The following is an 88,198-nucleotide window of genomic DNA, read 5'->3' as shown; positions in this document are numbered from 1 at the left end:
GCCAGGGGCGCGGTAGTGGACCTGGTAGGTGTGGGGCGGGAAGCCGTAGTAGTCGTAGAGCATGCCCGGCTGGGCCGACGACGACAGCGTGAAGTCGGGCGTCTCCCAGTGCGCGGTGACCATCAGGATCGCGCGCACCTGGCCTTGGTGGGCCTTGGCCATGGCCTGCAGCGAGGCTTCGAGGCGGTCGTAGCGGCCGCCGGTCTGCTCGCGCATCCAGGGCCAGGGGCCGCCGCCGTGCGAGACGTAGTAGGTGGGCAGACGGGACATGGTGCAGCTCCTTGTGTCGGGGCCGATCCAGCCGTCGGCCAGCACCGATGCTACCGGGCGGTGACGAACCGTGGGTCAGCGCTGCGGCATGTCCTTGGCGCCATAGCCCAGGCTCACCGTGGCGTCCGCCGGAATCGGCGGCAGGCTCGCGTCCCAGTCCAGCCAGCGCTGGCGCATGTCGGCCAGGCGCTGCGGTTCCAGCGGCGCGCGGTTGGCGCGTTCGCGCGCGTCGGCGGCGATGTTGAACAGGTACTCGTGGCCGTCCACCATCAGGTACTTCCAGTCGCCCTCGCGCAGCGCGCGCTGGCCGCGGTGGTTCATGCGCCAGGCCATGGGCCGCTCGAAGCGGTGTGCCGGGTCGTGCAGCAGCGCCGCCAGCGACACGCCGTCCAGCGGGTAGTCGGGGTGGGGCTGGCCGCCGCCGAGTTCGAGCATGGTGGCCGACCAGTCCATGGTCAGGCAGTGCTGGCCACTCACCGAACCGGCCGGGACCACGGCGGGCCAGTGCGCGATCCAGGGCACGCGGATGCCGCCTTCGGTCAGGTCCATCTTGCCGCCCACCAGCGGCCAGTTGTCGCTGAAGCGCTCGCCGCCGTTGTCGCTGGTGAAGACGATCAGCGTGTCCTCCAGCAGACCTTCCTCGCGCAGCGCGGCCACGATCCAGCCGATGCCTTCGTCCATGTGGTGGATCATGCGGCGGTAGGCCTCGACGCTACCGCCGTGCAGGTGGAACAGGTTCTTCGCCACCTCGGGCGCCACGTGCGCGTCGTCGCGCGTTTCCCACGGCCAGTGCGGCGCGGTGTAGTGCAGGCTCAGGAAAAACGGTGTGCCGGCGCGGGCCTCGGCGGCGCGGGCTTTCACGTGTTCCACCGCCTTGTTCGAGAACACGTCGGTCAAGTAGCCGACTTCCTTGTGGGTGTCGTCATTGATGTACAGGTCGTGGTCGCCATTCGACGAGCAGTGGGTGAAGTAGTCCACGCCGCCGGCCATGATGCCGAAGAACTCCTCGTAGCCCGAGCGCAGCGGGCCGAAATGCGGCGGGTAGCCCAGGTGCCATTTGCCGATGAGGGCGGTGCGGTAGCCGGCCTCTTTCAGCAGCGAGGGCAGGGTGGGGATCTCGGGCGGCAGGCCCAGGGTGTCGCTGCCCTTGCTGCGGCTGTTGATGGGCTCTTCCAGCGCGCCGCGCAGGCGGTACTGCCAGCGCATGGTGGCCATGGCAAAGCGCGTGGGCGAACACACCGGCGAGTTGCTGTAGCCCTCGGTCAGGCGCAGGCCGCCAGCGGCCAGGGCGTCGATGTTCGGCGACACCGCGCCGAAGCCGGCTTGTCGGCCGCCGTAGCAGCCCAGGTCGGCGTAGCCCAGGTCGTCGCTGACGATGTAGATGATGTTGGGGCGCGGATTGGTCATGTCAGTGGCGCCCGGCCGCCCGAAGCCACTGACGCGCCCCCTCGGGGGGCAGCGAACGAAGTGAGCGTGGGGGCCGGGTTCAAGTCAGTCCAGTTGCACGCCGGTGGCCTTGATCGGGCCTTCCCAGCGCTTGAGGTCGGCGGCTTGCGCGGCGGCCAGTTCGGCCGGGGTGGAGCCCATCGGCTCGTAGCCCTGTTCGAGCAGCTTGGCGCGCAGCGCGGGCGTGCGCACGGCCTTGGCCACGGCGCCGCTGATCATGTCGCGCACCTCGGGCTTGAGGCCGGCCGAGCCGTACATGGCGAACCAGGCGGTGGCGACCATGTCCACGCCTTGTTCTTTCAGCGTGGGCACCTCGGGCACCTGCGGGTCGCGCTGCGCGCCGGTCACGGCGATGATGCGCACCTTGCCCGCACGGTGCAGCTCGGCGGTCTCGGTGACGACGTCGAACTTGTAGTGGATGTGGCCGCCCAGCAGCGCGGTGTTGGCCGGGCCGCCGCCCTGGAAGGGCACGTGGGTCAGCTCGGCGCCGGCCCGCTGGCCGAACAGCACGCCCATGAAGTGCGGCAGCGTGCCCGAGCCGGGCGTGCCGTAGGTGGCGCTGCCGGGCGCGGCCTTGGCCTTGGCCAGCATCTCGGCCACGCTCTTGGCGCCCGCGGCCGGGCCGGCCACCACGCTGAACTGGAAGTGCGCGATCTGCGAGATCGGCGTGAAGTCGGCCACGGCGTCGTAGTCCAGCTTCTTGTAGACGTGCGGGAACAGCACCATCGGCCCGCTGGGCAGCAGCACCACGGTCTGGCCGTCGGCGGGCGAGCGCTTCACATGCGAGAGCGCGATGCGGCCGCCCGCGCCGGGCTTGTTCTCCACGATCACCGACGAGAAGTCGTTCTTCAGGCCCTCGGCCAGCAGGCGCGCGAGCAGGTCGGCCGAGCCGCCCGGCGGAAAGCCCACGACAATCTTCAGCGGCGGTTTGTCCTGCGCCAGCGCCGCCAGGGGCAAGGCACCGAGGGTGGCGAGCGCGGCGGCTGCGCCCAGAAGAAAGCGTTTGTTCATGGCGTGTCTCCGGTTTGTCTGGTGTCAAACGGGTTTGCCCCGCTGCAGGACCGGATGCTAGGCAGGGACAATCAATTGCTGAAATCAATCGTTCCCGGTGTTTTCCCTGAGCCCTTTGCCGACCCCTCGTCTCCCATGAGCACCGACGATCTGCTCCGGTACCCGCAGCAGCAGAACGACCTGCTGCTCTACCGCCTCTACCGCATCCACATCACGGCCCGGCCGCTGGTGGTGCGCATGTGCGAGCGCGACTACGGCATCACGCGGCGCGAGTGGCTGGTGCTGTCTCTCCTGGCCGATGTGGAGGGCGTGCAGTCGTCCGAGCTGGCCAGGCGCGTCATGCTGGACCGCGCCCGCACCTCGCGCGCCGTCACCCGTCTGGTCGAGAAGGGCCTGCTGCGGCGCGAACCCAAACCGTCGGACCGGCGCGAGGTGCACCTGTACCTGACCGACGAAGGCCGGCGCGTCTACGACGAGGTGTTCCCGCGCATCGCGGCGATCCAGCGCGAGCTGCTCGCCCCCTTCAGCGAGGCAGAGGGCCGGCAGCTCAGCGAACTGATGGCGCGCCTGCAGGCCAGCGTTTCGCGCCTGAATCCCGGTGGCGACCCGCTGCAACCTCTGGAAGATGGGGCCGACTGAGCCGCTGGGCGTCAACCGGCCTTGAGCGCCGCTTCAATCGCCTGCGTCAGCGGCGCGCTGCCCGGTTCCACCTCGCTGGCGAAGCTGCGCACCGTCTTCGCGTCGCGCGCCACCAGGTACTTGTGGAAGTTCCACTGCGGGGTCGCGCCGGTGGCCTTGGCCAGCTGCTCGTAGAAAGCGTTGCGCCCGGCGCCCTTGACGACGGTCTTGGCGAACATCGGGAACTTCACGCCGTAGGTGTTGAAGCACAGCTCGGCGATCTGCTTGGCGTCGCCCGGCTCCTGCTGGCCGAAGTCGTTGGACGGAAAGCCCATCACCACCAGGCCGCGCGCCGCGTACTTCGCGTGCAGCGCTTCCAGCCCTTCGTACTGCCGCGTGAAGCCGCAGTAGCTGGCGGTGTTCACCACCAGCAGCACCTTGCCGGTGTACTGGCAGAGGTCCTGCGGCGCCTCGTCCTGCAGGCGCGCGAAGCGGTGCGCCAGCAGGGGCGGGCAGGCGGCGGAGCGGGCCGTCTGGGCGTGGGCGGCGGGCCAGAGGGGCGCCAGCAGCGCAGCGCCCAGGCCCAGCTGGAAGTCACGTCGGTTGGGGCGGCGGTTCGATTGCATCGCGGCATTGTCCGGTCGCGCGCTTGACCCTGATGCCGGCGCGGGCGGGCAGGGTCTCAGCCGCGCGACTCGCTCACCAGGATGGCGGCGGCCAGGTCTTCCAGCGCGTTGCCGACCGACTTGAACACGGTGCGTTCGCCCGGGCTCTTGCGGCCGATGGCGACACCGCGCGAGAGCGTGGTCAGCGTGCCGCGCACCTCGTTGGCGCTGAACACGCCGTGCTGCATGGGCACCAGCAGGTCGCCGCTTTTGGTCAGCGCCTCGTCGGTGTCGACGAAGATGCGCGCGTGTTCGAAGCAGGCGTCGTCGGCCTCGCGCATGGCGGGGGTGAACGAGCCGATCAGGTCCAGGTGCGCGCCCGGTGCCAGCCAGCTGCCGCGCACCACGGGTTCGTTGGCCATGGTGGCGCAGCTGACGATGTCGGCCGACGCGCAGGCGCCGGGCAGGTCGGTGGTGGCGGTGGCCGAGAAACCGCTCTGCTGCAGTTGCGCCGCCAGGGCCTGCGCCTCGGATTCGCGGCGGGCCCAGACGGTGACGTGTTCGATCGGCCGCACGGCCTTCCAGGCCGCTGGCAGCAGCCGCGCCACGCGCCCGGCGCCAACGATGACCAGGTGCTTGGCCTCCTCGCGTGCCAGGTAGGACCCCGCCAGCGCCGAGGTGGCTGCGGTGCGGCGCGTGGTGATCACGTCGCCGTCCATCTGCGCCAGCGGCACGCCGGTGCGGGCGTCGAACAGCAGGTAGGTGGCGTGCAGGCCGGGCAGGTTGCGGCGCGCGTTGCCCGGCGCGATGTTGACGATCTTCACGCCGTAGTGCTTGCCCGGAATCCAGGCCGGCATGATCAGCGAGGTCACGCGGCGGCCAGCCGCGTCCTGCCCGGCCTCGCCCAGCGGGTTGACGATCTCGTGCACATGGCGTGGCGGGGCCTCGCAGCCGCCCGCGAAGCGTTCGCGCAGCGCGGGGATGAGGCGGTCGAAGGGCAGGGCGGATCGGGTGGCGTCGGCGTCGAAGAAGTGCATGCGGCGATGGTAGCGGGACGGGCTGCCACGAAGATGACACGGGATAATCCGGCGCTTCTCCGCGGCTTGTCCGCGCAGGCTGAATCCCCATGAAACGCCACACCAACCGGGCCGCTTGGGCGGCCTTTCTTTTTGCAGCCCTCGGCGGCGCACAGGCCGCCGCCCCCAAGGGCTACACCCTGCCCACGCGCGACGGCCGCTGCGCCATGTGGATCACCGCCGAGGCCGACCCGCCACCGGGCGAAAGCACCACCTGGAGCGGCGACTGCCGCGGCGGCCTGGGCCAGGGTGTCGGCACCCAGGAGTTCGTGCGCGCCGACGGCAGCCGACTGCGCTACACCGGCCCTGTGCGCGACGGCCGCTGGCACGGCCGGGGCCGCCTGCAGCAGTTCGCCGCCGATGGCGGGCTGCTCCATGTGATCGAAGGCGTGTTCGAGCACGGCGTCGAGCAGGGGGTGTTCAACGAGCTGTTTCTGGAGCATCCCCAGAACGGTTCGCTCAACGCGATCCGCCAGACCGGACGCGCAGTCGGGGCCGACGGCGTGCAGGTGCAGCAGTTCTACGTCGACGGTGCTGCGGTGCTGATGTGCGCGCCCGACGCCGACTGCCTCCGGGAGGCGGCGGCCGAAGGCTACGGACCGCGGGTAGCCGGCCCGGCCGAAGCCCCGCGCTGAAGCAGCAGGCCGCCCAGCGCCAGCGCGCTGAACCCTGCGCCGGCATAGAACGTGAACGCCGCGCCCAGCCGGTCCCACAGCAGGCCGGCCACCACGCTGGCCAGCAGCAGCGCCCCGCCGCTGACCAGATTGAAGAAGCCGAAGGCCGTGCCGCGCAGGTCGGCCGGCGCAGTGTCGGCCACCATGGTCGCCAGCAGGCCCTGCGTCATGCCCATGTGCACGCCCCACAGCGCCACACCCGCCAGCAGCGTCCACCACTGCGTGCCGCTCGCCAGCACCAGGTCGGCCGCGATCAGCACCACCAGGCCCAGCGCCAGCAGCGTGCGGTGGTCCATGCGGTCGGCCAGGCGGCCAAAGGGATAGGCCGAGGTCGCGTACACGCCGTTCATCGCCACCATCACCAGCGGCACCAGGGCCAGGGGCACGCCGCTCTGCTCGGCCCGCAGCACCAGGAAGGCCTCGCTGAAGCGCGCCAGCGTGAACACCGCGCCCACGCCCACCACCCACCAGTAGCCCCGGCCCAGGCGGCGCAGGTTCTCGCGCCGGATCGGGTTGCTGCGCCGCTCGCCCGTGGGGCGGTCGGGCTCGCGCCCCCCGGCCACCAGCAGCGCCACCGCCAGCAGGCCCGGCACCACCGCGACCCAGAACACGGCGCGGAAATCGTTGGCCCACAGCAGCATCAGGCCCACGGCCAGCAGCGGCCCGAGGAAGGCGCCGACCGTGTCCAGCGACTGGCGCAGGCCGAAGGCGGCCCCGCGCATGGCCGGCGGCGCCAGGTCGGCCACCAGCGCGTCGCGCGGCGCGCCGCGAATGCCCTTGCCCACGCGGTCCAGCAGGCGTGCGGTGAGCACCAGGCCCATGCCCGGCGCCAGCGCGAACAGCGGCTTGCTCAGCGCGCCCAGCGCGTAGCCGGCCACCGCCAGACCCTTGCGCTTGCCCCACCAGTCGCTGAGCACGCCCGAGAACACCTTGACCACCAGCGCCGTCGCCTCCGCCAGCCCCTCGACCAGGCCCACCACCAGCGCGCTCGCCCCCAGCGTGCCCACCATGAACAGCGGCAGCAGGCTGTGGATCATCTCGGACGAGATGTCCATCAGCAGGCTCACGAAACCCAGCACCCAGATGGCGGCGGGGAGCTTGGCTCGGGCGGGGGTATGGGGGGCATGCGGCGGATTGTCGCGCCCGGTGGCGACTCACACCGCCACGAACAGCACCAGCCAGAACACGCTCGCGCCCAGCACGATCTTCGGCCGCTGCGGTGCCGACCAGATCGAGGACACGATCAGCAGGTTGTAGGGCAGCGGCAGCAGGTGCGCGAGCAGCACCCACTGGATGGGCGCGTCCTGCGACAGCAACGCCAGTGCCAGCCCGGTCATGAGCAGGTTCAGGCTGGTGCCGACGACCAGCAGGTCGCGCCAGAACAGGGTGCGCCAGCCGACGAGGCCGCGCCAGCGCTGTGCAATGAAGGTCTTCACGGTAGGCAGTATGGCCTCAGCAGGTGCTGGGCAGGTACTCCAGCAGCCACTTGATCTGCGTGGCGGTGGTCCACGGGACGCCGTGCATCACGGTCTGGCCCGGGTCGCCGGGCGAACCGCTGCGGTGCAGGGTGACGCGGTAGCTGTCGCTGTCCGCAGTTCTGGTGGCGACCGCCCGCACGCCCTTGAGCACCAGGGTGCGTGATTCGCGGCCGTCCACCGGACGGCGCGCATGCACCTCCAGCACGCAGTCCTCCAGCATGGCGAAGCGGGCGGGGCTTTTCGGCTGCTTGCCCTTGACGACCTGGTTCATGGCCTTGATCGCCTCGGCCTGCCCCATGCCGTAGTGCAGGGTCACGACCTCGGAGCGCTCGGGGTAGCCCTCGGCGCAGGCGCCCAGCAGCAGGGCCAGCGCCACCGCCATGGGTGCGGTGTGGGTGCGTCGGGTCATGGCGCCACCACCTCGTCGGTGCCTTCCGGCGCGTCCGGGTCGCGGCGCGTGGCCAGCACCTTGTCGATGGTGCGGCCGTCCATGTCCACGATCTCGAAGCGCCACAGCTCCCACTCCACCTGGTCGCCTTCCCGGGGCAGGCGGCCGGTCAGCAGCATCATCAGGCCGCTGAGCGTGTGGTAGCGGCCGCGCTGCTCGTCGGGCACGGTGTCCAGACCCAGCCGGTCCTTCAGCTCGGGCACCGGGATGTGACCGTCCAGCAGCCAGCTGCCGTCCTCGCGCTGCACCGCCCAGGAGGTGGCCGGGTCGCGCGGGCTGAACTCGCCGGTGATGGCCTCGATCAGGTCCTGCAGCGTGACGATGCCCTGCACCTCGCCGTACTCGTCGATCACGAACGCCATCTGGCCGCCGGACTGGCGGAAGTTGTCCAGCAGCTCCATGCCGGTGATTGTTTCGGGCACGTACAGCGCCTCCTGCAGCGGCTGGTTCGCCAGCTCGCGCTCGCCGCCGCGCAGCGCCTGCGAGAGCCACTTGCGCGCGTTCACCACCCCCGCCACGTGGTTCATGTCGCCGCGCACCACCGGGAAGCGCGCATGGTCCGAGGCCTCGACCCGCGCCATGTTGACCTCGAAGCTCTGGTCGAGGTCGAGCACCACCACGTCGCTGCGCGGCACCATCAGCGAGCCGATCTGCCGGTCGTCCAGCCGGAACACGTTGCGCACCATGGTGTGCTCGTGCGACTCGATCACGCCCGCGCTGGTGCCTTCTTCGAGCAGGGCGTGGATTTCTTCCTCGGTCACCGCCGCGCCGCTGTTGTCCCTGACGCCCAGCAGGCGCAGCAGTGCCTTGGTGGAGACCGACAGCAGCAGCACGAAGGGCTTGGTGGCGATGGCCAGGGCGTTGATGGGGCGGGCCATGAAGCGGGCCAGCATTTCCGGGTTGGACTGGCCGATGCGCTTGGGCACCAGCTCGCCGACCACGATGGAGAAGTAGGTGATCAGCACCACCACCAGACCGGTGGCGCCGTACTGGGCGATGTTCTCGGCCATGCCCAGCGAGATCAGCCATTGGGCCAACGGCCCGGCCAGTGCGGCCTCGCCGACGATGCCGTTGAGCACGCCGATGGACGTGATGCCGATCTGGATGGTGGAGAGAAAGCGCGTCGGGTCTTCGCCGAGCTGGACGGCCGCCGCAGCGGCGCCGTCACCTTCGTCGATGAGTTTCTGCAGACGCGCCTTGCGGGCGGTGACGAGCGCAATCTCGGACATGGCGAACAGGCCATTGAGCACGATGAGTGCAAAAAGCAAGGCGATTTCCATGAGGAAGGGGTTCCATGGGACAGGCCCGCGAACGCGCGGGCAGACAGGAGAACGGGAGGGCAGGCGGGCGGACGCCGCGCCCGTGGTCAGGCGCGCGCGGGGCGCCGGGGAGGCCGGTCGAGGCCCATGGGCAGCGGGTCGTCCCGGGAGCCGAATACCCAGGGTGTGGTCGGCAGCGGAGGGTGGGACACCCGGACCACCGGGAGGGCGCGCAGCGGGCCGTCGGGCATGTCGGGCGCGTCGTCGGTGAGCCCGTGCTGCACGCTGGAGCCCAGCCCGTCGACGTCGGCGGTCAGGGCGGACTCGGTGAGTTCCGGCGACGGCACATGCAGCGTGAAACCGCCCAGACTCAGCAGGAAGTGCAGGGCGAACAGGGCAACGAGGCACCGGCGGAACATCGGGCGATTATAGAAATCGTGGTTCTTTGTCGCCCTGTCTGGGGCAGGGGTCGGAAGTTGACCCCTAAAATCCGACGCGTGAAATCTGCCCTAACCACTTGGCTTCTGCTGTTCAGCCTGCTGCTTCAGTCTGTGGTGTGGGCGCTGCCCGCGCAGCGGGCCGAGCAGGCCGAGCGCCTGTCGCACGAGGTGGCCCACGCGATCGACCACGGCCATCACGAACATCCCGCATCCCACGACGGGCTGGGCCACGAGGTGGATGCCACACTGTTCGTTGTCGGCGCGATGGACGACGGGGCCCACGGCCCCCACCACTCGCACGCCGCCGAGGGCATGCAGTCTCAGGGGCTTCCAGTGGCCGCCGTCCTGCCTCCACTGGTCCTGCCGGCGGCGGCGCCCCCGGTGGGCGGTGAGGTGCTGCCGTTGTCTGCCGATCCCGACGGGCTGCTTCGCCCGCCCCGCTCCGCCGCCTGACCCCCCTCCCGGGGGGATTCAGGTTCGACCCGCCGGCCGGCGGGTCGCGTGGCCTCACTTCTTTTCCGGATATTTATGAACCTTCCCTTTCCGGGTCGGGCCGCCTTGGCGCTGCTCGCGACCCTCACACCGCTCGTGGCTCTCGCCCACGGCATTTCCGAGGCCGACCGCCAGCGCATGCTGGACGGCGGCTATCTCCAGTACGTGGGCTTGGGCGCCAGCCACATGCTCACTGGCTACGACCACCTGCTGTTCCTGTTCGGTGTGGTGTTCTTCCTGGCGTCCTTTAAGGACGTGGTCAAGTTCGTCTCGATCTTCACGCTGGGGCACTGCATCACGCTGATTTTTGCGACCTTCTTCAAGATCACCTGGAACTACTACCTGATCGACGCCATCATTGCGCTGAGCGTGATGTACAAGGCATTCGACAACAACGGCGGCTTCCAGAAGCACTTCCAGATGGCATCGCCCAACCTGCTGTGGATGGTGTTCGGCTTCGGCCTGCTGCACGGCTTCGGCCTGTCGACCCGGCTGCAGCAGCTGCCGCTGGGCGACGACCCGATGCAGATGCTCTGGCGCATCCTGAGCTTCAACGTGGGCGTGGAGCTGGGCCAGATCGCGGCGCTGGTGGTGATGGTCGGCCTGCTGGCCCTGTGGCGGCACCGGGCCTCGTTCAAGCGATTCGCCTACATGGCCAACCTGGCCCTTTTCTACGCCGGGGTCTACCTGCTGTTCATGCAGCTGCACGGCTACCAGCACGACGCCGACCCGGACAGCTTCCGCTTCCCGGCCGCCGAACACCGCCACGCGCACGAAGATCTCGATGTTGAAAACACCGAAGACCCTAGCCGCGATGGCCTCTGATTTTTTGTTCACGCCCCTGCTTCAACCCTTCAAAGGATTCCCCATGAAAACCCTCGTCACCGTGTCTGCCCTGGTCTGCACCCTGTTCGCTGCGCCCGCCGCCCTGGCCGACGCGGGCGGCAGCTGCCACTTCCACGGCAGCAAGCCCGCCACCGAAGCCGTGGTCACCGACTGCGCGGCCAAACGCAAGGCCGCCCTGGTCAAGGCAGGCAAGCTCGACGCCTCCTGGCAGGCGGTCCCGCAGGACAAGCTGGAACTGATCGACGGCAAGAAGGGCAAGGAGTGGAAGGTCAGCTTCAAGAACCCGGCCGTGGCCGACGCCGGCAAGCAGACGCTCTACATCTTCTTCTCGCAGCCAGGCAACTTCATCGTGGCCAACCACACCGGGCAGTGAACGCCATGGCCTCTCCCGTTCTGCGCGGCGGCCTGCTGGCCCTGCTGGCCGCCACCCTGTTCGGCCTGAGCACGCCGCTGGTGCAGCGCTTCGGTCTGGGGCTGGGGCCGTTTTCCACAGCTGCCCTGCTGTACGCGGGCGCGGCGCTGGTGGCGCTGCTGCAGCGGCGGGGTGCCCAGGTGGAAGCGCCCTTGCGCCGCAGCGATGCGCCGCGCCTGCTGGCCATGGTGGCGGCGGGCGCGGTGCTCGGGCCAGTGGCGCTGGCCTGGGGGCTGCAGCGCACCAGCGGCGCCAGCGCCTCGCTGCTGCTCACGCTGGAAGCGGTGTTCACCGCGGTGCTGGCCTGGCGCTGGTACGGCGAGGTGCTGGACGGGCGGGTGAAGTCGGCGGTGGCGCTGCTGCTGGCCGGTGGCGCGCTGCTGGTGATCGACCAGGGCCTCACGGGCCAGGTGCAGCTGCTGGGCCTGCTGGCGGTGGCCGTGGCCACGGTGGCCTGGGGCGTGGACAACACGCTCTCGCGCGGCGTGGCCGACCGCGACCCGGGGCAGGTGGTGCTGGTCAAGGCGGCGCTGGGGGCCTGCGTCACCACGGCACTGGCGCTGGCCCGGGGCGAGCCACTGCCCGGGTGGCCGGCGGCACTGGCGCTGCTGGCTGTGGGGGCGACGGGCTATGGCCTGAGCCTGCGGTTTTATCTGCTCGCGCAGCGCCATTTCGGCGCCGCGCGCACCGGTTCGGTGTTTGCGTTCGCGCCCTTCATCGGCGCACTCGGCGCGTTCGCGCTGGGCGAGCGCTCGGGCAGCGTGCTGCTGCTGGCGGGCGGCGCGCTGATGGTGGCCGGGGTGCTGGTGCACCTGGCCGAGGACCACGGCCATGCCCACGAGCACGAGGCGCTGGACCATGAGCACGCCCACACCCACGACGACGGGCACCACACCCACACGCACCCGGTGATGCCCGCGGGCGCGCACAGCCACCTGCACCACCACAGTCCGCTGCGCCACAGCCACCCGCACGCACCGGACCTGCACCACCGGCACAGCCACTGAGCGGGCCGCATGTCCGCGCCGGCTGCTCAGGTATGTGAGCACAGGCTCACGCGCTGAAGCTCAGCCAGGCACAATGCACTCTTCGTATATGACGGCATGGCCGGCGCTCCCTCCTGCGCTGGCGGTGCCGGTCCTTGCTGACAGCCCCGGCTCAGCGCGCTGCAATGGCGTCGCTGCCACCGCCCCGAAGCGCCCTGCATGGGCCTGGCGAGCCGGGAGACACCGTCACATCGGGCCGGACCGCCGCCGTCTTCTGGCTTGACTCCCCGGCTGCGCCGGCACCCGCACCGCCCAGGCTCGCACCTGCGCGGTGCCGTGTCCTTTTCCCGCGTGGCGGCCGGTGGGGCGGCCCTTTGCCTGGAGGAGAAATCTCATGCAGCTCATCGTGTCGGCCGGTCTGATCCTGGCCATTGTTCTGTGGGGTGTCATCGCCCCTGCGTCGCTGGGCGGGGTGTTCGACACCGCACTGGCGGGCATCACGCGCAACTTTGGCTGGTTCTACCTGTGGGTGGTGCTGGGCCTGGTGGTGATGGCGCTGATCCTGGCGGTCAGCCGCTACGGCGATCTCAAGCTCGGCGGTGAGGACGACGAGCCGGAGTTTTCCATCGGGGCCTGGTTCGCCATGCTGTTTGCTGCGGGCATGGGCATCGGCCTGGTGTTCTGGGGCGTGGCCGAGCCGATTTCGCACTACGGCGCGCCGCCACCCGGCATCGCAGCCCACACGCCAGAGGCCGCCAACGCGGCCATGCGCTACAGCTTCTTCCACTGGGGGCTGCACCCCTGGGCGGTGTACAGCATCGTGGCGCTGGCCATCGCGTTCTTCCAGTTCCGCCGCGGCGGCTCGGCGCTGGTGAGCACCGCGGTGGAAGCCCTGCCCTGGGCACCGATGAAGAAGCTGGGGCCGGTGGTGAACGTTCTGGCGGTGATCGCCACGGCCTTCGGCGTGGCGGCCTCGCTGGGCATGGGGGCACTGCAGATCAACAGCGGCCTGGCGGCGGTGATGGGGGTGCCGGTGAACAGCACCGCGCAGGTGGCCATCATCGTGGTCACGACGGTGCTGTTCCTGACCTCGGCCGTGACCGGGGTGAGCAAGGGCATCAAGTGGCTCTCGACCTTCAACCTGATCGTGGCGGGCGTGCTGGCGCTGGCGGTGTTCGTGCTGGGGCCGACGGTGGCGATCATCGACACCTTCACCAACACGCTGGGCAGCTACCTGAGCGACTTCGTGCGCATGAGCCTGCGCATGACGCCCTTCCGCGACAGCGGCTGGGTGGGCGGCTGGACGGTGTTCTACTGGGCCTGGTGGGTGAGCTGGTCGCCCTTCGTGGGCCTGTTCATCGCGCGCGTCTCGCGCGGACGCACCATCCGCGAGTTCGTGCTGGGTACCGTGCTGGCGCCTACGCTGGCTGCGTTCGTGTGGTTCTCGGTGTTCGGGGGCACGGCGCTGCACCTGGAAATCCTGCGGGGCCTGCCCATTGCCGAAGCGGTGAGCGCCGACGTGTCCACCGGTCTGTTCGCCATGTTCGGCCACCTGCCGCTGGGCGGGTTGATGAGTGGCGTGGCCACGGTGCTGGTGCTGGTGTTTTTTGTGACCTCGGGCGACTCGGCCACGCTCGTGCTGGGCATGATGAGCACCGGCGGCGATGAAAACCCCGGTGCACGGGTGAAGATCGTCTGGGGCCTTCTGGTTTCGGGCATTGCCATCAGCCTGCTGCTGGCCGGCGGTGTGAAGGCGGTGCAGACGGCGACCATCGTGTTTGCGCTGCCGTTCGCCGTGGTGATTCTGCTGATGGCACTGGCGCTGTGGCGCGGCGTGCACGAGGACTGGAACGAAGAACAGCGGCGCGACCGCGCGATGCGGCGGCGCATGCGCGACATGGTGGACCGCACGCCCGCGCCCTGAAGACAGTGCTCAACTTGCTCCGCTCCGTGACGAAATGAACGGGAATCGGGTGCGGGTATCGGCTGTTTGTAAGGTCCGCCCGCCAGAATCGCCCCGTCCTCCAGCCGCCGGGTTGGTGGTCATACATACATATACAGAGATCGTCGTTGTGGATTGGTGCATTGCTGCTGCGCGCCCTGTGGGGTGCCCGTGTCGTCGCGTGAGGGTGTCGCCTTGAAGGCGCTTTCCCGTTCTTTTGCGCTGCTGGTCGCGTTGTTCACCGTGGTGGCGGCCGGGGTGCTGTGGTGGCAGTTGCTGAGCTCCCAGAGCCAGCTGCGCGAGCAGGTGCTGCTGCAGGCCGAGCAGCGCAGCCTGCAGGTGGCCGATGCGATGGCCGGTCAGGTGCAGGCGCACCTGAACACGATGGACGTCACGCTCAGGACGCTGCGCGACCACTGGGTGCGCGAGCCGCAGGAGCGCTTCGACGGGCTGACGAAGGACGCCTTGGCGAGCCTGCCGCTGGGCCTGGTGTCGCACGTGTCGGTGGCCGACGCCCGTGGTTATCTGGTCTACAACAGCCTGGGGCTGGAGACCGGGGGCTATGTGGGCGACCGCGACAGCTACCAGGTGGCGAGCCGGGGCCCCGACATGCTTCGCGTGTCGGCCACGGTGCAATCGCGCCTGACCGGTCGCTGGGTGTTTGTGGTGGACCGGCCGATGTTTCGCCAGGGGCGCTTCGACGGGGTGGTCTACATGGTGGTGGAGTCGGGCTACATCGCCCGCGAACTGGGCAAGCTGCAGCTGTCGGACCAGGACGTGGTGTCGCTGGTGCACCGGGACGGCCACTACCTGGCGCGCAGCGAGGCCAACGAGGCGTCGGTGGGCAGGCTCGTGCCGGCCGACCGGCCCTACCGCGCACAGCCGACGCTGATGCATGGCACCTACCGGGTCGGCGACGTGGTGGACCACTCGCCGCGCACCTACGGCTGGCACCGCCTGCCCGATTCGGGGCTGGTGGTGTCGGTCGGCCTGGCCGACCACTCGGTGCTGGCGCCGCTGGCGCCGGCGATGTGGCGCAATCTGGTGGTGACGGGGGTGCTGTCCCTGCTGCTGCTGGGTTTTGGCGGCGTGATCGTGCGCGACCAGCTGCGCATGGCGCGCAGCCAGCGCGCGCTGGCGCGCAGCGAGGCCGGGTTGAGGGAGGCGCAGCAGCTGGCGGGCCTGGGCAGCTGGGAATGCGACCTGGCCACCGGCAAGCTGCACTGGTCCGACGAGGTGTACCGCATCTTCGAGGTCGATCCGGCCATGGTGGCGCCCTCGTTCGAACGCTTCCTGGAGTGGATTCACCCGGAAGACCGGACGATGGTGCAGCAGGCCTTCGACGGTTCGATCCGCGACCGCCGGACCTACAACGTGGTGCACCGCCTGCTGCTGCCCGGCGGGCGCATCAAGTACGTGCGCGAGCGCGGCGCCACCGAATACGAAGACGACCGCCCGGTGCGCAGCATGGGCACGGTGCTGGACGTCACCGAGGTGCGCGAGGCGCAGCTGGCGCTGCAGCAGCTCAACGAGGAGCTGGAGTCGCGCGTGAGCCGGCGCACCAGCGAGCTGGCCCTGGCCAACCGCGAGCTGGAGGCCTTCGCCTACAGCGTCTCGCACGACCTGCGCACGCCGCTGCGCAGCATCCACGGCTTTGCCTGCGTGCTGGAAGAGGAGGAGTCGGACCGGCTGTCCGACGCCGGCCGCCGGCACCTGCGCCGCATCCAGGACGGTTCGCGCCGCATGGGCCAGCTCATCACCGACCTGCTGTCGCTGGCGCACCTGGGCCGCGCGAAGATGGACCTGGCGCTGGTGGACCTGAGCGAGATGGCGCTGCAGCTGGCGGCCGACCTGCAGCGCTCGGAGCCCGGGCGCGAGGTGGACTGGGACATCCAGCCGGGCCTGCTGGCCATGGCCGATCCGGGCCTGATGCGGGTGGTGCTGCAGAACCTGCTGGGCAACGCCTGGAAGTACACCGGGCAGACGCCGCAGCCGCGCATCAGCCTGACCCACGAGCACAGCGCCGACGGCCTGGTGACCTTCTGCGTGCGCGACAACGGTGCGGGCTTCGACATGGCCTACGCGGCCCAGCTGTTCCAGCCGTTCAAGCGCCTGCACGCCCACCACGAGTTCGAGGGCTCGGGCGTGGGTCTGGCCACCGTCAGCCGGGTGGTCCGCCGGCACGGCGGGCAGGTGCGCGGCGAGGGGGCGGTGGGGCAGGGGGCGGCGTTCTACTTTTCGCTGCCCAAAGCGCCCGTGCCCGCGCTTGAGACGACCTGGTAGCCCCGGAGCGACCCAAAACAGGGTACAAATCGATACATGTCCGACAACCTCCTCCGCCGCCAGAGCAGAGGATTGGTTGTCGTCCGCGGATGCAACAGGGGGTGTCTTGATTTCTCACCTGCGATCCATGGTCACTGCGGTGGCGCTGTTCACAGCGCTGGCCGTGCTGCTGCTCTGGGGACTGAGCCTTCGGTTGCAGCACCAGCTGCGCGACCAGGTGCTTGAGCGTGCGCAGATGCGCAGCCAGCAGCTTGCCGATGCCATGGCCGGGCAGATGGAGGCCAGCCTCGCGGTGCTGGACCTCGGGCTGCTGGGCCTGCGCTCGGCCTGGCCCAGGTCGCGCGAGGCTTTTGACGAGGTCGAGCAGCAGGTGGTTGCCACCCTGCCCAAGGGCCTGGTGTCCCACCTGTCGGTGATCGACGCGGGCGGCACGGTGATCTACAACAGCCCGGGCGTGGCGCCGGGCACCTTTGTCGGCGACCAGCCGCATTTCAAGGCCCTGCGCTTGGGCGGCGATCGGCTGGTGGTGGGTGAGCCGGTGCGTTCGCAGCGCACCGGCGAGTGGCTGATCGCCGTGGGACGGCCCATGTTCCGCGACGGGGTGTTCTCGGGTGCGGTTCACTTCAATGTGTCGTCCGAGCACCTGGCCCTGCTGCTGGGCCGGCTGGCGCTGTCGGACAACGACCTGGTGGGCCTGGTGCACCCGGGCGGCGCGTTCCTGGCGCGCAGCCTGCACAACGCCGCGGCCATGGGCCAGAAGCTGCCGGCGGACCGCCCCTATCTGCTGGGCCCCGTGTCGAGCCGGGGCACCTTCCGGGTTGGCGGTGCGGTCGATGGCGTGCCGCGCCTGTTCGGCTGGCAGCGCCTGGCCGACAGCGGCGTGGTGGTGGTGGTCGGCCTGTCGCATGCCTCGGTGCTGGCGCCGCTGGAGGGCACGCGCCGGCAGGCCCTGCTGCTGACGGCGCTGCTGTCGCTGGCGCTGCTGGCGGTGGGGGCCTGGATCGGCTGGCTGCTGCACAACCTGGAGCGCCGGCAGGAAGAGGCGCGGGTGAACCGCCAGCAGATGGAGGAGGCGCAGCGCCTGGCGCGGGTGGGGCACTGGACCTACAACCCCTACAGCGGGGCGACGACCTGGTCGCAGGAGATCTGCCGCATCTTTGGCCGGGAACCTGCGACGTTCCGGCCCAGCTTCGAGGGCTACTGGCAGCACGTGCACCCCGAAGACCGCAGCCGGCTTGATGCGGTGATTGCCCGGTCGCGGGCTTCGTTCACCGCAGTCGACGAGGTGCACCGCATCGTGCTGGCCGACGGCAGCCTGCGCTGGGTGCGCGTGCTGGCGCAGATGGATCCGCTCGCCAAGGAAAAGATCTACAGCGGCACCATGCAGGACATCACCGAGCTGCACGAAGCCCAGCGGGCGCTGGAGCAGCTCAACACCGAGCTGGACCGGCGGGTGAAGTCGCGCACGCGCGAGCTGACCATGCTCAACCGCGACCTGGAGTCCTTCACCTACTCGGTCTCGCACGACCTGCGCACGCCGCTGCGCAGCATCCACGGCTTTGCGACCCTGCTGCAGGAGAGCGACGCGGACAAGCTCAGCGACGACGGGCTGGACTCGCTCCAGCGCATCCAGAGCAGCGCGCGCCGCATGGGCCTGCTGATCAACGACATGCTGTCGATGGCGCAGCAGAGCCGGGCCGAGCTGCGCACGCAGCACGTCAACCTCTCCGAGCTGGCGCGGTCCGTGGTCCGGGATCTGCAGCAGACCGATCCCGCGCGCCAGGTGCGGTGGGAGATCGCCGACGGCCTGTCGGCGCAGGCCGATCCCGGCCTGATGGCGGTGGTGATGCAGAACCTGCTGGGCAACGCCTGGAAGTACACCGGCCGCACCGAGGCGGCGCACATCGAGTTCTTCGGGCTGGGCGAGGCCGAGGGCATGCAGAACTTCTGCGTGCGCGACAACGGCGCGGGCTTCGACATGACCTACGCCGACCAGCTGTTCCAGCCCTTCAAGCGGCTGCACCGGCTCGACGAGTTCGAGGGCACGGGCGTGGGGCTGGCCAGCGTGCAGCGCATCCTGCAGCGCCACGGCGGCAGCGTGCGCGGCGAGGGAGTGGTCGGGCAGGGCGCCACTTTCTGTTTCAGCCTGCCGCTGGAGCCGGTGCGGCAGTTCCTGGACTCCACGCCGAACCAGCGCTGACGCGCCGCGCCGGCCTCAGCCGGTGTGGGTCGGTGGCAGCGGGCTGGTCGATCGGCGGCCGATGTCCTGCGCGTGTGCGAGCAGCCAGTCGTGCGCGGCCTGGCGGCCGATGCGGTGCAGCTCCAGCAGAAAACTGCGGCTGGTCTGCAGCTTGCTCGATGCGCCAAAGCGCGAGAGCTCGGCGTCGGCCTCCAGCCGGTGCAGGCGCAGATCGTCGATGCGGCGGAACAGCGGTCGCTGGTAGCAGGCGTCGGGCCGGCCGGCGTCTTCGATCAGCTCCTTGATGAGCGCGATGGTGCGCAGCTCCTTGAGCAGGCTGGCGTTGAAGGTGACCTCGTTGGTGCGGTCGAGGATGTCGCTGGCCTGGGTCGGCACGGTGTCGCGCCGGCTCGGGTTGATCGGCACCAGCAGCAGGTCGTCGGCGTCGGTTTCGCTGATCAGCGGCATCAGGGTCGGGTTGCCGGCGTAACCGCCGTCCCAGTAGGCCTCGCCGCCGATCTCCACCGCCTGGAACAGCAGCGGCAGGCAGGCCGAGGCCAGCACCATGTCGGCGGTCAGCTCGTCCTGGTTGAACACGCGCAGCTCGCCAGTGGCGACGTGGGTGGCGGCGATGAACAGCTGGGTGCGGTGGCAGCCGCGCACACGGTCGAAGTCGATCGTGTCCTGCAGGATGTCGCGCAGCGGGTTGAGGTTCAGCGGGTTGAGCTGGTAGGGCGAGAACTGGCTGCCCAGCGCCTGCGCCGCCTGGCGCCAGGGCGCGATCCAGGGCTGCAGCCAGGGGTTGTCCGGACCGAACATCGCCGCCAGCGGGCCGTTGTGCAGCGAGGAGAAGGGCGCGGCTTCGGCCACCTTCATCCAGAAGCGGCGCAGCGCGGCCTGCGCGCCGACGCGGCCGCCCTCCATCAGTCCGGCCGCCAGCGCGACGGCGTTCATCGCGCCCGCGCTGGTGCCGCTGACGCCGGCGATCTCCAGCCACTCCTCTTCCAGCAGCCGGTCGAGCACGCCCCAGGTGAAGGCGCCGTGCGAGCCGCCGCCCTGCAAGGCGAGGTCGATGCGTTGGCGCGGCGCAGAGGAGCGGTTCTGGCGGGTGGCCATGGGGTCAGTGTCCTCCGGATGGTGCGGCCGGCTTGCGGCCCAGCAGCGCCACCACCAGGGTGATCACCGTCAGCGGCACCACGAAGCCCATCATCACCGACGAGTAGGCACCTAGCGCGGCGTGCTGCTGCGCGGCCAGGATCAGGTAGGCGACATAGGCCACGTAGTACAGCAGGAACACGCCGCCCTCCCAGCGCGCGATCTCGCGCCCGGTCATGAACACCGGCACGCAGGCCAGCGCCACCGCCAGCATCACCCAGAGGTCGAAGTTCATCACCGATTCGGGCACCGCCAGCCCGGCCGCGCCAGAGGCAACACCGGCAATGCCCAGGCAGCCCAGGATGTTGAAGATGTTGCTGCCCACCACGTTGCCCACCGCGATGTCGCGCTCGCCCTTGACGGCGGCCATCACCGAGGTGGCGACCTCGGGCATCGAGGTGCCGGCCGCCACGATGGTCAGGCCGATCACCACGTCGCTCACGCCCAGCGATCGGGCGAACACCACCGCCGCGTCCACCAGCCACTGCGAGCCCAGCACCAGCAGGCCCAGCCCGGCGGCCATCAGCACCAGCTGCACCGGCAGGCGGCTGTCCCAGCTGCCCGGCGCCGCCGGCTTCACCTCGGCCGCGTACTCGTCGACCGCGGCCTGTGTTTCCCGGCGCGACTGCACGATCAGGAACCCGGTGTAGGCCACCATCAGCGTGCAGAGCATCACGGCGTCCCACAGGCCCAGCGAGCGGTCGAGCACCAGCACCAGCAGCAGCAAGGAGATGCCCAGCATGATCGGCACCTCCTGCCGGATCAGCTGGATGTTGACCACCAGCGGCGTGATCGCCGCCGACAGGCCGAGGATGAACAGCACGTTGAAGATGTTGCTGCCCACCACGTTGCCGATGGCCAGGTCCGTCCGGCCGTCCAGCACCGCGCCGACCGAGACGGCCACCTCGGGTGCACTGGTGCCGAAGGCCACGATGGTCAGCCCCACCACCAGGGGCGAGATGCCGAACGAGAGCGCCAGCTTCGACGAGCCGCGCACCAGCAGTTCGGCGCCGGCGATCAGGGCCACAAGGCCCGCCACAAACATGCCCAGTGTCAACATCGGTCGCGCTCCTCGGGTGGTTGGTCCGGGCAGCATGGTGCCACGGCGGCGGGCAGGCGCCTGGCGTGGGGTCTCCGCGCGGTCGGAGACAATCGGGAGCCATTTCTCAGGCGCCACCCCCTTGACCGACGAACCGACCGACCGACCCTCCGGACCGCTGGCGCGCGAAGCCCTGGCGCTGGGCGCCTTCGACCACGTGGTCTCGCGGCTGGACGGTTTCCGCGCGCGCGCTGGCCAGCGCGAGATGGCGGCCCACATCGCCGAGACCCTGAGCGTGGTCGACTGGCCCGCCAAGCCCGAGAAGGGCGAAGACCCGCCGCCGGCCGGGCCGCGCGGCATCGCGGTGGTGCAGGCCGGCACCGGCGTGGGCAAATCGGCCGCCTACGCCTCGACCGTGATCCCGCTGGCGCTGGCGCAGGGCAAGCGCGTGATGATCTCCACCGCCACCGTGGCGCTGCAGGAGCAGCTGATCGCCAAGGACCTGCCGGCACTGGCCGCGGTGCTGCCGCAGCCCTTCGTCTTCACGCTCGCCAAGGGGCGGGGTCGGTATGTGTGCCGCCTCAAGCTCGACCAGATGGCCGGCGGCGACGTGGCCACCTCCGACCTGTTCGGAGACGAGCCCGACGACAAGCCCAAGGGCGATGCGCTGGAGCGCGTGTGGGCCGAGCGCGGCCGGATCTACGAGCGCTGGGGCCAGATGCTCGACAGCGGCGACTGGGACGGCGACCGCGACCGCCTGGCCGAACCGCCCGAGGGAGATGTTTGGACCCCGGTCGCGGCCGAGCGCCACACCTGCACCGCGCGCCACTGCCCCAGCTACAACGGCTGCAGCTACTACCGCTCGCGCGCCAAGCTGGCGCAGTCGCAGGTGATCGTGGTCAACCACGACCTGCTGCTCTCGACGCTGGGCCTGCACGCGCTGCCCGACCCGTCCGACTGCTACCTGGTGTTCGACGAGGCCCACCACCTGGGCAGCGTCGCGCAGGGCCAGTTCACCGAGAGCATGGACCTGATGCGCGGCGGCTGGCTGGACAAGCTGCCGCGCGCCGTGACCGACGTGGCGGGCGCCATCGCCCACCCGCTGGGCGCGGACGTGACCACGCTGGCGCGCGAGCTCAAGGCCGCGCAGGCCGAGCTGGCGCGGCGCGCGATGGCGCGGCTGGCCGAGTCGCCCGAATGGCTGGCGCTGTCGGGCAGGCAGGGCGGCATGCGCCCACGCAACGGCCGCGACGGTGGCGCCGGCTTCGAGTTCAACGTGCCCAACGCCACCGAACGGCTCGAAGGCGGCGCGCTGCCGGCCGAATGGGAGGAGACCGTGGGCCAGATCGCCAGCCGCTCGGGTGCCCTGCTCAAGGAGTTCGAGCTGATCGCGGCGCAGCTGAAGGTGCTGGCGCGCGACGACCCGGGCGACGCCCCGCGCTGCGCCCAGCTCTACAGCCGCATCGGCACCTTTGCGCCCCGCCTGCAGCACATGGCCGCCACGGCCGAGCTCTGGCTGCAGGCCCCGGTGGAGGGGCAGGCACCGCTGGCCAAGTGGCTGGAGGCTGGCATCCAGAACGGCCTGGTCACGCTCAGCGCGCACGCGTGCCCGCTGAATCCCGGTGGCCTGCTGCGAGCCCACCTCTGGAGCAAGGTGCGGGCAGCGGTCGCGACCTCGGCCTCGCTGGTGACCTGCGGCAGCTTCGACCACTTCCTGCACGAAAGCGGCCTGGCCTGGGACGAGGATGTGAAGGTGCGCGAGGTGCAGAGCCCCTTCGACCACGCCAGCCAGGGCCGCCTGGTGGTGGTGCAGACGCAGAGCGACCCCAAGGACGTGGAAGGTTATTCGCGCGAGATGCTCGACCTGCTGATGGACGACCTGCGCGAGGTGAAACGCGGCGCGCTGGTGCTGTTCACCTCCAAGGCGCTGATGAAGCGCGCGCAGGACCTGCTGGAACGCGGCTTGCACAGCGAGCTTCGCGAGAAGGTGCTGGTGCAGGGGGAGTCCTCGCGCACCATGCTGCTGAAGCGCCACGCGGACCGCGTGGCCGACGGCGGCGCCTCGATCCTGTTCGGCCTGCAGTCCTTCGGCGAAGGGCTGGACCTGCCGGGCGAGCTGTGCGAATGGGTGTTCATCACCAAGCTGCCCTTCGCCTCGCCCAGCGACCCGGTGGGCCAGGCGCGCGCCGACTGGCTCAAGGCCCAGGGCCGCGACCCGTTCAGCGAGCTGGTGGTGCCGGCGACCGGTGCGCGCCTGCTGCAGTGGACCGGCCGCGCCCTGCGCACCGAAACCGACGAGGCGGTGGTGGTCTGCTACGACGCTCGCCTGCTGCGCCAGAGCTACGGCCGGCGCATGCTCAAGGGCCTGCCGCCGTACCGGCTGCAACGGCGCGACGGTGACCGTCTGACCGAGGTGGCGCGTTGACCCCTTTCGCCGTGAAACAGCCCGCGCATGCCGCGCGGGCCTGAAGGAAGTTTGTCTCCGTGGTTTTCAGCAGCTGGCCGTTCATCTTCGTCTTCCTGCCGGTGACGCTGCTGGTGTATTTCCAGCTCAACCGCGCGCGCCGCACGGTGCTGGGCAAGGCCTGGCTGGTGCTGGCCAGCCTGTTCTTCTACGGCTACTGGAACTGGGTCCACCTGCCGCTGATCCTGGCGTCCATCGGCCTGAACTTCCTGCTGGGCCGGCGCCTGGCGCGCTGGCCGTCGGGGGCCAACCTGCGGCACAAGCGCTACTGGCTGATCGCGGGCATCGCTGCCAACCTGCTCGCGCTGGCCTACTACAAGTACATCCACTTCATCACCGAGAACCTGGCCTGGGCCTGGGGCCTGCCGGTGCAGATGGACCCGGTGGTGCTGCCGCTGGCGATCAGCTTCTTCACCTTCACCCAGATCGTCTACCTGGTGGACAGCTACCGCAGTGAAACCGGGCACTACGACCTGCTGAACTACGCGCTGTTCGTGACCTTCTTTCCGCACCTGATCGCGGGACCGATCGTGCAGCACAGCCAGATCATGCCGCAGTTCAATTCGCGCTGGACCTGGCTGCCGCGCGAGTCGAACCTCGTCAAAGGCCTGCTGCTGTTCGGGCTGGGGTTGTTCAAGAAAGTGGCCATCGCGGACGTGTTCGCGGTGTGGGCCGACGCCGGTTTCGACGGCACCGGGCCGCTGGACCTGGTCGGCGCCTGGGTCGCCAGCCTGTCCTACACCTTCCAGCTCTACTTCGACTTCAGCGGCTACTGCGACATGGCCATGGGCGTGGCCCTGCTGTTCAACATCTGGCTGCCGGTCAACTTCAACTCTCCCTACCGCGCCACCAGCATCCAGGACTTCTGGCGCCGCTGGCACATCACGCTCAGCCACTTCCTGCGCGACCAGCTCTACATCCCGCTGGGCGGCAACCGCGCCGGGCGCTGGCGGACCCACCTCAACCTCGTCATCACCTTCGCGCTCGGCGGCTTGTGGCACGGCGCGTCGTGGATGTTCGTCATCTGGGGTCTGCTGCACGGCCTGGCCCTGGTGGTCCACCGGCTCTGGGGTGGGCTCGGCTGGCGCATGCCGTGCGCGCTGGCCTGGGGCCTGACCTTCCTGTTTGTCAACTTTGCCTGGGTGTTCTTCCGCGCCAAGGACTGGGACAGCGCCCGGCGCGTGCTCGCCGGCATGGTCGACTTTGGGTCTCTGCGTGCTGTGCCGCTCGCGGACGTGCCCACCGATGCCCTGGCCTGGTCGGGCTGGCTGGGCGATGCCCTGCTGCGCGCCATGCCCGCGCAACTCGTCGCGCACCTGCCGACGCTGCTGATGATCGCGCTGGCCTTCTGCATCGTGCCCCGGCCCAATGCGATCCACTGGGCCACCACCAAGGTCACCAGCACCAAGCGGGCAGCGGGCACCCTGGTCCTGGTCGTGGCCCTGGTCGCCACCCTCGCAAGCACCAGTTCCGTGTTCCTCTACTTCAACTTCTAGATGCTGCCCCGGCGCCGATCCCTTCGCATGCTGCTGGCCACATTGCTGGGCCTGGCTTTGCTGCCGCTGCTCAACGGGTGGCTGGTGACGCCGCCGCCAGGAGCGGCCTGCTGCAGCGTCGAACGCTGGTTCTCGTCGGAACCCTTGCTGCGCGCCGCCAGCGCGGCGCTGCACCGGGTGGGCATCAGCGTCGCGCCCCGGCAGGTGGTGGTTGGCCGTGACGGCTGGCTGTACCTGGGCGACGAGCAGAGCGGCTCGCTGTCGACCCACCGGCGCGCTGGTCGGCCCAGCGACATCCAACTGGGCACCTCCTTTGGCGAGGGCGCCCGGCGCTGGGACGCGTTCCTGAAGAGCCGGGGAGTGAAGGCCTTCCGCATCCTCGTGGCCCCGGACAAGGAGTCGGTGTACCCGGAGCACCTGCCGCAATGGGCCGCGCCCCCGGCCGCGCCCGGTGTTGCCGACACGCTGCTGGCCCACACCGGGACGGACCTATTTGTCGACACCCGCGGGCTGCTGCGGCGCGCGGCGGCCACGTCGCCGAACCCGCTGTTCTATCGCCACGACACCCACTGGAACACCCTGGGCGCTTCGTATGGCTTTGCGGCGCTGGAGCGCTCGCTCAGAGCCGACCTGCCCGATGTGGTCTGGCCATCCGCAGACGAGCGCCGCCTGCTGGGGCTGAGACCCCGAACCGGTGGCGACCTGGCGGACTCCTTGCGAATGGGACCCTGGCTGACCGAAACCGAGCCTGTGCTCATGGTCTCCGAGCGGCTGGGCGTGCGTGTGCACCGGCGCCATGGCGGCGGCGAAGTGTTGGACCCGGCCCGCGTGGCCGATGCGCGGGTCGCCATGACGTTTCCGGTGCGGACCCAGCACGACCAGGCCCTCAACGCGCGGCGTGTGCTGTGGCTGGCGGATTCGTTCGGCAAAGGCATGGACGACCTGATGCACCGCAGCTTTGCCGAGGTGGTGACCCTGCACTGGCGGGACGTACACATGCACGGTGGCCAGCTGGTCCGGCTGATTGATGAGGTCAGGCCCGATGTGGTGATCGTGACCGTGGTCGAGCGCGCGCTCGCCACACCCGCCTTTGCCAGCGTTCTGCAATATGCGCCCATGCCAGCACATGGCGCCGTGGCCGAAGAAGCCGCTGGCACACCGCAGGTGGCCGAACTGGTCGAGATGAGTGGCGTGGAGCGCCTCGGTGAGGGTTTCCGCATCACGTCAGGGGCAGCCTCGATGAGCTTTCGTCTGCCCCAGCCGGCGGCGGGGATGGGCGTCTCGCTGCACCTGGTCTGCGCGGACGGATCGGCCTCGCTGCCAGTCCAGCTGTTCTGGCGCGGGGCGAACGAGCCGCGCTTTCACCGTGATCACAGCGTGCGCTGGCTGCACGTCGGAGACCGAAGTGCCCTGGTCGGGCTGACCACGGTCGACGGGCGATCTGCCGGCGAGATGGCGGTGTTGCGTCTGGACCTGCGCGGGCAGGGGCATTGCCGCGAGTTCCGGCTGCAGGAGCTGGCGCTGCGGCCCAGCCAGTCAGCGGTGGGGCGATTGCGGTGACGGCTGGGCCTGCAGGACCGATCTCCGTATGATCGGCCGCATGCTCTACGCCACCCTCAAACTGCTGCACGTGCTGTCCATCGTCGTCTGGGTCGGCGGCATGGTGTTCGCCCACTTCTTCCTGCGGCCGGCCGCGATGCAGTTGCCGCCGCCGCAGCGCATCCCGCTGATGCATGCGGCGCTGCAGCGCTTCTTCCGCGCGGTGGTGGTGGCGGTGTTGGTGGTGTTCGTCACCGGCGGCTGGATGATCGGCCGCGCAGCGAAGGAAACGGTGCAGGCCGGGCTGGCCTTCAACATGCCGCTGGACTGGACCCTGATGGCCACGCTGGGCGTGCTGATGATGGCCATCTTCGCCCACATCCGCTTCGCGCTCTACAAGCGCCTGGACAAGGCCGTGGCCGCGCAGGACTGGCCGGCGGGCGGGGCGGCGCTGGCGTCGATCCGCACCTGGGTGAGCGTCAACCTCGCCATCGGCGTGTTGATCGTCTCCTTCACCCTGCTGATGGCTTGACCGCCCCCTGCCAGGGCGGCGCCACGTCCTGCCCCCACATGCGCTGGCCGATCCAGCGCAGCGCGGGGCCCACCGGTGGCCGTTCGCTCACCTGTGTCGCGGGCACCGAGCCCACGGCGCTCAGCGGTCCCAGGTCGAAGTTGAAGACGTAGTCGGGCTCCTGGCCCATGCGCAGATCGGTGATGCGCAGCTGGCCGTCTGACGTGGTCGACAGCTTCACGAAGCCGCCGGTGAAAGCCGCGAGGCGGGCGACCGGCGCGGCCTGGCCGTGCGCGGCCATCAGCTCGGCGCCGCGGGTGTGGGTGGCGAAACGCAGCGGGCGCGCGCCATCCAGCAACGAGACATAGGCTTCGAGAAAGCGCGGGTCGGACGCATCGTCGGGCAGCGCCACCACGCGCCATAGCAGGGTCTGGAACGGCGCCGGCGTGACCAGCACCCGTTCGGCCGCGACGCCCTGTTCGCGCAGTGAGTCGCGGGCCTGCTGTTCCACATGCGCCTGCGCCAGGGCGCTCCAGGCCAGGTAGGCGGTGGACACCACCAGCCCGACTGCGTTCCAGCGCAGGCCGCGCGTCGCGTCCTTCATGCGCAGCGCCGCCACCACGCCGACGATCAGCGGCAGGGTGTAGGCCGGGTCGATGATGAACATGCTGCCCACGCCGTAGGGGTGGTTGGTGAAGGGCAGCAGCAACTGGGTGCCGTAGATGGTCATGGCGTCCAGCAGCGGGTGGGTGATGAGCACCAGCCAGAGGGAAAGCCACCACCTGCGGAACAGATGGGCGTCACGGTGAATGCGCGACACCACCCACGCCATCAACGGCGCGAACAGCGTGAGCCAGAACAGCGCGTGGCTCTCAGCGCGATGCAGCACCATGTTGAGCAGGGCGTCGCCGTGGTCGATGACCACGTCCAGGTCGGGCAGGGTGCCGGCGACCGCGCCCCAGGTGGCCGCTTTCCAAACGGCGGTGCGGCGGCCCATGACGCCGATGGCAACCGCAGAACCCAGGGCAACTTGAGAGAGTGAATCCATGCGCCGAGCTTAGGGCTGGCGCATCAGGTCCGGCGTCGTGGGGTCATGCCTGGACGACGACGGCGTACTCGGCTTTCAGCCCGTCGGGGCTGTTGACAAACGGCCTTGTCAGCAACGCCTGCCCCTCTTCGCCCAGGCGCCGCCAGAGAAAGTCGCGCGCATTGCCCGGGTCTCCCTGCACGTAGAACTGTGTGGTCAGCAGTTCCCGCCCGTCGAGTTTCACCTTCACGTGGATGTGCGGCGTGCGGCCGCTGTAGGGCGCGGGCCTGAGGGTGCGGAAGCGGTAGCCGCCGTCCTTGCCCAGGGTGACCTTGCCGAAGCCCTGGAAGGCCGGGTCGGCGCGTGCGCCGTCACCGGGGTGGTGGTAGTGGCCGTCCTGGTCGCACTGCCAGATCTCGATCACACCGCCAGCCAGCGGCACGCTGCGGGTGTCGGTCACGGTGCCGCTGACCCAGGCGGGCTGGCCCTTGCCATAGGCCGCGGCGCCGGAGCGCAGCAGGTCGAAGTCGGTGTCGGCGGGGAAGGCCACAGGGTAGTAGGGGCCTTCGGTCTGACCTGGCGTCGGGCGCAGGGTCTTGCCCTGGGCCAGGGCGGGCGTGAGCCAGACGGGCGCTGCGGTGGCGGCGATCAGGCCGGCGCCGCCCTTGAGCAGCGATCGGCGCGAGGACAGCGGGGCGGTCGGCATGGCGGGCTCCATGAAGAGGTGGCCCGCCACCGGTTCAGGTGCGGGACGGGTTCTGCAGATCCAGCGAGACGAAGCGCAGACTGAGGTCGTTCGGTTCGCCGGGGTGGGCGCCCTCTTGGAAGCCCAGCGCGCGCGCAAGTTCCAGCATGCCGGCGTTTTCGCGCAGCACCACGCCCACCAGGCGCTGCGTGCCGCGCTGGCGCAGGTGGCCGATCATCTTGTCCATGAGCCGGCGCCCGAGTCCGCCGCCCTTGAGGTCGCTGCGCACGATCACGCCGAACTCGGCGTCGTGGTTGTCCGGGTCGATCGCCACCCGCACCGCGCCCAGCGTTTCCTCGTCGCCGGCCGGGAGCGGCCGGGTGGCGATGAAGACCATCTCGCGTGCGTAGTCGATCTGCGTCAGCCGCGCCAGCTCGCTGTGCTCGATGTGGCGGCGGCTGTAGAACACGCGCAGGCGGATGTCCTCCGGGTCCAGCCGTTCCAGGAAGGCGCGGTGCTGGGGCTCGTCCTCCGGGCGGATCGGACGCAGGGTGACGGCCTGACCCCGCCAGGCCCAGGTCTCGACCAGCTCGACCGGGTAGGGCTGGATGGCGAAGTTCGCCGCGCCGGCCGGTCGCTGGGCCGACACCCGCACGCGTGCGTCCAGCGCGATGGCGCCTTCGTGGTTGGTCAGCAGCGGGTTGATGTCCAGCTCGGCGATTTCCGGCACCTCGGCCAGCAGCTCTGAGACGCTCACCAGCACCTGCGCCACGGCGTCGATGTCGGCCGCCGGTTCGTCGCGGTAGCCCCGCAGCAGGCGGTGGATGCGGGTGCGCGCGATCTGTGCCAGCGCCAGCGGCGTGTTCAGCGGCGGCAGCCCCAGCGCCCGGTCGGCCAGCACCTCGACCGCCGTGCCACCCGCGCCGAACAGGATGACGGGGCCGAACAGGCGGTCGACGCTGGCGCCCACGATCAGTTCATGCGCGTGCTTCTTGCGGACCATGGGCTGCACGGTGAAGCCCTGCACGTCGGCGTCGGGCCGCAGCTCGCGCACGCGCTGCAGCATGGCGGTGCACACCTGCGCCAGCTCGGTCGCGCTGCCGATGTTCAGGCGCACGCCGCCGACATCGCTCTTGTGCGAGATCGCGTGCGAGAGGATCTTGACCACCACCGGGTAGCCCAGCGCCTCGGCGGCGGCTTCGGCCTCGGCGGCGCTCGGGCCGGCCACCCGGGTCGGCACCACCGGCAGGCCGGCCGCGGCCAGCAGCGACTTGGCCTCGGGCTCGGTGAGGATCTCGCGGCCATCGGCCAGCACCGCGTCCACGATGGCGCGCACGGCGGGCAGGTCCATGGCGTGCGAGGCGTCGCGCGCAGGTGGCGTCTGCAGCAGCTCGGTCTGGTGCTGGCGGTAGCTGCGCAGCAGGGCGAACGCGCGCACCGCTTCCTCGGGGGTCGCGTAGTCGGGCACGCCGGCATCGCGGAAGGTCTGGCGCGCCTGCGCCACCGCGCGGTCGCCCAGCCAGGAGCCCAGCACGCGCCGCGGCCTGGCCGTGACCTGAGGAAGCACGGCCTGCGCGATCTCGGCGCTGGGCACGATGGCGGTGGGCGCGTGGATGAACAGCACCGCGCTGGTCCGGTCGGTCGCCAGTGCCTCCAGCGCCGCCACATAGCGCTCGGCCGGCGCGTCGCCGATGATGTCCACCGGGTTGGCGCGCGACCAGTTCGCCGGCAGCACGGCGTCCAGCCGCGCCAGCATGGCGGCGTCCAGCGGCGCCAGCGGCACGCCCAGGGCCGAGGCCTCGTCGGCGGCCATCACACCGGCGCCGCCGCCGTTGGTGAGCACGACCAGCTTCTCAGAGGGGCCATCGCGGAAGCGCGCCAGCGTCTCCGCCGCCAGGAACAGGTCGTCCAGCGTGAGCACGCGCAGCATGCCGGCGCGCGCGATGGCGGCGTCGAACACCGCGTCGGAGCCGGCCAGGGCGCCGGTGTGCGAGGCGGCCGCGGCCTGGCCGGCGGCCGAACGGCCGGCCTTGACCACGATCACCGGCTTGTTGCGCGCGGCGGCGCGCGCGGCCGACATGAACTTGCGGGCCTCCTCGACCGATTCGATGTAGAGCAGGATGGCGCGCGTGTGCGGGTCGCTGCCAAGGAAGTCGAGCATGTCGCCGAAGTCCACGTCGGCGTGCTCACCCAGCGAGACGAAATGCGAGAAGCCGATGCCGCGCGCCGACGCCCAGTCCAGCATGGCCGTCACCAGTGCGCCCGATTGCGAGACGAAGGCCAGTTCGCCGGGCTGGGCGCCGATGTGGGCGAAGCTGGCGTTCAGGCCCAGGTGCGGCACCAGCATGCCGATGCAGTTGGGGCCGAGGAAGCGCAGGGTGTGGGGCCGTGCCGCGTCCAGCATGGCCTGCTTGGTGGCCTTGTCCAGGCCCGCGGTGACGACCACCGCCGCCCGGGTGCCGCGCTCGCCCAGCTGGGCGATCAGGCCGGGCACGGTGGCGGCCGGGGTGCAGATGATGGCCAGGTCCGGCGCCTCGGGCAGTGCGGCGACGCTGGCATAGGCCGGGGCGTCGCCGATGTGGCGGTGCTTGGGGTTGACCGGGTAGAGCCGACCCTTGAATTCGGCCGACAGGTTGCGCCACACCGTCGCGCCCACGCTGGCGGCCCGTTCCGAGGCGCCCAACACGGCGACCGAAGCGGGCGAGAACAGGGCGTCGAGGTGGCGGATGCTCATGATTTGTTCGGCGCCATGAAGGCGATCAGGGCCAGCCGCATGGCTTCCTCCACCGACATGTCCACCGGCGTGGTCCAGCTGCGTGGCACGAACACGGTGTAGCCGCCGATCATGTAGCCCATGGGCAGGTAGACCGCCACCTGGTCCTCCAGCTCGGCCAGGCCCCTGGGCAGACCCTTCATGCTCTGGCGCGTGACCAGGCCGACGGTGCTCAGTTCGTGGCCGGGCATTTTCAGCAGCACCACCTGCTGCGCGTCCTGTTCGTGCGGCGCGAAGTAGTCGGCGAAGTTCTTGAGCGAGGAGTAGATGCTCTTGACCACCGGCAGGTTGGTGAAGGGCAGCTCGACATAGGACAGCAGCTTGCCGGTGATGTGCATGGACATCAGCACACCCAGGGCCAGGATGATCAACGCCCCCAGCGCGATGCCCAGGCCTGGCAGGTAGAACTCGCCGGTGAGCGGCCGCAGCAGCTGCATGGCGGTGCGCTCGGTCCAGGTGATGAAAATCACCAGCACGTAGACCGTGATGGCCAGCGGCAGGAAGGTGATCAGCCCACGGAAAAAGTACTGCGACAGGCGGTTCAGGAGCGGGGGGCGCGGCTCAGGCGCTGGGACGGGCGGTTTCATGGATTCAGCATAGCAGCGGCAGGCGACAACCGGTTGACCTGGCGGAACTTGCAGACGCGCAAAATGTCCCTATCTGATGCCTCACATGAATCCTGTGTCCGATCTGTTGTCCCGAATCTTCCGTGGTGCCCTCAAGCTGGTCCTGGTGCTGGCTGCAATGGCGTTCGTGCTGAGCTTCCTGCTCGCGGCCCTGGTGGCGGTGCTGGTGATGTCGGTGTGGTCGCTGGTCACCGGGCGCAAGCCGGCGCCGGTGGTGATGTTCTCGCGCATGCGTGAGCAGTCGCGTCAGTACACGCAAGGCATGTGGCCGGGCCGGACCCCGCCGGGCGATGTGGTCGACGTGGACGCCACCGAGGTGGGCGAGCGCCCGGGCGCCGAGTCGCCGCTGCAGCGCCTTCGCTGAGTCAGCGCTGAGCTTCAGTCTTCCTGCGCGCCATGGCGCCGGGCCAGCGCGGCCTGGTACAGCGCGTTGCGCGGCGCGCCGCTGATCTCGGCGCAAAGCTTCACCGCGGTCTTGACGGGCAGTTCGGCCAGCAGCAGGTCGAGCGTGCGCAGCGTGGCCTCGTCCATGCCGTCGTCTGCGGTTCCAGCGGTGGTGGGGTGCACCAGCAGAACGAACTCGCCGCGTGTGCGGTGGGCGCCCGCCTGCAGCCAGGCCGGAAAGTCCTTGGCCGCGACCTGCGCCACTTCCTCGAACTGCTTGGTCAGCTCGCGCCCGATCGTGAGCGGCCGTTCGCCCAGTGCGGCCAGATCGCGCGCCAGGGCCTCGATGCGGTGCGGCGCCTCCAGCAGCACGCAGGCGCGCGGGTCGGCCGCGATGGCCTGCACCTCGCGCTGGCGCTCGGTGGCCTTGGGCGATAGGAAGCCTGTGAACACAAAGCCCCCGTCGTGGCCGCCGGTGCCGGCCACGCTCAGCAGCGCCGTGATGCTGCTGGCGCCCGGCAGGGGCAGGGCGCGCAGGCCGGCGGCGTGCACGGCGGCGCACAGGCGAGCGCCCGGGTCGCTCACCCCGGGCGTGCCGGCGTCGCTCACGTAGGCCACGCGCTGTCCGTCCCGCAGGCGCTGCACCACGGTCTGTGCGGCCTCCGCCTCGTTGTGTTCGTGCAGCGCCAGCAGTGGCTTGTGCAGGCCATAGCTCTGCAGCAGCGCGGCGGTGTGGCGCGTGTCCTCGCAGGCGATGCAGTCCACCAGGTCCAGCACGTGCAGCGCGCGCAGGCCGATGTCGGCGAGGTTGCCGATCGGGGTGGCGACCATGTAGAGCGCGCCCTGCGGATAATGCTGCTGCTCCGCCATGTCACGGGCGGCGGCCAGCAGGGAAGGGGAGGGTGCGGACAATGTGGGATTCCCGGAAACAGGGGGCTTCGGTCACGACCAAGCAGCGCGGCGATGCGGCCGAAGACGCCGCCCTGCGGCATCTGCAGCGGCACGGATTGCGGCTGCTGCAGCGCAATTTCCGCACGCCCGGCCGCGGCGGCGGCGAGATCGATCTGATTATGCGTGAGCCCGATGGCACGCTGGTCTTCGTCGAGGTGCGCCAGCGGGCCAGCGCCAGCCGTGGTGGGGCCGGCGCCAGCATCACCGGCATCAAGCAGCGGCGCATCGTGTTCGTCGCGCGGCACTTTCTGCTGCGACTGGGGTCGGAACCTCCATGCCGGTTCGACGTGGTCCTTATCCAGGGGACACGGGACGGTTCGGAAGCTTCGGACATCCAGTGGCTGCGCGCGGCCTTTGATGCATCCACTACCTTTTGACACGCTGCACGCCGCTATCATCGCCCCATGCTCCTGCAACGCATCCAGCAACAGTTCATCGACAGCGCCGACCTCAAATACCAGTGTGCCCAGGCGCTCGCGCCCATGGTGGAAGCCGCCACGGCGGCGGTGCTGGCCAGTGTCACCGGCGGCGGCAAGGTGCTGTCCTGCGGCAACGGGGCTTCGGCGGCGGCGGCGCAGCTGTTCGCGGCCAGCTTCGTGGGGCGCCACGAGCGCGAGCGGCCCGAGCTGGCGGCGTTCTCGCTCTCGGCCGACGCCTCGGTGCTGACCGCGCTGGCCACCGACTTTGACGTGCGCGCCGTGTTCTCGCGTCAGGTGCGTGCCCTGGGGCAGGCCGGCGACGTGCTGCTCGTGCTCTCGACCTCGGGCAACTCCCAGAACGTCATCGCGGCGGTGGAGGCTGCGCACGAGCGCGACATGATCGTGGTGGCACTCACCGGTGCGCGCGGCGGCCGGATGGCGCAGCTGCTGCGCGACACCGATGTCCACATTTGCGTGCCGCACGACGTGCCGGCACGGATTCTTGAGGTGCATCACCTGGTGCTGCACTGCATCTGCGACGGCGTGGATGCCCAACTGCTGGGCCTGCCCGAAGCTCTGTCCAATGAAACGGAGAACCCCGCATGAAGACCATTGTTTCCCATGGCCGTCTGACCCTGGCCGTCCTGAGCGTCGCTGCAGCTGCCGCAACCCTCTCGGCCTGTGCGCCGCTGGCGGTGGGCGGGGCGGCACTGACCGGCGCCATGGTGGCCGGTGACCGCCGCAGCTCGGGCTCCCAGCTGGATGACCAAGGCATCGAACTGCGGGCCGCCAACCGCCTGCGCGAGCAGATGGGGTCGCGCGCGCGCATCAGCGTCACCAGCTACAACCGCCGCGCGCTGTTGACCGGCGAGGTGGGCAGCGCCCGAGACAAGGAACTGGCCGAGTCCATCGTCAAGCAGGTGGACAACGTCGCCGTGGTCCACAACGAGCTGGATGTGGCCAACAGCCCGACCTTCACCGAAAAGGCAGAAGACACACTGCTGACCGGCAAGGTGAAGGCCGGCCTGATCGACACCAAACAGATTTCCGCCAATGCCTTCAAGGTGGTCACCGAGCGCAGCACCGTGTTCCTGATGGGGCGCGTGACGCAGCGCGAGGCCGACATCGCCACCCAGGTGGCGCGCACCACCAAGGGGGTGCAGCGCGTGGTCCGCCTGCTGGAGATCATCAGCGAGGAAGAACTGGCGCGCATCGCGCCCAAGTCCTGAAGCGCGTGGCCTCCGGCCTCATAATGCGCGGCCTCTGTTCAGCACGCGCCGTGGAACCGGCTCTGCCGGGCCACAAGGCGTGGTCCCCCTGGGGGAAGCCGCGCAGCAGCGGCGCAGGGGGGACCTATTTCAAGCGTTTGATCAGGCTGGAGGTGTCCAGCCGGTTCCCGCCCATGGCCTGCACGTCGGCGTAGAACTGGTCCACCAGGGCGGTGACGGGGAGTCGGGCGCCGTTGCGCTTGGCTTCTTCCAGCACCAGGCCGAGGTCCTTGCGCATCCAGTCCACGGCAAAACCGAAGTCGAATTTGTCGGCCACCATGGTCTTGCCGCGGTTGTCGAGCTGCCAGCTCTGGGCCGCGCCCTTGCCAATCACCTCCAGCACCTGGTTCATGTCCAGCCCGGCCTTCTGACCGAAGGCGATGGCTTCGGACAGGCCCTGCACCAGCCCGGCGATGCAGATCTGGTTGACCATCTTGGTCAGCTGGCCGGCGCCGCTCTCGCCCATCAGGGTGAAGGCACGCGAAAACGCCATCGCCACCGGCTTGACCGCTTCGAACGCGGGCGCGTCGCCGCCGCACATCACGGTCAGCGCGCCGTTCTGCGCACCCGCCTGACCGCCTGAAACAGGGGCGTCCACAAAGGACAGGCCGAGGTTTCTGGCGACACCATAGAGCTCGCGCGCGACGTCGGCCGATGCAGTGGTGTGGTCCACAAAGATGCTTCCAGGCTGCATGCCAGCGAAGGCGCCGTCGGTCCCGAGCACCACCGAACGCAGATCGTCGTCGTTGCCGACGCAGCAGAACACGATGTCGGCTCCTGTGGCCGCTTCGCGCGGGGTGGGTTTCGCCGCTCCCCCGAACTCGGCCACCCAGGCGTCTGCCTTGGCGGGTGTGCGGTTGTAGACGGTGACCTGATGGCCTGCGCGCGCCAGATGGCCCGCCATCGGGTATCCCATCACGCCCAGGCCGATGAATGCGAGATGTCGGGGTGTGGTGGTGGGAAGCTCGGAGGATGTCATATCGGATGGTCAGTCTGTCTTGCCCAGCAGGCGATCGCGAAGCTGGTGGTCGGCCGGCGAGGAGCCGACCCAGATGCGCAGCACCATGTTGAAGAACTCGGCGTCGCCCACGGGAGCGCCCTGCGGCTGGTCCTGGATGAAGAACTGTGTGCCCTTGCCGGGCACGAACTCCATCGCAAAAGTGTCTCCGGGCATCAGCTTGGGCTTGCCTGAAAAGATCTCGATCAGTCGGTTGGTCGAGACCACGTGCTTCTGCACCTGGTCTTTCGGCGAGTTGGACGACAGGCCTTTGAGGAAGGCGAGCCCGAGATCGGTGCCGGGCAGTTCGCGCAGCGCCACGAAAGACAGGCGCTTCGGTCCGGGCAGGGACAGCAGCTGTTCGGTGGTGGTGACTGGCTTGGCGGTGTAGAGCGCCATCTCGTACACCTTGAAGACCACCCGGTAGCGCACGCCCTGTCCGTTGAGCGCGAGCTCGGTGTCGGCCAGGCGGACGTTGGAGGGGAAAGCTGCCCAGGCCAACCAGGGCAGAGCGCTCAGTACCAGCGTCAGCAGCACTTTGCGTAACAGGCGGGGCCGCATGATCAGACGATGGTCAGGTGTTCGGTGCCCGCCGCCAGGTCCTGCGTCTTGGCGCGCTGGCTGTTGAGCTTGATCTGCAGGCGCAGGTCGTTGAGCGAGTCGGCGTTGCGCAGCGCATCCTCGTAGCTGATGAGGTTGGCCTCGAAGGCATCGAACAGCGCCTGGTCGAAGGTCTGCATGCCGATGTTGGTGCTCTTCTTCATGATCTCCTTGATCTCGGCGACTTCGCCCTTGAAGATGAGGTCGGCGATCAGCGGGGAGTTGAGCATGATCTCCACGGCCGCGTGGCGCCCCTTGTTGTCCTGGCGCGGCACCAGGCGCTGCGAGATCAGCGCCCGCAGGTTCAGCGACAGGTCCATCAGCAGCTGCGGACGGCGGTCTTCGGGGAAGAAGTTGATGATCCGGTCCAGGGCCTGGTTGGCGCTGTTGGCGTGCAGGGTGGCCAGACACAGGTGACCCGTCTCGGAGAACTGGATCGCGTACTCCATGGTCTCGCGGTCGCGGATCTCGCCCATCAGGATCACATCCGGCGCCTGCCGCAGCGTGTTTTTCAGCGCCACTCCCCAGTCGTCGGTGTCCAGCCCGACTTCGCGCTGCGTGATCACGCAGTTCTTGTGGGCGTGGATGAATTCCACCGGGTCCTCGATGGTGATGATGTGGCCGTGGGTGTTCTCGTTGCGCCAGTCGACCATGGCGGCCAGCGAGGTGGACTTGCCCGAGCCGGTTGCGCCGACCACGATGCACAGCCCGCGCTTGGACAGTGTGATGTCCTTGAGTACCTGGGGCAGGTTGAGCGAGTCGATGGTGGGCAGCACCGCGGGAATTGTCCGCATCACCATGCCGACCTTGCCCTGCTGGACAAAGGCGCTGACGCGGAAGCGCCCGATGGCCGGCGGCGAGATCGCGAAGTTGCACTCCTTGGTGCGCTCGAACTCGGCGGCCTGCTTGTCGTTCATGATGGCGCGGGCCAGCGCCAGGGTGTGCACGCCGTTGAGCGGCTGGGGCGAGACCTTCACCACCTTGCCATCGACCTTGATGGCGGGCGGAAAGTCGGCCGTGATGAACAGGTCGCTGCCGCCGCGGCTGAGCATCAGCTTGAGCAGGTCGTTGATGAATTTCGATGCCTGATCGCGTTCCATTGAGTTGAGTCCTTTAGATCAGCGGCAGGGACGGCCGCAGCGCAGGGCCGCCCTAAGCAAGTCCAGCCCCCTCGGGGGGCAGCGACCCGCACAGCGGTGAAGCGTGGGGGCAGACATGTCTAGCCGGGGAAGTTCTCGGGGATTTTTGCCTTGCTGCGCGCCTCGGCCGGGCTGATGACGTTGCGCTTGACCAAGTCGGCCAGGTTCTGGTCGAGCGTCTGCATGCCGACGTTCTGGCCGGTCTGGATGGCCGAGTACATCTGGGCCACCTTGGCTTCGCGGATCAGGTTGCGGATGGCGCTGGTGCCAATCATGATTTCGTGCGCCGCCACACGACCGCTGCCGTCCTTCACCTTGCACAGCGTCTGGGAGATCACGGCCACCAGCGATTCCGACAGCATGGCGCGGACCATGTCTTTTTCTTCGGCCGGGAACACGTCGATGATGCGGTCGATGGTCTTGGCCGCGCTGGAGGTGTGCAGCGTGCCAAACACCAGGTGGCCGGTTTCGGCAGCCGTCATGGCCAGGCGGATGGTTTCCAGGTCGCGCATTTCACCCACCAGGATCGCGTCCGGGTCCTCCCGCAGGGCCGAGCGCAGCGCGTTGGAGAAGGAGAGGGTGTGCGGGCCAACCTCGCGCTGGTTGATCAGGCACTTCTTGGACTCGTGCACGAACTCCACCGGGTCTTCCACAGTCAGGATGTGGCCGTACTCGGTTTCGTTGAGGTGGTTGACCATGCCGGCGAGGGTGGTCGATTTGCCCGAGCCGGTCGGGCCGGTGACCAGCACCAGACCCCTGGGGCGCAGCGCCAGGTCCGCGAAGATCTTGGGCGCGTTGAGCTGTTCCAGCGTGAGGATCTTGCTCGGAATCGTCCGGAACACCGCGCCCGCGCCGCGGTTGTGGTTGAAGGCGTTCACGCGAAAGCGGGCCAGGCCCTCGATCTCGAACGAGAAGTCGCATTCCAGGAACTCCTCGTACTGCTTGCGCTGTGAGTCGTTCATGATGTCGTACACCATGCTGTGCACCATCTTGTGGTCCAGCGGCTCGACGTTGATGCGCCTGACATCGCCATGCACCCGTATCATGGGTGGCAGCCCGGCCGAGAGGTGAAGGTCGGAGGCTTTGTTCTTGACGCTGAAGGCGAGCAGTTGGGTGATGTCCATCCCGTGGTCCCGTGCAGTGTTGGTGTAACAGACTGATTATGACGACGATTGAAGGCAATCTCCAACAAGTGCGGGAGCGGCTCGCCAGGGCCTGCGAGGCGGCTGGCCGCGATGTGAACACCGTCACATTGCTGGCGGTTTCAAAGACTTTTGGACCGGAGCATGTGGTGGCCGCGGTGGCGGCCGGACAACGCGCCTTTGGCGAAAACTACATCCAGGAAGGGGTCGAGAAGGTGCTGGCCGTGCAGGCTCTGCTCCCCTCGGTCGATCTGGAGTGGCACTGCATCGGCCCGGTGCAGAGCAACAAGACGCGGCTGGTGGCCACGCACTTCGACTGGGTGCATTCGGTGGACCGACTCAAGATCGCGCAGCGCCTGTCCGAACAGCGACCCGAAGACCGCGCGCCCCTGCAGGTGTGCCTGCAGGTGAATGTCGACGGGGGTTCGAACAAGTCGGGTGTGGCGCCGGACGACCTGTCTGTTCTGGCCCACGCCGTGGCGGCGTTGCCCCGCCTGCGTCTGCGGGGGCTGATGTGCATCCCCGAGCCGAGCGAGGATGTGGCGGTGCAGCGCGAGGCGTTCCGGCGGGTGCATGAATTGCAGCAGTCGCTGATGGATCAGGGGCTGGCGCTCAACGTCCTGTCCATGGGCATGAGCGACGACCTGGAGCCGGCGGTGGCCGAGGGCGCCACGCTGGTGCGCGTCGGCCGGGCCATCTTCGGTCACCGGCCGCGCAAGGAGCCGGTCACTGCTTCGGCGGCTGGATCGGCTTGATGTTGCCGCAGTCGGCCGAGAGCCACTTGCCCTGACCTTCCATGGTCATGGTCTCGGGCTTGCCGTTGCGGACGGTCTGCATGACCATCTTGGTGGCGAAGGCCTTGTCGCCGCTGAAGGTGTAGGTGCCTTCGCCGGTGGTCGGCGGGTTCTTGCAGGCGAACTTCGACTTCAGGGTGTTGCCCGTGCGCGAAGTGATCGTGGAGGTGCAGTCGCCTTCGGTCTGGCTGGGCAGCTCCGACCGCGCAGCCATTTCGGGGGTGATGCAGACCTTGACGGTCACCGCGCCGCCGGCACCGACGCTCATGCCGTTCTGGCCCATCATGGCTTCCATCTGCTTGCGCTGCGCGGGCGGCATGGCGGCCAGCTGCTTCTGCATCTCGGCCATGGCCTTGTCCAGCTCCGGGTTGCCTCCCATCTTGTTCTGGATGGCCCAGAGGCCCGGCGCGGTGGTCTGGGCAAAGGCGCTGGCGGAACACAGCAGGAGGAAGGTCAGCAGTCGGGACGGGGCGCGCATGAAGAACTCCGGTGGATGAACGATCTTTCTATTGTGCGTCCGCGGGCCCTCGGTCCGAACCCCCGGTTGGGGGCCGTTGCCCTTCTGCGTCATCGCCATTTCACAGCGGCAGGCGGCTGCTGTTCTTCACCTCTTCCATCACCGCGTAGGTGCGCGTCTCGCGCACGCCCGGCAGCTGCCAGAGCACGCTGCCGGCGAAGTCGCGGAAGGCGGCCATGTCGGCCATGCGGGTCTTGATCAGGTAGTCGAAGCCGCCGGCCACCATGTGGCACTCCAGGATCTCGTCGCGCACCTGCACCGCGGCCTTGAATTCGTTGAACACGTTGGGCGTGGTGCGGTCCAGCAGCACCTCCACAAAGACCAGCATGCCGCGCCCGAGCTTGAGCGGGTTCAGCCGCGCCTCGTAGGCCAGGATGTAGCCGTCGCGCTGCAGCCGCTGGGTGCGTGCCAGCACGGCGGTGGGCGAGAGGGCGACCGCCTCGGCCAGTTTCAGATTGGATATGCGCCCGTCGGCTTGCAGGACGTTCAGGATGCGCAGGTCGATGCGATCCAAGTCGGGGGTGTTTTCGCTCATGGGTAGTGAATTATCCGGTTTAAATCAAAAAATCAGCGAAAAATTCATCGTCTGCTTCTTCAGACTTCGGGCATTCACCAACTTGTCCTGTTTCAGGAGATCCGCCATGCCCCGCAGCACCGACCGCCTGCCCTTCCCCTACCGGCCCGAGGCCGAGACCGTGGCCCAGCGTCTGGCCGCGCTGCACGGCGCGCTGGACTGGGCTGCCGCGGCTCACGTGGCCGCGCCCTGGGTGCGCGCTGTGCGCGAGAACCCGCCGCCGTTCTGGGCCATGGAAAGCCTGCTCAAGGAGTACCCGATCTCCAGCGCCGAGGGCCTGGCCCTGATGCGCCTGGCCGAGGCCCTTCTGCGCGTGCCCGATGCCGAGACCGCCATCGCCCTGACCGCAGACCAGCTGGGCCGCGCAGACTTCGACGGCGCCGCCGACTCGACGCTGGCGCGCCTGTCGTCCACCGCGATCGCCATGTCCAAGCACTTCCTGCCGGAATCCGGCCACGAGCCGGGCCTGATGGCCAAGCTGGGCGCACGCACCGTGGTGGCGGCCACGCTGCGCGCGGTGCAGCTGCTGGGCCGCCAGTTCGTGCTGGGCCAGACGATTGGCGAAGGCATGAAGGAAGCGACGGCCGCGCGCAAGAAGCAGCCGAACCTCCAGTTCAGCTACGACATGCTGGGCGAAGGTGCCCGCACCCAGGCCGACGCACAGCGTTACCAGGCCAGCTATCAGAACGCCATCGCCGCCATCGCCCAGGGCGCCGACCCGGCGCGCCACCCGGCACGGAATGACGGCATCTCGATCAAGCTCAGCGCCCTGCACCCGCGCTACGAAGATGCGCAGCACGAGCGCGTGATGAACGAGCTGGTGCCGCGCGTGTGGACGCTGTGCCGCGCGGCGGCGGCGGCCAACCTCAACCTGACCATCGACGCCGAAGAGGTGGACCGGCTCGAACTCTCGCTGGACGTGTTCGAGGCGCTGGCCGCGCTGGTGGCCGAACATTGCCCGCAGTGGCAGGGTCTGGGCCTGGCCATGCAGGCTTACCAGACCCGCGCAGTCGAGCTGATCGCGCACATCGCGGCGCTGGCACGTCAGTACCGCATCAAGTTCATGTGCCGCCTGGTCAAAGGCGCGTACTGGGACGCGGAGATCAAGCGTGCGCAGGAACAGGGCCTGCCCGCCTACCCGGTGTTCACCCACAAGCACCACACCGACGTGAGCTACCTGGCCTGCGCCAAGGCGCTGCTGGACGCACCCGACGCGATCTTTCCGCAGTTCGCCACGCACAACGCGGGCACCATCGCGGCCATCTTGCAGATGGGCGCGCGCCAGGCTGTGCCGTTTGAACTTCAAAGACTGCACGGCATGGGCGAGGGCATCTACCGCGAGGTGCTGAAGAACCCGCTGGTGAGCTGCCGCGTCTACGCCCCGGTGGGCGCGCACCGCGACCTGCTGGCTTACCTGGTGCGCCGCCTGCTGGAGAACGGCGCCAACTCCTCCTTCGTGCACCAGCTGGCCGATGAGTCGGTGGGCATGGACGAGCTGCTGATTTCGCCGCTGCGGCTGGAGCCGATGGCCTCGCTGCCGATGCCGATGGACCTGTATGGCGCCGCACGCGCCAACAGCAGCGGCCGCGACCTGACCGTGATCGCCCAGCGCGACGAGCTGCTGGCGGCGCACGCGGCCTGTGCCGTGCCGGTGGTGGCGGAGGCCCGTGCCGGTGATGCCACCGAGGCAGTGGCCCGTGCCGTCGCCGCCTTCCACCAATGGAACCACACACCGGTGGCGCAACGTGCGGCCGTGCTGCGCGTCGCCGCCGACGCACTGGACGCCGCGCTGCCGCGCTTCTGCGCCCTGCTGGTGAAAGAGGCGCACAAGACCTGGGGCGACGCCGTGTCCGAGGTGCGCGAGGCGGTGGACTTCCTGCGCTACTACGCCAACGAGGCCGAGCGCGTGCAGGCGCCGCAGACCCTGCCCGGCCCCACGGGCGAGAGCAACACGCTGCGGCTGGAAGGCCGCGGCGCCTGGGTCTGCATCAGCCCCTGGAACTTCCCGCTGGCCATCTTCATGGGCCAGGTCGCGGCCGCGCTGGCCACCGGCAACACGGTGCTGGCCAAGCCCGCCGAGCAGACCCCGGCGGCCGCGCTGGAAGCCGTGAAGTTGCTGCACGCCGCCGGCATCCCGGCCGACGCGCTGCAGCTGTTGCACGGTACCGGCGAGACGGTGGGTGCGGCCCTGGTGGCGGCGCCCGGCGTGGCCGGCGTGGTGTTCACCGGCTCGACCCAGGTGGCCAAGATCATCCAGCGCGCGCTGGCCGCCAAGGACGGCCCCATCGTTCCGCTGATCGCCGAAACCGGCGGCATCAACGCCATGCTGGTGGACAGCACGGCCCTGCCCGAACAGGTGGCCGACGCGGTGGTGCAAAGCGCCTTCCGCAGCGCGGGCCAGCGCTGCTCGGCTCTGCGGCTGCTGTGCGTGCACGAGGCGATTGCCGACGGCGTGATCGAGATGATCCAGGGAGCCGCGAAAGAGCTGGTGGCGGGCGATCCGGCGCAGCTGGCGACTGACCTCGGCCCGGTGATCGACGCCGAGGCGTTTGACAACATCCAGCGCCATGTCGCGCGCCTGCGCGGCAGTGCCAAGCCCTTGCTGCCGGATGCGCCGGCGAAACCAGCGATGCCCAACCTGATCGCGCCACAGATGTTCGAGGTGAAGGCCATCGCCGAGGTGACGCAGGAGATCTTCGGCCCGGTGCTGCAGGTGGTGCGCTGGGGTGGGGAGCCCATGGACGTGATCCGTCAGATCAACGCCCTGGGCTATGGGCTGACGCTGGGCATCCAGACCCGCATCGACAGCCGCGCGCAGGCGCTGGCCGCGGCGGCTCGGGTGGGCAACGTCTACGTCAACCGCAACATGATCGGCGCCGTGGTGGGCGTGCAGCCCTTCGGCGGCGAAGGCCTGAGCGGCACCGGCCCCAAGGCCGGCGGCCCGAACTACCTGCTGCGCTTCTGCGCCGAACAGACCCTGACCATCAACACCACCGCCGCAGGCGGCAATGTGGCGCTGTTCGCGGGCTGAGCGCCATGTCGCGCGCTTGACCGGGGGCGGCGGGTGCCGGCGGAACAATCCCGCCCATGAAACCCTTTTGCGCTCCGCTGCAGTCCCAGGTCGTCGAGATTTGCGTGTCGGTGGGCGACGCGGTGCGGGCCGGCGACGCCCTGGTCATCGTCGAGGCCATGAAAATGGAGCACGAGCTGCGTGCCGTGGCCGCAGGGCAGGTTGCCGAGGTGTTCTGCGCCGTGGGCGATGTGGTGCACGAGGGGGACGCCTTGCTGGTCCTCGGGCCTGCGGCATCTGACCCGATCCCACAGCCCGCCGCACCGGAGGCCGTGGCTGCCAGCGCCACCGGGCGGGCCGATCTGGCCCGACTGCGCGATCGCGAACGCTTTCTGCTCGACACCTCCCGACCGGAGGCGGTGGCCAAACGCCATGCGCTGGGGCTGCGCACGACGCGCGAGAACATCGCGGACCTGTGCGACGAGAGCTCGTTCATCGAGTACGGCGCACTGGCCGTGGCGGCGCAGCGCAGCCGCCGCAGCGCCGAGGACCTGATCGCGAACACGCCCGCCGACGGCATGGTGACCGGCATCGGCTCGGTCAATGGCGCCGAGTTTGGCGCGGAGCGTTCGCGCACCGTGGTAATGGCCTATGACGCGACCGTGCTGGCCGGCACGCAAGGCATGCGCAACCACGCCAAGACCGACCGCCTGCTGGGCGTTGCCCTGGCGCAGAAGCTGCCCGTGGTGCTGTTCGCCGAGGGTGGGGGTGGGCGCCCGGGCGACACCGACATGCCGATCGTCGCCGGGCTGCACGTCGGCACCTTCGCCGCGTTCGCGAAGCTGTCCGGCCAGGTGCCGGTGGTCGGCATCGCGGCCGGACGCTGCTTCGCCGGCAACGCGGCCCTGCTGGGTTGCAGCGACGTGGTCATCGCCACCCGCGGTAGCAACATCGGCATGGGCGGCCCGGCGATGGTCGAAGGCGGTGGTCTCGGCGTGTTCCGGCCCGAGGAGATCGGGCCTTCGGACGTGCAGCACACCAACGGCGTGATCGACATCCTGGTGGACGACGAGGCCGGGGCGGTCGCGGCCGCGAAGCATTACCTGTCGTTCTTCCAGGGCTGCACGACCGGCTGGACGGCTCCCGATCCGCAGGCCTTGCGCGACGTGGTGCCCGAGAACCGGGTGCGCGCCTACGACAGCCGGGCCGCGATGGCGGGGCTGGTCGATGTGGGCAGCCTGCTGCCGTTGCGCACCGGCTTTGGCGCTGGCATCCACTCGGCGCTGGGCCGCATCGAAGGCCGTCCGGTGGGCCTGATGGCCAACAACCCGCTGCACCAGGGCGGCGCCATCGACGCTGACGCGGCCGACAAGGCTGCCCGCTTCATGCAGCTGTGCGATGCGCACGGCCTGCCCATCGTCAGCCTGGTGGACACGCCAGGCTTCATGGTCGGTCCGGCCACCGAGGCCACAGCCCAGGTGCGGCACGTCAGCCGCCTGTTCGTGCGCGCGGCCCACCTGCGCGTGCCGGTGTTCGCGGTGGTGATGCGCAAGGGCTATGGACTGGGGGCGATGGGCATGACGGCCGGCGGCTTTCATGCGCCGGTCTTCACGGTCGCCTGGCCGTCGGCCGAGTTCGGCGCCATGGGGCTGGAGGGCGCGGTGCGGCTGGGTTACCGCAAGGAGCTGAAGGCGGTGCCCGAGGGACCGCAGCGCGAGGCCCTGTTCCAGTCGCTGCTGGCGCAGATGGTGGCGCGCGGGGCGGCGACCGAGATGGCCAGCACGCTGGAGATTGATGCGGTGATCGACCCGGCCGACACACGGGCCTGGCTGGTCCGGGGGCTGGCCGGCTCAAAGGTGGCCGCACCGCCCACACGTGGCGGCATCGACACCTGGTAGCTGCGCGCCGCGGGCAGGCCCCGCGGTCAGTGCAGGTCGCCGAACGAGGTGGAGCGCACGCCGGCGCTGGGGGATTGCGGTGCGGTCTGGTTGATGTTGATCCAGAACTCGCAGACGTGTTTCATCGCACTGAGGAACTGCGCAAATTCCGTGGGTTTGGCGATGTAGGCGTTGGTGCCAGCTTCGTAGGCGCGCTGCAGGTCGCTGGGCTCGGTGGACGAGGTCAGCACCACCACAGGAATGTTGTGCAGGGTGTCCGAACCCTTGATTTCCTTGAGCACGCCGATGCCGTCGAGCAGGGGCATCTTCAGGTCCAGCAACACCAGCACGGGATTGCCGCCCGGACGGTCGGCGAAGTCGTCGCGCCGGTACAGGTAGTCCAGCGCCTGCATGCCGTCGGAGACGTGGGTCACGCGCCCGTCGAGTCCATGGCGGGCCAGCGCCAGTTTGGTCAGTTCTGCGTCGTCCGGGTTGTCCTCGACCAGCAGGATGGCTTCAGCGTTCTTGTTCATGGTTCCAGGACCGAAGGTATGGAGTCGTGCGACGAGTCTGATGGGCTGCAGCCTTCAAAAGGCAGCGAGAAGTGGAACGTGCTGCCTTCACCCTGTTGGCTCTCGGCCCAAATGCTACCACCGTGGCGTTCGAGAATGCGTCGGGTGAGCGCCAGCCCTATGCCGGTGCCCTCGAATTCCGAGGCCCGGTGCAGGCGCTGGAAAACGCCGAACAGCTTCTGCGCGTACTTGGTGTCGAACCCGACACCGTTGTCCTTGACGTAGAAGGTGTAGCCCACGGCGGGGTCGACGCTCCAGCCGACCTCGATGCGGGCGCGTTCGCGGGGGCGGGTGTACTTGAAGGCATTGCCCAGCAGGTTGGCCCAGACCTCGCGCAGCAGCAGCGCGTCGCCCTGGACCACCGGCAGGTCGGGTGCCACGACCCAGTCGACCACGCGGCCTTCGGTGTCGTGCGCGATCTGGCTGACCACCGCCTCGACCAGCATGGTGAAGTCCACGGGCATCACGTTGACCGCCGAGCGGCCCAGGCGCGAGAACGCCAGCAGGCCGTCGATGAGCTGGCTCATGTGGCGCGCCGAGTTGCCGATGGTGCCCAGGTAGCGCTGTGTGGTGTCGTCGCCCTTGTCGGCCAGGTGCTCTTCCAGCAGGCTCACGAAGCTGGAGATGTGGCGCAGCGGTGAGCGCAGGTCGTGCGAGACCGAATAGGAGAAGGACTCCAGGTCCTTGTTGGCGGCCAGCAGCTGTTCGGTGCGCTCGACGACCCGGTTCTCCAGCTCGTCGTTGATGTTGCGCATCAGGTCGTCCAGCCGCTTGGCGTCGGTCATGTCGCGGCTGATCTTGGAGAAGCCGCGCAGCTCGCCGCTGTCGTCCCGCAGCGCGATCAGGATCGAGTGGGCCCAGTAGCGCGAGCCGTCCTTGCGCGTTTGCCAGGTGTGCAGCTCGTGCTGGCCCCGCGAAGCCGCCATGCGCAGCATCTGAGCGGCGATGTTCGATGCCTCGTCCGGGTTGTCCGGCTGCAGCAGCTTGGCGTAGTGCTGCCCGAGCATCTCGGAGGGCGAGTAGCCCTCCATGCGCTGGGCGCTGTCGGTCCAGTCGGTGATGCAGCCCTGGGCGTCCAGAAAATAGATGCTGTAGTCGCGCAGGTTGTCCGCCATCAGGCGGAAGCGCTGCTCGCTCTCCAGCAGCTCCATCGACCGTTCGCGGATCCGCATCTCCAGCTCGTCGTTGAGCTGGTTCACGCGTTCCTCGATGCGCTTGCGTTCGGTGATGTCGATGATCTGGACGGTGATGCCCTGCACCAGGCCTTCGTAGATGTCTGGCAGCAGGGTGGCCCGGATGTAGAGGTCCTCGCCGCTCACGGTCCGCCGCCAGGCCTCGTAGTGCTGGACCTGTCCGTCCAGGGCTGCCTGGTACCAGGGCTGGACCTCCTGCCAGATGGCGGCCGGCAGGCACTCGCTGATGTGCAGTCCGAGGATGCGTGCCGGGTCCAGACCATAGAGGCGGCGGTGCTCCTCGTTGGCGAACCGGAACCTGAGCATGGCGTCCAGGTAGGCGATCACGCCGGGAACATGGTTGGTCACCGTCTGCAGGAAGCGCTGGTTCTCGCGCAGCGCCAGTTCGGCCTGCCTGCGCTGGGTGATGTCCACCACCGTGGTGTTGCTGCGCAGGAAGCGCCCCTGCTCGTCGCGCACGGCCGCAGAGGACAGCAGCGCGTGGAACACCGAGCCGTCCTTGCGGCGCATCTCGTATTCGGCGCCGGCCAGCACCCCTTCACGGATCAGCCGCGCCATGCGGTCTTCCAGCAGCGGCACACGCGAGGGCAGGACCACATCGCGGTAGCTCAGCCGGCCGATGACCTCGTCGCGCTCGTAGCCCAGCCACTGCAGCTCGGTGTCGTTGATCGACTCGTACACGCCGTCGGCATTGAGCGAGTGGTAGCCGCAGGGCGCCTGGTTGTAGAGCGCCTGCGCCTGCTGCAGGGCATCGGCCAGCTGCAGGTTGGTGCTCTGCACACGGTCCTCCGAGGCCTTGCGCTCGGTGATGTCGACCATCTGGATGATCAGTCCCTGCACCTGACCGTTCTCAACGTACGGCGTGTACTCGATGCTCGCGTAGAACTCGTGGCCGTCCGGGAAGCGGCGCAAGCCTTCGAAGTGCTGGGGCTCGCCGCGCATCGCGGCTTCCAGTCGCGCGCCGGCTGTTGCAAAGTCTTCGGGCCTGGCGATGTCGCGCAGGTGCAGACCAATCAGGCTGGCCGACTCGGAACCCAGCCAGCGGGCGTAGCTGGCGTTGGCAAAGCGGCAGATCAGATCGTGGTCGTAGAACGCCAGCTGCACGGGCACCGTGTTGGTGACCGTCTGCAGGAAGTTGCGCTGCGCCTGCAGGGCGTGTTCGGCCAGCTTGCGCGCCGAGATGTCCACCAGGGTGTTGTTGGTGCGGACGAACCGTCCCTGCTCATCGACCACGGCCGTACTGCTGAGCAGTGCCACGAAGGTCGAGCCGTCGCGACGGCGCAGGCCCAGTTCGGTCGACTCCAGCTTTTCACCACGCATCAGGCGCTGCAGCCGGTCTTTGATCATCGGCAGGTCCGCCTGGAGCACGTGTTCGCGGAAGGTCATCTTGCCGATGACTTCCTCCCGGGTGTATCCCAGCCAGTCCAGCTCGGTCTGGTTGATCAGGACGAAGATGCCGTTGGCGTCCACCGAGTGGTAGCCGCAAGGGGCTTTGTCGTAGAGCGTCTGGGCGTCCTGCAGCGTCTGCCGAAGCCGTGCGTTGACCGCCGCCAGCTGGCTGGTCCGTTCCTGCACGCGGGTTTCCAGCTCGCTGTTGAGCTGCCGGATCTGGTGCTGCTGTTCGTAGGTCTCGGAGATGTCGCGCGACACGGCCAGCAGCATCACCGGCTGGCCATCGCTGTCGGTGATCGGTGAGACCACGGTGTCCCACCACCTGGACGAGCCCTTGAACGTGTTGCCGAAGGCCACAAAGCGTGCGCTGCCGGCGCTGCGCGCCTGGTCGAGCGCCGAGCGAGCGAGGTTCCGACCGTCTTCGGGCCACCAGGTGGTCCAGTCGCTGCCCCGGACCTGCTCAAAATCATCGACCTCCACCAGCTCGCAGCCGCGGGCGGTCATCTGCAGCACGCGGCCCTGCAGGTCGAGCACCTTGGTGCAGTCCGGGCTGCTGGCAATGATCTGGCGGTTGAGCTCGTCCTTGATGCGGGCTTCCGCTTCCAGCTTGCGCAGCTGGCTGACATCCTGCACGAAACCCAGCTGACTGCTCAGTCGGCCCTGGTCGTCGAACTGGGGCATGTTGCGTGCCACCAGGTGGGTGATGGTCTCGCTGCCCGGACGGATGATGCGGAACTCCAGACTGGTGGCCTTGGCGCTGGCCACGTCCTCGCTCCAGTGCTTCTGCACCGTTGCCAGGTCGTCCGGATGCACGCAGCGCATCCATCCGAAATCGGTGAACTCCTGCTGCGGCAGACCAAAGATCTGCTGCAGCATCGGATCGACCTGCTGCAGCTTGCCCTTCGCATCGATGCGGAACATGCCGATCGGGAAGACGTTGTTGAGCGCCGCAAGAATCGTGCTGTAGGGGTCCGACGATTCGCTGTGCGCGCCGTTGTCCGGTCCGGCCAATGGGGTGTGGCGCCGCAGCTGGGCGAGTTCGGCGCGCAGGGCCTGCACCTCGGCTTCGAGCGCGCGCTCGCGATCAGACGCCTTCTGTTCGTCAGGTGTCTTTCTGGCTTTGTTCCCAGGGAAGGGGTGGATTGCGCTCATCGCAGACCCACTTTACCGCAGGGGGGCGCAGCCGAGATGTGAAATCTGACCGTCAGAACCGGGGCAAATCCGGGTGACTGATCTGGCCTCCGCGCACCAGCATCTTTCCGTATTCGGCACAACGTTGCAGGGTTGGAATCACTTTGCCGGGGTTCAGTAGCTCTTTGGTATCAAAGGCGCGTTTGACGGCGAACATCTGTGCGTTTTCCTCAGCGGAAAACTGAACGCACATGCTGTTGACTTTTTCCACACCCACGCCGTGTTCGCCCGTCACCGTGCCACCCATGGCGACGCTGGTTTCCAGGATGTCGGCGCCAAACAGCTCGCAGCGGTGCAACTGGTCGGGGTCGTTGGCATCGAACAGGATCAGCGGGTGCAGGTTGCCATCACCCGCGTGGAACACGTTGGCGCAGCGCAGTCCGTATTTCTTCTCCATGTCGCCGATGGCGATCAGGATGTCGGCCAGGCGCTTGCGCGGGATGGTCGAGTCCATGCACATGTAGTCGGGGCTGATGCGGCCGCTGGCCGGGAAGGCGTTCTTGCGGCCGCTCCAGAAGCGCAGGCGCTCGGCCTCGTCGCGGCTCACGGCGATGGCGGTGGCGCCGCAGCCGCGCAGCACCGCGCTCATGCGGCCGATCTCTTCCTCCACCTCTTCGGGCGTGCCGTCGCTCTCGCACAGCAGGATGGCGGCGGCGTTCAGGTCGTAGCCGGCCTTGACGAAGTCTTCCACCGCGGCGGTCATGGGCTTGTCCATCATCTCCAGCCCGGCCGGGATGATGCCGGCCGCGATGACCGAGGCCACCGCGTCGCCGGCCTTCTGGATGTCGTCGAAGCTGGCCATGATGCAGCGCGCCAGCTGGGGCTTGGGCACCAGCTTGACCACCACCTCGGTCACGACCGCCAGCATGCCCTCGCTGCCGATCACCAGCGACAGCAGGTCCAGGCCCGGCGTGTCCAGCGTGGTGCCGCCGAAGGTGACGGGTTCGCCTTCTACGGTGAAGCCGCGGACCTGCAGCACGTTGTGCACCGTCAGGCCGTACTTCAGGCAGTGCACGCCACCGGAGTTCTCGGCCACGTTGCCGCCGATGGTGCAGGCGATCTGGCTGCTCGGGTCGGGCGCGTAGTACAGGCCGTGCGGCGCGGCGGCTTCGCTGATGGCGAGGTTGCGCACACCGGCCTGGACCACGGCGGTGCGCGAGCGGGCGTCGACCAACAGGATGCGGTTGAACTTGGCCAGCGACAGCGTCACGCCCATCGCATGCGGCATGGCACCGCCGGACAGGCCGGTGCCAGCGCCGCGCGCCACCACCGGCACATTCAGCGCGTGGCAGGCCTTGAGCACAGCCGACACCTGGGCTTCGGTCTCGGGCAGGGCCACCACCAGCGGCCGCTGGCGGTAGGCGGTGAGGCCGTCGCATTCGTAGGGCACGGTGTCTTCGGCCTGCCACAGCAGGGCGTGGGCGGGCAGCACGGCCTGCAGGGCGCGCACCACCTCGGCCTGGCGCGCGGCGCGCTCGGCGCGGGTGACTTCGACGGGAGCGGTGGGGGCGTTCATGCGCGGCAGTGTACGGCTGGCCGCCCGCTTGTGCATTGAAGAAACTTGCAGCCCGACGTGAGAGGACTTGAGCGGTTTTGACGTGCGTCAAACACCAGGGGACTTGAAAAGCGCCGAATCCGAATCCATCTGTCTGGCACGGGAGCGGCGATGACCAGTCCCCCGAATGCACCACCACCCTCAGGAGTGAACGCCATGAACCATCTGATCGCACGCACCGGCCTGTTTGACGACTTCTTCAAGGACGTCGCCCCCGGTTTTTATGTCCGCCCGCTGCACGGCGACAACCTGCCCTCGCCCTCGCAGATCAAGATCGACGTGAAGGAAACCCCGTCGGCCTACACCGTGGTGGCCGAGGTGCCGGGTGTGGCCAAGGAAGACATCCACGTGACCGTCGAAGGCAGCGTGGTGACACTGCGCGCCGAGATCAAGCAGCAGGACAGCCAGACCCAGGACGAGAAGGTGCTGCGCACCGAGCGCTACTACGGCGCCGTGGCCCGCAGCTTCCAGCTGGCCACCGACATCGACAACGAGAAGTCGAAGGCGAAGTACGAGAACGGTGTGCTGACGCTGACGCTGCCGAAGAAGCTGGCGCTGGCTGGTCAGCGGTTGAACGTCGAGTGATCAGCTGAGCGAGTTGCGCAGCCACTCGGCGAAGGCGGCGCACTCCCAGCGGTCCATGGTGCCGGTTCGCCAGCACAGGTAGTGCGCGTGCGGGCTGGGCACATGGCGCGGGTAGAGCGGCACCAGCGTGCCGTTTTCCAGCCAGGGCGCGGCCAGCTTCATGCGCACCAGGGCAATGCCCATGCCGACTGCAGCGGCGTCGCACATCAGGCCGATGTCATTGAACTGCGAGCCGTCCACCGGCTCGGGCCAGTCCAGATCGTGTGCTGCGAACCAGGTGCGCCAGGGTTCCAGCGGGCTGCGCAGCAGCGGTTCGCCCTCCAGGTCCTGCGGCGCCTCGAACGGGCCGTGCTCGCGCACGAACGTCGGTGAGGCCAGCGGCGTGACCTCGTCCTTCATCAGGCACACGTGTTCCACGTCGGCGTAACGTCCGGTGCCGAAGCGGACCATCAGGTCCGCGTCCTCGGCCACCACGTCCAGCAGCGGGATGCTGACCTGCAGCGTCAGGTCGATCTCGGGGTAGGCGTCGGAAAACTGCTTGAGGCGCGGCAGCAGGATGGAGCGCGCAAAGGTCGGCGTGACCGCCAGCCGCAGCTTGCGCCGGCCCGGTGAGGCGGCGCTGCTGGGAAACTTCTGCAGCGAGGCCAGGCCCTCGCGCACCTGCGCCAGGTACTCGCTGCCCTCGGTGGTCAATGAAAAATCCGCCCGCCCGAACAGCTTGGTGCCCAGGATCTGTTCGAGCTGCTTGATGCGGTGGCTCACCGCGCTCGGCGTCACGCACAGCTCGTCCGCCGTCTGCGTCACGCTGCGCAGGCGCGCCAGCGCTTCAAACGTCAGCAGACACTGGATGGGCGGAATGCGGATGGTCATGCTTACTTAAAAACCACGGTCTTGTGGCCGTTCAGCAGCACGCGGTGCTCGCTGTGCCACTTCACCGCGCGCGCCAGCACCTGGCTCTCGGTGTCGCGGCCCAGGGCGGTGAGGTCTTCCACCGTGTCGGTGTGGTCCACGCGGGCCACGTCCTGCTCGATGATCGGGCCCTCGTCCAGATCCGCGGTTACGTAGTGGGCGGTGGCACCGATGAGCTTCACGCCGCGGTCGTGCGCCTGGTAGTACGGCTTGGCGCCCTTGAAGCTGGGCAGGAAGCTGTGGTGGATGTTGATGGCCTGGCCCGAGAGCTCGCGGCACAGCGTGTCCGACAGGATCTGCATGTAGCGCGCCAGCACCACCAGCTCGGCGCCTTCGCTGCGGATCACCTCCAGCTGCTTCGCTTCGGCCTGCGCCTTGGTGGCGGCCGTCAGCGGAATGTGGTGGAAGGGCACGTTGTAGCTGGCGGCCAGCTGGTAGAAGTCGCGGTGGTTGCTGACAATGGCGCGGATGTCCAGCCGCAGCAGGCCGCTCTTCCAGCGGAACAGCAGGTCGTTCAGGCAGTGGCCTTCCTTGCTCACGAAGATGACCGTCTTCATCGGCTCGGCCAGCGGGTTCAGGCTCCAGCGCATGGCAAACGGCTCGGCGAACGCCGCCAGGTGCGTGCGCAGCTCGTCCTGCGTCAGCGTTGCGCAGGTGAACTGGACACGCATGAAGAACAGGCCGGTGCCGTGGTCGTTGTACTGGGCGGCTTCTTCGATGTTGCCGCCGCGCTCCAGCAGGAAACCCGAGACGGCGTGCACGATGCCGGGACGGTCCTGGCAGGAGAGGGTGAGAACGTAGGTGTGGATCATGGTCGGCCGGATTGTCGCAGGGTGGCCGATGGTCCATATGGTGAAATCCCGGGCGTCAGAAAGCAATGAGCGATGGAGGGGCGGCGGTGGTGCATCAGGTGTTTGGTGGGTGGAAAGGGTGGCTGGCCGGGGTGTGCTTGATGGCGCACCTGGCGGCGGGGGCCATGACCCTGGAGCGGGTGGGGGACACGCTGTACGCGACTGGGGAGGTGGGCGGCGACGACTTCCGGTTGTTCAAGGCGCAGCTGGAGCAGCCAGGGCTGCGGCGGCTGGTCCTGGTGGATTCGCCGGGTGGCGACTACTGGACCGCCCTGACGGTCGGAGAGGCCGTCAGACGCGCGGCGCTGGACACGGTGGCGGTGGGTCGGTGCATGTCGGCCTGCTCCGTGTTGTTTGTGGCAGGTAGGACCCGCAGTTTTGGAACGGGCCGGGTCCCAGGCAACAGCCTGCTGGGCGTTCACGGAGGCTACGAGGCCGATTCAGGGCGACAAGCCTTTGGTGCCGGGACCGCCCTCTATGCGTTTTTCCGCCGCCAGCTTGGTGAGGCGATGAACGACGGCGTGATCAACGAGGCGATCTACGGGTTCAAGCAGTCCCATGGGCTTCTGGTCCTGCGCGACATCGAGCGCAACCCGGCCCAGGCCAGCCAGGCGGCGCTGTGCCTCAACGTGTTCCAGCCCGCTACCTGCAAGGTGCAGGCAGGCAAGGATGCGTTCACCCTCGGGCTGGTGACGCAGCGCGAGACGGTTCCGATCGACCTGCCGGCGTCGATGCAGCTGCAGCTCAGGCACTTTGGCCAAGAGGTGAAAGACACTCCTTTCGATCTGGCGACCTGGGAGCAAGCGGTCCGGCCGGTGATGTGTCCCAAAGGCAACTGTCCGGGGGTGGACCAGTTCTTCAAGACCTTCGCGGCCGCGCCCCAGCACAAGGCCATCGCATGGGACGAAGGAGTGTCCGGCGGACCCATGACACGGGCGCACGTCAGCGGTGGGGCCAGCAGCCCGGAGGTGGCCATGGCCCGTGCGCTGCTGGGGTGCAACCAGCGCAACGGCCAGCCCAGGCTGTGCCGCCCGCTGGTGCTGGACGACCAGGACCTCCGCCCTCTGTTCGAGCGGCAGGCGCAGCAGACGCGGGAGGCCCTGGCGCAGCTGCCGCCCCCCTCTGCCTCGGCCCTGGCGGAGGAAAAGGGCGACTTCTGCAGCGGCGAAGCGTCGAAGCGCAAAGCGATGGAAGAAGAGGCCTACGACACCGCCGCACCTTGCACGCTGCGCGGTGTGGAGCGCATCGACACGGCGGCGCTGGCGCGGATGCTTCAGGAAGTCAAACGCCCGATCTTGGTGGACGTGTCGCCCGACCACGGCATGGTGCCCGGAGCGTTTGCCCTGCTGGGCGCCGGGGTCGCCTTCGACGACGCCAAGCAGGAGGCGGCCGTCCACCAGCGGTTCGAAGGGCTGATCCGGGCCGCCGCCCCCGATCCGACACAGCCGTTGGTGTTCTACGGCGGCGCACGGGCAGGCTGGCTGTCGGCGAACGCGGCGCTGCGGGCGGTGCAGGCCGGCTACACGCAGGTCTACTGGTACCGCGGTGGCCTGCCGGCGTGGACGGCGGCGGGATTGCCGACGGTGGGCAAAGTGGCCCTGGGCGTGGTGTACTGAACTGGTATCGTGTTCCGCTTTTCCCCTGCCCCGGAGACGCCCATGGCCTACAACGACTTCCGCATGGACAACCAGTGGTTGCCCTTCACGCCCAATCGTGCTTTCCAGAAGGACCCGCGCGTCTTTGTGGGCGCCGACGGCATGTACTTCACCACGCACGACGGCCGCCAGATCATCGACGGCATTTCCAGCCTGTGGTGCGTGGGCGCGGGCCACAACCGCAAGGCCATCAACGAGGCGATCAAGCAGCAGCTCGACACGCTGGACTATTCGACCGCTTTCAGCGTCAGCAACGACAAGGCCTTCCGCGCCGCCGAGATGATCGCGGCCATGGCACCCGGTGACCTGAACAAGGTGCTGTTCTGCAACTCGGGCTCTGAAGCAGCCGACACCTCGCTCAAGGTGGCGCTGGCCTACCACCGCGCGCGCGGTGAAGGCCACCGCAACCTCTTCATCGGCCGCGAGCGCGGTTACCACGGTGTCAACTTCGGTGGTATGAGCGTGGGCGGCATTCCGGCCAACCGCAAGGTGTACGGCACCTCGTTGCTGCCGCGCGTGGACCACCTGCGCTTCATCCACGACCCGGTCAACCACGCCTACATCCACAACCAGGAACCGGTGTGGAACGAGGACATCCTGCTGGAGCTGGAAAACCGCATCCTGCCCCTGCACGACCCGAGCAACGTGGCGGCGGTCATCGTCGAGCCGGTGGCCGGCAGCGCGGGCTGGTACATCCCGCCCCAGGGTTACCTGAAACGGCTCAGAGAGATTTGCGACAAGCACGGCATCCTGCTGATCTTCGACGAGGTCATCACCGGCTTCGGCCGTCTGGGCACGCCTTTTGCCTCCGACTACTACGGCGTGCAGCCCGACATGCTGAACTTCGCCAAGGCGGTGACCAACGGCGTCATCCCCATGGGCGGCGTGGTCTGCAGCGACCGCATCTACAACGCCATGATGGGCGCCCACGGCAGCGCGCCGGAGCACGCCATCGAGTTCTTCCACGGCTACACCTACAGCGGCCACCCGGTGGCCTGCGCGGCGGCCATTGCCACGCTGGCGCTGTTCCAGCAGGAAAACCTGTTCGCCCGCGCTGGCGAGATGGGCCCGGTGCTGGGAGACGCCGCCCACAGCGCGATCAAGGGCTTGCCCAACGTCATCAGCATCCGCAGCCTGGGCCTGGCGGTCGGCGTGGAGCTGGCCTCGATCCCCGGTCTCCCGGGCAAGCGGGCCTACGACATCTTCCTGGACTGCTACCACCGCGGCGTGCTGGTGCGCAACGCGGGCGAAAACCTCGTCTTCGCACCGCCCTACATCGTGGAACGCGAGCAGATTGATACCATGGTCAACGTGCTGGCCGACGCGATCAAACGCCACGCCTGACACCCGTCCACCCTTTCCGCTGCAAGGAGGCTCCGCATGGCCATCATGGATTTCCTGAACCGCCAGTTCATCGACGTCATCGAGTGGGTCGACGACTCCCGCGATACGTTGTCGTACCGCTTCCCGGACGACGACAAGCAGATCAAGAACGAGGCCCAGCTGATCGTTCGCGAAAGCCAGGTGGCGCAGTTCGTCTACGTCGGCCAGTTTGCCGACACGCTGGGGCCGGGCCGCCACACGCTCAAGACCGAGAACATCCCGATCTTGTCGGACCTGCTGGGCTGGAAGTACAAGTTCCAGACGCCGTTCAAGGCCGACGTCTACTACGTCATCACGCGCGTCTTCACCGGCAACAAGTGGGGCACGTCCAACCCGGTGATGATGCGCGACGCCGACTTCGGCGTGGTGCGCATGCGCGCCTTCGGCACCTACGACTTCAAGATCGTCGACCCGGTCAAGTTCCTCAAGGAAGTCGCGGGCACCGACCACCACTTCCGGCTGGACGAGTTCAACGACGTGATGCGCTCGCGCCTGGTCAGCGTGTTCAGCGAGACCCTGGCCAAGGCCAAGGTGCCTGCGCTGGACGTGGCCACGCGCTACAGCGAGCTGGGCGAGGCGCTGCTGGAGCCGATCAACGTCGCCACGCGCGAGAAGTACGGCATCGAACTCACCGCGTTCGTGGTGGAAAACGTGTCGGTGCCGCCCGAGCTGGAGCAGGCGATCGACAAACGCGGCTCCATGACCGCCATCGGCAACCTCAACGACTACATCAAATACAACATGGGCAACGCCCTGGCCGAAGGCAAGGCGGGCACCGCCGGCATCGGCGCCGAGCTGGCGGCCGGCCTGGCCATGGGCCAGTCGATGATGCAGGGCATGGCCGGTGGTGCGGCGCAGGCGCCGTCGATGCCGGGCCTGGTGCCCCAGGCCCCCGCGGCGGCGACCGCCCCGGTGTCGGCGCCCATCGCGCTGATGACGCCCGAGCAGGTGGCCGAGGCCCTGGGCGTGAGTCCGGCCGACGTGCTGCAGGAGCTGGAGGCGGGCAACCTCGAGGGCCGCAAGATCGGCAGCCAGTGGCGCGTGCCGCAGGCGGCCTTGGACGACTTCCTCAAGGGCTGACCCGCAGGCGCATGCAACTGAGCGAAGTCACCGCGCGCCAGAAGCTGGCCTGTCCGGCCTGCGGCGGCGAGGCGCAGTGGAACCCGGCGAAGAAGGCGCTGATCTGCGCCTACTGCGGCACCGAGTCGCCCTACGAGGTCCAGGCCGATGGCGAGATCGTTGAGCACGACCTGGTCGCGGCGTTGCAGTCGATCCCGCAGAGCGCGCGTGGCTGGCAGGACCAGCGCCGGCCCGTGCGCTGCCAGCACTGCCAGGCGATCAGCACCTTCACCAACGCCCAGCAGGGCAAGGCCTGCGATTTCTGCGGCTCGACGGCGCTGGTCGAGTTCGAGGAAACCGGCGACATCATCCGGCCCGAGAGCCTGCTGCCCTTCGACGTCAGCGAACCGAGTGCACGCGACAAGCTGCGCAGCTGGTACAAGTCGCGCTTCTGGGCGCCCAACAACCTCGGTGGCAAGGCGCTCACCGACACCGTCAAGGGGGTCTACCTGCCGTACTGGACCTTCGACGCCGAGGTCAGCGCGCGCTACACGGCCGAGGGCGGAGAGTATTACCAGAACCAGAAAGGCGAGCGGCAGGTCCGCTGGTTTCCGGTCAGCGGCCAGGTGCGGCACTTCTTCGACGACACCCTGGTCTGCGGCTCGCGCGGGGTGCACCCGCGGCTGGTGGAGGCGGTCGAACCGTTTCCCACCGCGTCCGAGCGCCTCAAACCCTACGACCCGGGCTACCTCAGCGGCTGGACGGTGGAGCGCTACCAGCTCGACCTGGTGGCCGCTGCCCAGCGCGGGCGCGAACGCATGGTCGCGGCGATCCGCCAGATGTGCGCGCAGGACATCCGCGCCGACACCCACCGCAACCTGCAGGTGGCACCGAGCTTCGACCGCCAGACCTTCAAGCACGTGCTGCTGCCGGTCTGGCTGGTGGGCTACCGCTACGGCGCGAAGGACTACCAGGTGGTGGTGAACGGCGCCACCGGGCAGGTCGCAGGCGAGTACCCCAAGAGCTGGGTCAAGATCGCGCTGGCGGTGATCGCCGGGTTGATCCTGCTCTACATCCTGATGTCGCTCGAAGGAAGCTGAGCGCCGGGTGGCGCGTTGCCGGCTCAGCGGCCCATCTGCTGCCGCATCTCGGCGCAATGGTCCTGGGTGGGCCTTGGCGGCGTCACCCACTGGCGGTCGGCCACGGCCGGATCGGCCGGCCCGGCCACCTCGCCGGCCAGCGCCATCACCACGCGGTGCGGCTGCCCGGCGGGCAGGTGGTGCGGCACCCCCAGGTCGCGCTGCACGTGGCCGTTGCCCGCGATCAGCAGCACCGTGCGTCCCGGCTGGAGCGCGTCCACGGCGGTCCGGGCCATGGCACGGTCGCGGGCAATCTGGATGCGGGTCATCGGTGCGATCTGGGTGTCGGGCAGCAGCTGGCAGTGGCCGTCGCGGATCGCCTCGCGCTGCCGCTGCAGGGCTGGCGCGGGCAGCGTGCCGTCCAGGGTGGCATCGGCCATGGCGGTGCGCATCCCGGCACGGGGCAGGTTGCCGCCCAGCACCTGCACCCCGGCGCGCACCGCCGACAGGACGGTCGGGCCGTACACAGCCCAGGGCCAGGCGCCCGTGTTGCGCTCGCCGGTCCAGTCCAGCGCCTCCCGCACCTGGGCCTCGCTGGCATCGGGCGGCAGGCGGCGGGTGTCCCGGCCCTGTTCGACCATCTCCAGCACCAGCGCGCCCAGTTCGCCGCGAGCGGCCAGCTGCTGCACGGTGTCGCGCTGCAGGGCCTGGTGTTCGGGTGCGTCGTGCTGCTCCCCGACCAGGAGCAAGGGCGTGGGCAGCAGGCCCCGGAGGTCCGCCGCGACCCGGGGCATGGCGCTGCAGGCTCCGAGCACCAATGCCATCAAAGCAGCGGAGAAGCGGCGGACGATGACAGCGGGTCGACAGATCATGGTCCGATACTACGCGTCCTGCTGTTGTTGTGTCGGCGCCTTGTCGGCGGCCTTGTCGGTGCCCTGTCCGTGTTGCCCGTTCCCGATCCTGAGGCCCCGACCACCCGGGGCACCCCCTTCGTCCTTCGTGTCTTGCTGACCCTGGTGCTGGCCTTCGGGGCGGCGCGCCTGTGCGTCTGGCTGAACACGCCCATCCCCTGGATGCTGGGGCCCCTGCTGGCGACCGCACTGGTGTCGGTGTTCGGTGCGCCCACGGCGAGCTGGATTCCACTGCGCAACGGCGGCCAGTGGGTGATCGGCGCCGCGCTCGGCCTGTACTTCACGCCAGCGGTCGGGGTGCTGGTGGTCGGGCTCTGGTGGGCGATCGCCCTGGGCATCGTGTGGGCGCTGGCACTGGGCTTGGGGTTCGGTGTCTGGCTGCGGCGTGTCCATGCGCAGCAGCTCGCACATCTGAGCCCGGCGCAGCTGCGCAGCACCACCTATTTCGCCGGTGCGATCGGCGGGGCCTCCGAGATGACCCTGATCGCGGAGCGCCATGGCGCACGCACCGACCTGGTGGCGGCAGCCCACAGCCTGCGCGTGCTGCTCGTCACCGTGACCATCCCTTTCGCCATGCAGGCCTGGGGCGTGTCCGGTCTGGAGCCGGCGCCCCCCGGCGCGCGCGCCGTGGACATCGCGGGACTGGCCCAGCTGGGCGGCCTGACCCTGGCGGGCATTCTGGTCATGCGCCGGCTGGGCCGGGCCAACCCCTGGTTCATGGGGGCCCTGGTGGCCACCATGGTGCTGGCGCTCAGCGGCGTGACGCTGTCGGCAATCCCGCCCGCGCTCAGCGCCGCGGCGCAGCTGGTGATCGGTGTGAGCCTGGGAGTGCGCTTCACGCCGGCCTTCGTGCACACCGCGCCGCGCTGGCTGGGTTCGGTGGCGCTGGCCAGCCTGTTCATGATGGCGGTGTGCGCCGGCTTCGCCTGGCTGCTGTCCCTGATGACGGGGCTGCACCCGGCCACGATGGTGCTAGGCACCTCGCCCGGGGGCATCGCCGAAATGTCCATCACCGCCAAGGTGCTGCAGCTGGGCGTGCCCATGGTGACCGCGTTCCAGGTCTGCCGCCTGGTGGCGGTGCTGATCCTGGCTGAGCCGGTGTACCGGTGGTGGATCGCGAGACAGAAGGACTGAATACCCCAAAAACGAAGCCCGGCAGGTGCCGGGCTTTTGGAGAGAAGGGCTTGAGTCCAGGCTGCGGTGGAACCGGCTTCGCCGGGCCACTCGCATCGCCCCCTGGGGGTGACGCGCCGCAGGCGCGGCGCGGGGGGAGCCTTCAGTGCATCACCACCGGCATCTGGGCCAGCGAAGCGTAGCCTTCGAGCGTGTCTTCCACCTCTTCCTGAGACGGGGTGTTCTGCTGCCAGGCCTGGATCTGTTCCTGGAACATCTCGGCCCACGAGCCGTCGAGGTAGACCTCTTTGCCCGAACGCTTGTCGACGATTTCAAAACCGTGGCGGGGAATCTGCGGGCCCAGGAGGCGCTGCGCTTCGGCATCTTCCGGCGCGTTGGCCAGGATGTGGACCACCGCAAAGGCATCGGAGTCGTAGAGCATGTGCATGGCTGTATTTCCTTCCACAGGGCGAAACGGTGCGCCTGTTGTCACTTATATCGGCAATTCGTCGCCGGGCTTCAGGCCTGTTGCAGTTTTAGATGGTCCTGTGGGCCGAAGTTTCAAGATGCGTGTGTTTTTCGGCACAGTTCTGCGCTTCACTGCAGCTGGGGCTGGCCCGAGGGTAAGGCCTGCAGCACCGGAAGGTCCTGCAGGACCATGTCCAGGTAGTCGCCGTTGGACTCGGTGATGCGGATGCGGCCGGGCAGGTGGGCGTGGTCCGGCATCAGCCAGACCTCCACCTTCTTGTCGAACTCCTTGCGCGGGCTGCGGGTGAGTTTGACCACCCGTACCTCGCCAGCGGGCAGGGGTTCGGTAGACCGGGCGCCGACCTGGAACAGCCAGATCTCGGCGGTGGTCACACTGGTGACTGGCAGGCGCAGCGACTGCCCTTCGGAGTAGGCGTCCGGGCGGGCATTGAACAGGGCGGCCAGCTGGAAGTTCACCGACAGCCAGTCCTGGGCGCCGGGCAGCAGCTTGGCATCCGGCGCGTTGTTGCTGAAGCGCAGCCGCTGTCCTTCCCGGTCGAAGTGCGCGGCCCGCTCGCTGCTGCGGCGCTGGTCGGTGAAGCGGTCGGGCACCAGGCCCTTGGTATTGAGCAGGCCCTTGCTGCTCTGCGTCAGCACGGTGAACACCAGCACGCGCACAGTCAGCCTGGCCTCGTACTGCCGACCGTCGTTGGACCATTCCAGCTGCGCAGAGCCGTTGTAGGTCTTGCCCTTGGAGAGGGAGGTGGCGTTGAAACGCAATTCGGTGCCCGGCGGCGGCAGGGCCGGCGGCAGGCCGGCGTCGGCCAGTCCCGCGCCCTGGCCCTGGACCGTGCTGGCGGCGACCTCGGTGGCCGGGGGCAGGTCCGACACCGGGGCTGGTGGGTTGGCGGGCGTGGCTTCGACCGGCGGTGGGGCGGGCGGTTCCGGTGGTGGCGCCACGGCCACTTCGACCGGTGGGGGCTCGGCCGGCGGTTCGGCGGGGGGCTCCTCCACCGCCGCTTCCACCGGCGGCGGAGGCGGCGGTTCGACCACCTTGGGCGGCGGGGGAGGTGGCGGAGGCGGAGGTGCCGGTTCGGGCGCCGGCGGCTTGGGCAGGATCCAGCGCACGCGGCTGGTGCGCACGGGCGGCGGCAGCTCCTCGCTCAGGGCGGCGGCCAGTTCGGGTGGTGGCGGCGCGCCAGTCGCATCGGGTGCGCTCGCGGGATCGGAGGCGGTGGCCTTGAACATGTCCAGCGACAGTCCAGACAGGCCGCCGCTGAGCAGGCTCAGGTGCGCCAGCAGCACGCCTGCGCCCAGCGCGAACAGCACGCGCCGGCGTGGTGCCGCGCGCTCGACGGGGAAGTGCGGCACGGCAGCGGTCATGGCGTTGGCCGGTGGCCCAGATCGTCGCTGAGCTGGCGGGCGCAGCGCCGCAGCGCCTGGGCGGGGGCACCGTTCCAGTCGGTGTCCAGCGTTGCCACCGAGCCCAGCACCACCAGGCCCAGCGCCAGGCGGCCCTGGGCGTCGAACACCGGCGCGCAGAAACCTCCCACGCCAGGCAGCAGGCTGTGCACCACGCGACCCAGGCCCTGGGCCCGGGTTTCATCGAGCAGGGCCTGGACATCCTGCAGCGTCTGCGGCACGTCTTCCAGCGGCAGGCCGTTGCGCGGCAGTTTCTTCACCCGGGCCAGCTCCTCGCGGATCATGGGCGCGATGCGCTGGGCGTCGCGCCCCTCCTGGCCCATGAACGCGGCAAAACAGCGCCCGGTGGCCGAGGTCAGCAGCGGCATCACGTCGCCCAGGCGCAGGGTGACGGGCACGGTCTGCGGGGCCTCGGCCCAGTGCACCATGGTCGGCCCCTGGTTGCCCCAGACGGCAATTGCCAGCGTGTGGCCGGTTTCGGCCAGCAGGGAGGGAATGCGGTCGCGCGCCAGCTTCACGGCGTCCAGCCGGCTCAGGCTGGCCAGTCCCAGGCGCAGCGAGGCCGGGCCCAGGTCGTAGCGGGTGCTCACCGGGTCCTGCATCACCAGGCCCATGCGCTGGAAGCTCACCAGGTAGCGGTGGGCCTTGGCAGCGCTCATGCCGGCGGCGGCAGCCAGGTCGCGCAGCATCAGCGCACCGGGGGCCTGGGACAGGGCGTTGAGCAGCTCGAACCCAACCTCGACCGACTGGATGCCCGCGCGCAGGTGCTCGGTGTCCGTTTCGGGAGTGTCGCGTCGGTGGGAGGCCTCGGAGGCAGGGTTTTTCGCGGCGGGCATCGGAACAACGTCGGGAGCGCTGGGGTGGAATGAGGGGCTTTCACACGCAAATGTGCGCCGTGAACTAGAATGCGATTTTTACGTATAGGTTAACGAATTTCACTATTCGTAATCATGTAAACCCCACAACCCGCAGGAGACTCGCATGAAACTCGCCACCTACAAGGACGGCTCGCGTGACGGACAACTGGTGGTCGTCTCGCGCGACCTGACGACCGCCCATTATGCGACGGGCATCGCCACCAGGCTGCAGCAGGTGCTGGACGACTGGAACTTCATGGCGCCCCAGCTGCAGGATCTTTACGTCACGCTCAACCAGGGCAAGGCGCGCCACGCCTTCCCGTTCGACCCGGCCATGTGCATGGCCCCGCTGCCGCGCGCTTACCAGTGGGCCGACGGTTCGGCCTACATCAACCACGTCGAGCTGGTGCGCGCCGCCCGCAACTCCGAGGTGCCGGCCAGCTTCTACGAGGACCCGCTGATGTACCAGGGCGGAAGCGACGACTTCATTGGCCCGCGCGACGACGTGGTCGTGCCCAGCGAGGACTACGGCATCGACTTCGAGTCCGAGATCGCGGTCATCACCGGCGATGTGCCGATGTGCTCCACGCCCGAACAGGCGCTGGATGGCGTGCGCCTGCTGATGCTGGCCAACGACGTGAGCCTGCGCAATCTGATCCCGGCCGAGCTGGCCAAGGGCTTTGGTTTCTTCCAGAGCAAGCCGGCCACCGCGTTCAGCCCGGTGGCCGTGACGCCCGACGAGCTGGGCGACGCCTGGCAGGGCGGCCGCGTGCACCTGACCCTGCAGAGCACCTGGAACGGCCGCAAGGTCGGCATGTGCGACGCCGGCCCCGACATGACCTTCCACTTCGGCCAACTCATCGCCCACATCGGCAAGACGCGCAACGTGCGCGCCGGCTCCATCGTCGGTTCGGGCACGGTGAGCAACCGTGGCGTCGAGGTCGACGGCAAGAAGGACTGGCCCAAGGGCTATTCCTGCATCGCCGAGAAGCGCGCCATCGAGTCCATCCTGGACGGCAAGCCCTCGACCGAATTCATGAAGTTCGGCGACACCATCCGCATCGAGATGAAGGGCAAGGACGGCCAGAGCATCTTCGGCGCCATCGAACAGAAAATCGTTCCTCTGGCCCGGAGCTGAGCCGCTCGCAGCGCACTTATGATCGGCCGCACCATGCAAACGGTGCGGCCGATTTCTTTTGTCCTGCGCGCGACGGCCGCGGCCGTCGGAGGGCGCCTTGGCTGAGGGCGCCCAGCGCCGCTACGAAGCGCCGTGCCCGGGTTGCGGTGCGCCGGTGCCGTTCCAGAGCGCCCAGTCCACCCACGCCGTCTGCGCCTACTGCCACTCCAGCGTGGTGCGCCAGGCCGACGCGCTGGCCCGCCTGGGCCGCATCGCCGACGAATTCACCGACTACAGCCCGCTGAAGATCGGCGCCACCGGGCAGTGGCGTGGCAAGGCCTTCACCCTGGTGGGCCGCCTGCAACTGGGCAACGCCGCGGCACGCTGGACCGAATGGCAGGCGGTGTTCGACGACCAGAGCCTGGGCAGCCTCAGCGAGGACAACGGCAGTTTTGTCTTCAGCGTGCCGCGCAAGGTCTCGGGCAGCCTGCCGGCGTTCAAGGACTGGCGCGTCGGTCGCAGCCACGCGCTGGGCGGCGAGACCTTTGCGGTCAGCGCGGTCACCGAGGCCGCTGTCTTCGCGGCGCAGGGCGAGCTCTCGCACCTGCCCGAGCCCGGCAAGGTGTTCGGGGTGGTCGAGCTGCGCAACGACGCTGGTTCGGTCTGCAGCATCGACTACGCCAGCGAGCCGCCTGCGGTCTGGCTGGGCGCGCAGGTCCCGCTAGACGATCTGAAGCTCTCGGGGCTGGCCGGCGACTCGGTGCGCAAGGACGAGGGGCGGCACTTCAACTGCCCGAACTGCGCGGCGCGGCTGGAGGTCAAGCTCGACACCACCAAGAGCATGAGTTGCCCCTCGTGCGATGCGCTGATCGACCTGTCGGCCGGCATCGGCGGCGAGCTCAAACACGCGATCCAGGACGAGCCGGTGCGGCCGCTGATCCCGCTGGGCACGGTCGGCCAGCTGCGCGGCGCGTCCTGGCAGGTCGTGGGCTACCAGCACCGCTCGGGCGCCGAGCCGGGCGAGGACGAGGTGTTCGGCTGGCAGGAGTACCTGCTCTACAACCGCAAGGAAGGCTTCCAGTTTCTGGTGGACGCCGAAGACGGCTGGAGCCTGGTCAAGCCCGCCACCGGCGCGCCCAAGGTGGCGTCCGGCGGCAAGACCGCCACCTACCTGGGCAAGCGCTACCAGCTGCAATACAGCTACCGCGCCGAGACGCAGTACGTGGCCGGCGAGTTCTACTGGAAGGTCGAACGCGGGCAGACCACCGAAAACTCGGACTACGCCAGTGGCCAGCACTTGCTGTCGCTGGAGAAGTCGCGGGACGAATGGACCTGGTCGGTCGGCGAGCGGCTGGACAGCGCCACAGTGGCCAAGGCGTTCAAGCTCGACCAGAAGAAGGACCTGTTCAAGCGCGGCGATGCCACGCCCCTGAGCAGCGACGGCTGGTCGGTCGGCAAGGTAGTCCTGTTCGTGGTGGCCGTGCTGATCGTGGTGATGATCGAGCGGGGCTGCGACGACTGCGATCCCCAGGTCGAGAACTGCAGCTCCACCTCCGGCCGCTGGGGCGGCGGCTCCTACGGCGGCAGCTCCAGCGGCGGCTGGCACAAATGAGCGCCGGATTGGCAAACGTTTTACGACAGGAGAAACAAGATGGACATTGAATGGCTCAGGCCCGCGGCGTTTCTGGGGTCGATCCTGTTCGCGCTGATCGGCGTGGTGGTGTTCTGGATCAGCTTCATCGTGATCGACAAGCTCACGCCCTACGACCTCTGGAAAGAACTGGTCGAGAACCGCAACATGGCGCTGGGGCTGGTGGTCGCGGCGATGTCGCTGGGCACCTCGATCATCGTGGCCGCCGCGATCAGTGGATGACCCCCCCGCGCCGCCTGCGGCGTCACCCCCCAGGGGGCGTCGTCTGCGACCCGGCGGAGCCGGTTCCGCGACGACCTTGCGTGAACGCTCGCGCTGGCGCGCTTGCCTGCGATGACCTCTGTTTCTGAACCCCCACGCCACACCCCCGGCCCGGTCGAGATCGCGCTGCTGGCCAGCGTGTTTCTCGTGGCCGCCTGCGGCCTGGTGTACGAGCTCGCGGCGGCGGCGCTGGCGTCCTACGTGCTGGGCGACTCGGTGCTGCAGTTCTCCACCGTCATCGGCACCTACCTGTTCGCCATGGGCATCGGCAGCTGGCTTTCGCGCCACATCGAGCGCCAGCTGCCGGCGCAGTTCCTGCGCATCGAACTGCTGATCGCGCTGATCGGCGGTCTGCTGCCGGCGCTGCTGTTCCTGGCCAACGCCTACCTGCCCGGGGCCTTTCGCGGGCTGCTCTACGGGCTGGTGCTGCTGGTGGGCACGCTGGTGGGGCTGGAAATCCCGCTGGTGATGCGCATCCTGCGCCGCCACGTGGTGCTCAAGGACCTGGTGTCGCAGGTGCTGACCTTCGACTACCTGGGCGCACTGGCGGTGTCGATCGCCTTCCCGCTCTGGCTGGTGCCGCAGCTGGGCCTGGCGCGCACTGGTCTGCTGTTCGGCCTGATGAACGCGGCCGTGGCCTTCTGGGCGCTGTGGCTGTTCCGTCACGAGATCCGCGCTCGCGCGGCGCACGCGGCGTCGGCCGTGCTGGTGCTGGCGGCGCTGCTGGTGGCCTGGGCGCTGGCGGACCGCATCACCACCGCCGCCGAAGACCGTTTCTTTGACGACAAGGTGGTGCTGGCCGAGACCTCGCCCTGGCAGCGCATCGTGCTCACGAACGGTGCCCAGGGCCACCGCCTGTTCCTCAACGGCAACCTGCAGTTTGCTCAGAGCGACGAGTACCGCTACCACGAGGCCCTGGTGCACCCGGTGATGTCGGCCTACGCGCGCGGAGGCGGCGCGCCGCGGCACGTGGCGGTGCTCGGCGGTGGCGACGGCATGGCGGTGCGCGAGATCCTGCGCTACCCCGGTGTGGAGCAGGTGACCCTGGTCGAGCTGGACCCAGCGATGACCCGGCTGTTCTCCAGCGATCCGGCGCTGCAGCGGCTCAACGGTGACGCGCTGCGCTCGCCGCGCGTGCAGATCGTCAACACCGACGCCTTCCGCTGGCTGGAGGAGGGCACCGAGATGTTCGACGTGATCGTGGTCGACTTTCCCGATCCGACCAATTTCTCGGTCGGCAAGCTCTACACCCAGTCCTTCTACGCGCTGCTGTCGCGTCGCCTGTCGGCCAGCGGTTTCGCCGTGGTGCAGACCACCTCGCCGCTGGTGGCGCGCCAGAGCTACTGGACGGTGGCGACCACCATCGAGGCCGCCGGGTTGCGCACCGCGCCGTACCACGCGCACGTGCCCAGCTTCGGTGAGTGGGGCTTCATCGTCGCCAGCCACCGGCCGTTCACGCCGGCCGTCACGCCGCTGCCCGAGGGCCTGCGCTTCCTCACGCCCCAGACCCTGCCGCTGCTGTTCGATTTCCCGGCCGACATGGCGCGGATGCCCACCGAGGTGAACCGCCTGTCGAACCAGGTGCTGGTGCACAGCTATGAACACGAGTGGGGAAAGGTCTCGAAGTGAAGGGCCCATGGCACTGACGCGGCGCGACTGCCTGGGCTGGCTGGGCGCGTCGGCGGGGGCGGGCCTGCTCGGCTGCCAGCCGGCGCCGAGCGAGGTGACGGGCGGCTTCACCGGACCCGACCCGGTGCGCGGCCACCGCTGGCGCGATGCGGCCCAAGCCACACCGGCCGAACAGCGCCGCGCCGACGTGTTGGTGCTGGGCGGTGGCGTGGCGGGACTGGCGGCGGCGCGGGCGCTGACGATGGCCGGCATCGACGACTTCGCGATGCTGGAACTGGAACCCGAGGCCGGCGGCAATGCGCGCGCCGGGCGGCTGGGTGGTCTGGCCTGTCCGCTGGGCGCGCACTACCTGCCCGTGCCCTCGGACGACGCGCCCGAGCTGCAGGACTGGCTGGAACAGATCGGTCTGCGCCAGCGCGTGGCCGGCCGCTGGGTTTACGACGAGCGCCACCTCTGCCACAGCCCGCAGGAGCGGCTGTACTGGAACGGCGCCTGGCACGACGGCCTGCTACCGCTGGACGGCGTGGCGGCGTCCACGCTGGACCAGTACCGGCGCCTGAGCCGCCTGATCGACGAGGCCCGGCGCGCGCAGCGCTACGCCATGCCGGCCGTGCGCTTGCCCGTGACCGACGCCGTGCGCGCGCTCTGGGCACAGAGTTTTGCGCAGTGGCTCGATGGCCACAGCCTGAACGACCAGCACATGCGCTGGTACCTCGACTACGCCTGCCGCGACGACTACGGCGCCGGCGCTTCGGCGGTGTCGACCTGGGCCGGTATCCACTATTTCGCCAGCCGCCACGGCTTTCCCGCGCCGGGCGAGGAGGGCGAGGCCGAGCCGCTGCTGACCTGGCCCGAGGGCAACGCCTGGCTGGTGCAGCGGCTGGCGGCGGGGCTGGGCGAGCGGCTGCACACCGGGCAGGGCGTGCTGCACGTGCGTCCGGGGCGCGAGGGCGTGGCGGTCGACAGCCTGTCGATGGCCGACGGGCGGATCACCCGATGGCAGGCGCGCGCCGTGGTGGTGGCGCTGCCGGTGTTCATTGCGCGGCGCGTGATCGATCCGCTGCCGCCGGTGGTGGCGGCGCGGGCGGCGGGTCTGCAGCTGGCGCCCTGGGCGGTGGTCAACCTGCGGCTGGACGACGCACCGAAAGACCGGGGTGGCGCGCACCCGGGCTGGGACAACGTGACCTACGGCAGCGCCGGTCTGGGCTACGTCGACGCCAGCCACCAGTCGCTGCAGCGCGTGGCCGGGCCGCGGGTGTGGACCTGGTACCTGCCGCTGGGCGACGAGCCGGGAGCACGCCAGGCGCTGCTGGCGCAACCCTGGACCCACTGGCGCAACCGTGCGCTGGCCGAGCTGTCGGTGCCGCACCCGGACCTGCCGGCGCTGGTGCGCGAGGTGGCGGTGACGCGTTATGGCCACGCGATGGCCATCCCGGCGCCCGGCTCGCTGTACGAGGGGCCGTGGCACGATGACCGGCTGGCGTTTGCCCACGCCGACTGGGCGGGCTATTCGGTGTTTGAAGAGGCCTTCACGCGCGGCCACCTGGCCGGGCAACACATCGCGCGGCGCCTGCGCGGCTGATCGGTCCTGGGAGGGTCAGGCCGAGGGCGCCGCGCCGCGTTCGACCGCACGCCGCAGCGCCTCGTCCGGCTCGAACAGCGCCAGCAGCGCATCCATCAGCTGCTGCGCACGCGCCGAGTGGTCGGCGCCGAAGTTGCAGACGTACACGTCCAGGCTCACGCTGCGCGACTCGGGCCAGGTGTGCACGCACAGGTGCGACTCGGCCAGCAGCACGGTCGCGGTGACGCCGCCCGGGCCTTGCGGTGTGTCAGGAAAGCGGTGCCCCAGTTGTGCCACCGCCTGCAGGCCGCTGTGTTGCACCCGCTGCACGCAGGCGGCCAGCAACCGGTCGGCGTCGGTCAGCCAGGCCATGTCGCAGTGGCAGCCGCGCAGATCGGCGGTCAGGTGCAGGCCGTTCACGGGTCAGCTGGCGAAGATCGCTTCGGTGCTGGCGAAACCCTTGACCTCGATCGGGTTGCCGAAGGGGTCGCAGAAGAACACGGTCCATTGCTCGCCGGGCTGGCCCTCGAAGCGCACCTGCGGTGGCAGCACGAAGTCCACGCCCGCGGCGGTCAGCCGATCGGCCAGCGCGCGCCACTCGGGCAGCAGCAGCACCAGACCGAAGTGCGGCATCGGCACCAGATGCTCACCCACGCGGCCGGTGCGCGTCGTCTTGAAGGGCTCGCCCAGGTGCAGCGAAATCTGGTGGCTGAAAAAGTCGAAGTCGACCCAGGTGTCGGTGCTGCGTCCTGCGGTGCAGCCGAGCACCCCGCCGTAGAAGCGCCGGGCCTCGTCCAGGTCGGTGACGTGGAAGGCGAGGTGGAACAGGCTTCGGGCGGGCAGGGTGCTGGCGGTCATCCGCGCAGGATATCAGCGCTGTGTCGGGTCAGCGGCCTTCTGGTCGAACTTCAGGAAGTACTGGCGCGCCATGGCGACCAGTTGCGGGTCACTGGGGTGGTCGCTGTTGACCACGTCGACCACGGCCTTGTCCACTGCGTGCGCGTTGTGCTTGCACCAGTCGCGGAACTCGATCTTGGCGTTGGCCGGTCCGGTCAGCAGCACCTCGGACACACCGTCCAGCGAGGCGGCGATGGCCCTGAAGAAGTCCTTGTCGGCGCCGACGTGCCCATGCTTGGGCGTGTGCTGCTGGCGCGCCTTGACTCGCTGCGCCTCGATGTGCTCCTTGTCGAACATCAGCACGTGGGCCTGGCTGTGGTCCATCCAGACGACGGCGTGGAATGTGGTCATGCAAAGTTCTCCTGAGAAAAGTGAGGATGGAAAAAAGATCAGTAGCCGGCCGGCTTGGTGGCGCCGCTGGCCTGTTCGGCCTTGTCCTGGCAGGCCACGCAGCGCAGGGCCACCGGGTTGGCGTGCAGGCGCGCTGTGGCGATGGACTGACCGCAGTCGGTGCACAGGCCGTAGCTGCCGTCGGTCACGCGCTGCAGCGCCGCGTCGATGGCGACCAGTTCGGCCGACTCGCGCTCTTCCATCGCAAAGGCCAGGTCGCGTTCGGCATCGGCCTGCGCCCAGTCGTCGCTCTCGGTCTCGCGCGCATTGGCCGCCGCCTCGGCGCGGCCGATCTTGCCGCCGCGCTGCGCCCGCAGCTGCGCCAGCACGTCGGCGCGCAGGGCCTGCAGCTGCTGTCGGAAGGTGTCGGAAATGGGTGTGCTCATGGGGTTCTCCTCGTGTGTGGGTTCTGGGGCTGTCGGGTCCTGAAGACCACGGTTTCATGGTGCGCCCGAGCGTGTGCACCCGCCTTGATCGGCGTCAAGCCTGCCGCCGTTCGGGCGGGTTGACAAGGGGAAATCCCCGGCGGAAAACGCCGCATTCCCCCGCAGAATCGGCGCCTTCACTTTCAAGAATCTGCAGGAGAAACAACGATGTCCGCTGTCGACTACAGCCGCTACCAGACCCTCGACATCACGCGCCGCGGCCCGACCGTGGACGGCGTGCCCTCGGTGCTGGACATCCGCATGAAGGCCGACGGCCCCGGCGGCAACGGCAAGCTGCCCACGGCCGGCCACGAGGGCCACTGGGAACTCAGCGAGATCTGGCGCGACGTGGGCCGCGACGACAGCGTGCGCTGCGCCGTGCTGCGAGGCAGCGGCATGGGCTTTTCGGGCGGAGGCGACCTGGCGCTGGTGCAGGACATGGCGACCGACTTCGAGGTGCGCACCCGGGTCTGGAAGGAGGCGCGCGACCTGGTCTACAACGTCATCAACTGCGACAAGCCCATCGTCAGCGCCATGCACGGCCCGGCCGTGGGGGCCGGCCTGGTGGCGGGCCTGCTGGCCGACATCTCGATTGCCGCCAAGAGCGCCAAGATCGTCGATGGCCACACCCGCCTGGGCGTGGCGGCGGGTGATCACGCGGCCATCGTCTGGCCGCTGCTGTGCGGCCTGGCCAAGGCCAAGTACTACCTGATGCTGTGCGACCCGATCAGCGGCGAGGAGGCCGAGCGCATCGGCCTGGTGTCGCTGGCCGTCGACGACGACGCGCTGCTGGACAAGGCCTATGAGGTCGCGGATCGACTCGCCTCGGGCAGCCAGACCGCCATCCGCTGGACCAAGTACTCGCTCAACAACTGGCTGCGCCAGGCCGGCCCGGCCTTCGACACCTCGCTGGCGCTCGAATTCATGGGTTTTGCCGGGCCGGATGTGCGCGAAGGTGTGGCATCCTTGCGCGAGCGCCGCGCGCCGCGTTACGGCGCCGACACCTGACCACGTTCCAACAGGAGACCGCCATGAGCGACACCAGCGGATTCGGCAAGTTCGTCCCCGGTTTTGAGTTCCTGCAGAACCTCGCGGGGCAGGCCGCTGGCGGTGTGGCGCAGGGTCTGGGCAAGAGCCTGCCGCAGATGCCCAACCTGGGCCACTGGGTGGCGCCGACCTTCAACGTCGAAGACCTCGAAAAACGCATCGAGGAACTCAAGGCGGTGCAGTTCTGGCTGGACCAGAACGCCAAGGCCCTGGGCGCGACCATCCAGGCGCTGGAGGTGCAGAAGATGTCGCTGGCCACACTCAAGGCCATGAACTTCAACCTCGGCGATGTGGCCAACGCGCTCAAGGTCAAGGCGGCCGAAACGGTGTCCGGTTTCACGGGCAAGGTGCCGACGCAGTTCGCGGGGCTTGAGATTCCCGAGCGCACCTACGGCAATGCCAGCGCCGCGCCAGAACCGGAGGCCGAGGCCGAGGCCGAAGAGGAACCTGAAGAGGCCCCGCCCACTCCGAAGAAAGCGCGCAAGCCCTCCGCCCGCCCGCCGGAGGCGCCCGCTGCTGCGGCGCAGGGCATGGTCGACCCCATGGCCTGGTGGGGCGCGTTGTCGCAGCAGTTCCAGCAGATCGCCAGCACCGCGATGAAGGACATGGCCAAACAAGGGGCGCTTGACGCCACGCGCAACGTGGCCAGCGGACTGACCGAACAGGCGGTCAAAACGGCCACCGGCATGGCCGCCAAGGCCGGTCGTTCGGTGGGCGACACCGTCGGCCGCGCGGCCGGCATGGGCTCTGCGGCGGTGCGCGCGGTCACCGGCGGCTCGTCGCCTGCGGAAAAGCCGGCGACCGCCAGAAAGCCTGCACCGAAGACCCGCCGCCCCGCACCCAAGAAGGTGGCAGCGAAGAAACCGGCCACCAAGGCGGCAACCGCCGCCCCCGCGCAGCCCCTGGGCGCGGGCGACTGGCCCATGCCCACCGCGTTCTTCCCCGGCTTCCTGCCGGCGTCCGGTGCGGCTGCGAAAAAGTCGCCTGCCGCCAAGGCTCCTGCGGCCAAGAAGACCGCTGTGCGCAAGACCGCCGCCAAGAAGGCACCGCGCCGCCGCTGAACGCCGAGAAAGTCTGCCACTGCTATGAAGCTGTTTCCCTACGCGCACGCGACGCACCCGCAGTGGCGCATGGCCGCCGCCCTGGTGCTGGCCCAGCTGCGCGCGCAGATGGCCCTGCCGGCCTACGCGGCCACGCCCTCGCTCGGTCTGCTCTACATCACCGACCACTACGCTGGCCAGGCGCAGGCCATCCTCGATCACCTGAGCGCCGAGCTGCCCGAGATCACCGACTGGTCCGGCACCGTGGGGGTCGGCATTGCGGCCAACAACGTCGAGTACTTCGACGAACCGGCGCTGGCGGTCATGCTCTGCGACCTCAGCCCCGACCAGTACCGCGTCTTCAGCGGTGTGGCGCCGCTGCCCGCCAGCGGCAGCGAACCGTCGGGTTTTGTCGCGCACACCGCGCTGCTGCACGCCGACCCCGGCGCGCACGACCTGGGCGAGCTCATCACCGAGGTCGCCGACCGCACGCAGTCGGGCTATGTCTTCGGCGGCCTGGTGGGCAGCCGCTCGGCCAGCGTCCAGTTCGCCGCCAGCAGCGCCGGCCACCTCCAGGGGCAGGGGGCGGTGGGCGGGGTGTTCAGCGGAGGTATCAGCGGTGTGGCCTTCGGTCCGGATGTGGAGCTGGTCTCGCGCGTGACCCAGGGCGCACAGCCGATCGACCGCGAACGCACGATCACCGCGGTCGAGGGCAACCTGGTGCTGGAACTCGACGGCGAACCCGCGCTGGACGTGCTGCTGCGCGAGCTGGGCGTGTCGCTGGCGCAGCCGCAGCAGGCGATGGAGCGGCTGCGCCGCACCCTGGTCGGTCTCACGCTGCCGCAGCACCTGCTGGCCGATGCACCCGCGCAGCGCCATGCGCGCGGCCAGTTCGGTCCGGAGGTCATGGTGCGCCACATCATCGGGCTGGACCCGGCCCGCCACGGCGTGGCGGTGGCCGAGCACCCGCCCCTGGGCGCGCGGCTGGCCTTCTGCGAGCGCCACATGCAGGCCGCACGCGCCGACCTGATCCGCGTCTGCAGCGAGATCCGCGAAGAGCTGGAACCCGAGACCCTGGGCGTGGGCACCAGCATGGTGGCGGCCGATCCCGAGCCGGTGGTCGCGCGCCACATCGTTGGCGCCATCTACGTCAGTTGCTCGGGCCGCGGGGGTCTGCACTTCGGTGCGCCCAGCGCCGAGCTGCAGATCGTGCGCCGTGCGCTGGGAGACGTGCCGCTGGTGGGCTTCTTTGCCGGCGGCGAGATCGCACACCAGCAGCTCTATGGCTACACCGGTGTGCTGACGGTGTTCACGGCGCCGGCGGTTTGACGGTGGCCTGACGCGCCCGCGCGCGTTCGAGCGAGCGGTTGGCGTCGAGCACGTGCAGGCCGTACATGTCGGCGAACTCGTTGATGCCCTTGCCGCTGGCCTCGAAGGCGCGCAGCAGCGCGTCTTCGCGGGCAGCGCGGGCGCTGACCTCGGCCAGCGCGTCGCGGCTGATCTGGTTCACCTCTTCGTCGCGGCCGTGCACGCGCTGCAGGTACTCGTCGGGTGAGAGGCCCGAGGCCTCATAGGCCTTGAGGATGCGCTGGCGCAGCTTGGGGCGCAGGTCCTCGCGGCTGCGCGCGCCGCGGCGGCGGAACACCTCGATCAGCGCGTGGTGCACCTGCTCGGGCGTCAGCGCCTCCACCGGTTGGCCGCTCAAGTCGTGGCGCTGCTGGCCCGAGGCGATCACCGTGAGGTAGCGGGTGGACCGCGCGTGCAGCGCCAGCGCGGCCTTCAGGCTGTCCTTCTCCAGCACCCCGGGGTGGGCGGCCAGCAGGTCTTCGAAGATGCCGCGCTTGAGGGGCAGCGGTGTCTCGCCGAACAGCACTGGGCAGAGCGAGGCCAGCTGGTCCAGCACGGGGTGCTGGCGCGCAGGTGCCGCCTGGGCGGGCCGCTCGGCGTTGGCCGGGCGCTGCGGGCGCCGGCCGCCATTGCGACCACCTGCGTTGCGGCCCTCGCGGCGGCCGTCGTTGCGGCGCGGTGCCTGGGCGGGGGCTGCCGCCGCAGCAGGGTTTTCGGCGGGCGCCGCAGCGGCGTTGTCGGGCGTGTCGTGGTCGGCGGAAGCGGTCATGTCGAAGCAGAAATGAAACAGCCCGGGTTCCGGGCAAGCCCGACATCATGCCAGCCCGGCCGCAGCGCGGGCTGAGCGGTCAGCGGCGCAGCACGCTGAACGCTTCAAATTCCCAGCTGCGCATGGCCAGCACCAGCGTGTAGCCCTCGCGGTCCTTCTGCGCCAGCTTCTGGTCGGTCTGGTGCTGCTGCGCGAAGTCCTGCGCCACCTTCTGCAGTCTTTCAAGGAACACCGGCGCCAGGGCGCGGCTGACCGAGCCGTGCACCAGCATCAGGCCTTCGCCCGCGCCGTCGAAGCCGCCTGCGAAGTAGTCCAGCAGGGCGTGCTCGCGGAAGTAGTTCATCACCGGCCCGTGCGGCCGCCAGCGGAAGGTCTTGGCCAGCTTCAGGCGGTAGCGGTTGAGCGGGCGCAGCTCGATGATGCCGATGCGGTCCAGCTGCGCGAGGTACTTCACGCACTCGGCCTCGGTGAGCCGGTAGGCCGCGGTGATCTGCTCCAGCGTCCATTGGCTCAGCACGCAGATCGCCACCAGCAGCAGCTTCTTGTCGGCCACCACGGCGCGCTCCTGCTCGGCCGTCATCTCCTTGAGCAGGGGCTGCGCGTCGGCCACACGGCGGGCCAGCTCGGCGAAGTCGATCTTGAGCGCGCGGCAGATCTCGTCCACCCGCGAGAGCGACATGTCGCCCTTGGCCAGCATGCGCTTGACGCTGGACTCCGCCATGCCAAGTGCCTGCGCCAGGTCGGCGTAGGTCATCTGCGCGGCCTTGAGTTCCTTCTTGATCGTTCCGACGAGGTCGAGGGTGGTGCTCATGCGGGTCGGGTACCGCATTGCGATACCAATGGTGAAAAGGAAGGCCACTGTATCGCACGGTGCGCCCAATCCAAGGGGGCGGCCGGGACACTGTGCCCGCTGTTTCACCGATCCAGGAGTTCCTTCCATGCGCCTTCCCGCCGTTGCCCCTTCTCCCGCCTTCGGGCGCTGGGCCGCCGCCCTGCTGCTGCTCTGGCTGCTTGCGCTGACCGCCGGTCCTGCGCTGGCAGAGGCCTTGGGCCTGGCGCTCAACGCCCACGGCCATGCGCAGCTGCACGCACACGGCCACCCTTTTGTCGATGCGCGCACCCTGCTGGGCATTCCGAACGCGATGGACGTGCTGACCAACGCTCCGCTGGCACTGGCGGGCCTCTGGGGCCTTCTGATGTTGCGGGGCCGTGCGTTGCCCGCCGCGACGCAGCAGGCCGCCTGGGTGTTCTTTGCCGGCTTGGTGGCCACCGGCTTCGGCTCGGCGGGGTACCACTGGGCACCCGACGCCGCCGGCCTGGTCTGGGACCGCCTCGGCATGGCGGTGACCTTCGCCGGTGTGCTCGCTCTGGCGGTGGCTGAGCGCGTGGGTCAGGCGCCGGCGAGGCAGGCATTGCGCGTGCTGCTGCCGATCGCTGTGCTCTCGGCCATCCTGCCAGCGTCCAATGGCAACGTGATGCCTTGGGCCGTGGTGCAGTTCGGCGGCATGGCACTCATCGTCTGGCTGGCGCAGCGCAAGCCAGTCGCTGGCGCTATCGGCATCCGCCTGGGTGTGCTGATCGGCCTTTACGCGTTGGCCAAGCTGCTGGAGCTGGGCGACGAGGCCGTGTTCCGCGCGACCGCCGGCACCGTCTCCGGCCACAGCCTCAAGCACCTGGTCGCGGCCCTGGCGGCCTGGCCCGTCATCGCGGCGTTGGTACCTGGCCGCACGAGCGGATCGCCGGACGCCCTGCGGCAGAATGCAGCGGGCCGCGCCGCGTGAACCCCACCCGCAGGACCCCACAGGAGGAGACCCGAATGTCCACCCCGCAAGCCGCGATGAACGCCGACACCGGTGCACACGCCGCCCACAGCAACCAGTTCGCCCTGCTCACGCAGCGCCGCTTCGGCCCCTTCTTCTGGGTGCAGTTCCTGGGCGCCGGCAACGACAACGTCTTCAAGTTCGCCTTCACCGTGATGGTGACCTACCAGCTGCAGGTGCAGTGGCTGCCGGCCTCGATGGCCGGTCTGGTCATCGGCGCGCTGTTCATCCTGCCCTTCCTGCTGTTCTCAGCCACCAGTGGCCAGCTGGCGGACAAGTACCCCAAGGAGGTGCTGATCCGTTTCGTGAAGAACCTGGAGATCGCCATCATGCTGCTGGCCGGCTGGGGCTTCATGCAGCAGAACGTGCCGGTGCTGCTGGGCTGCGTGTTCCTGATGGGGCTGCACTCCACGCTGTTCGGGCCGGTCAAGTTCGCCTACCTGCCACAGCACCTGAACGAGCGGGAACTCACCGGTGGCAACGGCATGGTCGAGATGGGCACCTTCGTCGCCATCCTGCTGGGCAACGTCGCGGGCGGCCTGCTGATCGCGCTGCCCCTGGTCGGCCCGAGCTACGTCGCCGCGGCCTGCCTGCTGCTCGCGCTGCTGGGCCGGGTGCTGGCGCAGGCCGTGCCGGTCTCGCCGGCCACCGACCCGGCGCTGCAGATCAACTGGAACCCCTTCACCGAAACCTGGCGCAACCTCAAGCTCGCGCACGGCAACGTGGTGGTGTTCCGCTCGCTGCTGGGCATCAGCTGGATGTGGTTCTTCGGCGCGGTGTTCCTCGCCAACTTCCCGGCCTTCGCGCGCGACACGCTGCACGGCAACGAGCAGGTCGCCTCGCTGCTGCTGGTGGTGTTCTCGGTCGGCATCGGCGTGGGCGCGCTGCTGTGCGAAATCCTGAGCCGCCGCCATGTGGAGATCGGCCTGGTGCCGATGGGCGCGATTGGCATGACCGTGTTCTCGGTCGACCTCTACTTCGCCTCGCGCGGCCTGCCGCCTTCGACCGTGTCGCTCACGCTGGGCCAGTTCCTCGGCGAGCCGGCGCACTGGCGCGTGCTGGCCGACCTCGCGCTGCTCTCTCTGTTCGCCGGCATCTACAGCGTGCCCATGTACGCGCTGATCCAGATGCGCAGCCAGCCCACGCACCGCGCCCGCATCATCGCGGCCAACAACATCCTCAACGCGCTGTTCATGATCGCCAGCTCGCTGCTGGCCGGCGCGCTGCTCAGTGCGGGTTTCACCATCAGCGAGTTGTTCCTGGTCATCGGCCTGGCCAACGCGGTGGTGGCGTTCTACATCTTCATGCTGGTGCCCGAGTACCTGTTGCGCTTCGTGGCCTGGATCGCCTCGCGCTTTGTCTACCGCTTCAAGGTCACCGGCGACCTGAACATCCCGACCGAGGGCGCAGCGGTGCTGGTCTGCAACCACGTCAGCTTCGTCGACGCCGTGCTGCTCATGGCCGCCAGCCCGCGCCCGATCCGCTTCGTGATGGACCACCGCATCTTCAAGGTGCCGGTGCTGGGCTGGCTGTTCAAACTGGCCAAGGCCATCCCTGTCGCGCCGCAAAAGGAAGACCCGGCCGCCTACGAAGCCGCGTTCCGCGAGTCGGCGAAGGTGCTGCGCGAAGGCGATCTGCTCGGCATCTTCCCCGAAGGCGCGATCACCAAGGACGGCACGCTGCAGCCCTTCAAGGGCGGGATCATGAAGATCCTCGAAACGGCCCGGGCAGACGGCGTGAAGGATGTGAGCGTGATCCCGATGGCGCTGACCGACCTCTGGGGTTCCTACTTCAGCCGAATCGAACTCAGCGGCGGCCAGCCGACCGCGATGGTCAAACCGTTCCGGCGCGGGCTGTTCAACCGCGTGGGTCTGAACGTGGGGGAGGCGGTGGCCGCTGAGCGGGTGACGCCGGAGAGCTTGCGGGAGCGGGTGGCGGGCTTGCTCGGATAATCGCCGGCACCTTAAAAAGGGGAGGGACCTTGTCGATCTATCAATTGAAGCCAGCGTTTCAGGGCCTGCTTCGTCCGGGGGTGGTGCGTCTGCATGCCTGGGGCGTGACGGCCAACCAGGTGACCCTGCTGGCCTGCGTGATCTCGGTGGCCCTCGGGCTGGGGCTGTTCTTTCTGGAACCATCGCCTCTGGCCTTTGCGCTGATTCCGCTGTGGATGTTCGTGCGCATGGCGTTCAACGCGGTGGACGGCATGCTGGCGCGCGAACATGGCCAGCAGACGCCGCTGGGCGCCTTCCTCAACGAACTCACCGATGTGGTGTCGGACGCGGCCTTGTACCTGCCGTTTGTGCTGGTCCTGCCGGGCCATCCGTTCTGGGTCGGTCTGGTGATCGTGCTGGCCGGGCTATCCGAGTTCGCGGGCGCGCTGGGCACCACGGTGGGCGCCAGTCGACGGTACGACGGGCCCATGGGCAAGAGCGACCGGGCTTTCGTGTTCGGCGCGCTGGGGCTGGTGGTCTCGCTGGGCTGGACCATGCCGGGCTGGACGGCGCTGTTGATGCCTTTGCTGGCCGTCCTCATTGCCCTCACCACCGTGCGCCGCGTTCGTTCGGCCCTGTCCGAACGAACCGCCGCTGCTTCGTCATCCAGAACAAAAGGGAGTTCATGAACACCACCCGGCCAGCGCAGGAGCGCCATTTTTCAACCCACGACGGGGTCTCGCTGTTCTATCGGCACTGGCCGGCCACAGCGCCACAGCGGCGCGGCGCGGTGGTGCTGTTTCACCGCGGACACGAGCACGGTGCCCGCATGGCGCATCTGGTGGACGAGCTGAACCTGCCCGAGTTCGACTTCTTCGCGTGGGATGCGCGGGGTCACGGCCGCTCACCCGGCCAGCGTGGCCACAGCCCGAGCTTCGCCACCTCGGTGCGCGACGTGCAGACCTTTGTCGATCACATCGCCGCCGAACACGGCGTGGCCGTGACCGATCAATACGTCATTGCACAAAGCGTGGGTGCGGTGCTGGTGTCCACCTGGGCGCACGACTACGCCCCCGCCATCCGTGGCATGACGCTGGCTTCGCCTGCGTTCAAGGTGAAGCTCTACGTGCCATTTGCGCGCGCTGGCCTGGCGCTGATGCACAAGCTGCGCGGGCTGTTCTTCGTGAACAGCTACGTGAAGGCCAAGTTCCTCACCCACGACCCCGGGCGCATCGCCAGCTACGAGGCCGATCCGCTGATCTCGCGCCCGATCGCCGTAAACATCCTGCTCGATCTGTACAACGCGGCCGAGCGCGTGGTGGCCGACGCGCAGGCCATCGTGGTGCCCACGCAGCTGCTCATCTCGGGCGCCGACTGGGTGGTTCACCACAAGCCACAGCACCGCTTCTTCGAGCGGCTGGGCAGTGCGGTGAAGGAGAAGCTGGAACTGCCGGGCTTCTTTCACGACACCCTGGGCGAGCGCGACCGTGCCAGTGCCTTGCAGGCCCTGCGGGTCTTCCTGCTGCGCCAGTTCGATGCCCCTGCCGCTGCGGTCAACCTGCTCCAGGCCGACCAGCGCGGCGCCACGGCGGACGAGGCCCGGGCCCTGGCCCAACCGCTGTCGCCCCTGTCGCCACGCGGGCTGTACTGGGCGGGTACGCGCGCCGGCCTCAAGCTCGGCGGTGTGCTGTCCGACGGTGTGCGCCTGGGGCATGACACGGGCTTCGATTCCGGCAGCACCCTGGACTACGTGTACCGCAACCAGGCCAGGGGCATGCCGCTGGTAGGCGCCCTGATCGACCGCGCCTACCTGGACTCCATCGGCTGGCGCGGCATTCGCCAGCGCAAGCTGCACGTCGAAGAACTGTTGCGCGACGCCATGCAGCAGCTGTCCGATGCCGGGCGCGAGGTGCGGCTGATGGACATCGCCGCCGGGCATGGACGCTATGTGCTCGATGCCGTGGCCAGCAGCCCGGTGCCCGTGGCCTCGGTGCTGCTGCGCGACTACAGCGACATCAACGTGCGCGATGGTCAGGCGCTCATCGCGCAGCGTGGTCTGCAGGCCATGGCGCGCTTCGAGAAGGCCGATGCCTTCGACCGCACCCAGGTGGCCAGCGCCACGCCGCGCCCCACACTGGTCACGGTCTCGGGTCTGTACGAGCTGTTCCCGGACAACGCCATGATCACCCGCTCACTGGCCGGCGTGGCCGACGCGGTGGAGCCCGGGGGCTATCTCGTGTACACCGGCCAGCCCTGGCATCCGCAACTGGAGATGATCGCGCGCGCGCTCACCAGCCACCGCCAGGGCCAGGCCTGGGTGATGCGCCGCCGCACGCAGGCCGAGATGGACCAGCTCGTGGCCGCAGCGGGCTTCCGGAAAGTCGCGCAACGCATCGACGAGTGGGGCATCTTCACGGTGTCGCTGGCGGTGCGCGAGGCGGCATGAGACCCGAACCCCCCGCATGGCCGTGGCGCCGTGCCGCCGCCTGGCTGGCCCTGCTGGCGCCGCTGTTCTACCTGACCTATGGTCTGGCGAACTGGTGGGCGGTTCAGCGCTGGGCCGCCGGTCAGGTGCCCTCGGTGGTGTTCGACTGGGAGCGCCACATCCCGTTCTGGGACTGGACGGTCTTTCCCTACTGGTCCATCAACGCGTTCTACGGCCTGTCGCTGTTTCTGAGCCGCAGCAGGCACCGCATCGACCGCCACGCGGCCCGCCTGCTCACGGCGCAGTTCATCGCGGTGAGCTGCTTTGTGCTGTGGCCCCTGCGATTCAGTTTCGGACAGCCCGAGGCCCATGGCGCCGCCGGTTTCCTGTTCGCGGCGCTGCGCGGCTTTGACCAGCCCTTTAACCAGGCCCCTTCCCTGCACATCGCGCTCGCCGTCATCCTCTGGGACTGGTACCGGCCGCTGATGCGCCGGACCTGGCAGCGGGTGCTGCTGCATGTCTGGACGTTCGCCATCTGCGCGTCGGTGCTCACCACCTACCAGCACCACTTCATCGACATTCCCACCGGCGCCTTGCTGGGCGTGCTGTGTGTTTGGCTGTGGCCGCTGGAGCGCGAAGTGGCGCTGCCTTCGGCGTGGCGCTTGAGCAGGGATGGCCAGCGCCTGAAGCTGGCTGCGCTGTACTTCGCGGGCGCTGCCGGGTTGCTGGCACTGGCGCTTGGATGGGGCGGCGTGGGGCTCTGGCTCGCCTGGCCGGCGGCCTCGCTGGCTGTGGTGGCGCTGAACTATCTGGGCTTGGGCGAGCGGGGGTTCCGCATGGACCGTTCGGGCCACATGCACTGGTCGGCGCGCTGGCTGCTGGCGCCCTACCGGCTCGGCGCAGCCCTCAACGCCTGGGCCTGGACGCGCGGCTTGCCGCCCCGCGTGGAGGTGGTGCCCGGCGTGTGGCTGGGGCGGCGTCCGAGCCACGCCGAATGGCTGGCCGCTGGCCAGCCCGCGCTGGTGAGCCTGTGCGCGGAGCTGCCCGTGCACGCGGCCGCCCGGCCGGTGAGCCGCTGCCTGCCCTTGCTCGACCTGGTGGTGCCCACCCCGGGCCGGCTGCAGCGCGCGGCGCATCTGGTGCAGGCCCAGCGCGGTGCCGGTCCGAATGGGCCGGTCTGGGTGTGTTGCGCGCTCGGCTTTTCACGCAGCGCCGCGGCGGTGGTGGCCTGGCAGCTGCTGCACCAGGGCGTGCCCGATCTGGCCGAGGCCGAAGCCCGTGCCCGGCGGGCCCGGCCCCAGCTGGTGCTGGGGCCCGCCTTGCTGGGCGCCTTGAAGCAACTGGCCGCACCGCGGCCTGCGGAGAAGACCGGTGACGCAGCCTCCGCTGGATGAACAGGAGCGCGCCGACGCGCTGGTGCTTGCCGCCCTGTTGCGTGCGAGCGTGCGCACCCTGGGCCCGTGGTCACTGGGCCTGAGCCTGCTCGCCGCGCTGGTGTGCGTGGCCTGGCCGCCGACATCGCTGGTGGGCGCCAGTGGGTGGGCACTGGTGCTGCTGTGCGGTCTGATCGAGCGGTACCTTGTTTTTCGCCTGGCGCTGGACGAGCGCCTGTTCTGTCAACTGGGCGAGGGTCAGATGCCCTGCCTGCAGACGCTGGACACTTCGCTGGCCCACCTCGGCTTGCGCAAAGAGTCCGTGAGCGAGCACCCGCCAGCCGTGCGCCCGATGAGCGACCGCCTGCGCGGTACCCGCCATCTTCTGCGCTGGCATCTTGTCCTCGTGCTGCTGCAAACCGCCGCAGCCCTGGCCTCCCTGTTCTTTTAGGTGTCGAGTGAACCCAGATCCCTCTCCTTCCACGCGCCCGCAACCGCTTCCCCCCATGGAGCCGGACGGCACTTCGCCGCGCCGGTGGCTGGCTGCGCTGGCCCGGCTGACCATCGTCACCGGGGCCAGCCTGATCACCGGCCTGCGCTATCTGTGGGGCCGAACGGGCCCCATGGCCAACCAGACCGTGTACTTTGCCAACCACACCAGCCACGGCGACTTTGTGCTGCTCTGGGCCGCCCTGCCGCCCGACCTGCGCACGCTCACCCGCCCCGTGGCCGGCGAGGACTACTGGAACACGTCGGCGCTGCGCCGCTTCATTGGTCGCGATGTGTTCAATGCGCTCATGATCCGGCGCGACGCCACGGGTGGCCCCGGCAGCGGCGACCCGCTGGTGCAGATGGGCACGGCGCTCGCGGCGGGGGACTCCCTGATCATCTTTCCCGAAGGCACCCGCAACACCAGTGAAGAGGTGCTGCTGCCACTCAAGAGCGGCATCTACCATCTCTCCCGGTCGTTCGGTCATGTGCGTTTCGTGCCGGTGTGGATCGAGAACCTGAAGCGGGTGCTGCCCAAAGGCGCCCTGTTGCCTGTGCCGCTCGCCTGCACGGTGCGCTTTGGCGAACCGCTGGCCCTGATTCCCCAGGAAGACAAACAGCAGTTCCTGCGGCGCGCGCGCCAGGCGTTGCTGGACCTGCGGCCCGAATACGACCGCGAGGCCGAACCCGCACCCCCGGCGCCTGCGAGCCGCGACACCCAGACACCCGGGAGCGGCGCATGAACGCAGACAACTTCCTGGCGCTCTTCACGCCCACGGGCTGGTTGTTTGTTGGTGTCACCGGTGTGCTCGTGCTGGCCTCGGGCATTGCCGCCCTGCTCAAGTGGCGTGTGGCCCATGGCGCGCCACACGCCGTCATCGACAACCTGACGTCGCGCATCAACGCCTGGTGGGTCATGGTCGGGTCCATCGGCCTGGCGTTCCTGTTTGGCAAGAACGGGGTGGTCGCCCTGTTTTTCCTGATCTCGTTCTACGCGCTGCGCGAGTTCCTGAGCCTGGCCTACACACGCCGGGGCGACCACACCGCCATGGCGGCTGCCTTCTACGTGGCCCTGCCCATGCAGTACTTCCTCGTCTGGATCGAGTGGTACGGCCTCTACTCCATCTTCATTCCGGTCTACGCCTTTCTGTTGTTGCCCATCCTGGCAGCCACCGGCGGCGACACCCAGCGCTTCCTGGAGCGAGCGTCCAAGGTGCAGTGGGGCCTGATGGTCAGCGTGTTCTGCATCAGCCATGTGCCCGCGCTGCTCACGCTGCCGGTGATCGGGTTTGAAGGTAGGAACATGCTGCTCATCGCCTTCCTGGTGATCGTGGTGCAGGGCAGCGACGTGCTGCAGTACATCTGGGGCAAGCTGATGGGCAAACACAAGGTGGCGCCCGTCCTGTCGCCCTCCAAAACCTGGGAGGGCCTCATCGGCGGCGTGGCCAGCGCCACGCTGCTGGGTGCCGCCCTGCACGGCATCACACCGTTTTCACCACTGCAGGCCGCAGGCATGGCGCTGCTGATCTGTCTGATGGGCTTCTTCGGCGGCCTGGTCATGTCCGCCATCAAGCGCGACCGCGGCGTGAAAGACTGGGGCAGCATGATCGAAGGCCATGGCGGCATGCTCGACCGCACCGACTCTGTGATCTTCGCGGCCCCGGTGTTTTTTCATGCGGTGCGGTACTGGTGGGTGCCTTGAAGCCGTGGCAGACAAGCGCTGCGGCATCTGACGGCGCAGCAGCTGGTTCAATCGCGTGGAACTGAACTTGGGGCGTCGGTGGCGTCGGAATGGCTGACCACTCGTCGCAGCTGAAAGACCCGATGATCCGCTGAGAAGTATTGAAAAACGATCCCAAGAGGTCGCTCCTTTGATTCCGGTGCATGTATCCGGCACCCGAATCGCCGCCCGCCCCCACCATCCGCCCCATGTTCAACAACCCACCGAGGTTTCACATGGTCAGCGGTTCCCGTTCTCCCCTCATCGTGATGCGCGACACCCGCGCCTGGCAGCTCCAGGTCTGGGTCTCGTTCGGGCTCGCGGTTTTTCTCTGCGCCACCGGCCTGGCGTACCTGCCGGGCCAGGCACTGGACCGGGCGTTCATGGTGATGGGCTATGTGTTCTGTCTGTCGACGGTGTTCGTGCTGGCCAAGGCGGTGCGCGACCAGCAGAAGGCGCAGCGGACCGGTGAGGCCGAAACGCCGATGTGGCGCTTCGTGGTCTGGGGCGGCTTTGCCGTGGCCATGGGCCTGACGCTCTGGGGCCTGCTGCGCATGCAGATCGACGAGACCTACAAGGCCTATCTGGGGGTGAGCTGGCTCTACCTCGTGACCTCGGCGTTCACGCTGGCCAAGACGCTGCGTGACCGCCACGAGGCCGACCTGATCGAGCACCGCCGTGTCACGGCTTCTGCCGAGGAGCAATGACATGAAGCACTTCTCTTTGAAGAACCTGCTGCTCGCCGCCAGCCTGGGCGCGGCCCTGATGGCGGGCGCCCCGGCGCGGGCGCAGAGCGAGGCCTCGCTGGTGCTGTCTGCCTTGCCGGTGGCGTCGGTGGTCGGGACCGGGTCGGCAGTCGCGGGCAGTGCGGTGGCCGGCGCGGCGTCGGTGGTCGGGACCGGGTCGGCAGTCGCGGGCAGTGCGGTGGCCGGCGCGGCGGCGGTGAGTGCCGTGCCGGCGGCGCTGGCGGTCAGCGGCGCGGTGCTGGTGGTGAAGGCGGTCGAGGTGTCGGCGCGCGGCACAGTGATCGTGCTGGAGCGGGCGTCGGATGGCGCGCGCGCCAGCGTGGAGCTGAGCGGGCGCGCCGCTTCGGGTGTGGTGGCCGGTGTGGTCACGTTGGTGGCCGTGAGCGTGATTGGCGCGGGCGTGGTGCTGTCGGCAGCGGGTGAGGTGCTGTGCTTCATCCCGAACGAGCTGGGGCGCGCGTTGTTGCACAACGAACGGCTGACTTACTGAGGCCCGACCATGAAGAAGACACTGAATGTGGCTCCCCATGCGCTGGCCATCGCCGTGCTGCTGCTCGGCGCCACCACCGCCCACGCCGGCCGCTCCTGCGAGCAGCGCCCGCTGACGCCACAGACGCTGACCCAGGGTCTGGAGCTGGCCCGGCGCACGGCGCAGGCGCTGGACGCCGAGTTCGCGCGCAGTGGCGCGCGGGTCGTGGTGCTGGGCCGCGCAGGGCAGGACCTCTCCAAGTACCAGCTTCGCTATTCGCACCTGGGCTGGGCCTACAAGACGGCGGAGGGGCCGTGGCGGGTGCTGCACAAGCTCAACCAGTGCGGCACGGCCACCGGTTCGATCTACCGCCAGGGGCTGGGCGAGTTTTTTCTGGACGATCTCTGGCGCCACGAGGCGGTGTGGTCGGTTCCGGCGCCGCAGCTGCAGGCGCCGCTGTACGCGCTGCTGAATGATCGAGGCCGCAGCCTGCGCCTGCACGAGCGCGACTACAACATGGTGGCTTACGCCTGGGGCACGCGCTACCAGCAGTCCAACCAGTGGGCGATTGAAACCATGGCCATCGCCGCCGAGCCGGGTGTCATGAGCCGTGCGCAGGCCCAGGCCTGGCTGGGCTTCAAGGGCTACCAGCCGAGCACGCTGCGCCTGGGGCCGATGACGCGGCTGGGCGCGAGCGCCGGTTCGGCCCACATCCGCTTCGACGACCACCCGAACGACAAGCGCTTCTCCGACCGCATCGAGACCGTGACCGTCGACTCCGTGTTCGACTGGCTGGCGCGCAGCGGCCTTGGCTCGGCACCGCAGCGGATCGCGCTGTGAGCGGGTTCACAATGACCTTCAACACAAAACCATCGAGGGAAACACCATGAGCAAATCCTTGCGCCTGTCCGAGAAGTGGTTCCGCCGCGGCCTCTGGCTGGTGGCCTTCCTGTTCGCCTGGTTCCTGACCGGCCTGGGCAGCACCATCGTCGGCGACCTGCCGCAGGTGGAGCAGACACGGTCTCTCGAAGACTTCATGGACCCGCAGCGCACGCCTGCGCTCAAGGAGTCGATCAAGACCGCCGAGAAGGCGGCCGAAGAGGCACAGGCCGCGCTGGAGCAGGCGCAGCTGAAGCTGCAGACCGCGCGCGCCGACAACCGCGCCGCGCGCGAGACCTTCGACAACTGGCTGGCCACGCGCAGCGTGACGCAGCGCGCCGAGCAGGACGAGGACGTGCTGCAGCGCACGCGCGAGCTCGATGGCTTGCGCAAGGCCGAGCGCGACGCGTTGGCGGCGGTGGAAAAGCAGCAGCAGGTGGCGCTGGACGCGCGCCAGGCGCAGCAGCGTGCGCAGGCCGAGCTGCGCAGTCTGGAAGACGCGGCGCGGGACATCTACATGGAGGAACAGCGCGCACAGGAGTTGCGCGTGTTCGGCTACCGGCTG

82 protein-coding genes and 2 pseudogenes (1 of these 84 running past the window's edge) are annotated in these 88,198 nt (G+C 69.0%); 46 read left to right on the top strand and 38 right to left on the bottom strand.

From position 1 onward, the window contains the following. The 3 genes and pseudogenes from HFL01S_RS01740 to HFL01S_RS01730 all read right to left on the bottom strand — a co-directional run. Positions 1 to 270 (bottom strand): annotated as a pseudogene (locus HFL01S_RS01740) (DODA-type extradiol aromatic ring-opening family dioxygenase); the annotation flags it as partial. Positions 271 to 345: 75 nt separating this feature from the next. Beyond that, entirely contained in the window at positions 346 to 1,677 is a 1,332-nt protein-coding gene (locus HFL01S_RS01735; protein WP_066253728.1) for a sulfatase family protein, read from the bottom strand. Between the two features lie 84 nt (positions 1,678 to 1,761). Then, a complete protein-coding gene (locus tag HFL01S_RS01730) occupies positions 1,762 to 2,727 on the bottom strand; it encodes a tripartite tricarboxylate transporter substrate-binding protein (protein WP_066253724.1) in 966 nt (321 codons plus the stop codon). A 135-nt stretch (positions 2,728 to 2,862) separates the two neighbouring features. On the opposite strand from HFL01S_RS01730, the gene HFL01S_RS01725 reads away from it, so the two are divergent. Further along, the gene (locus HFL01S_RS01725) at positions 2,863 to 3,366 is read left to right on the top strand and encodes a MarR family winged helix-turn-helix transcriptional regulator (protein ID WP_066253721.1); all 504 of its coding nucleotides are present in this window, start codon (positions 2,863 to 2,865) and stop codon (positions 3,364 to 3,366) included. An 11-nt stretch (positions 3,367 to 3,377) separates the two neighbouring features. Here HFL01S_RS01725 and HFL01S_RS01720 read toward each other — a convergent pair whose 3' ends face one another. Together HFL01S_RS01720 and lhpI are read right to left on the bottom strand one after the other, a co-directional pair. Further along, positions 3,378 to 3,971, bottom strand: coding sequence for a glutathione peroxidase (locus HFL01S_RS01720; RefSeq protein ID WP_084383022.1), 594 nt, complete (start codon positions 3,969 to 3,971; stop codon positions 3,378 to 3,380). A 56-nt stretch (positions 3,972 to 4,027) separates the two neighbouring features. Beyond that, positions 4,028 to 4,987: a bifunctional Delta(1)-pyrroline-2-carboxylate/Delta(1)-piperideine-2-carboxylate reductase gene (gene lhpI, locus HFL01S_RS01715; RefSeq protein ID WP_066253719.1), complete on the bottom strand. Its 960-nt coding sequence runs from the start codon at positions 4,985 to 4,987 to the stop codon at positions 4,028 to 4,030. Between the two features lie 89 nt (positions 4,988 to 5,076). Between lhpI and HFL01S_RS01710 the strand changes: the two genes are divergently transcribed. Continuing rightward, on the top strand, positions 5,077 to 5,661 hold the full coding sequence (locus HFL01S_RS01710) for an MORN repeat-containing protein (protein WP_066253716.1): 585 nt from the start codon (positions 5,077 to 5,079) through the stop codon (positions 5,659 to 5,661). On the opposite strand, the gene HFL01S_RS01705 is transcribed toward HFL01S_RS01710, so the two are convergent. From HFL01S_RS01705 to HFL01S_RS01685, 5 genes are all read right to left on the bottom strand, one after another. Beyond that, a complete protein-coding gene (locus HFL01S_RS01705; RefSeq protein WP_066253713.1) occupies positions 5,619 to 6,785 on the bottom strand; it encodes an MFS transporter in 1,167 nt (388 codons plus the stop codon). The genes HFL01S_RS01710 and HFL01S_RS01705 overlap by 43 nt on opposite strands. Positions 6,786 to 6,854: 69 nt before the next feature. Further along, positions 6,855 to 7,136 carry a hypothetical protein gene (locus HFL01S_RS01700; RefSeq protein ID WP_066253710.1) on the bottom strand — a complete coding sequence of 94 codons (282 nt, stop codon included), beginning with the start codon at positions 7,134 to 7,136 and terminating at the stop codon, positions 6,855 to 6,857. Positions 7,137 to 7,152: 16 nt separating this feature from the next. Next, positions 7,153 to 7,587, bottom strand: coding sequence for a hypothetical protein (locus tag HFL01S_RS01695; protein WP_157538731.1), 435 nt, complete (start codon positions 7,585 to 7,587; stop codon positions 7,153 to 7,155). Continuing rightward, positions 7,584 to 8,906, bottom strand: a complete 1,323-nt coding sequence (locus tag HFL01S_RS01690) for a hemolysin family protein (RefSeq protein WP_066253704.1) — start codon at positions 8,904 to 8,906, stop codon at positions 7,584 to 7,586. The genes HFL01S_RS01695 and HFL01S_RS01690 overlap by 4 nt, the downstream gene beginning before the upstream one ends. A gap of 86 nt (positions 8,907 to 8,992) precedes the next feature. Further along, a complete protein-coding gene (locus HFL01S_RS01685) occupies positions 8,993 to 9,304 on the bottom strand; it encodes a hypothetical protein (protein WP_066253699.1) in 312 nt (103 codons plus the stop codon). A gap of 78 nt (positions 9,305 to 9,382) precedes the next feature. Between HFL01S_RS01685 and HFL01S_RS01680 the strand changes: the two genes are divergently transcribed. The 7 genes from HFL01S_RS01680 to HFL01S_RS01650 all read left to right on the top strand — a co-directional run bounded on the left by HFL01S_RS01680 (position 9,383) and on the right by HFL01S_RS01650 (position 18,486). Beyond that, positions 9,383 to 9,778 carry a hypothetical protein gene (locus HFL01S_RS01680; RefSeq protein WP_066253695.1) on the top strand — a complete coding sequence of 132 codons (396 nt, stop codon included), beginning with the start codon at positions 9,383 to 9,385 and terminating at the stop codon, positions 9,776 to 9,778. Between the two features lie 75 nt (positions 9,779 to 9,853). Then, positions 9,854 to 10,642, top strand: a complete 789-nt coding sequence (locus HFL01S_RS01675; protein ID WP_066253693.1) for a HupE/UreJ family protein — start codon at positions 9,854 to 9,856, stop codon at positions 10,640 to 10,642. A 43-nt stretch (positions 10,643 to 10,685) separates the two neighbouring features. After that, positions 10,686 to 11,036, top strand: a complete 351-nt coding sequence (locus HFL01S_RS01670) for a DUF6488 family protein (protein ID WP_066253836.1) — start codon at positions 10,686 to 10,688, stop codon at positions 11,034 to 11,036. 5 nt (positions 11,037 to 11,041) lie between these two features. After that, the gene (locus HFL01S_RS01665; protein WP_066253833.1) at positions 11,042 to 12,082 is read left to right on the top strand and encodes a DMT family transporter; all 1,041 of its coding nucleotides are present in this window, start codon (positions 11,042 to 11,044) and stop codon (positions 12,080 to 12,082) included. Positions 12,083 to 12,455: 373 nt separating this feature from the next. Next, on the top strand, positions 12,456 to 13,985 hold the full coding sequence (locus HFL01S_RS01660) for a BCCT family transporter (RefSeq protein ID WP_084383021.1): 1,530 nt from the start codon (positions 12,456 to 12,458) through the stop codon (positions 13,983 to 13,985). 213 nt (positions 13,986 to 14,198) lie between these two features. Next, positions 14,199 to 16,286: a sensor histidine kinase gene (locus HFL01S_RS24970; protein WP_157538730.1), complete on the top strand. Its 2,088-nt coding sequence runs from the start codon at positions 14,199 to 14,201 to the stop codon at positions 16,284 to 16,286. A gap of 127 nt (positions 16,287 to 16,413) precedes the next feature. Next, positions 16,414 to 18,486, top strand: a complete 2,073-nt coding sequence (locus tag HFL01S_RS01650; RefSeq protein ID WP_066253685.1) for an ATP-binding protein — start codon at positions 16,414 to 16,416, stop codon at positions 18,484 to 18,486. A 15-nt stretch (positions 18,487 to 18,501) separates the two neighbouring features. On the opposite strand, the gene HFL01S_RS01645 is transcribed toward HFL01S_RS01650, so the two are convergent. Then, positions 18,502 to 19,581 carry a patatin-like phospholipase family protein gene (locus HFL01S_RS01645; protein ID WP_066253683.1) on the bottom strand — a complete coding sequence of 360 codons (1,080 nt, stop codon included), beginning with the start codon at positions 19,579 to 19,581 and terminating at the stop codon, positions 18,502 to 18,504. A 4-nt stretch (positions 19,582 to 19,585) separates the two neighbouring features. Continuing rightward, the gene (locus HFL01S_RS01640; RefSeq protein ID WP_066253681.1) at positions 19,586 to 20,680 is read right to left on the bottom strand and encodes a calcium/sodium antiporter; all 1,095 of its coding nucleotides are present in this window, start codon (positions 20,678 to 20,680) and stop codon (positions 19,586 to 19,588) included. Positions 20,681 to 20,801: 121 nt separating this feature from the next. Here HFL01S_RS01640 and dinG point away from each other — a divergent pair, with 121 nt between their 5' ends. The 4 genes from dinG to HFL01S_RS01620 are packed head-to-tail and all read left to right on the top strand — an operon-like array spanning position 20,802 to position 26,690. Continuing rightward, entirely contained in the window at positions 20,802 to 23,084 is a 2,283-nt protein-coding gene (gene dinG / locus HFL01S_RS01635; protein WP_066253680.1) for an ATP-dependent DNA helicase DinG, read from the top strand. A 59-nt stretch (positions 23,085 to 23,143) separates the two neighbouring features. Continuing rightward, on the top strand, positions 23,144 to 24,619 hold the full coding sequence (locus tag HFL01S_RS01630) for an MBOAT family O-acyltransferase (RefSeq protein WP_066253677.1): 1,476 nt from the start codon (positions 23,144 to 23,146) through the stop codon (positions 24,617 to 24,619). A gap of 27 nt (positions 24,620 to 24,646) precedes the next feature. Further along, the gene (locus HFL01S_RS01625; protein WP_066253674.1) at positions 24,647 to 26,179 is read left to right on the top strand and encodes an alginate O-acetyltransferase AlgX-related protein; all 1,533 of its coding nucleotides are present in this window, start codon (positions 24,647 to 24,649) and stop codon (positions 26,177 to 26,179) included. Positions 26,180 to 26,219: 40 nt separating this feature from the next. Next, positions 26,220 to 26,690, top strand: coding sequence for a CopD family protein (locus HFL01S_RS01620; RefSeq protein ID WP_066253831.1), 471 nt, complete (start codon positions 26,220 to 26,222; stop codon positions 26,688 to 26,690). On the opposite strand, the gene HFL01S_RS01615 is transcribed toward HFL01S_RS01620, so the two are convergent. Genes HFL01S_RS01615 through HFL01S_RS01600 form a run of 4 tightly spaced genes read right to left on the bottom strand, consistent with a single transcriptional unit; the run spans position 26,671 to position 31,741 of the window. Further along, positions 26,671 to 27,717, bottom strand: coding sequence for a metal-dependent hydrolase (locus HFL01S_RS01615; protein ID WP_066253671.1), 1,047 nt, complete (start codon positions 27,715 to 27,717; stop codon positions 26,671 to 26,673). The two genes, HFL01S_RS01620 and HFL01S_RS01615, sit on opposite strands and share 20 nt — an antisense overlap. 43 nt (positions 27,718 to 27,760) lie before the next feature. Continuing rightward, positions 27,761 to 28,402 (bottom strand): dioxygenase family protein, encoded by a 642-nt coding sequence (locus tag HFL01S_RS01610; protein WP_084383030.1) that lies wholly within the window; start codon positions 28,400 to 28,402, stop codon positions 27,761 to 27,763. 34 nt (positions 28,403 to 28,436) lie between these two features. Further along, positions 28,437 to 31,115 (bottom strand): bifunctional acetate--CoA ligase family protein/GNAT family N-acetyltransferase, encoded by a 2,679-nt coding sequence (locus HFL01S_RS01605; protein ID WP_066253669.1) that lies wholly within the window; start codon positions 31,113 to 31,115, stop codon positions 28,437 to 28,439. Beyond that, positions 31,112 to 31,741 (bottom strand): DUF502 domain-containing protein, encoded by a 630-nt coding sequence (locus tag HFL01S_RS01600; protein WP_066253666.1) that lies wholly within the window; start codon positions 31,739 to 31,741, stop codon positions 31,112 to 31,114. The genes HFL01S_RS01605 and HFL01S_RS01600 overlap by 4 nt, the downstream gene beginning before the upstream one ends. Positions 31,742 to 31,826: 85 nt before the next feature. On the opposite strand from HFL01S_RS01600, the gene HFL01S_RS01595 reads away from it, so the two are divergent. Continuing rightward, positions 31,827 to 32,144 (top strand): hypothetical protein, encoded by a 318-nt coding sequence (locus tag HFL01S_RS01595; RefSeq protein ID WP_084383018.1) that lies wholly within the window; start codon positions 31,827 to 31,829, stop codon positions 32,142 to 32,144. 14 nt (positions 32,145 to 32,158) lie between these two features. On the opposite strand, the gene rsmI is transcribed toward HFL01S_RS01595, so the two are convergent. Further along, positions 32,159 to 33,076 (bottom strand): 16S rRNA (cytidine(1402)-2'-O)-methyltransferase, encoded by a 918-nt coding sequence (gene rsmI, locus HFL01S_RS01590; protein WP_174525216.1) that lies wholly within the window; start codon positions 33,074 to 33,076, stop codon positions 32,159 to 32,161. Between rsmI and HFL01S_RS01585 the strand changes: the two genes are divergently transcribed. From HFL01S_RS01585 to HFL01S_RS01575, 3 genes are read left to right on the top strand one after another with little or no spacing between them, the layout of a single operon-like run. Further along, the gene (locus HFL01S_RS01585; RefSeq protein WP_066253658.1) at positions 33,076 to 33,492 is read left to right on the top strand and encodes a YraN family protein; all 417 of its coding nucleotides are present in this window, start codon (positions 33,076 to 33,078) and stop codon (positions 33,490 to 33,492) included. The genes rsmI and HFL01S_RS01585 overlap by 1 nt on opposite strands. 27 nt (positions 33,493 to 33,519) lie before the next feature. Next, entirely contained in the window at positions 33,520 to 34,140 is a 621-nt protein-coding gene (locus tag HFL01S_RS01580; RefSeq protein WP_066253655.1) for an SIS domain-containing protein, read from the top strand. Then, positions 34,137 to 34,763: a BON domain-containing protein gene (locus HFL01S_RS01575; protein ID WP_066253652.1), complete on the top strand. Its 627-nt coding sequence runs from the start codon at positions 34,137 to 34,139 to the stop codon at positions 34,761 to 34,763. The genes HFL01S_RS01580 and HFL01S_RS01575 overlap by 4 nt, the downstream gene beginning before the upstream one ends. Positions 34,764 to 34,887: 124 nt before the next feature. Here HFL01S_RS01575 and HFL01S_RS01570 read toward each other — a convergent pair whose 3' ends face one another. The 4 genes from HFL01S_RS01570 to HFL01S_RS01555 all read right to left on the bottom strand — a co-directional run bounded on the left by HFL01S_RS01570 (position 34,888) and on the right by HFL01S_RS01555 (position 38,662). Next, the gene (locus HFL01S_RS01570) at positions 34,888 to 35,781 is read right to left on the bottom strand and encodes an NAD(P)-dependent oxidoreductase (protein WP_066253649.1); all 894 of its coding nucleotides are present in this window, start codon (positions 35,779 to 35,781) and stop codon (positions 34,888 to 34,890) included. Positions 35,782 to 35,790: 9 nt separating this feature from the next. After that, positions 35,791 to 36,360 carry a chalcone isomerase family protein gene (locus HFL01S_RS01565; RefSeq protein WP_066253647.1) on the bottom strand — a complete coding sequence of 190 codons (570 nt, stop codon included), beginning with the start codon at positions 36,358 to 36,360 and terminating at the stop codon, positions 35,791 to 35,793. Positions 36,361 to 36,362: 2 nt separating this feature from the next. Next, positions 36,363 to 37,499: a PilT/PilU family type 4a pilus ATPase gene (locus HFL01S_RS01560; RefSeq protein ID WP_066253645.1), complete on the bottom strand. Its 1,137-nt coding sequence runs from the start codon at positions 37,497 to 37,499 to the stop codon at positions 36,363 to 36,365. Positions 37,500 to 37,618: 119 nt separating this feature from the next. Next, the gene (locus HFL01S_RS01555) at positions 37,619 to 38,662 is read right to left on the bottom strand and encodes a type IV pilus twitching motility protein PilT (RefSeq protein ID WP_066253640.1); all 1,044 of its coding nucleotides are present in this window, start codon (positions 38,660 to 38,662) and stop codon (positions 37,619 to 37,621) included. A gap of 38 nt (positions 38,663 to 38,700) precedes the next feature. On the opposite strand from HFL01S_RS01555, the gene HFL01S_RS01550 reads away from it, so the two are divergent. Further along, positions 38,701 to 39,435 (top strand): YggS family pyridoxal phosphate-dependent enzyme, encoded by a 735-nt coding sequence (locus HFL01S_RS01550; RefSeq protein WP_066253637.1) that lies wholly within the window; start codon positions 38,701 to 38,703, stop codon positions 39,433 to 39,435. Here HFL01S_RS01550 and HFL01S_RS01545 read toward each other — a convergent pair. Next, positions 39,407 to 39,952: a DUF3617 domain-containing protein gene (locus HFL01S_RS01545; RefSeq protein ID WP_066253636.1), complete on the bottom strand. Its 546-nt coding sequence runs from the start codon at positions 39,950 to 39,952 to the stop codon at positions 39,407 to 39,409. The genes HFL01S_RS01550 and HFL01S_RS01545 overlap by 29 nt on opposite strands. Positions 39,953 to 40,052: 100 nt before the next feature. Beyond that, entirely contained in the window at positions 40,053 to 40,526 is a 474-nt protein-coding gene (locus tag HFL01S_RS01540) for an Lrp/AsnC ligand binding domain-containing protein (protein ID WP_066253634.1), read from the bottom strand. 106 nt (positions 40,527 to 40,632) lie between these two features. Here HFL01S_RS01540 and HFL01S_RS01535 point away from each other — a divergent pair, with 106 nt between their 5' ends. Together HFL01S_RS01535 and HFL01S_RS01530 are read left to right on the top strand one after the other, a co-directional pair. Then, positions 40,633 to 43,596, top strand: a complete 2,964-nt coding sequence (locus HFL01S_RS01535) for an L-glutamate gamma-semialdehyde dehydrogenase (RefSeq protein ID WP_066253629.1) — start codon at positions 40,633 to 40,635, stop codon at positions 43,594 to 43,596. Between the two features lie 53 nt (positions 43,597 to 43,649). Then, positions 43,650 to 45,473, top strand: a pseudogene (locus HFL01S_RS01530) (carboxyl transferase domain-containing protein); the annotation flags it as partial. 26 nt (positions 45,474 to 45,499) lie between these two features. Here HFL01S_RS01530 and HFL01S_RS01525 read toward each other — a convergent pair. Genes HFL01S_RS01525 through HFL01S_RS01515 form a run of 3 tightly spaced genes read right to left on the bottom strand, consistent with a single transcriptional unit; the run spans position 45,500 to position 51,316 of the window. Next, positions 45,500 to 45,985 carry a response regulator gene (locus HFL01S_RS01525; protein WP_066253626.1) on the bottom strand — a complete coding sequence of 162 codons (486 nt, stop codon included), beginning with the start codon at positions 45,983 to 45,985 and terminating at the stop codon, positions 45,500 to 45,502. After that, positions 45,982 to 49,761 carry a PAS domain-containing sensor histidine kinase gene (locus HFL01S_RS01520; RefSeq protein ID WP_066253624.1) on the bottom strand — a complete coding sequence of 1,260 codons (3,780 nt, stop codon included), beginning with the start codon at positions 49,759 to 49,761 and terminating at the stop codon, positions 45,982 to 45,984. The genes HFL01S_RS01525 and HFL01S_RS01520 overlap by 4 nt, the downstream gene beginning before the upstream one ends. A 52-nt stretch (positions 49,762 to 49,813) precedes the next feature. Continuing rightward, entirely contained in the window at positions 49,814 to 51,316 is a 1,503-nt protein-coding gene (locus tag HFL01S_RS01515; protein WP_066253819.1) for an FAD-linked oxidase C-terminal domain-containing protein, read from the bottom strand. Between the two features lie 195 nt (positions 51,317 to 51,511). Between HFL01S_RS01515 and HFL01S_RS01510 the strand changes: the two genes are divergently transcribed. Further along, positions 51,512 to 51,940: an Hsp20/alpha crystallin family protein gene (locus HFL01S_RS01510; RefSeq protein WP_066253622.1), complete on the top strand. Its 429-nt coding sequence runs from the start codon at positions 51,512 to 51,514 to the stop codon at positions 51,938 to 51,940. Here the strand turns inward: HFL01S_RS01510 and HFL01S_RS01505 are convergent, their stop codons facing one another. Both HFL01S_RS01505 and purU read right to left on the bottom strand, forming a co-directional pair. Beyond that, positions 51,941 to 52,810, bottom strand: coding sequence for a LysR substrate-binding domain-containing protein (locus tag HFL01S_RS01505; RefSeq protein ID WP_066253618.1), 870 nt, complete (start codon positions 52,808 to 52,810; stop codon positions 51,941 to 51,943). Positions 52,811 to 52,812: 2 nt separating this feature from the next. Continuing rightward, positions 52,813 to 53,661 (bottom strand): formyltetrahydrofolate deformylase, encoded by an 849-nt coding sequence (gene purU / locus HFL01S_RS01500; protein ID WP_066253615.1) that lies wholly within the window; start codon positions 53,659 to 53,661, stop codon positions 52,813 to 52,815. A gap of 140 nt (positions 53,662 to 53,801) precedes the next feature. Here purU and HFL01S_RS01495 point away from each other — a divergent pair, with 140 nt between their 5' ends. The 4 genes from HFL01S_RS01495 to HFL01S_RS01480 are packed head-to-tail and all read left to right on the top strand — an operon-like array spanning position 53,802 to position 58,897. Beyond that, entirely contained in the window at positions 53,802 to 55,316 is a 1,515-nt protein-coding gene (locus HFL01S_RS01495; protein ID WP_066253612.1) for a rhodanese-like domain-containing protein, read from the top strand. Positions 55,317 to 55,358: 42 nt separating this feature from the next. Next, on the top strand, positions 55,359 to 56,699 hold the full coding sequence (gene aptA, locus HFL01S_RS01490) for an omega-aminotransferase AptA (protein WP_066253609.1): 1,341 nt from the start codon (positions 55,359 to 55,361) through the stop codon (positions 56,697 to 56,699). Positions 56,700 to 56,735: 36 nt separating this feature from the next. Continuing rightward, positions 56,736 to 57,818, top strand: a complete 1,083-nt coding sequence (locus HFL01S_RS01485; protein ID WP_066253606.1) for an SPFH and helix-turn-helix domain-containing protein — start codon at positions 56,736 to 56,738, stop codon at positions 57,816 to 57,818. A gap of 11 nt (positions 57,819 to 57,829) precedes the next feature. Further along, a complete protein-coding gene (locus HFL01S_RS01480; protein ID WP_066253604.1) occupies positions 57,830 to 58,897 on the top strand; it encodes a hypothetical protein in 1,068 nt (355 codons plus the stop codon). A gap of 23 nt (positions 58,898 to 58,920) precedes the next feature. Here the strand turns inward: HFL01S_RS01480 and HFL01S_RS01475 are convergent, their stop codons facing one another. Then, complete coding sequence (locus HFL01S_RS01475) at positions 58,921 to 59,748, bottom strand: ChaN family lipoprotein (protein WP_066253600.1); 828 nt, start codon at positions 59,746 to 59,748, stop codon at positions 58,921 to 58,923. A gap of 69 nt (positions 59,749 to 59,817) precedes the next feature. Here HFL01S_RS01475 and HFL01S_RS01470 point away from each other — a divergent pair, with 69 nt between their 5' ends. Further along, positions 59,818 to 60,921, top strand: coding sequence for an AbrB family transcriptional regulator (locus HFL01S_RS01470; RefSeq protein ID WP_245644714.1), 1,104 nt, complete (start codon positions 59,818 to 59,820; stop codon positions 60,919 to 60,921). Between the two features lie 142 nt (positions 60,922 to 61,063). On the opposite strand, the gene HFL01S_RS01465 is transcribed toward HFL01S_RS01470, so the two are convergent. The 3 genes from HFL01S_RS01465 to HFL01S_RS01455 form a co-directional block, all read right to left on the bottom strand. Continuing rightward, entirely contained in the window at positions 61,064 to 61,348 is a 285-nt protein-coding gene (locus HFL01S_RS01465) for a BTH_I0359 family protein (RefSeq protein ID WP_066253592.1), read from the bottom strand. A 149-nt stretch (positions 61,349 to 61,497) separates the two neighbouring features. Further along, positions 61,498 to 62,751, bottom strand: a complete 1,254-nt coding sequence (locus tag HFL01S_RS01460; RefSeq protein WP_066253588.1) for a DUF3108 domain-containing protein — start codon at positions 62,749 to 62,751, stop codon at positions 61,498 to 61,500. Continuing rightward, entirely contained in the window at positions 62,748 to 63,626 is an 879-nt protein-coding gene (locus HFL01S_RS01455) for an IclR family transcriptional regulator (protein WP_084383014.1), read from the bottom strand. Before HFL01S_RS01455 ends, HFL01S_RS01460 begins: the two co-directional genes overlap by 4 nt. A 145-nt stretch (positions 63,627 to 63,771) precedes the next feature. Between HFL01S_RS01455 and HFL01S_RS01450 the strand changes: the two genes are divergently transcribed. The 5 genes from HFL01S_RS01450 to HFL01S_RS01430 all read left to right on the top strand — a co-directional run bounded on the left by HFL01S_RS01450 (position 63,772) and on the right by HFL01S_RS01430 (position 69,887). After that, a complete protein-coding gene (locus HFL01S_RS01450; protein ID WP_066253585.1) occupies positions 63,772 to 64,785 on the top strand; it encodes a fumarylacetoacetate hydrolase family protein in 1,014 nt (337 codons plus the stop codon). A 97-nt stretch (positions 64,786 to 64,882) separates the two neighbouring features. Continuing rightward, positions 64,883 to 66,376, top strand: coding sequence for a DUF4178 domain-containing protein (locus HFL01S_RS01445; protein WP_066253582.1), 1,494 nt, complete (start codon positions 64,883 to 64,885; stop codon positions 66,374 to 66,376). Positions 66,377 to 66,415: 39 nt separating this feature from the next. Beyond that, positions 66,416 to 66,637, top strand: coding sequence for a DUF350 domain-containing protein (locus tag HFL01S_RS01440; protein ID WP_066253581.1), 222 nt, complete (start codon positions 66,416 to 66,418; stop codon positions 66,635 to 66,637). 111 nt (positions 66,638 to 66,748) lie between these two features. Then, positions 66,749 to 68,305, top strand: coding sequence for a polyamine aminopropyltransferase (locus HFL01S_RS01435; RefSeq protein WP_066253578.1), 1,557 nt, complete (start codon positions 66,749 to 66,751; stop codon positions 68,303 to 68,305). A 7-nt stretch (positions 68,306 to 68,312) separates the two neighbouring features. Continuing rightward, entirely contained in the window at positions 68,313 to 69,887 is a 1,575-nt protein-coding gene (locus tag HFL01S_RS01430; RefSeq protein WP_157538729.1) for an FAD-dependent oxidoreductase, read from the top strand. Between the two features lie 15 nt (positions 69,888 to 69,902). Here HFL01S_RS01430 and HFL01S_RS01425 read toward each other — a convergent pair whose 3' ends face one another. The 4 genes from HFL01S_RS01425 to HFL01S_RS01410 are packed head-to-tail and all read right to left on the bottom strand — an operon-like array spanning position 69,903 to position 71,539. After that, on the bottom strand, positions 69,903 to 70,286 hold the full coding sequence (locus HFL01S_RS01425) for an S-adenosylmethionine decarboxylase family protein (RefSeq protein ID WP_066253574.1): 384 nt from the start codon (positions 70,284 to 70,286) through the stop codon (positions 69,903 to 69,905). 3 nt (positions 70,287 to 70,289) lie between these two features. Beyond that, a complete protein-coding gene (locus HFL01S_RS01420) occupies positions 70,290 to 70,724 on the bottom strand; it encodes a VOC family protein (RefSeq protein ID WP_066253571.1) in 435 nt (144 codons plus the stop codon). A gap of 12 nt (positions 70,725 to 70,736) precedes the next feature. Beyond that, positions 70,737 to 71,114 (bottom strand): hypothetical protein, encoded by a 378-nt coding sequence (locus HFL01S_RS01415; protein WP_066253568.1) that lies wholly within the window; start codon positions 71,112 to 71,114, stop codon positions 70,737 to 70,739. A 38-nt stretch (positions 71,115 to 71,152) separates the two neighbouring features. After that, positions 71,153 to 71,539: a TraR/DksA family transcriptional regulator gene (locus HFL01S_RS01410; RefSeq protein ID WP_066253565.1), complete on the bottom strand. Its 387-nt coding sequence runs from the start codon at positions 71,537 to 71,539 to the stop codon at positions 71,153 to 71,155. A 207-nt stretch (positions 71,540 to 71,746) separates the two neighbouring features. On the opposite strand from HFL01S_RS01410, the gene HFL01S_RS01405 reads away from it, so the two are divergent. Genes HFL01S_RS01405 through HFL01S_RS01395 form a run of 3 tightly spaced genes read left to right on the top strand, consistent with a single transcriptional unit; the run spans position 71,747 to position 74,994 of the window. Next, positions 71,747 to 72,586 carry an enoyl-CoA hydratase/isomerase family protein gene (locus tag HFL01S_RS01405; RefSeq protein ID WP_066253562.1) on the top strand — a complete coding sequence of 280 codons (840 nt, stop codon included), beginning with the start codon at positions 71,747 to 71,749 and terminating at the stop codon, positions 72,584 to 72,586. Positions 72,587 to 72,609: 23 nt separating this feature from the next. After that, positions 72,610 to 73,686 (top strand): PhaM family polyhydroxyalkanoate granule multifunctional regulatory protein, encoded by a 1,077-nt coding sequence (locus tag HFL01S_RS01400; RefSeq protein WP_369407708.1) that lies wholly within the window; start codon positions 72,610 to 72,612, stop codon positions 73,684 to 73,686. A gap of 24 nt (positions 73,687 to 73,710) precedes the next feature. Next, positions 73,711 to 74,994: an FIST signal transduction protein gene (locus HFL01S_RS01395; RefSeq protein ID WP_066253559.1), complete on the top strand. Its 1,284-nt coding sequence runs from the start codon at positions 73,711 to 73,713 to the stop codon at positions 74,992 to 74,994. Here HFL01S_RS01395 and HFL01S_RS01390 read toward each other — a convergent pair. Both HFL01S_RS01390 and HFL01S_RS01385 read right to left on the bottom strand, forming a co-directional pair. Next, positions 74,975 to 75,781: a ProQ/FinO family protein gene (locus HFL01S_RS01390; RefSeq protein WP_066253557.1), complete on the bottom strand. Its 807-nt coding sequence runs from the start codon at positions 75,779 to 75,781 to the stop codon at positions 74,975 to 74,977. The two genes, HFL01S_RS01395 and HFL01S_RS01390, sit on opposite strands and share 20 nt — an antisense overlap. Before the next feature lie 79 nt (positions 75,782 to 75,860). Further along, entirely contained in the window at positions 75,861 to 76,592 is a 732-nt protein-coding gene (locus HFL01S_RS01385; protein ID WP_066253554.1) for a helix-turn-helix domain-containing protein, read from the bottom strand. Between the two features lie 127 nt (positions 76,593 to 76,719). Here HFL01S_RS01385 and HFL01S_RS01380 point away from each other — a divergent pair, with 127 nt between their 5' ends. The 12 genes from HFL01S_RS01380 to HFL01S_RS01325 form a co-directional block, all read left to right on the top strand. Further along, positions 76,720 to 77,562, top strand: a complete 843-nt coding sequence (locus HFL01S_RS01380; RefSeq protein ID WP_066253552.1) for a hypothetical protein — start codon at positions 76,720 to 76,722, stop codon at positions 77,560 to 77,562. A gap of 35 nt (positions 77,563 to 77,597) precedes the next feature. Then, on the top strand, positions 77,598 to 79,553 hold the full coding sequence (locus HFL01S_RS01375; protein ID WP_066253546.1) for an MFS transporter: 1,956 nt from the start codon (positions 77,598 to 77,600) through the stop codon (positions 79,551 to 79,553). 29 nt (positions 79,554 to 79,582) lie between these two features. Continuing rightward, positions 79,583 to 80,221 carry a CDP-alcohol phosphatidyltransferase family protein gene (locus tag HFL01S_RS01370; RefSeq protein ID WP_066253543.1) on the top strand — a complete coding sequence of 213 codons (639 nt, stop codon included), beginning with the start codon at positions 79,583 to 79,585 and terminating at the stop codon, positions 80,219 to 80,221. After that, on the top strand, positions 80,218 to 81,978 hold the full coding sequence (locus HFL01S_RS01365) for a bifunctional alpha/beta hydrolase/class I SAM-dependent methyltransferase (RefSeq protein ID WP_066253540.1): 1,761 nt from the start codon (positions 80,218 to 80,220) through the stop codon (positions 81,976 to 81,978). Before HFL01S_RS01370 ends, HFL01S_RS01365 begins: the two co-directional genes overlap by 4 nt. Beyond that, positions 81,975 to 83,351 (top strand): phosphatase PAP2/dual specificity phosphatase family protein, encoded by a 1,377-nt coding sequence (locus HFL01S_RS01360; protein WP_066253537.1) that lies wholly within the window; start codon positions 81,975 to 81,977, stop codon positions 83,349 to 83,351. The genes HFL01S_RS01365 and HFL01S_RS01360 overlap by 4 nt, the downstream gene beginning before the upstream one ends. Then, positions 83,329 to 83,781, top strand: a complete 453-nt coding sequence (locus tag HFL01S_RS01355; RefSeq protein ID WP_066253534.1) for a hypothetical protein — start codon at positions 83,329 to 83,331, stop codon at positions 83,779 to 83,781. The genes HFL01S_RS01360 and HFL01S_RS01355 overlap by 23 nt, the downstream gene beginning before the upstream one ends. 55 nt (positions 83,782 to 83,836) lie before the next feature. Further along, positions 83,837 to 84,562: a lysophospholipid acyltransferase family protein gene (locus HFL01S_RS01350; protein ID WP_066253531.1), complete on the top strand. Its 726-nt coding sequence runs from the start codon at positions 83,837 to 83,839 to the stop codon at positions 84,560 to 84,562. Beyond that, the gene (locus HFL01S_RS01345; protein ID WP_066253526.1) at positions 84,559 to 85,521 is read left to right on the top strand and encodes a phosphatidate cytidylyltransferase; all 963 of its coding nucleotides are present in this window, start codon (positions 84,559 to 84,561) and stop codon (positions 85,519 to 85,521) included. Before HFL01S_RS01350 ends, HFL01S_RS01345 begins: the two co-directional genes overlap by 4 nt. Before the next feature lie 227 nt (positions 85,522 to 85,748). After that, a complete protein-coding gene (locus HFL01S_RS01340) occupies positions 85,749 to 86,246 on the top strand; it encodes a YiaA/YiaB family inner membrane protein (RefSeq protein WP_084383027.1) in 498 nt (165 codons plus the stop codon). A gap of 1 nt (position 86,247) precedes the next feature. Continuing rightward, on the top strand, positions 86,248 to 86,775 hold the full coding sequence (locus HFL01S_RS01335; protein ID WP_066253523.1) for a hypothetical protein: 528 nt from the start codon (positions 86,248 to 86,250) through the stop codon (positions 86,773 to 86,775). A 9-nt stretch (positions 86,776 to 86,784) separates the two neighbouring features. Beyond that, the gene (locus HFL01S_RS01330; RefSeq protein WP_066253520.1) at positions 86,785 to 87,594 is read left to right on the top strand and encodes a DUF2145 domain-containing protein; all 810 of its coding nucleotides are present in this window, start codon (positions 86,785 to 86,787) and stop codon (positions 87,592 to 87,594) included. A gap of 46 nt (positions 87,595 to 87,640) precedes the next feature. Beyond that, positions 87,641 to 88,198, top strand: the 5' portion of a protein-coding gene (locus HFL01S_RS01325; RefSeq protein ID WP_084383011.1) for a zinc ribbon domain-containing protein. It continues 600 nt past the right edge of the window; 558 of the gene's 1,158 nt are visible here — the first part of the coding sequence; the start codon lies at positions 87,641 to 87,643; the stop codon falls past the right edge of the window.

The sequence above is a fragment of the Hydrogenophaga flava NBRC 102514 genome (assembly GCF_001571145.1).
GTDB lineage: Bacteria > Pseudomonadota > Gammaproteobacteria > Burkholderiales > Burkholderiaceae_C > Hydrogenophaga > Hydrogenophaga flava.
The sequence above is the reverse complement of the archived record's forward strand: the minus strand, read 5'-3'. Positions and strand labels throughout refer to the sequence as shown.

Excerpts from the sequence above, each read along its gene's own strand:
- HFL01S_RS01735 (WP_066253728.1), bottom strand. The coding sequence starts at position 1,677 with ATGACCAATCCGCGCCCCAACATCATCTACATCGTCAGCGACGACCTG.
- HFL01S_RS01730 (WP_066253724.1), bottom strand. The coding sequence starts at position 2,727 with ATGAACAAACGCTTTCTTCTGGGCGCAGCCGCCGCGCTCGCCACCCTC.
- HFL01S_RS01725 (WP_066253721.1), top strand. The coding sequence starts at position 2,863 with ATGAGCACCGACGATCTGCTCCGGTACCCGCAGCAGCAGAACGACCTG.
- HFL01S_RS01720 (WP_084383022.1), bottom strand. The coding sequence starts at position 3,971 with ATGCAATCGAACCGCCGCCCCAACCGACGTGACTTCCAGCTGGGCCTG.
- lhpI (WP_066253719.1), bottom strand. The coding sequence starts at position 4,987 with ATGCACTTCTTCGACGCCGACGCCACCCGATCCGCCCTGCCCTTCGAC.
- HFL01S_RS01710 (WP_066253716.1), top strand. The coding sequence starts at position 5,077 with ATGAAACGCCACACCAACCGGGCCGCTTGGGCGGCCTTTCTTTTTGCA.
- HFL01S_RS01695 (WP_157538731.1), bottom strand. The coding sequence starts at position 7,587 with ATGACCCGACGCACCCACACCGCACCCATGGCGGTGGCGCTGGCCCTG.
- HFL01S_RS01690 (WP_066253704.1), bottom strand. The coding sequence starts at position 8,906 with ATGGAAATCGCCTTGCTTTTTGCACTCATCGTGCTCAATGGCCTGTTC.
- HFL01S_RS01685 (WP_066253699.1), bottom strand. The coding sequence starts at position 9,304 with ATGTTCCGCCGGTGCCTCGTTGCCCTGTTCGCCCTGCACTTCCTGCTG.
- HFL01S_RS01675 (WP_066253693.1), top strand. The coding sequence starts at position 9,854 with ATGAACCTTCCCTTTCCGGGTCGGGCCGCCTTGGCGCTGCTCGCGACC.
- HFL01S_RS01670 (WP_066253836.1), top strand. The coding sequence starts at position 10,686 with ATGAAAACCCTCGTCACCGTGTCTGCCCTGGTCTGCACCCTGTTCGCT.
- HFL01S_RS01665 (WP_066253833.1), top strand. The coding sequence starts at position 11,042 with ATGGCCTCTCCCGTTCTGCGCGGCGGCCTGCTGGCCCTGCTGGCCGCC.
- HFL01S_RS01660 (WP_084383021.1), top strand. The coding sequence starts at position 12,456 with ATGCAGCTCATCGTGTCGGCCGGTCTGATCCTGGCCATTGTTCTGTGG.
- HFL01S_RS01650 (WP_066253685.1), top strand. The coding sequence starts at position 16,414 with ATGGTCACTGCGGTGGCGCTGTTCACAGCGCTGGCCGTGCTGCTGCTC.
- HFL01S_RS01645 (WP_066253683.1), bottom strand. The coding sequence starts at position 19,581 with ATGGCCACCCGCCAGAACCGCTCCTCTGCGCCGCGCCAACGCATCGAC.
- HFL01S_RS01640 (WP_066253681.1), bottom strand. The coding sequence starts at position 20,680 with ATGTTGACACTGGGCATGTTTGTGGCGGGCCTTGTGGCCCTGATCGCC.
- HFL01S_RS01625 (WP_066253674.1), top strand. The coding sequence starts at position 24,647 with ATGCTGCTGGCCACATTGCTGGGCCTGGCTTTGCTGCCGCTGCTCAAC.
- HFL01S_RS01620 (WP_066253831.1), top strand. The coding sequence starts at position 26,220 with ATGCTCTACGCCACCCTCAAACTGCTGCACGTGCTGTCCATCGTCGTC.
- HFL01S_RS01615 (WP_066253671.1), bottom strand. The coding sequence starts at position 27,717 with ATGGATTCACTCTCTCAAGTTGCCCTGGGTTCTGCGGTTGCCATCGGC.
- HFL01S_RS01610 (WP_084383030.1), bottom strand. The coding sequence starts at position 28,402 with ATGCCGACCGCCCCGCTGTCCTCGCGCCGATCGCTGCTCAAGGGCGGC.
- HFL01S_RS01605 (WP_066253669.1), bottom strand. The coding sequence starts at position 31,115 with ATGAGCATCCGCCACCTCGACGCCCTGTTCTCGCCCGCTTCGGTCGCC.
- HFL01S_RS01600 (WP_066253666.1), bottom strand. The coding sequence starts at position 31,741 with ATGAAACCGCCCGTCCCAGCGCCTGAGCCGCGCCCCCCGCTCCTGAAC.
- HFL01S_RS01595 (WP_084383018.1), top strand. The coding sequence starts at position 31,827 with ATGAATCCTGTGTCCGATCTGTTGTCCCGAATCTTCCGTGGTGCCCTC.
- HFL01S_RS01585 (WP_066253658.1), top strand. The coding sequence starts at position 33,076 with ATGTGGGATTCCCGGAAACAGGGGGCTTCGGTCACGACCAAGCAGCGC.
- HFL01S_RS01580 (WP_066253655.1), top strand. The coding sequence starts at position 33,520 with ATGCTCCTGCAACGCATCCAGCAACAGTTCATCGACAGCGCCGACCTC.
- HFL01S_RS01575 (WP_066253652.1), top strand. The coding sequence starts at position 34,137 with ATGAAGACCATTGTTTCCCATGGCCGTCTGACCCTGGCCGTCCTGAGC.
- HFL01S_RS01570 (WP_066253649.1), bottom strand. The coding sequence starts at position 35,781 with ATGACATCCTCCGAGCTTCCCACCACCACACCCCGACATCTCGCATTC.
- HFL01S_RS01565 (WP_066253647.1), bottom strand. The coding sequence starts at position 36,360 with ATGCGGCCCCGCCTGTTACGCAAAGTGCTGCTGACGCTGGTACTGAGC.
- HFL01S_RS01560 (WP_066253645.1), bottom strand. The coding sequence starts at position 37,499 with ATGGAACGCGATCAGGCATCGAAATTCATCAACGACCTGCTCAAGCTG.
- HFL01S_RS01555 (WP_066253640.1), bottom strand. The coding sequence starts at position 38,662 with ATGGACATCACCCAACTGCTCGCCTTCAGCGTCAAGAACAAAGCCTCC.
- HFL01S_RS01550 (WP_066253637.1), top strand. The coding sequence starts at position 38,701 with ATGACGACGATTGAAGGCAATCTCCAACAAGTGCGGGAGCGGCTCGCC.
- HFL01S_RS01545 (WP_066253636.1), bottom strand. The coding sequence starts at position 39,952 with ATGCGCGCCCCGTCCCGACTGCTGACCTTCCTCCTGCTGTGTTCCGCC.
- HFL01S_RS01540 (WP_066253634.1), bottom strand. The coding sequence starts at position 40,526 with ATGAGCGAAAACACCCCCGACTTGGATCGCATCGACCTGCGCATCCTG.
- HFL01S_RS01535 (WP_066253629.1), top strand. The coding sequence starts at position 40,633 with ATGCCCCGCAGCACCGACCGCCTGCCCTTCCCCTACCGGCCCGAGGCC.
- HFL01S_RS01525 (WP_066253626.1), bottom strand. The coding sequence starts at position 45,985 with ATGAACAAGAACGCTGAAGCCATCCTGCTGGTCGAGGACAACCCGGAC.
- HFL01S_RS01520 (WP_066253624.1), bottom strand. The coding sequence starts at position 49,761 with ATGAGCGCAATCCACCCCTTCCCTGGGAACAAAGCCAGAAAGACACCT.
- HFL01S_RS01515 (WP_066253819.1), bottom strand. The coding sequence starts at position 51,316 with ATGAACGCCCCCACCGCTCCCGTCGAAGTCACCCGCGCCGAGCGCGCC.
- HFL01S_RS01510 (WP_066253622.1), top strand. The coding sequence starts at position 51,512 with ATGAACCATCTGATCGCACGCACCGGCCTGTTTGACGACTTCTTCAAG.
- HFL01S_RS01505 (WP_066253618.1), bottom strand. The coding sequence starts at position 52,810 with ATGACCATCCGCATTCCGCCCATCCAGTGTCTGCTGACGTTTGAAGCG.
- purU (WP_066253615.1), bottom strand. The coding sequence starts at position 53,661 with ATGATCCACACCTACGTTCTCACCCTCTCCTGCCAGGACCGTCCCGGC.
- HFL01S_RS01495 (WP_066253612.1), top strand. The coding sequence starts at position 53,802 with ATGGCGCACCTGGCGGCGGGGGCCATGACCCTGGAGCGGGTGGGGGAC.
- aptA (WP_066253609.1), top strand. The coding sequence starts at position 55,359 with ATGGCCTACAACGACTTCCGCATGGACAACCAGTGGTTGCCCTTCACG.
- HFL01S_RS01485 (WP_066253606.1), top strand. The coding sequence starts at position 56,736 with ATGGCCATCATGGATTTCCTGAACCGCCAGTTCATCGACGTCATCGAG.
- HFL01S_RS01480 (WP_066253604.1), top strand. The coding sequence starts at position 57,830 with ATGCAACTGAGCGAAGTCACCGCGCGCCAGAAGCTGGCCTGTCCGGCC.
- HFL01S_RS01475 (WP_066253600.1), bottom strand. The coding sequence starts at position 59,748 with ATGATCTGTCGACCCGCTGTCATCGTCCGCCGCTTCTCCGCTGCTTTG.
- HFL01S_RS01465 (WP_066253592.1), bottom strand. The coding sequence starts at position 61,348 with ATGCACATGCTCTACGACTCCGATGCCTTTGCGGTGGTCCACATCCTG.
- HFL01S_RS01460 (WP_066253588.1), bottom strand. The coding sequence starts at position 62,751 with ATGACCGCTGCCGTGCCGCACTTCCCCGTCGAGCGCGCGGCACCACGC.
- HFL01S_RS01455 (WP_084383014.1), bottom strand. The coding sequence starts at position 63,626 with ATGCCCGCCGCGAAAAACCCTGCCTCCGAGGCCTCCCACCGACGCGAC.
- HFL01S_RS01450 (WP_066253585.1), top strand. The coding sequence starts at position 63,772 with ATGAAACTCGCCACCTACAAGGACGGCTCGCGTGACGGACAACTGGTG.
- HFL01S_RS01440 (WP_066253581.1), top strand. The coding sequence starts at position 66,416 with ATGGACATTGAATGGCTCAGGCCCGCGGCGTTTCTGGGGTCGATCCTG.
- HFL01S_RS01435 (WP_066253578.1), top strand. The coding sequence starts at position 66,749 with ATGACCTCTGTTTCTGAACCCCCACGCCACACCCCCGGCCCGGTCGAG.
- HFL01S_RS01430 (WP_157538729.1), top strand. The coding sequence starts at position 68,313 with ATGGCACTGACGCGGCGCGACTGCCTGGGCTGGCTGGGCGCGTCGGCG.
- HFL01S_RS01420 (WP_066253571.1), bottom strand. The coding sequence starts at position 70,724 with ATGACCGCCAGCACCCTGCCCGCCCGAAGCCTGTTCCACCTCGCCTTC.
- HFL01S_RS01415 (WP_066253568.1), bottom strand. The coding sequence starts at position 71,114 with ATGACCACATTCCACGCCGTCGTCTGGATGGACCACAGCCAGGCCCAC.
- HFL01S_RS01410 (WP_066253565.1), bottom strand. The coding sequence starts at position 71,539 with ATGAGCACACCCATTTCCGACACCTTCCGACAGCAGCTGCAGGCCCTG.
- HFL01S_RS01405 (WP_066253562.1), top strand. The coding sequence starts at position 71,747 with ATGTCCGCTGTCGACTACAGCCGCTACCAGACCCTCGACATCACGCGC.
- HFL01S_RS01400 (WP_369407708.1), top strand. The coding sequence starts at position 72,610 with ATGAGCGACACCAGCGGATTCGGCAAGTTCGTCCCCGGTTTTGAGTTC.
- HFL01S_RS01395 (WP_066253559.1), top strand. The coding sequence starts at position 73,711 with ATGAAGCTGTTTCCCTACGCGCACGCGACGCACCCGCAGTGGCGCATG.
- HFL01S_RS01390 (WP_066253557.1), bottom strand. The coding sequence starts at position 75,781 with ATGACCGCTTCCGCCGACCACGACACGCCCGACAACGCCGCTGCGGCG.
- HFL01S_RS01385 (WP_066253554.1), bottom strand. The coding sequence starts at position 76,592 with ATGAGCACCACCCTCGACCTCGTCGGAACGATCAAGAAGGAACTCAAG.
- HFL01S_RS01380 (WP_066253552.1), top strand. The coding sequence starts at position 76,720 with ATGCGCCTTCCCGCCGTTGCCCCTTCTCCCGCCTTCGGGCGCTGGGCC.
- HFL01S_RS01375 (WP_066253546.1), top strand. The coding sequence starts at position 77,598 with ATGTCCACCCCGCAAGCCGCGATGAACGCCGACACCGGTGCACACGCC.
- HFL01S_RS01365 (WP_066253540.1), top strand. The coding sequence starts at position 80,218 with ATGAACACCACCCGGCCAGCGCAGGAGCGCCATTTTTCAACCCACGAC.
- HFL01S_RS01360 (WP_066253537.1), top strand. The coding sequence starts at position 81,975 with ATGAGACCCGAACCCCCCGCATGGCCGTGGCGCCGTGCCGCCGCCTGG.
- HFL01S_RS01350 (WP_066253531.1), top strand. The coding sequence starts at position 83,837 with ATGGAGCCGGACGGCACTTCGCCGCGCCGGTGGCTGGCTGCGCTGGCC.
- HFL01S_RS01345 (WP_066253526.1), top strand. The coding sequence starts at position 84,559 with ATGAACGCAGACAACTTCCTGGCGCTCTTCACGCCCACGGGCTGGTTG.
- HFL01S_RS01340 (WP_084383027.1), top strand. The coding sequence starts at position 85,749 with ATGTTCAACAACCCACCGAGGTTTCACATGGTCAGCGGTTCCCGTTCT.
- HFL01S_RS01335 (WP_066253523.1), top strand. The coding sequence starts at position 86,248 with ATGAAGCACTTCTCTTTGAAGAACCTGCTGCTCGCCGCCAGCCTGGGC.
- HFL01S_RS01330 (WP_066253520.1), top strand. The coding sequence starts at position 86,785 with ATGAAGAAGACACTGAATGTGGCTCCCCATGCGCTGGCCATCGCCGTG.